This is a genomic window from Methylobacterium sp. Leaf85 (assembly GCF_001422125.1).
In the GTDB taxonomy this organism is placed as follows: domain Bacteria; phylum Pseudomonadota; class Alphaproteobacteria; order Rhizobiales; family Beijerinckiaceae; genus Methylobacterium; species Methylobacterium bullatum.
This window is the reverse complement of the sequence record NZ_LMME01000023.1, coordinates 394,525-505,943: the sequence shown is the minus strand read 5'-3', so window position 1 is coordinate 505,943 and position 111,419 is coordinate 394,525. Positions and strand designations below refer to the sequence as shown.

General features: G+C 67.1%; 110 protein-coding genes (2 of these 110 only partly in view). 45 read left to right on the top strand and 65 right to left on the bottom strand.

Annotated features, from left to right (window positions below; genetic code table 11):
* Positions 1-592: the end of an MMPL family transporter gene (locus tag ASF08_RS14615; RefSeq protein WP_056146491.1), read on the top strand. Its footprint begins 2,075 nt before the window's first position; the window shows 592 of its 2,667 coding nt (coding positions 2,076-2,667); its start codon lies off the left edge, out of view; it ends in the stop codon at positions 590-592.
* Between the two features lie 87 nt (positions 593-679).
* On the opposite strand, the gene hpnK is transcribed toward ASF08_RS14615, so the two are convergent.
* From hpnK to ASF08_RS14585, 6 genes are all read right to left on the bottom strand, one after another.
* On the bottom strand, positions 680-1,528 hold the full coding sequence (gene hpnK, locus ASF08_RS14610; RefSeq protein WP_056146490.1) for a hopanoid biosynthesis-associated protein HpnK: 849 nt from the start codon (positions 1,526-1,528) through the stop codon (positions 680-682).
* Between the two features lie 2 nt (positions 1,529-1,530).
* Positions 1,531-2,322 (bottom strand): SPFH domain-containing protein, encoded by a 792-nt coding sequence (locus tag ASF08_RS14605; RefSeq protein ID WP_056146488.1) that lies wholly within the window; start codon positions 2,320-2,322, stop codon positions 1,531-1,533.
* Positions 2,323-2,658: 336 nt separating this feature from the next.
* Positions 2,659-4,092 (bottom strand): hopanoid biosynthesis associated radical SAM protein HpnJ, encoded by a 1,434-nt coding sequence (gene hpnJ, locus ASF08_RS14600; RefSeq protein ID WP_018044397.1) that lies wholly within the window; start codon positions 4,090-4,092, stop codon positions 2,659-2,661.
* A 58-nt stretch (positions 4,093-4,150) separates the two neighbouring features.
* Positions 4,151-5,365, bottom strand: a complete 1,215-nt coding sequence (gene hpnI, locus ASF08_RS14595) for a bacteriohopanetetrol glucosamine biosynthesis glycosyltransferase HpnI (protein WP_056146486.1) — start codon at positions 5,363-5,365, stop codon at positions 4,151-4,153.
* A gap of 106 nt (positions 5,366-5,471) precedes the next feature.
* Complete coding sequence (locus tag ASF08_RS14590) at positions 5,472-6,095, bottom strand: MlaC/ttg2D family ABC transporter substrate-binding protein (RefSeq protein ID WP_056146484.1); 624 nt, start codon at positions 6,093-6,095, stop codon at positions 5,472-5,474.
* Entirely contained in the window at positions 6,086-7,237 is a 1,152-nt protein-coding gene (locus tag ASF08_RS14585) for a flippase-like domain-containing protein (protein WP_056146483.1), read from the bottom strand. Before ASF08_RS14585 ends, ASF08_RS14590 begins: the two co-directional genes overlap by 10 nt.
* Positions 7,238-7,450: 213 nt before the next feature.
* Between ASF08_RS14585 and ASF08_RS14580 the strand changes: the two genes are divergently transcribed.
* Together ASF08_RS14580 and ASF08_RS14575 are read left to right on the top strand one after the other, a co-directional pair.
* Entirely contained in the window at positions 7,451-8,632 is a 1,182-nt protein-coding gene (locus ASF08_RS14580; RefSeq protein ID WP_056146623.1) for a hypothetical protein, read from the top strand.
* Positions 8,633-8,741: 109 nt separating this feature from the next.
* A complete protein-coding gene (locus tag ASF08_RS14575) occupies positions 8,742-9,641 on the top strand; it encodes a MipA/OmpV family protein (RefSeq protein ID WP_244474534.1) in 900 nt (299 codons plus the stop codon).
* A 36-nt stretch (positions 9,642-9,677) separates the two neighbouring features.
* On the opposite strand, the gene ASF08_RS14570 is transcribed toward ASF08_RS14575, so the two are convergent.
* The 9 genes from ASF08_RS14570 to ASF08_RS14530 all read right to left on the bottom strand — a co-directional run bounded on the left by ASF08_RS14570 (position 9,678) and on the right by ASF08_RS14530 (position 15,748).
* A complete protein-coding gene (locus ASF08_RS14570) occupies positions 9,678-9,911 on the bottom strand; it encodes a hypothetical protein (protein ID WP_056146480.1) in 234 nt (77 codons plus the stop codon).
* Between the two features lie 74 nt (positions 9,912-9,985).
* Positions 9,986-10,597: a glutathione S-transferase family protein gene (locus ASF08_RS14565; RefSeq protein ID WP_056146621.1), complete on the bottom strand. Its 612-nt coding sequence runs from the start codon at positions 10,595-10,597 to the stop codon at positions 9,986-9,988.
* Positions 10,598-10,711: 114 nt separating this feature from the next.
* Complete coding sequence (locus ASF08_RS14560; protein ID WP_056146478.1) at positions 10,712-11,893, bottom strand: poly(ethylene terephthalate) hydrolase family protein; 1,182 nt, start codon at positions 11,891-11,893, stop codon at positions 10,712-10,714.
* Positions 11,894-12,051: 158 nt separating this feature from the next.
* Positions 12,052-12,261, bottom strand: coding sequence for a hypothetical protein (locus tag ASF08_RS14555; RefSeq protein WP_238253782.1), 210 nt, complete (start codon positions 12,259-12,261; stop codon positions 12,052-12,054).
* A 111-nt stretch (positions 12,262-12,372) separates the two neighbouring features.
* The gene (locus ASF08_RS14550) at positions 12,373-12,807 is read right to left on the bottom strand and encodes a response regulator (RefSeq protein WP_056146617.1); all 435 of its coding nucleotides are present in this window, start codon (positions 12,805-12,807) and stop codon (positions 12,373-12,375) included.
* A gap of 236 nt (positions 12,808-13,043) precedes the next feature.
* A complete protein-coding gene (locus tag ASF08_RS14545; RefSeq protein ID WP_056146476.1) occupies positions 13,044-13,943 on the bottom strand; it encodes a dienelactone hydrolase family protein in 900 nt (299 codons plus the stop codon).
* Between the two features lie 70 nt (positions 13,944-14,013).
* On the bottom strand, positions 14,014-14,475 hold the full coding sequence (locus ASF08_RS14540; protein WP_056146474.1) for a hypothetical protein: 462 nt from the start codon (positions 14,473-14,475) through the stop codon (positions 14,014-14,016).
* Between the two features lie 157 nt (positions 14,476-14,632).
* Positions 14,633-15,118 (bottom strand): DUF192 domain-containing protein, encoded by a 486-nt coding sequence (locus ASF08_RS14535; protein WP_056146472.1) that lies wholly within the window; start codon positions 15,116-15,118, stop codon positions 14,633-14,635.
* A 12-nt stretch (positions 15,119-15,130) separates the two neighbouring features.
* Positions 15,131-15,748 (bottom strand): cold-shock protein, encoded by a 618-nt coding sequence (locus ASF08_RS14530; protein ID WP_056146470.1) that lies wholly within the window; start codon positions 15,746-15,748, stop codon positions 15,131-15,133.
* Between the two features lie 443 nt (positions 15,749-16,191).
* On the opposite strand from ASF08_RS14530, the gene ASF08_RS14525 reads away from it, so the two are divergent.
* Positions 16,192-17,229, top strand: coding sequence for a heparan-alpha-glucosaminide N-acetyltransferase (locus ASF08_RS14525; RefSeq protein WP_056146615.1), 1,038 nt, complete (start codon positions 16,192-16,194; stop codon positions 17,227-17,229).
* A gap of 104 nt (positions 17,230-17,333) precedes the next feature.
* Here ASF08_RS14525 and efp read toward each other — a convergent pair whose 3' ends face one another.
* Positions 17,334-17,900, bottom strand: a complete 567-nt coding sequence (efp, locus tag ASF08_RS14520) for an elongation factor P (RefSeq protein WP_018044413.1) — start codon at positions 17,898-17,900, stop codon at positions 17,334-17,336.
* A gap of 160 nt (positions 17,901-18,060) precedes the next feature.
* On the opposite strand from efp, the gene epmA reads away from it, so the two are divergent.
* From epmA to ASF08_RS14505, 3 genes are read left to right on the top strand one after another with little or no spacing between them, the layout of a single operon-like run.
* A complete protein-coding gene (gene epmA, locus ASF08_RS14515) occupies positions 18,061-19,134 on the top strand; it encodes an EF-P lysine aminoacylase EpmA (protein ID WP_056146468.1) in 1,074 nt (357 codons plus the stop codon).
* The gene (locus tag ASF08_RS14510; RefSeq protein WP_056146466.1) at positions 19,131-20,216 is read left to right on the top strand and encodes a lysine-2,3-aminomutase-like protein; all 1,086 of its coding nucleotides are present in this window, start codon (positions 19,131-19,133) and stop codon (positions 20,214-20,216) included. The genes epmA and ASF08_RS14510 overlap by 4 nt, the downstream gene beginning before the upstream one ends.
* A 49-nt stretch (positions 20,217-20,265) precedes the next feature.
* Entirely contained in the window at positions 20,266-21,078 is an 813-nt protein-coding gene (locus ASF08_RS14505) for a YdcF family protein (protein WP_018044416.1), read from the top strand.
* Positions 21,079-21,098: 20 nt separating this feature from the next.
* On the opposite strand, the gene ASF08_RS14500 is transcribed toward ASF08_RS14505, so the two are convergent.
* From ASF08_RS14500 to ASF08_RS14490, 3 genes are all read right to left on the bottom strand, one after another.
* Complete coding sequence (locus tag ASF08_RS14500) at positions 21,099-21,395, bottom strand: DUF3253 domain-containing protein (protein WP_018044417.1); 297 nt, start codon at positions 21,393-21,395, stop codon at positions 21,099-21,101.
* Entirely contained in the window at positions 21,392-22,129 is a 738-nt protein-coding gene (locus ASF08_RS14495) for a DUF599 domain-containing protein (protein ID WP_018044418.1), read from the bottom strand. Before ASF08_RS14495 ends, ASF08_RS14500 begins: the two co-directional genes overlap by 4 nt.
* 158 nt (positions 22,130-22,287) lie before the next feature.
* Positions 22,288-22,677 (bottom strand): acylphosphatase, encoded by a 390-nt coding sequence (locus ASF08_RS14490; RefSeq protein WP_422395344.1) that lies wholly within the window; start codon positions 22,675-22,677, stop codon positions 22,288-22,290.
* 187 nt (positions 22,678-22,864) lie between these two features.
* Here ASF08_RS14490 and ASF08_RS14485 point away from each other — a divergent pair, with 187 nt between their 5' ends.
* Positions 22,865-23,956 carry a DUF4272 domain-containing protein gene (locus tag ASF08_RS14485; protein ID WP_056146463.1) on the top strand — a complete coding sequence of 364 codons (1,092 nt, stop codon included), beginning with the start codon at positions 22,865-22,867 and terminating at the stop codon, positions 23,954-23,956.
* A gap of 87 nt (positions 23,957-24,043) precedes the next feature.
* Here ASF08_RS14485 and ASF08_RS14480 read toward each other — a convergent pair whose 3' ends face one another.
* From ASF08_RS14480 to ASF08_RS14465, 4 genes are all read right to left on the bottom strand, one after another.
* Positions 24,044-24,475, bottom strand: a complete 432-nt coding sequence (locus ASF08_RS14480; RefSeq protein WP_026176033.1) for a gamma-glutamylcyclotransferase — start codon at positions 24,473-24,475, stop codon at positions 24,044-24,046.
* A 124-nt stretch (positions 24,476-24,599) separates the two neighbouring features.
* Positions 24,600-26,603, bottom strand: a complete 2,004-nt coding sequence (locus ASF08_RS14475; RefSeq protein ID WP_018044422.1) for an acetyl-CoA carboxylase biotin carboxylase subunit — start codon at positions 26,601-26,603, stop codon at positions 24,600-24,602.
* A 249-nt stretch (positions 26,604-26,852) separates the two neighbouring features.
* On the bottom strand, positions 26,853-27,305 hold the full coding sequence (locus ASF08_RS14470; RefSeq protein ID WP_056146461.1) for a hypothetical protein: 453 nt from the start codon (positions 27,303-27,305) through the stop codon (positions 26,853-26,855).
* Positions 27,306-27,509: 204 nt separating this feature from the next.
* Complete coding sequence (locus tag ASF08_RS14465; protein WP_056146459.1) at positions 27,510-28,193, bottom strand: L,D-transpeptidase; 684 nt, start codon at positions 28,191-28,193, stop codon at positions 27,510-27,512.
* Positions 28,194-28,377: 184 nt separating this feature from the next.
* Here ASF08_RS14465 and ASF08_RS14460 point away from each other — a divergent pair, with 184 nt between their 5' ends.
* Positions 28,378-29,313 carry a histone deacetylase family protein gene (locus tag ASF08_RS14460; protein ID WP_018044425.1) on the top strand — a complete coding sequence of 312 codons (936 nt, stop codon included), beginning with the start codon at positions 28,378-28,380 and terminating at the stop codon, positions 29,311-29,313.
* Between the two features lie 7 nt (positions 29,314-29,320).
* On the opposite strand, the gene ribB is transcribed toward ASF08_RS14460, so the two are convergent.
* The 3 genes from ribB to ASF08_RS14445 form a co-directional block, all read right to left on the bottom strand.
* The gene (gene ribB / locus ASF08_RS14455; protein ID WP_018044426.1) at positions 29,321-30,397 is read right to left on the bottom strand and encodes a 3,4-dihydroxy-2-butanone-4-phosphate synthase; all 1,077 of its coding nucleotides are present in this window, start codon (positions 30,395-30,397) and stop codon (positions 29,321-29,323) included.
* Between the two features lie 152 nt (positions 30,398-30,549).
* Entirely contained in the window at positions 30,550-31,659 is a 1,110-nt protein-coding gene (gene aroC / locus ASF08_RS14450; protein ID WP_056146456.1) for a chorismate synthase, read from the bottom strand.
* Between the two features lie 49 nt (positions 31,660-31,708).
* A complete protein-coding gene (locus tag ASF08_RS14445) occupies positions 31,709-32,848 on the bottom strand; it encodes an anhydro-N-acetylmuramic acid kinase (protein WP_018044428.1) in 1,140 nt (379 codons plus the stop codon).
* 123 nt (positions 32,849-32,971) lie between these two features.
* Here ASF08_RS14445 and tyrS point away from each other — a divergent pair, with 123 nt between their 5' ends.
* Positions 32,972-34,261 (top strand): tyrosine--tRNA ligase, encoded by a 1,290-nt coding sequence (gene tyrS / locus ASF08_RS14440; protein WP_056146454.1) that lies wholly within the window; start codon positions 32,972-32,974, stop codon positions 34,259-34,261.
* A 403-nt stretch (positions 34,262-34,664) separates the two neighbouring features.
* Here the strand turns inward: tyrS and ASF08_RS14435 are convergent, their stop codons facing one another.
* On the bottom strand, positions 34,665-38,123 hold the full coding sequence (locus ASF08_RS14435) for a YhdP family protein (RefSeq protein ID WP_056146453.1): 3,459 nt from the start codon (positions 38,121-38,123) through the stop codon (positions 34,665-34,667).
* 167 nt (positions 38,124-38,290) lie between these two features.
* Between ASF08_RS14435 and ASF08_RS14430 the strand changes: the two genes are divergently transcribed.
* Together ASF08_RS14430 and ASF08_RS14425 are read left to right on the top strand one after the other, a co-directional pair.
* Positions 38,291-38,758 carry a peroxiredoxin gene (locus ASF08_RS14430; RefSeq protein WP_056146451.1) on the top strand — a complete coding sequence of 156 codons (468 nt, stop codon included), beginning with the start codon at positions 38,291-38,293 and terminating at the stop codon, positions 38,756-38,758.
* A 124-nt stretch (positions 38,759-38,882) separates the two neighbouring features.
* Complete coding sequence (locus ASF08_RS14425) at positions 38,883-40,118, top strand: M23 family metallopeptidase (RefSeq protein ID WP_082473211.1); 1,236 nt, start codon at positions 38,883-38,885, stop codon at positions 40,116-40,118.
* Between the two features lie 27 nt (positions 40,119-40,145).
* Here ASF08_RS14425 and prfB read toward each other — a convergent pair.
* Positions 40,146-41,274, bottom strand: a protein-coding gene (gene prfB / locus ASF08_RS14420; RefSeq protein WP_147830138.1) for a peptide chain release factor 2 whose coding sequence is annotated in 2 segments (ribosomal slippage) — positions 40,146-41,204 and positions 41,206-41,274 — 1,128 coding nt in all. Because the reading frame shifts where the segments join, the coding sequence is not laid out codon by codon here.
* A gap of 127 nt (positions 41,275-41,401) precedes the next feature.
* Between prfB and ASF08_RS14410 the strand changes: the two genes are divergently transcribed.
* Complete coding sequence (locus tag ASF08_RS14410; protein WP_056146447.1) at positions 41,402-41,827, top strand: ribosomal maturation YjgA family protein; 426 nt, start codon at positions 41,402-41,404, stop codon at positions 41,825-41,827.
* A 3-nt stretch (positions 41,828-41,830) separates the two neighbouring features.
* On the opposite strand, the gene ASF08_RS14405 is transcribed toward ASF08_RS14410, so the two are convergent.
* On the bottom strand, positions 41,831-42,151 hold the full coding sequence (locus ASF08_RS14405) for a hypothetical protein (protein ID WP_043764740.1): 321 nt from the start codon (positions 42,149-42,151) through the stop codon (positions 41,831-41,833).
* 227 nt (positions 42,152-42,378) lie between these two features.
* On the opposite strand from ASF08_RS14405, the gene ASF08_RS14400 reads away from it, so the two are divergent.
* Positions 42,379-42,672: a hypothetical protein gene (locus ASF08_RS14400; protein WP_056146442.1), complete on the top strand. Its 294-nt coding sequence runs from the start codon at positions 42,379-42,381 to the stop codon at positions 42,670-42,672.
* A gap of 85 nt (positions 42,673-42,757) precedes the next feature.
* Here the strand turns inward: ASF08_RS14400 and ASF08_RS14395 are convergent, their stop codons facing one another.
* From ASF08_RS14395 to ASF08_RS14385, 3 genes are all read right to left on the bottom strand, one after another.
* Positions 42,758-42,970, bottom strand: coding sequence for a hypothetical protein (locus tag ASF08_RS14395; protein ID WP_056146439.1), 213 nt, complete (start codon positions 42,968-42,970; stop codon positions 42,758-42,760).
* A 129-nt stretch (positions 42,971-43,099) separates the two neighbouring features.
* Positions 43,100-44,317 (bottom strand): LL-diaminopimelate aminotransferase, encoded by a 1,218-nt coding sequence (locus ASF08_RS14390; RefSeq protein WP_018044439.1) that lies wholly within the window; start codon positions 44,315-44,317, stop codon positions 43,100-43,102.
* 107 nt (positions 44,318-44,424) lie between these two features.
* Positions 44,425-44,685 (bottom strand): hypothetical protein, encoded by a 261-nt coding sequence (locus ASF08_RS14385; protein ID WP_018044440.1) that lies wholly within the window; start codon positions 44,683-44,685, stop codon positions 44,425-44,427.
* A gap of 226 nt (positions 44,686-44,911) precedes the next feature.
* Between ASF08_RS14385 and ASF08_RS14380 the strand changes: the two genes are divergently transcribed.
* On the top strand, positions 44,912-46,714 hold the full coding sequence (locus ASF08_RS14380; protein ID WP_056146436.1) for a PHA/PHB synthase family protein: 1,803 nt from the start codon (positions 44,912-44,914) through the stop codon (positions 46,712-46,714).
* A 204-nt stretch (positions 46,715-46,918) separates the two neighbouring features.
* Here the strand turns inward: ASF08_RS14380 and ASF08_RS14375 are convergent, their stop codons facing one another.
* Entirely contained in the window at positions 46,919-48,241 is a 1,323-nt protein-coding gene (locus ASF08_RS14375) for an OmpP1/FadL family transporter (RefSeq protein ID WP_056146611.1), read from the bottom strand.
* A gap of 390 nt (positions 48,242-48,631) precedes the next feature.
* Between ASF08_RS14375 and ASF08_RS14370 the strand changes: the two genes are divergently transcribed.
* From ASF08_RS14370 to bioB, 3 genes are all read left to right on the top strand, one after another.
* Positions 48,632-49,516 carry a fumarylacetoacetate hydrolase family protein gene (locus ASF08_RS14370; protein WP_056146432.1) on the top strand — a complete coding sequence of 295 codons (885 nt, stop codon included), beginning with the start codon at positions 48,632-48,634 and terminating at the stop codon, positions 49,514-49,516.
* A 212-nt stretch (positions 49,517-49,728) separates the two neighbouring features.
* Positions 49,729-50,721, top strand: a complete 993-nt coding sequence (locus ASF08_RS14365; protein WP_056146429.1) for a DUF808 domain-containing protein — start codon at positions 49,729-49,731, stop codon at positions 50,719-50,721.
* A 91-nt stretch (positions 50,722-50,812) separates the two neighbouring features.
* On the top strand, positions 50,813-51,844 hold the full coding sequence (gene bioB, locus ASF08_RS14360; RefSeq protein WP_056146426.1) for a biotin synthase BioB: 1,032 nt from the start codon (positions 50,813-50,815) through the stop codon (positions 51,842-51,844).
* Positions 51,845-51,846: 2 nt separating this feature from the next.
* On the opposite strand, the gene ASF08_RS14355 is transcribed toward bioB, so the two are convergent.
* The 4 genes from ASF08_RS14355 to mnmA form a co-directional block, all read right to left on the bottom strand.
* Positions 51,847-53,331, bottom strand: a complete 1,485-nt coding sequence (locus ASF08_RS14355; protein ID WP_082473210.1) for a sensor histidine kinase — start codon at positions 53,329-53,331, stop codon at positions 51,847-51,849.
* 110 nt (positions 53,332-53,441) lie between these two features.
* Entirely contained in the window at positions 53,442-54,293 is an 852-nt protein-coding gene (locus ASF08_RS14350; protein WP_056146419.1) for a TVP38/TMEM64 family protein, read from the bottom strand.
* 22 nt (positions 54,294-54,315) lie between these two features.
* The gene (locus ASF08_RS14345) at positions 54,316-54,966 is read right to left on the bottom strand and encodes a class I SAM-dependent methyltransferase (RefSeq protein ID WP_018044448.1); all 651 of its coding nucleotides are present in this window, start codon (positions 54,964-54,966) and stop codon (positions 54,316-54,318) included.
* A gap of 48 nt (positions 54,967-55,014) precedes the next feature.
* Positions 55,015-56,172, bottom strand: a complete 1,158-nt coding sequence (gene mnmA / locus ASF08_RS14340; RefSeq protein ID WP_056146416.1) for a tRNA 2-thiouridine(34) synthase MnmA — start codon at positions 56,170-56,172, stop codon at positions 55,015-55,017.
* Positions 56,173-56,439: 267 nt separating this feature from the next.
* Here mnmA and ASF08_RS25860 point away from each other — a divergent pair, with 267 nt between their 5' ends.
* The 10 genes from ASF08_RS25860 to ASF08_RS14290 all read left to right on the top strand — a co-directional run bounded on the left by ASF08_RS25860 (position 56,440) and on the right by ASF08_RS14290 (position 66,266).
* Positions 56,440-58,098 carry a flagellar hook-length control protein FliK gene (locus ASF08_RS25860; RefSeq protein WP_056146413.1) on the top strand — a complete coding sequence of 553 codons (1,659 nt, stop codon included), beginning with the start codon at positions 56,440-56,442 and terminating at the stop codon, positions 58,096-58,098.
* 10 nt (positions 58,099-58,108) lie between these two features.
* A complete protein-coding gene (locus tag ASF08_RS14330; RefSeq protein ID WP_018044451.1) occupies positions 58,109-58,789 on the top strand; it encodes a flagellar hook assembly protein FlgD in 681 nt (226 codons plus the stop codon).
* A 104-nt stretch (positions 58,790-58,893) separates the two neighbouring features.
* Positions 58,894-59,169 carry a CtrA inhibitor SciP gene (gene sciP / locus ASF08_RS14325; RefSeq protein ID WP_018044452.1) on the top strand — a complete coding sequence of 92 codons (276 nt, stop codon included), beginning with the start codon at positions 58,894-58,896 and terminating at the stop codon, positions 59,167-59,169.
* A 307-nt stretch (positions 59,170-59,476) separates the two neighbouring features.
* Positions 59,477-61,036 carry a flagellar basal-body MS-ring/collar protein FliF gene (fliF, locus tag ASF08_RS14320; protein WP_244973620.1) on the top strand — a complete coding sequence of 520 codons (1,560 nt, stop codon included), beginning with the start codon at positions 59,477-59,479 and terminating at the stop codon, positions 61,034-61,036.
* A 61-nt stretch (positions 61,037-61,097) separates the two neighbouring features.
* Complete coding sequence (gene fliG / locus ASF08_RS14315; RefSeq protein ID WP_018044454.1) at positions 61,098-62,147, top strand: flagellar motor switch protein FliG; 1,050 nt, start codon at positions 61,098-61,100, stop codon at positions 62,145-62,147.
* Positions 62,144-62,737, top strand: a complete 594-nt coding sequence (locus tag ASF08_RS14310) for a FliH/SctL family protein (protein ID WP_056146408.1) — start codon at positions 62,144-62,146, stop codon at positions 62,735-62,737. The genes fliG and ASF08_RS14310 overlap by 4 nt, the downstream gene beginning before the upstream one ends.
* 47 nt (positions 62,738-62,784) lie before the next feature.
* Positions 62,785-63,129: a flagellar motor switch protein FliN gene (fliN, locus tag ASF08_RS14305; RefSeq protein ID WP_056146405.1), complete on the top strand. Its 345-nt coding sequence runs from the start codon at positions 62,785-62,787 to the stop codon at positions 63,127-63,129.
* Between the two features lie 52 nt (positions 63,130-63,181).
* A complete protein-coding gene (gene flbD / locus ASF08_RS14300) occupies positions 63,182-64,546 on the top strand; it encodes a sigma-54-dependent transcriptional regulator FlbD (protein ID WP_018044457.1) in 1,365 nt (454 codons plus the stop codon).
* Between the two features lie 117 nt (positions 64,547-64,663).
* A complete protein-coding gene (locus ASF08_RS14295) occupies positions 64,664-64,990 on the top strand; it encodes a (2Fe-2S) ferredoxin domain-containing protein (protein WP_018044458.1) in 327 nt (108 codons plus the stop codon).
* A 196-nt stretch (positions 64,991-65,186) separates the two neighbouring features.
* Entirely contained in the window at positions 65,187-66,266 is a 1,080-nt protein-coding gene (locus ASF08_RS14290; protein ID WP_082473209.1) for a lysylphosphatidylglycerol synthase domain-containing protein, read from the top strand.
* A 57-nt stretch (positions 66,267-66,323) separates the two neighbouring features.
* On the opposite strand, the gene ASF08_RS14285 is transcribed toward ASF08_RS14290, so the two are convergent.
* From ASF08_RS14285 to ASF08_RS14235, 12 genes are all read right to left on the bottom strand, one after another.
* Positions 66,324-66,914, bottom strand: coding sequence for a PIN domain-containing protein (locus ASF08_RS14285; RefSeq protein ID WP_056146401.1), 591 nt, complete (start codon positions 66,912-66,914; stop codon positions 66,324-66,326).
* A 3-nt stretch (positions 66,915-66,917) separates the two neighbouring features.
* Positions 66,918-67,376, bottom strand: coding sequence for a helix-turn-helix domain-containing protein (locus tag ASF08_RS14280; protein ID WP_056146398.1), 459 nt, complete (start codon positions 67,374-67,376; stop codon positions 66,918-66,920).
* 149 nt (positions 67,377-67,525) lie between these two features.
* Positions 67,526-67,915 (bottom strand): glyoxalase superfamily protein, encoded by a 390-nt coding sequence (locus ASF08_RS14275; protein WP_056146396.1) that lies wholly within the window; start codon positions 67,913-67,915, stop codon positions 67,526-67,528.
* A 13-nt stretch (positions 67,916-67,928) separates the two neighbouring features.
* Complete coding sequence (gene gmk / locus ASF08_RS14270; protein ID WP_018044463.1) at positions 67,929-68,582, bottom strand: guanylate kinase; 654 nt, start codon at positions 68,580-68,582, stop codon at positions 67,929-67,931.
* Between the two features lie 11 nt (positions 68,583-68,593).
* A complete protein-coding gene (locus ASF08_RS14265; RefSeq protein ID WP_056146393.1) occupies positions 68,594-69,472 on the bottom strand; it encodes a YicC/YloC family endoribonuclease in 879 nt (292 codons plus the stop codon).
* Positions 69,473-69,632: 160 nt separating this feature from the next.
* Positions 69,633-71,009: an endolytic transglycosylase MltG gene (gene mltG / locus ASF08_RS14260; RefSeq protein ID WP_056146604.1), complete on the bottom strand. Its 1,377-nt coding sequence runs from the start codon at positions 71,007-71,009 to the stop codon at positions 69,633-69,635.
* A 224-nt stretch (positions 71,010-71,233) separates the two neighbouring features.
* Positions 71,234-71,380, bottom strand: a complete 147-nt coding sequence (locus ASF08_RS24875; protein ID WP_156629589.1) for a hypothetical protein — start codon at positions 71,378-71,380, stop codon at positions 71,234-71,236.
* Positions 71,381-71,597: 217 nt separating this feature from the next.
* The gene (gene fabF, locus ASF08_RS14255) at positions 71,598-72,857 is read right to left on the bottom strand and encodes a beta-ketoacyl-ACP synthase II (protein WP_026176042.1); all 1,260 of its coding nucleotides are present in this window, start codon (positions 72,855-72,857) and stop codon (positions 71,598-71,600) included.
* Between the two features lie 92 nt (positions 72,858-72,949).
* Entirely contained in the window at positions 72,950-73,186 is a 237-nt protein-coding gene (locus tag ASF08_RS14250) for an acyl carrier protein (RefSeq protein ID WP_018044468.1), read from the bottom strand.
* A 269-nt stretch (positions 73,187-73,455) separates the two neighbouring features.
* The gene (gene fabG / locus ASF08_RS14245) at positions 73,456-74,196 is read right to left on the bottom strand and encodes a 3-oxoacyl-[acyl-carrier-protein] reductase (RefSeq protein WP_056146390.1); all 741 of its coding nucleotides are present in this window, start codon (positions 74,194-74,196) and stop codon (positions 73,456-73,458) included.
* A 14-nt stretch (positions 74,197-74,210) separates the two neighbouring features.
* Positions 74,211-75,152, bottom strand: coding sequence for an ACP S-malonyltransferase (fabD, locus tag ASF08_RS14240; protein WP_056146602.1), 942 nt, complete (start codon positions 75,150-75,152; stop codon positions 74,211-74,213).
* 84 nt (positions 75,153-75,236) lie between these two features.
* On the bottom strand, positions 75,237-75,959 hold the full coding sequence (locus ASF08_RS14235) for a carbonic anhydrase (RefSeq protein WP_056146387.1): 723 nt from the start codon (positions 75,957-75,959) through the stop codon (positions 75,237-75,239).
* Between the two features lie 255 nt (positions 75,960-76,214).
* Here ASF08_RS14235 and rpoZ point away from each other — a divergent pair, with 255 nt between their 5' ends.
* The 4 genes from rpoZ to ASF08_RS14215 all read left to right on the top strand — a co-directional run bounded on the left by rpoZ (position 76,215) and on the right by ASF08_RS14215 (position 80,862).
* Positions 76,215-76,625 carry a DNA-directed RNA polymerase subunit omega gene (gene rpoZ / locus ASF08_RS14230; RefSeq protein ID WP_018044472.1) on the top strand — a complete coding sequence of 137 codons (411 nt, stop codon included), beginning with the start codon at positions 76,215-76,217 and terminating at the stop codon, positions 76,623-76,625.
* Between the two features lie 196 nt (positions 76,626-76,821).
* A complete protein-coding gene (locus tag ASF08_RS14225; RefSeq protein ID WP_018044473.1) occupies positions 76,822-79,059 on the top strand; it encodes a RelA/SpoT family protein in 2,238 nt (745 codons plus the stop codon).
* Positions 79,060-79,224: 165 nt separating this feature from the next.
* Positions 79,225-79,815 (top strand): orotate phosphoribosyltransferase, encoded by a 591-nt coding sequence (gene pyrE, locus ASF08_RS14220; RefSeq protein WP_056146384.1) that lies wholly within the window; start codon positions 79,225-79,227, stop codon positions 79,813-79,815.
* 348 nt (positions 79,816-80,163) lie between these two features.
* Positions 80,164-80,862, top strand: a complete 699-nt coding sequence (locus ASF08_RS14215; protein WP_018044475.1) for a LabA-like NYN domain-containing protein — start codon at positions 80,164-80,166, stop codon at positions 80,860-80,862.
* 63 nt (positions 80,863-80,925) lie between these two features.
* On the opposite strand, the gene ASF08_RS14210 is transcribed toward ASF08_RS14215, so the two are convergent.
* The 3 genes from ASF08_RS14210 to dapA form a co-directional block, all read right to left on the bottom strand.
* Entirely contained in the window at positions 80,926-81,579 is a 654-nt protein-coding gene (locus ASF08_RS14210) for a prephenate dehydrogenase/arogenate dehydrogenase family protein (protein WP_244474532.1), read from the bottom strand.
* 480 nt (positions 81,580-82,059) lie between these two features.
* Positions 82,060-82,533, bottom strand: coding sequence for an SsrA-binding protein SmpB (gene smpB / locus ASF08_RS14205; protein WP_018044478.1), 474 nt, complete (start codon positions 82,531-82,533; stop codon positions 82,060-82,062).
* A gap of 137 nt (positions 82,534-82,670) precedes the next feature.
* Positions 82,671-83,570: a 4-hydroxy-tetrahydrodipicolinate synthase gene (gene dapA / locus ASF08_RS14200; protein WP_056146379.1), complete on the bottom strand. Its 900-nt coding sequence runs from the start codon at positions 83,568-83,570 to the stop codon at positions 82,671-82,673.
* Positions 83,571-83,755: 185 nt separating this feature from the next.
* Between dapA and ASF08_RS14195 the strand changes: the two genes are divergently transcribed.
* The gene (locus tag ASF08_RS14195; RefSeq protein WP_056146376.1) at positions 83,756-86,062 is read left to right on the top strand and encodes a lytic transglycosylase domain-containing protein; all 2,307 of its coding nucleotides are present in this window, start codon (positions 83,756-83,758) and stop codon (positions 86,060-86,062) included.
* Between the two features lie 29 nt (positions 86,063-86,091).
* Here ASF08_RS14195 and ASF08_RS14190 read toward each other — a convergent pair whose 3' ends face one another.
* The 6 genes from ASF08_RS14190 to ASF08_RS14170 all read right to left on the bottom strand — a co-directional run bounded on the left by ASF08_RS14190 (position 86,092) and on the right by ASF08_RS14170 (position 92,331).
* Positions 86,092-86,478 carry a hypothetical protein gene (locus tag ASF08_RS14190; protein WP_056146373.1) on the bottom strand — a complete coding sequence of 129 codons (387 nt, stop codon included), beginning with the start codon at positions 86,476-86,478 and terminating at the stop codon, positions 86,092-86,094.
* A 12-nt stretch (positions 86,479-86,490) separates the two neighbouring features.
* Positions 86,491-88,464 (bottom strand): BON domain-containing protein, encoded by a 1,974-nt coding sequence (locus tag ASF08_RS14185; RefSeq protein ID WP_056146370.1) that lies wholly within the window; start codon positions 88,462-88,464, stop codon positions 86,491-86,493.
* Between the two features lie 845 nt (positions 88,465-89,309).
* Complete coding sequence (locus ASF08_RS14180; protein WP_056146367.1) at positions 89,310-91,124, bottom strand: ABC-F family ATP-binding cassette domain-containing protein; 1,815 nt, start codon at positions 91,122-91,124, stop codon at positions 89,310-89,312.
* A gap of 57 nt (positions 91,125-91,181) precedes the next feature.
* Positions 91,182-91,412 carry a hypothetical protein gene (locus ASF08_RS24180; protein WP_082473208.1) on the bottom strand — a complete coding sequence of 77 codons (231 nt, stop codon included), beginning with the start codon at positions 91,410-91,412 and terminating at the stop codon, positions 91,182-91,184.
* Positions 91,413-91,494: 82 nt separating this feature from the next.
* Positions 91,495-91,812 carry a polyhydroxyalkanoic acid system family protein gene (locus ASF08_RS14175; RefSeq protein ID WP_018044484.1) on the bottom strand — a complete coding sequence of 106 codons (318 nt, stop codon included), beginning with the start codon at positions 91,810-91,812 and terminating at the stop codon, positions 91,495-91,497.
* Positions 91,813-92,025: 213 nt separating this feature from the next.
* Positions 92,026-92,331: a septal ring lytic transglycosylase RlpA family protein gene (locus ASF08_RS14170; RefSeq protein ID WP_018044485.1), complete on the bottom strand. Its 306-nt coding sequence runs from the start codon at positions 92,329-92,331 to the stop codon at positions 92,026-92,028.
* Between the two features lie 646 nt (positions 92,332-92,977).
* On the opposite strand from ASF08_RS14170, the gene ASF08_RS14165 reads away from it, so the two are divergent.
* The gene (locus ASF08_RS14165; protein ID WP_274534496.1) at positions 92,978-94,171 is read left to right on the top strand and encodes a site-specific DNA-methyltransferase; all 1,194 of its coding nucleotides are present in this window, start codon (positions 92,978-92,980) and stop codon (positions 94,169-94,171) included.
* A 63-nt stretch (positions 94,172-94,234) separates the two neighbouring features.
* On the opposite strand, the gene mutY is transcribed toward ASF08_RS14165, so the two are convergent.
* Positions 94,235-95,560 carry an A/G-specific adenine glycosylase gene (gene mutY / locus ASF08_RS14160; RefSeq protein WP_056146598.1) on the bottom strand — a complete coding sequence of 442 codons (1,326 nt, stop codon included), beginning with the start codon at positions 95,558-95,560 and terminating at the stop codon, positions 94,235-94,237.
* A 136-nt stretch (positions 95,561-95,696) separates the two neighbouring features.
* On the opposite strand from mutY, the gene ASF08_RS14155 reads away from it, so the two are divergent.
* The 9 genes from ASF08_RS14155 to ASF08_RS14115 all read left to right on the top strand — a co-directional run bounded on the left by ASF08_RS14155 (position 95,697) and on the right by ASF08_RS14115 (position 101,805).
* Positions 95,697-96,188, top strand: coding sequence for a DUF721 domain-containing protein (locus ASF08_RS14155; RefSeq protein WP_056146364.1), 492 nt, complete (start codon positions 95,697-95,699; stop codon positions 96,186-96,188).
* Between the two features lie 130 nt (positions 96,189-96,318).
* Positions 96,319-96,972 (top strand): DsbA family protein, encoded by a 654-nt coding sequence (locus ASF08_RS14150; protein WP_026176049.1) that lies wholly within the window; start codon positions 96,319-96,321, stop codon positions 96,970-96,972.
* 204 nt (positions 96,973-97,176) lie between these two features.
* Positions 97,177-97,572 carry an AtpZ/AtpI family protein gene (locus ASF08_RS14145; protein ID WP_056146361.1) on the top strand — a complete coding sequence of 132 codons (396 nt, stop codon included), beginning with the start codon at positions 97,177-97,179 and terminating at the stop codon, positions 97,570-97,572.
* Positions 97,573-97,654: 82 nt separating this feature from the next.
* Positions 97,655-98,410 (top strand): F0F1 ATP synthase subunit A, encoded by a 756-nt coding sequence (locus tag ASF08_RS14140; RefSeq protein ID WP_056146358.1) that lies wholly within the window; start codon positions 97,655-97,657, stop codon positions 98,408-98,410.
* A 90-nt stretch (positions 98,411-98,500) separates the two neighbouring features.
* Positions 98,501-98,728, top strand: coding sequence for a F0F1 ATP synthase subunit C (locus tag ASF08_RS14135; protein ID WP_018044493.1), 228 nt, complete (start codon positions 98,501-98,503; stop codon positions 98,726-98,728).
* A gap of 106 nt (positions 98,729-98,834) precedes the next feature.
* Positions 98,835-99,398 carry a F0F1 ATP synthase subunit B family protein gene (locus tag ASF08_RS14130; protein ID WP_056146355.1) on the top strand — a complete coding sequence of 188 codons (564 nt, stop codon included), beginning with the start codon at positions 98,835-98,837 and terminating at the stop codon, positions 99,396-99,398.
* A 72-nt stretch (positions 99,399-99,470) separates the two neighbouring features.
* Positions 99,471-99,956, top strand: a complete 486-nt coding sequence (locus tag ASF08_RS14125; RefSeq protein WP_198290853.1) for a F0F1 ATP synthase subunit B family protein — start codon at positions 99,471-99,473, stop codon at positions 99,954-99,956.
* Between the two features lie 149 nt (positions 99,957-100,105).
* The gene (locus tag ASF08_RS14120) at positions 100,106-101,032 is read left to right on the top strand and encodes an ABC transporter ATP-binding protein (protein ID WP_056146348.1); all 927 of its coding nucleotides are present in this window, start codon (positions 100,106-100,108) and stop codon (positions 101,030-101,032) included.
* An 11-nt stretch (positions 101,033-101,043) separates the two neighbouring features.
* Positions 101,044-101,805 (top strand): ABC transporter permease, encoded by a 762-nt coding sequence (locus ASF08_RS14115; protein ID WP_056146595.1) that lies wholly within the window; start codon positions 101,044-101,046, stop codon positions 101,803-101,805.
* Positions 101,806-101,811: 6 nt separating this feature from the next.
* Here the strand turns inward: ASF08_RS14115 and ASF08_RS14110 are convergent, their stop codons facing one another.
* Positions 101,812-102,576 carry an alpha/beta fold hydrolase gene (locus ASF08_RS14110; protein ID WP_056146344.1) on the bottom strand — a complete coding sequence of 255 codons (765 nt, stop codon included), beginning with the start codon at positions 102,574-102,576 and terminating at the stop codon, positions 101,812-101,814.
* 265 nt (positions 102,577-102,841) lie between these two features.
* Between ASF08_RS14110 and ASF08_RS14105 the strand changes: the two genes are divergently transcribed.
* The gene (locus ASF08_RS14105; RefSeq protein WP_056146341.1) at positions 102,842-103,288 is read left to right on the top strand and encodes an SRPBCC family protein; all 447 of its coding nucleotides are present in this window, start codon (positions 102,842-102,844) and stop codon (positions 103,286-103,288) included.
* Positions 103,289-103,520: 232 nt separating this feature from the next.
* Here the strand turns inward: ASF08_RS14105 and ASF08_RS14100 are convergent, their stop codons facing one another.
* Positions 103,521-104,867, bottom strand: a complete 1,347-nt coding sequence (locus ASF08_RS14100) for an MFS transporter (RefSeq protein WP_056146336.1) — start codon at positions 104,865-104,867, stop codon at positions 103,521-103,523.
* A gap of 420 nt (positions 104,868-105,287) precedes the next feature.
* Here ASF08_RS14100 and ASF08_RS14095 point away from each other — a divergent pair, with 420 nt between their 5' ends.
* On the top strand, positions 105,288-106,136 hold the full coding sequence (locus ASF08_RS14095) for an FkbM family methyltransferase (RefSeq protein WP_056146331.1): 849 nt from the start codon (positions 105,288-105,290) through the stop codon (positions 106,134-106,136).
* A gap of 180 nt (positions 106,137-106,316) precedes the next feature.
* Here the strand turns inward: ASF08_RS14095 and ASF08_RS14090 are convergent, their stop codons facing one another.
* The 4 genes from ASF08_RS14090 to ASF08_RS14075 form a co-directional block, all read right to left on the bottom strand.
* Positions 106,317-107,498, bottom strand: a complete 1,182-nt coding sequence (locus ASF08_RS14090) for a calcium-binding protein (protein WP_156629588.1) — start codon at positions 107,496-107,498, stop codon at positions 106,317-106,319.
* A gap of 750 nt (positions 107,499-108,248) precedes the next feature.
* Entirely contained in the window at positions 108,249-109,781 is a 1,533-nt protein-coding gene (locus ASF08_RS14085) for an acyl-CoA carboxylase subunit beta (RefSeq protein ID WP_018044502.1), read from the bottom strand.
* A 117-nt stretch (positions 109,782-109,898) separates the two neighbouring features.
* Positions 109,899-110,693 carry an ATP12 family chaperone protein gene (locus tag ASF08_RS14080; protein ID WP_056146325.1) on the bottom strand — a complete coding sequence of 265 codons (795 nt, stop codon included), beginning with the start codon at positions 110,691-110,693 and terminating at the stop codon, positions 109,899-109,901.
* A 75-nt stretch (positions 110,694-110,768) separates the two neighbouring features.
* Positions 110,769-111,419, bottom strand: the 3' portion of a protein-coding gene (locus ASF08_RS14075; protein WP_056146321.1) for an HAD-IA family hydrolase. Its footprint extends 63 nt past the window's final position; only the last 651 of its 714 coding nucleotides appear in the window; the start codon falls outside the window, past its right edge; its stop codon occupies positions 110,769-110,771.

Below are 111,419 nucleotides of genomic sequence, written 5' to 3'. Positions count from 1 at the left end.
GACCGTTGCCCCGCACGCGACCGGCGCGCCAGTGGCGACGACCTCGTCGAGCTACACCATTTTGGGCGCCTTCGTGCAGGCGGCGCTGACGGCGCTGGTGGCGATCTTCATCATCCTGTCGGTGGCCCTGCGGAAGCCCTGGGACGTGGCGATGACCCTCGGCCCGCTGGTGCTCGCCACGCTATGGACGCTGATGGCGCTGCATGTGGTCGGCATGCCGCTCAACTTCGCCAACATCATCGCCCTGCCGCTGATGCTCGCCGTGGGCGTGGCCTTCCATATCTACTACGTCATCGCCTGGCGGGCGGGCGTCACCGATATGCTGGCCTCCAGCCTGACGCGGGCGATCTTCTTCTCCGCCCTGACCACCGGCACGGCCTTCGGCTCCCTGGTCCTGTCGAGTCATCCCGGCACGGCCAGCATGGGCAAGCTCCTCGCCCTGTCGCTGTTCTTCACCCTCATCGCCGCGTTCTTCGTGGTCCCGGCCTTCCTCGGCCCGCCGCCGAAAAAGCCGGACCCGAAACGCCCCGAGGGCGAGGACGCCGTGGCAGGGTTCAGGGCGGCAAAGCCCGAGCCCGTGGCCGTGAAGTAGGGCCAGGGACCGGTCCGTAAAAAAGCGGCCGTCGCGTGAAGCGACGGCCGCTTTTTCTTTGATGGGGATCGGGTCGCGGTCGACCGCCTACGCGAAATTGGAAAACCCGCCCCTCACCGCCCCGGATTCCGCCAGGGCCGCGATCGTCTCCGGCGCGATCAGGGCGTCGCGCTCGGCGGCATAAGCATAGCCGGGTGCCTCGCCCGGAAAGCCGCCACCGGTGGCGGGATGGGTATAGAGCTCGGTCAGGCCGTCGGGTAGGTGGCGGAGGAGCCCCGCCACGCGCCGCGGTGTCATCGCGCCGGACCATGCCAGCCCCAACGTGCGATCGGGGATCAGCAGGCCCGCCTGACGGGCGCGGACGGCGAGGAGGCCGGCCCAGGGGGCGATGTCGAGGGCGGGTTTCGGATTGGCCCCCGGCTCGGCGGCGCGCAGCACGGCGCGAGGCTCGCGCGGCACCCGGATCGCCCGCATGCCGTAGCCGCGGCCGATCGCCAGGACGCGCCCGGCGATGAAGGGGTGCACGTGGAAATGCTTGTGGGCGTTGACGTGGTCGAGGGGGAGGCCCGTCGCCTTGTACGCCTCGAACTGCGCCGTGATCTCCGCCGAGAGCTGACGGCGCGCCGATGGCTTCACCGCGAGGTCGAGGCCGAGGCGGCCCATGTCGCTGCGGATCAGGCCGTCCGGTCCGACGAGGTCGGGCAGGTCGGCGGCAGGCAGGGTCGGCCACGCCTCCACCATGACGAGGTGGAGGCCGACGCGCAGGGACGGCAGGCGCCGTGCGCGAGCGACCGCATCCGCGGCGGCGGGCGCGCCCACCATCAGGCTGGCGGCCGTGAGGATGCCCTCGCGATGGGCCTGCTCCACCGCCTCGTTGACCGCCAGGCTCAGGCCGAAATCGTCGGCGGTGACGATCAGGCGTTTCTTATGGGCCACGCTCAGTCCTCGTCAGAGTAAGCTGCTCCGCCACCGGGCGCCGATGCGGCGAAGGCCTCGCGGCCGAGCACCAGGGTCGCTCCGCCCTTGCCGCCCGACGTCGAGAGCGCCTGGAGCAGGCGCAGGTTCATGAGTTCCGGATTGCCCTTCAGCATCCGGGCCGAATTGGCCAGGGAGCGAAGGGCGGCCTGCTCGGCGCGCGCCCGCTCCAGGGAGGCCTGGCCCTCGAGCCGCGCCCGTTCGACCTCGGCATAAAGCCGGCGAACCTCGGGTGGCAGGGTCACGGCGCTGACGGTCACACCGGTGATCCGGCAACCGGCGACGGGCCTGTCGAGGAAGGCGAGAAGTGCGGCGTCGAGGGTGGGGCGCTCGGACAGCAGGGTTTCGAGCGTACGGGCCGCCGCGAGCCGGATCAGGGCATCGGTTCCTGCGCGCTGCAGGCTGTCCCGGTAGCGGTTTTCATGGGCGACGCGCGGTTCCATCACCTCGAAGACCAGCGTGGCCGACAGGCGGAAGGAAAGCCGGTCCCCGCTGGTGACCTCGACGCCGTGCAGGCCTTCGAACGTTGGGACGTTCGGCAAGGTCACCACGAGACGGTCGCCCCACCCGAGGGTCCGGTAGCGCCCGGGCGGCAGATCTCCGGCAAAGCGCCCGTCGCGATAGAGCAGCCCGTGCTCCCATTCGTGGACGATGCGGGACAGGGGGCCGCGGAACGCGCGGTGCGTCCGCGTGATCGCGAGGCCGCCCACGAAGGCGAACGCGCCGACGACGAAAAGGATGGACAGCTCGGACATCGCACCCTTCCCCTTGGCCGGTCACCCTCCGGCGCCGCGGGGACGGGGCGGAGGCGCGTGGCCTGCAGGGCCCGATCCCGGCTGCCCGAGGGCCGGCGCCGGAGAGCTTTCGAGGCTGCCGAAACAGCGGAACGACGAATCCTCTCATCGCTGACCGCGCCGGAAGGCGTCGCGCGACCGGTTCCGTCGGGGAAAGCGTCTAGAGCATGATGCGGAAAGGGGGAACCGGCTTTTTCGCCTCTCGCCCGCGGCTCTGCGAACGACCGGGTCCCTGCCGGAAACGAAAACGGCCGGGCAGCGAGCCCGGCCGTCATGCGTCGATGCGAGAGCCGAGGCTCAGGCGGCCTTGGCGGTGCCCTGGCGCTCCTTGAGGAAGCGGTAGAACTCCACGCCTTCGCGCAGGCGGCGCTTCATCATGTCGGGCGAACGGACCATTTCGGAGACGATGGAGGCGATCTTCGGAGCGCGGAAATAGAACTTCCGGTAGAACTCCTCCACCGCCGCGAAGATCTCGGAATGCGACAGGTGCGGGTAATGCAGCGGCGCGATCTGCACGCCGTTCTCGTCGACGAGCTCGGCGTTCGCGATGTCGAGCCAGCCGTTCTCCACGGCCTGCTTGTAGAGGAAGGTGCCCGGATAGGGGGCCGCCAGCGATGCCTGGATCGTGTGCGGGTTGATGCGCTTGGCGAAGGCGATCGTCTCCTGGATCGTCTCACGGGTCTCGCCGGGCAGGCCGACGATGAAGGTGCCGTGGATGGCGATGCCGAGGTCGTGGCAATCCTTGGTGAACCGCTCGGCCACCTCGACGCGCATGCCCTTCTTGATGTTGTTGAGGATCTGCTGGTTGCCGGATTCGTAACCGACCAGAAGCAGGCGCAGGCCGTTCTCCTTGAGCACCTTCAGGGTGTCGCGCGGAACGTTCGCCTTGGCGTTGCACGACCAGGTGACGCCGAGCTTGCCGAGTTCGCGGGCGATTTCCTCGGCGCGCGGCAGGTTGTCGGTGAAGGTGTCGTCGTCGAAGAAGAACTCCTTCGTCTGCGGGAACTCCTTCAGGCAGTACTTGATCTCTTCGATCACGTGCGCGACCGAGCGGGTGCGGTAGGTGTGGCCGCCCACCGTCTGGGGCCAGAGGCAGAAGGTGCAGCGGCTCTTGCAGCCGCGGCCGGAATAGAACGAGATGTAGGGGTGCTTGAGGTACCCGATGAAGTACTTCTCCATCTGGAGATCGCGCTTGTAGACGCTCGTCACGAACGGAAGCTGGTCCATGTCGGTCATGATCTCGCGGTCCACGTTGTGGATCACGACACCGTTGGCGTCCCGGTAGGACAGGCCCTTGATCTCGGACATCGGAGTGCCGTCGGCGACTTCCTTGACGGTGAAGTCGAACTCGTTGCGGGCGCAGAAATCGATGCACGGGGCCTGGGCCATGGCGCCGGCCGCGTCGACCGCGACCTTGGCGCCGATGAGCCCGGCGATGAGCTTCGGGTTGGCGGCCTTGAGCGCCTCGACGGTCTTCACGTCGGACTTGAACGACGGCACCGATGTGTGGAGCACCACGAGGTCGAAATCATTGGCCTGAGCCACGATCTCGGGAAGCTTGATGTTGTGCGGAGGCGCGTCGATCAGCTTCGAGTTCGGCACCAGGGCCGCCGGCTGGGCGAGCCAGGTCGGGTACCAGAACGACTTGATCTCGCGCTTGGCCTGGTAGCGGGAGCCCGCGCCGCCGTCGAAACCGTCGAAGGTGGGAGCCTGGAGGAAAAGCGTGCGCATGGGGTTCAAGGCCTCAGCGAGAAAGGAAAAAGGGCGGACGGGACGCTAAAAGCGAAGATCAGAGCGAGGATGCACCAGCATCGTGGCCGAGGCTTCGCTCGGGGATCAGTGTGCCATCTGCAACCACCCGATAATCGTGACCTTTCCATGTCACCGCCCCCGAGACGAAGCTCCAGGAGAAGTTCATGAAGGAGAGGATGTCGCGAATCGGCAACAGCCAGTAGGGGTGCGGAGCGAGGCCGAAGGCGCGCTCCAGGCGGACGCAGAGGATGATGCGGCAGGCGAGCGCCAGGGCCGCCACCACGAGGCCGCTCGTATCGGCGCCGGGGATCAGGGCACCGATGAGGGCCAGCGGGAAGGCGTGGGTGACGATGGAGCCGGCATAGCCGGCCGGATCGACGTTGCGGATGGTCCGGTTCCAGCGCAGCTCGTGCTTCCACAGGCCGGCGAGATCGGTGTCGACGCAGGTATGCCCGATGGTGAAGGTCGGGATCGCCACGAGGCCGCCCCTGGCGCGGAGGGCCTCGCCCACGGCGTAGTCGTCGGCGAGATCGTCGCGGAAGGCCTCGAAGCCGCCCATCTCGGCCAAGGCCGTGGTGGTGAAGGCGATGGTCGAGCCGAAGCAGGGCTTGGCGAGGCCGAGCGAGGTGCCCATCACGACGTTGGGCAGGAACTGTACGTCGATGGCCAGCGCCGAGAGATGCGCCCAGATTCCGCGATGGGCCGGTACGCCGTGATAGAGGCAGGTGACGCCGTTCACGCCCGGCTGCCCGAGCTCGGCGACGATCCGTTCGAGGTAGTCGGGCCTCGCCACCATGTCGCTGTCGGCCAGCACGATCACGTCATGGGCGATCTGGGCCGACATGTTGATGAGGTTGGAGACCTTGCGGTTCGAGCCGTGCTGGCGCGCATCGATGACGAGATCGAGCTTCAGGTCGGGATAGGTTTCCGCGAGGCGGCGCACCACGGCGATCGCCGGGTCCGTGGCGTTCTGCACGCCGAACACCACCTGCATCGGGCCGGTGTAATCCTGGCGGCAGAAGGTCTCGAGATTCTCGTAGAGATTGGGCTCCATGCCGCAGAGCGGCTTCAGGATCGTCACCGAGGGACGCGCGGCGTTCGCCGTCAGGACCGGGACGGGGCGGCGTGCGTAGCGGCCCGCCAGGAAGGCAGCCGTCAACCCGTAGACGCAGCCGGCCAGGGCCATGAGCTGGAACACGAGTGAGAGCCAGCTCAGGCTCGCCGAAGGCAGATCCGTCAAGGTGAGGTCCATGATGGGCGAAGCTCGGTCACGGTTTGGATGAGTGTGCCGCAGGGTCGGGACGACGGCACGGGTGGGATCGTTGGGCCAGGCCCGGCGAGGGGCGTCTGGCCTGCGTCTAAGGCTTTGGTTTGGCGGCGAGCATCGCCACCGTCCGATCGCGAAGGAATTTCAGCAGGCTGTCTGCGCCGCCGCCCTTCAGCGGATCGGCGAAGCTGCCGCGCATGGCGGCGATCTCGCTGACGTTGCCGTTGAGGTAGACGTCCTGGATGCGATTGCCCGAGCCGACGAGGTAATCGATCTGCGAGGCGTCGCCCCCCGCATTGGCGACCTCGGTCTGGACCACGCGGTTCTGCCCGCGCGCCTCGCTCTCGGGCTTGATGTCGAACTTGCCGCCGGCGGCCTGGGACAGGCGGGTGGCATAGGTCGCGGTGAAATATTGTTTGAAGGCTTCCGTCAGGGCGCCCTGCTGCTCGGGCGTGAAGCCCTTCCACTTCGCGCCCACGGCGACCCGCGCCATGGTGGCGAAGTCCATGCTCTGGTCGAGGACCGGGCCGATGACGAGCGCGCGGCTCTTCACGTCGGCCTCGGGCGCCTTGAGAGCGCCCTCGAAGCTGGCATAGAGACCGCGCACGGTCTGCACCGCCGCATCCTCGGCGGCGCGGGCAGCCGTTCCCGACAGGAGGGTGACGGCGAGGAGGGTCGAGGCGGCGAGCCCCGATGCGAAGCCGCTCACGCGCATTTCCGCAGCGTCCCCATATCGCTCTCCATCGATCGCAACACGGTGTGGTTTCCCACGAGGTTGGCGGGCACACGCGACACCGGCATGGCGTCCAGGCTCACCGCCCGGGCGATGTCACCCCCGGCTTTCACCGTTCCCTGCTCCACGGACACCGGGGCCGGAGAGGTCCGGTCTTCCGTGTCCGGCGCGTCCTTCTTGCCTTCCATGAAGTGCCAGGCCACCAGGCCGGGCACGCCGACCATGAGATCGGCCAGGCGCTTCACCAGGGAGAGCGCCAGGGCGGCCTCGGCGGGGATGCCGAAGATCGCGCAGAGGGCGATGAGGCCGCCTTCCTGGGCGCCCAGCGCCCCCGGCACCGCGAACGCCGCGCCACGGACCGCCTGGGCCAGGCTCTCGATCACGATGGCCTCGGCCACGGTCACCGGATAGCCCATGAAGTGCAGCGCCACGTAGACCTCGGCCGCACCGATGATCCAGCCGATCATGTGCACGCCCATGGCGCCGATGACCCGCTTGGGCGAGGAATAAAGTCTGCGCAGGCCGTCATAGAGTACGTCGACCGCGCCGAGTGCCCGCCATTCGCGGGCGGCGGCGAAGCGGTTCAGCATGGCCTGGATGACGCGGTGACCGCTGCGGCGCTGGATCAGGAAGAAGGCGCCGAGGGCCGGGGCCGCGATGGCGAGACCTCCGGCGACCGTGCGCACCACCGGGCCGTCGCCGTGCAGCCAGGCGAGCAGGGCGACGCCGCCGACCGTGAAGAGGAACTGGGTGACCGCCTGCGTCATCAGGTCGACGAACATGCTGGCGCCGGCGAGCCCCCCGGAGACGCCGCGCTGCGCCAGGAGCCGGGCGCCGACGAAATCGCCGCCGACGGTGGCCACGGGAAGGAGCGTGTTGATGCCCTCGCGGACGAAGCGCAGGGAGACGCAGTTCCACAGGCCCGGGCGGTCGGCCCGCGGGAACACGGCGAACCAGCCGAGTCCGGCCCAGCCCACGGCGACGGCGCGTACAACCACGACGATGGCGGCGCCCCAGCCGGCGCTCACCAAAGCGGCGGCGACATCATCCAGTCCCGATGACAAGAACAGGCCTGCAACCGTGCAGAGGCCGACGATGAGGGCCAATGTCGTCAGACGCTTCATGATCCCCCTTCGACCGTCGGCGCGGACGATTTTTTAGAGAAATTCACCGACCCCCCGGACGAAAAACCTTCCGGAAAACGTTGGCATCATCGGAAGTTGCAGCTTTGGATTTCGTTGTCTATCACCCGATAGACACAGTGCGGGCCAAAGCGGCGATGGGGCCTGAGCCTCGAAGAAACAGCCGCATTTTAAGGCGCGACCAAGGGACGAATGATGGACCGCGAAGCTTTCACCACGGCCCGGGACGCCGTGCTCGCCGACGCGCAGATCGATGCTTACGACACCGCCCCGGCCGACTATCGCGGCACCCCCGCCCCGAAATCTCCGGTCATGGCATGGAACGAGTGGGACCCTCTTGAGGAGGTGATCGTCGGCAGCCTCGACGGCGCGACCATTCCGTCCCACCACCTCACGGTGATCTTCAACCTGCCGCGTGCCGCGCAGCCGTTCTACCGGTTCGCCGCGGGCTTTCGCTATCCGAAGTTCATGAAGAAGCTCGCCCAGGCCGAGCTCGACAACTTCATCACGATCCTCGCCGGCGAGGGCGTGAAAGTCCGCCGTCCCGACACGGTGGATTTCTCGCGCAAGTACAACGCACCCCGCTGGTCGTCCCGCGGCTTCTGCGTCGCCTGCCCGCGCGACCCGTACCTCGTGATCGGCGACGAGATCATCGAGAGCCCGATGTGCTGGCGCTCGCGCTATTTCGAGGGCGATGCCTACCGCTCGCTGTTCAAGGAATATTTTCGCAACGGCGCACGATGGACCTCGGCGCCCCGGCCGCAATTGACGGACGAGCTCTACAATTACGATTACCGCGTGCCGAACCTGAAGGCCGGCGAGCCGATGCAGTTCACGGTCAACGAGTTCGAGCCGGTCTTCGACGCGGCCGATTTCGTCCGCTGCGGCCGCGACCTCTTCGTCACCCGGTCCAACGTGACGAACCTCATGGGCATCGAGTGGCTGCGCCGCCACCTCGGCTCGGGCTTCCGCGTCCACGAGATCGAGAGCCGCTGCCCGCAGCCGATGCATATCGACTCGTCCTTCATGCCGCTGGCCCCGGGCAAGGTGCTGGTGAACCCGGATTATATCGACGTCGAGAAGCTGCCCGCCGTGCTCAAGAAGTGGGACGTGCTGATCGCGCCCCGCCCCGATCCGGTGGAGGGCTTCATGAGCAAGATCTCGATGTGCTCGCCGTGGACTTCGATCAACGTGCTCGCCATCGACGAGAAGAAGATCGTCGTCGACGCGAGCCAGCCGACCTTGATCAAGGCCCTGAAGGATTGGGGCTTCGATCCGATCCCGGCGCCGTTCCTATCCTACGGTCCGTTCGGCGGCTCGTTCCACTGCGCGACCCTCGATGTGCGCCGTCGCGGTGCTCTGAAGTCCTACTTCTAGCCTCGAGATCGCTTCGGCGCGCCTGTCGTGCCGAAGCGTCTTTCCGACAGTGCCAACATAGGTCTGTCGTCACGTCGGGTTTGTCGTGATGCGTTAGGGATTTGTGTCTATGACATCGCTCATGGACACGATGTTTCCCAACCCATCCTCGCGCCCTGCTCAACGGACGGGGCTTGCCGCCATGCCGGCCCTGGCTCTCGCGGGCTCGCTCATGGCGGCGGGTGCGGCGGGAGCGGCCGACCTCATGGAGATTGAGCGGCCGCCGACGTTCCTCGCCCTCGACCAGAACCTCTGGGTCGTGACGGTGACGGCGACGGTGCAGGCGACGCCGAGTTTTCCGGGGTCGAACGAGTATACCGCCATCGGCTACCCGTCGATCAGCATCGCCAAGGCCGGTACGCCACGCCGGTTCTCGTCGCCCGATGACGGGATCAGCGTCTCACTCTACGATTCGCCGCTCTTCAATGCCGGTCTGACGGCGGAGTACGTGCCCGGCCGCTATTACGGCGACAACCGGCGGGACCTGTTCGGTCTGCGCGATGCCCAGTTCGCCATCGAGCCGGGTGTCTTCGTCGAGTATTACCCCACGCAATGGCTTCGCGCCCGGGCCGAGTTGCGCCATGGGATCTTCGGGCATCACGGCTTCGTCGGCTCGCTCGGCGCGGACGTGATCCAGCCCTTCGACCGCTGGCAGGTCTCGGTGGGCCCGCGCTTCAACTTCGGCGATGCCAGCTTCGCCCGGCGCTATTTCGGTGTTCAGCCATTCGAGGCGGCGCTCAACGGAACGCTGACCCCGTTCCGACCCGACAGCTACGTCACGGTCGGCGCCTTGGGCGCTGCGACATACACGTTCGACGAGCGGTGGGCCGCGACGGGATATGTCGGCTATAATCGCATCGTCGGTTCATCCGCCGACAGCCCGCTGGTGCGCCGCCAGTTCGGGTCGCAGAATCAGTACACGTTCGGTGTGAAGGTGAATTACAGCTTCACCACGCAGCCCTGGTTCTAGAGAACAACGTCCGAGACGTGTCGCCCGGCCGTTGTTTCACCCGGCGACACGGGGCCGGACTCTTCCGCCCGGAACCGGCGGCGTGGCGAGTGCCCGTCGCCATGTGCATCCGGCGAGGGCGAGGGCGAGCCCGTATTGGAGCAACCCGTTCTCGGCGAGGTCTGCCGGCGCGATCTGTGCCTGGATCGCCCAGCGCGTCAGGACATTGAGCAGGATGAGGCCGGCGCAGAAGGCGGCGGCGGTGATCAGGGCGGCGACGAAATCGGGCATGGCACGACCTCCGGAGAACCGGATTTCGAACTAGCAAGGCGCGCGCCAGCCTTTCCCCACGAACGATGTCCGGTTCAGGCCGCCGGCGGCTTCGTCGCCTCCATGGCGGGGTGCGCGGCAAAGCTCGTGAACCAGGCCGCCAGATCCGGGTACTTCTGCTTCCAGCCGAGTTCGGTGAAGCGCAGGTCGAGATATCCGAGGGCGCAGGCGATGCTGATCGTCCCGATATCGACCCGGTCGGCAAAGCCTCCCGCCCGGTCGTCGAGGGCTGCCAGGGCGCTTCGTATCTTGGCCTCCTGGCCGTCCATCCAGGCGACGGAGCGTTCGGAAGCGTCGCGGGCCGTGAGTTCGTAGCGGATCAGCAGGGCCGCATCGAGGATGCCGTCGGCGATAGATTGCTCGTTGAGCGCCGTCCAGCGGGAGGGGCCGGCCGGCGGGAACAGCGCTCCGCCGGCGCGGGCATCGAGATATTCGCAGATCACCCGGCTGTCGGCCAAGGCGTGGCCCTCGTCATCGAGGAGGGTCGGCACCTGCGCCATGGGGTGATGGGCGAGGATGGTGCCGTCGCGCTTCACCGGATGCGCGGCGCTCGGCAGCAACTCGATACGGTCGACGAGGCCCAGGACATGAGCGCAGGCCATGACCTTCCGCGCGAAGGGCGAGAAGTGCGAATGGAACAGCTTCATCGGGACCTTCCGGGCTCGGTTCGTCGGCATGAGGGGGAACCGGCCCGCTTTCGGCAAAAGTTGTCGCAAAGGCAAGCCCCGGCGACCTGCCGATCGTGCGCGAAGGGGCCGCGATCAGGGCCGGCGGGCGGGCTTCGGCTTGGGCGGTGCGACGGACGCAGGCACCGGGGCCACCGGCGCGGCCACCCGCGCGGGGCGGGGCGTTTCCACGGCGAGACGTTTCACCGGCCAGCCGTCGCTCCAGCGCTCCATGTCGCTGAAACGCGGATTGGCCTTGAGGCTCGTCGGATCCCCGCCGAACGCCGCGGCCGCGGCCAGATCGAACGTCTTCCAGTAGGCGAGATAGTCGAGACTGTCCGCGCGGGAATTGTTGAGTTGAGCCAGCAGCGTCGTCTGTTCGCCGGTCAGCGACATGTCGGCCGACCATTTGAATGGGGCCGGCGGCTGCTTGGGATCCTTCGGGGGCTCCGGCGGCAGCTTGATGGCACCCCCGTCATAGGCGGTGTCCACGGCGCCCGGCGAGGTCAATGTCGCCGTGAGCGACGGGAACCCGTGATCGTCGGAGAGCGCGCGGATGAAGAGCTTGCGCTCGGGCGCGACGGCACTCGCTTCGCGCAGGAGGCGTCTGGCGGCAAGGTCGGCGGCGCGGGCATCCCGGTCGCCTATGACGGTGATGACCAGGGTCTCGGGATCGATCTTCGACAGGTCGCGCAAAACGATCCCCCGGGATTTGGCATCGCTCGCGATCCCGCCCGGCATGATCGCGAAGACGAGACGGGGCACCGGCAGGCCCGCCTCCCCGGCATCGGCAGCGAGGTTCGCGGCGATCGGTGCACCCGCGAGGTGGCCGATCAGGGCGACGCGCTTCAGGTCGGGCTTGGCATCGGGATCGGTCTCGAGATCCGCGAGGGCGGCCTTCACCAGTTTCTCGGCGTTGCCGGTGGCATCCGCCGGCCTCGTCCGGTTGATCTCCTGGAAGCGGGGAAACACGACGAGATACCCGGCCCTGGCGAGGTGATCGATCCATGCTCCGTAAGGCAACGGGTTGGGCGAACCCCAGGCGTGCAGGAAAACGACGACGGGTCGCCCTTCCGCCGGTGCCGCACCGGCCGCGTGGAAGACGAAGGTCGCCGCACTGGGGCGCCCGAGCGCCCGTTTCACGATGGAGACGGAGCGATCTCCAATCCCGCCCGGGCCTTGGGCGGGCTGATTGGGCGGTGTCGCGCCGAGGACCGGTTCGCACAACGACGCGACGACAAGCGAGGCGCCGAGAACGAGGCAGGCTTTCAAACGCATGACGGGCTCGTCAGATCGATCCGGAGGGGCGCGCCCGGAATATCAGGTTTTCAGCGATGAAGGCGAGACGATCCCGGTTTCCCGCCAAGTCCTGACGGATTGCGTCATTCGGGCCGCACCAATGGTAGGATCAGGATCGCGACAAGAGAGACATCGCCCTATCGCGTCTCCGCTCCCGGATTGCATCTGTCGTCGATGAGCTTCGCCAGACGAAGCAATTCCTCGGGCACGGAATGGTCGATGATCTCGCTGTACATCGTGCGCAGATTGTCGCCGACATTCTGCATCATCCTCGACTCCGAGTAGACGGTATACGATTGTCCTGATCGACTGATATTGGCCATGGTCATCGTGGCGGTGGTGCTCATTTGAAGCTCGTGCAGTATGGTTCCATCAATCATGAACCCATGGACCAACGGCTGGAGCCGAAGAAGTTTCCTTTTAAACTGGGATAATTGTGGCTGCCGGCCGAACGACCATCAGGGGGTGTTGCCGCCGATCCTGTCGATGCCCGGCACTTGCTCGGGCGTGCGGCCTGAAGCCTCTTCGACCCAGGCCAGGATATCCGACGCCCGCCACGGCTTCGGGATGAAGGTCGCGGAAACCCGCAGGTCGCTCGGCTGATCGCCGGCATCGCCGGAGGTCAGCAGAACCCGCACGCGGGGCCAGGTGACGCCGATGATCCGGGCGAGTTCGAAACCGCCGATGGGACCGGGGGTACGCACATCGGAGAAGACGACGCTCACCGCACCGTCCTTCTCGTTCAGGATTGCCAAGGCTCGCTCGGCGGTTTCCGCCTCGATGACGCTGAAGCCGGTCTCTTCCAGTAAAGCGGCCGCGAGAAATCGCTCGTCGGGTTCGTCCTCCACGACGAGGATCACCGGTTTCGCGCCCGATGGATTCACAGCACTCATGGGTCCGGAACGCTCTTCAGGGCTGACGGCCGCATCGGCCGCCATCCCAGCAACGCTATGTAGTCCTGCCCGTCAATGTGTCGATCCAGCGCTCGGATCATGAATTTCGACGGGTTCGCGTCGCAAAATCATGATCAAGGTGCCGGTTTCTCAATTCTTGCAGAGGGAACGCTCTCACGGGAGGTGGCTGATCCCCCCGTCGAGCCATTCTTCGCGCCGGTGCACTGCGGTACGATTTACCCGACCCCGTGGCTTTTGAGAAACGCCAGAGCGCGAGCCCAACCCTGCTCGGCGCTGTCCTTGCGATAGCTCGGCCGGTAATCGGCGTGAAACCCGTGCGGCGCCTCCGGGAACACGACGAGCTCGACGCTGCGCCCCGCGGCGTTCGCCCGGTCGCGGGCGTCCTCGACGCTGGCCACGGGAATGCCCGTATCGGCGCCGCCGTAGATCGCGAGGAGTGGTGCATGGAGATCGGTCGCCACGTCCCCCGCCGTTTTGGGCTGAAGCTCCGTGCGGTCGCCGCCGAGCGGGCCGTACCACGCCACCGCTGCCTTCAGGTCGCGTCTGTGCGCCGCGTAGAGCCATGCTCCGCGTCCTCCGCGACACCAACCCATCGTGCCGATCCGCCCGGCATCGGCTTTCGAATCGGCGATGGCCCAGGATGAAGCGGCGTCGAGATCCGCGATCCACTGGGCGTCCGGGGTCTTCAGGATGACATCGCGGACGATCGCCTTCACGTCCGTCATCTTCGAGAGATCGCCTTGCCGCGCGTAAAGTTCGGGCGCGACCGCGCAATAGCCGACCTTGGCCAGCCGACGGCAAACATCCTTGATGTATTCGTGAACCCCGAAAATCTCTTCGATGACGAGAATCAGGGGAAACGGACCCGCCCCTTCGGGCATCGCCCGATAACCCGGCATCGGCCCGTCGGCCGCCGGAATCTTCACCTCACCGGCAACGAGACCGGCCGAATCCGTCGTGACCACCTGCGCCTGCGCATTCGCCTCGGCCAGGGTGAACCCGGCGATGAGGCTCGTCATGACGAAGCCCCGCCGCGAGAAGGGCGGGACCACGAGCCCGTCGAAGCCGCCCAGTCCCTTGCTCCGCTGGTCCTTGTCCGTCCCGTGATCGTCCATGGGATGCTCTCCTGCCCGGCGCCGTACGACGCGTCTTCAGACAACTAGAGTATCACCGGCCGAGGTCACGTCAGGACAGGGCCGCGCGCACCATCTCGACCTCGTCCTTCCGGCCGGCACCATTGCGATGCGGGGACGGACGGTTATCCGACGCGGCGGGCCGCCGCCGGGCTATGGATTTCGGACGCACCAGTTCCGCCAGCTTGGTGAAGCCTTCGCTGCCGGGCTGACCGCCCTGCCCCATCCGGAGACCGAAGCCGGTGACGAAGGACTGCGCCAAAGCCTCGTCGCGCTCCACATCGAACAGATCGGCGGCCGCCTGGAACGCCTCACGGAACGGGCGCAGGGAACACCAGCTCTTCTCCGCAAGATGGAGCGGCCATTCCCAAAGGCCCGTCTCGGAGCGCCGCCCCAACCCGTCGCGCGCGATGAAATATCCGGTCCCGCGATGCTCCAGACCATCCGCGATCACGCGCCAGTCGGCGTTCTCGAACAGGACCACTTCTTCGCTCGAAGCCTCAAGATCGATCATCGCGTTCCCCTGCCATCGTCGAGGAGTGCGCTGACGCAGTCTCACTCACTCATGGAACAATGAGGGAACATTGGTGGGAAACCGAACGGGCGTCAAGACGCTTGTTCACGCTGCGTTCGCTTAAGACCGCCGGTCGAGGACGACCGATACTCAGTTTTCAGCGCGATCCGAACATCGTGTGCTCGACCCGGTCGCCCGCCTTGATGCCGAGCTTGGCCGTCGTGCCGGCGTTGAGCTCCAACACCGCCACCACGGGTTCGCCCGATGGGATGACCTTGGTCGACAGGGGCTCGGTATTCGTCGCAATCCGGGCGATGCTTCCGTCGGGCCGGATGAAGAGCATGTCGAGGGGCAGGTAGGTGTTCTTCATCCACATGGCGACGCGTTCGATTTTCTGGAAGTCGAACAGCATGCCGTGCTCGGGCGGCATCGAGCGGCGAAACATCAGGCCGCGCGAGCGCGATTCGTCGTCCCGCATCACCTCGACGGAAAAGCTGTGCCGGGTACCCCTGCTGGCGATTTCCAGAGGTTCCGTCGCCGCGACCTCCTGAGCGGTGGCGGCGCCGAGGCCCGCCAGGATGGCGACGAGGATCAGGAGCGCGCGCAAGGGCGCGAACGAGCGGGCGGCGTTGAACGATGTCACGTGGTCATTCCGTCAGTGGGAGGCGGGCAGCGCGCCGTCCAGAAGCCGAACCTCGGCCGCCATCTTGCCCTTCGAACCGTCGCCATACCGAACGAGAACGGTCTCACCGGGCTTCAGTTCGGCGATGCCGTAGCGACGCAACGTTTCCATATGGACGAAGATGTCGGGAGAGCCGTCGCCACGGCTGAGGAAGCCGAATCCGCGCAGACGGTTGAACCACTTCACCACCGCCGTCTCGAGCCCGCTCGTCGCCGTCACGCTCACATGTGTGCGGGGCATGGGGAGTTCGGACGGATGCGTCGCCGTCGACTGATCGAGGGAGATCACCCGGAAAGCCTGCCAGCCACGCGGCCGCTCGGTGGCTTCCACCACGATCCGTGCGCCCTCGCTCGCCGCCTGATGTCCATCGCGGCGAAGGCAGGTGATATGAACCAGCACGTCGGCGGAGCCGTCGTCCGGCAGGATGAAGCCGAACCCTTTCGAGACGTCGAACCACTTGATGCGGCCTGATACCTCGACGAGGTCGAGGGGGCGCAGCACCTCTCCGTCGGCGAGATCGGTGCTTCGCCCGTTGACCGATTCCCCCGAGGCGTGAAGCCCATGCGCGCCTGATCCGACATCGTCCGACATGTAAGCAACCCACACCGAATCACGCGTCGCGATCCGCACCACAGATTAACAAAGTCACAACCCGGCGGAAGCCCGTTTGACCGACAACGACTGCGGCGATTGATACATTCTTCAGCATATCGGCTCGGGCGCAACAGGCCGTCCGGGACGCGGCATTTGCGCCGAATCTTTCCCGAGGCCTCTATCGCAGATCCTCTCTGCCGAGTGGCGGGGCGGGTTCGGGCCGATCACGATCGGTCGCCATCATGTCGGGAGAAGCCCTGCATTTGTTCATCGCGCCGGAGCGAACGGATGATCCCGCGATCGGCGGTGCCCTTGCGTCGGACTCACCACCGGCGATAGCCAACGCGGATGATCCAGACCTTCCTTTCCGTGGCGAAGCCTTCGCCCTGCCCGCGCTCATGCGCCCGGCCCGAACGGCAGCCCCATCCGAGGCCGGGCGCATGAGCGCCTCGACGGCGAGCCCCGTCACGGGTGCCGAAGCGCCACAATCCACCACCCGGTTCCGCGAGGCCCGGCGGTTCGATCTCATCGACGTCGCGCGCGGCATCGCTCTCCTGGCGATGGCCGTCTACCACACCACCTGGGATCTCGGAGATCTGAGGCTCACGCCGGAGAACTACGCCCTGGCGCCGCTGGGCAAGGTCGCGGCCCATCTCATCGCCGGCACGTTCCTCGTGCTCGTCGGCATCGGCCTCGTCCTGATGAACCGGGACGGTCTCCGGCCCCGCGCGTTTCTCCTGCGGCTCGCGCGGATCGGCATCGCCGCCCTCCTCACTACGGCGGCGACATTCTACACCTTTCCCGACAGCTACATCTTCTTCGGAATCCTGCACTGCATCGCCGTATCGAGCGTGCTCGCCGTGCCGTTCCTGCGGGTCTCGCCGGTGGCGGCACTGGTGGTCGGCATCGTCGTGCTGGCAACGCCCGCCGTCATGGCGAACCCGGATTATCACCTCGCCGTCTTCGACGATCCGATCCTGAGTTTCCTCGGCCTCGGCATGCTGCCGCCCCGCACCAACGATTACGTGCCCCTGTTTCCCTGGTTCGGGCTGGTTCTCTTGGGGCTCGCACTGGCACGCCTGGGATTGCCGGCCTTCATGCGCAGTCGCCTGTCACAGTGGCGGCCGGGATCGCTCCCCTCGCGGGGGCTGGCCCTGGCCGGGCGCCACAGCCTCGCTGTGTATCTCGTGCACCAGCCGCTTCTGCTCGCCCTGCTGACGGGCGTCGTGACCGTGACCGGTCCGCATCCGAAGGCCGGTCTCGTTGCATTCCGTCAGGATTACCGCACGCAGTGTGAGGCGACCGGGGGCAATGCGCAGACATGCCGAGTGGCCGCCCGCTGCGTCGCCGATGCCCTCCAGCGCGAGAATCTGTGGGCGATCAAGGGGCGGAGTTTCAACGCGGAGGAGCGGGCGAAGGCCCAGGCTCTGTCCCAATCCTGTTACGAAACGGCCGATGGTCCAGCGGTATCGCCGTGAGGCCGTCTTGAACGAAAGGCACCCGCCTCACGAGGGAGGCGGGTGCCCAAGCCTTCGATGAACACGAGCCTAGAGGATCCACGGTGATCGGGGATCCTCGATCCTCAATCCTTGGCGCGTTCCACGTAGGAACCGTCTTCCGTCAGGATCACCACGCGGGTGCCCACCGCCACATGCGGCGGTACGGCGGTGCGCACGCCGTTGGACAGGATCGCCGGCTTGTAGGAGGAGGAGGCCGTCTGGCCCTTCATCGCCGGCTCGGTCTCGGTGATCTCGAGGGTGACGCGCTGGGGCAGTTCGACCGTGAGGGGCACGTCGTTATGCGAGGCCAGCATCACCTTCATGCCTTCCTGCAGGTACGGCGCGGCGCTGCCGACGACGTCCTTGGGCACCGCCACCTGATCGTAGTTCTCAGGGTTCATGAAGTGGTAGCCCTCACTGTCCTCGTACAGGAAGGTGTGCTCGCGATCCTCGACGAAGGCGCGTTCCACCGATTCGGTGGTGCGGTAGCGCTCGGACACCTTCACCCCGTCGGTGATGCGGCGCATATCGAGCTGCGTCACGGGAGTGCCCTTGCCGGGGTGGATGTTCTCCACCGTCAGGATGACGTAGAGCTTGCCGTCCTTGTCGACGACGTTGCCCTTGCGGAGCGTAGAGGCGATCACCTTCACGGGGTCAGATCCTGTTCGAGACAATATATGCGATGCCCCGGCGCGGATTCGGCCCGCGGGAGCGACATCTGTGCCTCGCCACTAACCTATCCGGCGGCCTCTTGCCAGCAGCACGGCGCCGGCATGCGCATTTGGCGTGCCGGCTACGGGACGCGCGGGCGTGACCGGTTCTCCCTCGCCCTGGTGGGCACCGCACCGCCATGCCGACCGCCGCCCGGCTCTCCTCGCGCGAAACCGCATCGTCGCGGCCCTGCGCCGGCATTTCGCGGCCCGCGACTTCGTCGAGGTCGAAGCCGCCGCCCTCCAGGTCTCGCCGGGCAACGAGGCCCATCTCTCGGCCTTCGCCACCTCGGCCATCGGCCATGACGGAGCCGCCTCCCCGTTCTATCTCCACACGTCGCCGGAATTCGCCTGCAAGAAGCTGATGGCGGCGGGTGAGACGCGGCTGTTCAGTCTGGCGCGGGTGTTCCGCAACCGCGAGCGCGGTCCCCTGCACCATCCGGAATTCACCATGCTCGAATGGTACCGGGCCGGCGAGGACTACGAGGTGTTGATGCGCGACTGCGCCGACATCCTGGCGCTGGCTGCCGACGAGGCGAAGGCACGCTCCTTCCGCTTTCGCGGCCGGGAATCCGATCCCTTCGCGGATTTCGAGCGCCTCACCCTCGCCGAGGCGTTCGAGCGCCATGCCGGCATCGACCTCCTGGCGACGATCGAGCCCGGCGGCGGCACGGACAGGGACGGCCTCGCCGCAGCGGTGGCCGCCTGTGGCCTGCGGGTGGCGGCCGACGATTCCTGGGCCGACCTGTTCAGCCGCGTCCTTGTCGCCCTGATCGAGCCGAAGCTCGGCGACGGGCGGCCGACCCTGCTCTACGAATATCCCGTGAGCGAGGCGGCCCTGGCTCGTCCCAGCGCCCGCGATCCCCGCGTGGCGGAGCGGTTCGAGCTCTACGCCTGCGGCGTCGAGCTTGCCAACGCCTTCGGCGAGCTCACCGACCCGCACGAGCAGCGGCGCCGGTTCGAGATCGAGATGGCGGAGAAGGCGCGGATCTACGGTGAGACCTACCCGATCGACGAGGATTTCCTCTCGGCCCTGGCCATCATGCCGGAAGCGAGCGGCATCGCGCTGGGCCTCGACAGGCTGGTCATGCTCGCGGTCGGCGCGCCGCGCATCGACGACGTGATCTGGACGCCGGTCGCGGAGACGCCGGCGGCGATGGATGGCAACGCGTGAACAGGCCGCTTCCCCATTCCCTTCCCCGCTCCCTCCGCAACCCCGCGCAACTCGTCGAAGCCGGGCTCGTCGCGGCCTCCGATCTTCCCGCGCTCGAAGCCGTGGCGGCGCGATACGCTGTCTCGGTGACGCCCGACATGGCCGAACTCATCGACCCCACCGATTCCGCCGACCCCATCGCCCGCCAGTTCCTGCCCCGCGCGGAGGAACTGGCGACACGTCCGGAGGAGGATTCGGACCCGATCGGCGATGCCGCGCATTCGCCGCTTCCAGGCCTCGTCCATCGCTATCCCGACCGGGTGCTGCTGAAGCCGCTGCATGTCTGCCCGGTCTATTGCCGCTTCTGCTTCCGCCGCGAGATGGTGGGGCCGGATGGGCTCGGCACCCTGAGCGAGGACGAACTCGCCGCCGCTTTCGCCTATATCGCCGACCGGCCCGACATCTGGGAGGTGATCCTCACCGGCGGCGACCCCTTCGCCCTCTCGGCCCGCCGGCTCGGGCAGATCGCCGAGGCCCTCGCCGTCATTCCGCACGTCAAGGTCCTGCGCATCCATACCCGCGTGCCGGTGGTCGAGCCCGCCCGCGTGGACGACGATCTCGTCGTTGCCCTGAAGCGCTTCGGCGGCGCGGTCTACGTCGCGCTCCACGCCAATCATCCGCGCGAATTCACGCCGGCCGCGACAGCCGCCATCGCCCGTCTCGTCGATGCCGGCATCCCGATGGTGAGCCAGACGGTGCTCCTCGCCGGGGTCAACGACGACCCGGAGACCCTCGCGAGCCTGATGCGGAGATTCGTCGAGAACCGGGTGAAGCCCTACTACCTCCATCACGGTGATCTCGCTCCGGGCACCGGCCACCTGCGCACCGGATTGGCGGCGGGGCGCGATCTCATGGGGCGCCTGCGCGGGCGCCTGTCCGGCCTCGCCCAGCCGCTCTACGTCCTCGATATTCCCGGCGGCCACGGCAAGGTGCCGGTGGGGCCGTCCTATCTCGGGGCCGACGAATCCGGCTGGCGGGTCACCGACCCGCAGGGGCAGGAGCATCCCTACCCGCCGGATGCGGACGGACCGGATCGGGACTGACCCACACACGCGGAATCGTCCGGCAGATACGAGGCTTCAGGGTCCAGACATGTTCTTTCCGCTCTCGAAACTGATCTATTTCGTGATCACGCCGTCGAACTTCTTCATCCTGATCGGGCTTCTCGGCTGCGTCCTGATGTTCGGCGGCTGGACGCCGCGCCTCGGGCGCGGGCTGGCCCTCCTCGGCTTCGCCGGGCTCTTCCTCGGCGGTCTCCTGCCTCTCTCCGCCTGGATCGCCCTGCCCCTCGAAAACCGGTTCCCACGCTTCGCGGAGGACGGTGCACCGATCACGGGCGTGATCGTGCTGGGTGGCGCGGTGGAGACCCAGACGACGCTGGCGCGCGGCCAGCTCTCGGTGAACGATGCCGGCGAGCGCCAGATCGCCTTCGCGGATCTCGCCCGCCTCTACCCGCAGGCGCGGCTCCTCTTCTCCGGGGGGAGCGGATTGCTCGGCAACGACGGGACGTCCGAGGCCGCGATCGTCAGCCGCTTCGCCGATACGCTCGGGCTGCCGCGCACGCGCCTGATCCTGGAAGACCGCTCGCGCAACACCCACGAGAACGCGCGCTTCTCGGCCGATCTGGTCAAGCCGGTGACGGGTGAACGCTGGCTGCTCGTCACCTCCGCCTGGCACATGCCGCGCGCCATCGGCTGCTTCCGCCAGGCCGGTTTCGACGTGACGGCCTATCCGGTCGATTACCGCACGGTGGGATGGAGCGACGCGTGGAAGCCGAAGAGCTTCGCCTCCGATGGGCTGCTGGTCCTCGACCTCGTGGTCAAGGAATGGATCGGGCTGATCGTCTACCGGCTCGCCGGCTACACCGACGCGCTGCTGCCGGCGCCGCAGGCGAAGTCCGACTGACCCCTTCGCGGCGGCGCGGCTCAGGCTTCCCCGGTGTCCGGGGCGGGCATTCCGAGGCGGTAGATCCCGCGAAAGTCGTCCGGGTCGGCCACGGGCTTGCCCTTGCGCAGGATGGCGATGCGGCCTTCCTTGGTGAGGCGCACGGCCATGCGGCGAACCGGCTGCATCAGCGGGCTCCAGGCGTCCGGATGCGGCCCGCCGAGATGACGCGCGACTTCCGAGGGGCAGACGGTCTTGCCTTCGCCTCGCTCGGCGACGAGGCGGAGGATCGATTCGCCGATCTCCTCCTCGCTCACGGATTTGCGCTCTGTGCTCATGACTCGGTGTCCTGCAGGGTGGCCTCGTCGTCCTCGTTGAGGAGGATGGCGCGGATGTCGGAGGTGAATTGCCGGCGCCACATGACACAGATAACGGCCGTGGTGGCGATCATCAGGAACCAGGCATTCACGAACCAGCCGAGATAGGCCAGCGCGAAGAGGAACGCGCGCTGCCCCTTCGCGAAATGGCTGCCGGCGGCGATGTTCATGGCGGCGGCCCGGCGGGCGGCGCGGTCCATGTCGGCTTTCGGGGCGCCTGTGCCCTTGGGAGGCACCGCCCCGATGAGGATCGCGCCGTAATTGAACAGGCGGTAGGCCCAGGCGAATTTGAAGAACGCGTAGACGAAGACCATGGCGAGGCCCGCCACTTTGATCTCCCAGGTGACGCGGGTGGCGATGGCGCCGAAGGGCAGCGCGCCGAACAGGGTGAGCACGTCGTCGCCGGAGCGGGACAGGGTCAGCACGCCGCCGAGCGCGATGAGGGAGGTCGAGGCGAAGAAGGCCGTCCCGTTCTGGAGGGAGGCGTTGATCGTGGTGTCGACCACGCGGTTGTCGCGGACGGTGAGCTGGCGCGACCATTCCTCCCGCTGGCGGTTCATGATCTGGCTCAGACTCGTGCGCCGCCCGCGCATCCGCGCCACCGCTATGCCGTAGCCGGCCCAGGCGGTGACGAAGTAGAGGAGGCCGGCGATGTCGAGCGGCGAGAAATCCGCGAGGGTGAACGGGTGCTGCATGGGCTCTGATCGCTTCCCGGCTTGTGGCCGACCGGAACCCGGTCTCACCTGTCCGCCTGCGGCGCGGACCATAGGGCATCGGCCCGATCCGTGGGAAACGAATCTCTGACGGTGACGGATCGGAGTAACCCGCTGTCATGGACGACGGCGGAGGGAGATCAGTCTCGCAGGATGCGAAATCCCGCATCGGGCGGATCGGCCGCGTCGATCGCCTCGACCGAGGACACGGCGGCGCCTGCGGGCCCCAGCCGGCAGGCATCGAGCATGGCGGCGACCGCCTCGGACGCTCCGCTGAACCTGGCTTCCACACCGCCATCCGCGCGGTTGCGGACATGCCCGTTCAGGCCGCGACGTTCCGCTTCGCGTGAGGTCCAGTACCGGTAGCCGACGCCCTGCACCCGGCCGCTGATCACCACGTCGACGGTTCTGATCGTATCCAGGGAAACGCTCCTCTCAGGTTCGCGCGCCCGAACCGGGGCGATCTCGTGGCTGGAAACTCGGCTCGACTCAACAAGCAAATGGTGTTGCGATGACTTTCGTCCGAACATGATGGGTGCGGGACATCAGGCAAGCACGTCCTGCCGGGTCCGCCATCGACGGCATCGCGGTGGGCGCTTGAGTCGAAGATGGACGCGAGATATCCGGCCGCCGTCATGGGGCGATCGCGGCGACGCGAAGGTCCCGGCCCCCTCCGGCGCGGTCGGGACACGCGCGAAGTGTCGATAAGGAGCGACGATGGACATTCTCAGGCGACTGTTCGGGCGAAGCCGGGAGCGGTCCGAGGCAGCCCCGGTCGAGACGCTCATCGTCAATGCCTATGCCACCGTCCGCGACCTGCCGCCGCTCGATTTTCCGCATGAATTGTTCGGACGGCGCGATCTGTCCGATCCCGAACTCGCGCCGCATCTCGAAGGGTTCATCGGCTACGTGATGGGACGCGGAGACGGCCAGATGACGGCGTCTCGCTACCATCTCTGGCGTCATCTGCAACGCATTCGAAACCACGTGAGTTTCGAGGTGGTGACCGTTGATCTCGACGACGTGGAAGCCTGGGCGAACGCCGCCAATGCGGTCCTGTTCCTCCCGGACGGGTCCGTGCGAGCGCCCGACATGAAGGTCGTCATCTCGGCCGAGGGTGAATCCGATCCGGCCGCCGTCCTGCCCTATCCGCCCGACGCCGTCGCGCGCCGCGCGCGGACCCTCGACCGCCTGCAAGAGATGGAGCCGAAACCACCGGCCGCCATGCCGCCCGCCATCGGGGAGGCCGAACTCGTCCTGCGACGCCCGGGAGACGTGCTCCGGCGTGCCCTCGCGCTGCTGTATGTCGCCGCCCACGGCCAGGCGCACGCGACCGGCGGCGAGCCGATCGCGGCGGGGCAGCCGGCCTGCAATCCGGTGGGCCTCGATGCCCTGACGCCCCGCGAGACGGGTCAGGTCCGAGCCGTCGCGGCTGAGGACGCCTTCGCCATGACGTGGCGCTACGAGGCCGCCAACACCCTGATCTGGGCTTTGGGCATCGATGCCGCCCGGATCGCCGAAAGCGATCGGCTGATCGATGTCGACGCCCTCTGGCGGTCCGTCGCGGCTCTCGCCAGCGACGGAAGCGCTTCGGGGGAATTGCGTCTTCGCCCGTCCGGAGAGATTCTCGACGCCCTCGACCGAGTGTGGCGGGAGCATTGGATCGTGCGGCAGGCCCGGCAGAAGGACCTCCGCCTCGAGAGCCTCAATGGCGACGTCGTCGCGGAACGCCACGTCGCCCTGAACTGGCTCACCGGGTTCCAGAACGGGCACGAGACCGCGTGGGACGACATCGACACCCCGACGTAGTGGTAGGCGCCGGCGCGCGGGTGCGGGGCGATCTCCTTCGCGACGGCCGGATCGTCTGCCGCCGCAGAGGCTTGGTATGGATTGTCCTCAGCCGCGCGGCGCCCGCAGCCAGCGGCGCATCTCCGCGATATAGGCGGGCGGGAGCGAGGCGGCTTCGGCGGCGGCCAGGACCGGCTGAAGATAATCGGGTCTCGGAGCGCCCGGAACGGCACTGCATCCGAGATAGATCAGAGCGCGTTTCACCCCGGTCGAGGTCGTCACCGGCTGATAGGCTTTGGTATAGAGCCGCCCGGCGACACCCTCGTAGCGGTCGAGGGCCGGCACATCGGCCAGCGCCAGATCCCAGAGGACGCCCCAGACGGTGGATGCGGGGGCCCGAACCACCGAGGCGTAGCCCTCCCGCATGATGATGAAGCGGTGCCGGTTCAGCCGTGCCGTGCCGAGGGAGGTCGAGCCGGGGCAGCGCGCCGCCATGGCGGCGGCATCCATGTTGGCGCCGTAGGAAAAATAGAGGGGCATGGGCTGGGTGACCGGGTGGGTGTTGTCGAGCGCCCCGCCTCCGGTCCCCTGTCCCGGAACGGTGAAGCGCACGGACCGGCTGGGTGAGACGATGCCCACCCCGCCGGTCCGGAGGAAGTGGCCTTCAGGCGAATTCGATGATGACCGCGTCGACCGCCAGGCTGTCGCCTTCCTTCGCGGCGATCTTGGAGATCGTGCCGTCACGCTCGGCGCGCAGGACGTTCTCCATCTTCATCGCCTCGACGATGGCGAGGGGTTCGCCGTTCTTCACTTCCTGGCCTTCCTTGACCAGGATGGCCTTCACCAGACCGGGCATCGGGCAGAGCACCTGCTTGCCGGAGCCGGCATTCTCCTTGACCGGCATCAGGGCGGCGAGCTCCGCCTCGCGCCGGGTGAAGACCCGAGCCTCAGCCGCCGCGCCGCCGTGCTGGAGCGCCACGCCGTTGAGGAGGCCGCGGACCTGGATGGCCACGCGGGTGCCGTCGATCTCTCCCGACCAGACCGGCTCGCCCGGACGCCAGTCGCTCTCCACCGTCCAGGTCTTGCCGTCCTCGGCCGTGACGACGATCTGGTCGCCGAGATCGTCCACCGTCACCGGGTAGGATTGACCGGCGAGGATCACGACGCGGTCGCGCTCGAAATGGAGCAGGGCCGGATCGCGCATCTGGCCCGAGATGCCGCGCTTGCGGGTGTTGAGCTTGTGGTCGATCGCGGCAGCGGCGGCGGCCATGCGCTGGGCGATCTCGCCCGTCGGCTCCGGCGCCGAGAAACCCTCCGGAAATTCCTCGGCGATGAAGCCGGTGGAGATGTTGCCCGAGCGCCAGCGCGGATGCGCCATCAGGGCCGACAGGAACGGAATGTTGTGGCGGATGCCGTCGATGGCGAAGGAATCCAGCGCCTCGCCCTGCGATTCGATCGCCTCGGCGCGGGTCGGCGCCCAGGTCACCAGCTTGGCGATCATCGGATCGTAGTGGATCGCGATCTCGCCGCCCTCCTCCACGCCGGTATCGTTGCGCACGATTGCCGAGCCGAACGGCCCCTCTTCCGGCGGCCGGTAGGTGGTCAGGCGGCCGATGGAGGGCAGGAAGTTGCGGGTCGGGTCCTCGGCATAGACGCGGCTCTCCACGGCCCAGCCGTTGAGCTTCACCTGATCCTGCGTCAGCGGCAGCGCCTCGCCATAGGCCGAGCGGATCATCATCTCCACGAGATCGAGGCCGGTGATCATCTCGGTGACCGGATGCTCGACCTGAAGACGGGTGTTCATCTCGAGGAAGTAGAACGACTTGTCCTGGCCGGCGACGAACTCGACGGTACCGGCTGAATCGTAGGAGACGGCCTTGGCCAAAGCCACGGCCTGCTCGCCCATCTTCTTCCGGGTCGCCTCGTCGAGGAGCGGCGACGGCGCCTCCTCGATGACTTTCTGGTTGCGGCGCTGGATCGAGCATTCGCGCTCGCCGAGATAGATGACGTTGCCGTGCTTGTCGCCGATCACCTGGATCTCGATGTGGCGCGGGTCGGTGATGAACTTCTCCACGAACACGCGGTCGTCGCCGAACGAGGACGCGGCCTCGGACTTGGCGCGGGCGAAGCCCTCCGCGACCTCGTCGGAGGAATAGGCGATGCGCATGCCCTTGCCGCCACCGCCGGCGGAGGCCTTGATCATCACCGGATAGCCGATCTCGTCGGCGATGGTGACGGCGTGTTCAGGACTCTCGATGACGCCGAGGAAGCCCGGCACGGTGGAGACGTTGGCGGCCGACGCGGCCTTTTTCGACTCGATCTTGTCGCCCATGGCGGCGATGGCGCCGGGATTGGGGCCGATGAAGACGATGCCGGCCTCGGCCAGCGCGCGCGGGAACGCCTCGCGCTCGGACAGGAAGCCATAGCCGGGGTGGACCGCCTGGGCGCCGGTCTGCTTGCAGGCCTCGATGATCTTGTCGATGATCAGGTAGGACTGTGCGGCCGGAGCGGGGCCGATATGGACCGCCTCGTCGGCCATCGCCACATGCACGGCGTCCCTGTCGGCATCGGAATAGACGGCGACCGTCTTGATGCCCATCCTGCGCGCGGTCTTGATGATGCGGCACGCAATCTCGCCGCGGTTCGCAATCAGGATTTTCTCGAACATCGGTCCAGGCACTCTGGTGAAGCAGGAAAGGTCACGAGCGCCGTCGCGCTCAAGCTCGTTCCCGTTAAAGCAGTTGTGCGGCTTCGCAAAGCTGGGCCAATGAAGGATTGTTCATGCGCTGCGCCGGGGCGCATGTGTATTCAAAATCACGGGGGATGGCGACCACACCGCCGCGCAGCGGTTGCGCCCGTTTTCCTTGGCCCGAGAGAGCGCGTCGTCGGCCCGCAGACAAGTTCTGACAGCCCGAGCTCAGGCGGCTTCGAGCAGTTCTGCGACGGGGGCCGAGGCGGAACCCTCCGGATGGACGCGACGGTGTGCGCTGCCGATGGCGAAGGCCACGAGGATCTCGTGGCTGGTCTCGGCTTCACGCACGATCTCGAAGGCGATGCGGGCAGCGAGCGGGGTCGGGCCGGCATCGCTGCGCAGGGAGCCGACGAGCCAGCGGGCGATCTCGATATCGACGTAGCCGGTCGGGCGCTCGCCCCAGACGGCGAAATTCACCACTGCGGCGCTGACTAGGTCGGCATAGGAGGCGTCGCTCTGCGGCACGGCCCGGTCGAGGGCGATGAGCATGTCGGCCTCGTCTGCATGCGAGATGCCGTCCGGGAGGATGTCGCGGCCGAGGATCACGACGTCCGCGGCGCTGATGCGGCTGGCGGCGACGACACGGTTACAGAAAAGCTGAAGCGAATGGTTGATCATTGGTTGGTGCCTCCCCGGCTTTATTTGCGCCGGTCTGTGTTTCTGCATGTCGATGACTATGCAGGAGGCACCCGTTCAAGAAGTTAACGGCCAAATCTGAATCAACGTTCAGGTTAAAGCCTGCTCACGAATGAGCCTTTCCGAATCGTATCATTGGACCCAGGCTCCGCCGCCTCGGCGACGGAGCCTGGGTCCAGTTTCGCCTCAGCGGACCACCACCTTGGCGCCGATCGGAACTCGCTCGTAGAGATCGACCACGTCCGCGTTGAGCATGCGGATGCAGCCGGACGACACCGCCTGGCCGATCTTCTCCGGCTCGTTGGTGCCGTGGATGCGGAACAGCGTGTCCTTCTTGCCCTCGGCGAGGTAGAGCGCGCGGGCTCCGATCGGGCTGGTGGGACCGCCCTCGAGGCGCTTGGGCAGTTCCGGGCGGCGGGCGATCATCTCGGGCGGCGGGTTCCAATCCGGCCACTCGCCCTTGCGGTCGACATTGGCGGTGCCGGCCCAGGCCATGCCCGCATGGCCCACGGCCACGGGATAGCGCATCGCCTTCCCGTCCGGCAGAACGTAATAGAGGCGGCGCTCCTTCGTCACGACGATGACGGTGCCGGGGGGCTCGTTCGTCTTGTAGTCGACGGTGGTGCGGGCGATCTTGGGATCGACATTGCCTTGCGGTGCCTGTTTCAGCCATTCCTTGTCGCGGGCCTCACCGGTGAGGGCGGCGGGCTGGGCCAGGGCCGTATGCGCGGTGGGCGGGCTGAGCGGGGTGGTCGCCGTCTGCGTGTTGCAGGCGCCGAGAGCGAGGGCGGACAGGATCGTCGCGGCGCCGAGCGAGCGGCGCAGGACGCCGTAATGGGAGAGGATGGGCGACCGGGTCGTGGGCGACATGTGAGAGTGAGCCTGTCTCGAAGCCAAAGGGCTTCGAAGAATGTGGTTGATGGATTATGTCGCCATCTAACTCGCAGACTGATCGGCGCGTAATCTCGCTACCCTGAACCGTGGCGCATTTGCATCGTATGTTGTGCGGAAAGCACAGTCGGGTCGGGTGGAACGACCAGGATCGTTCGGAGGGATGAGCGTGACGACCCTGTACGTAAGCCACCCCGCCGCGCTGGATCACCAGATGCCCGAGGGGCACCCGGAACGATCGGACCGGATCCGCGCCGTGGAGGCCGCTCTGGAGAAGGAGCGGTTCTCCGGTCTGCTGCGCGAATCGGCGCCCCGCGCCGAGACGGAAACCGTCGCCCTGGCCCATCCCGTTCCCTATGTGGAGGCGATCATCGCGGCCTCCCCGCGGTCCGGCTATATCCAGATCGATTCGGATACGCTGATGTCCCCAGGCACCCTCGACGCGGCCCTGCGCGGCGTCGGCGGCGCCGTCCATGCCGTGGACGCGGTGATGAGCGGGGCCTGTTCGAACGCGTTCGTCGCCATGCGACCGCCCGGCCACCATGCCGAGCGTATGCAGGCGATGGGCTTCTGCCTGTTCAACTCCGCCGCTATCGCCGTCCGCCACGCCAGGGAACGCCACGGAGCCAGCCGCGTGGCGCTGGTGGATTGGGACGTCCACCACGGCAACGGCTCGCAGGACATCTTCTGGGACGATGCGGCGGTGATGTACGCCTCGACCCACGAGATGCCGCTGTTTCCCGGCACGGGCGCGGTGGGCGAGCGTGGCACCCACGACACCATCGTCAACGTGCCGTTACGGGCCGGCGACGACAGCGCAATCTTCCGCGAGAAGTTCGAGAAGGGGGTTCTCTCCCGCCTCTCCGCCTTCGCCCCCGACCTGATCGTGATTTCTGCTGGCTTCGACGCCCACCGCCTCGATCCGCTGGCCAGCGTCGAACTCGACGAGGCGGATTTCGGCTGGGCCACCCGGAAGCTCATGGAGATCGCCGACAAGCATGCCGGCGGCCGGATCGTTTCCGTGCTGGAGGGCGGCTACAGCCTGGACGGTCTCGCCCGTTCGGTCACCGCCCATATGGATGCGCTGATGGGACGGTGAGGATGCCTCACCCGTCCAGCGGCACCTCGCCCAGCAGTTCGATGCCGAAGCCCGACAGGCCGACATAGGAGCGGGACGAGGTCGAGAGGTTGCGGATCGAGACGATGCCGAGGTCGCGTAGGATCTGGGCGCCGAGCCCGACCTCGCGCCATTGCCGCACACGCTGGGCCTCCGCCCCCTCCTCCGCATAGGACGAGAGCGGCACGCCGGCGGTGCCGTCGCGCAGGTAGACGAGAACGCCGCGTCCCTCCTTGGCGAAACGGCGCAGAACGCAGTCGATCGACTTGCCGCCGCCGATCACGTCGGCCACCACGTTGGAGCGATGCAGGCGGACGAGCACGTCACGTCCGTCGCCGATATCGCCCTGGACGAAGGCGAATTGCTGCACCGTCTCGAACGGGGTCGTGTAGGCGAAGCCGGTGAGCTCGCCGAATTCCGACTTCACCGGGAAGGTCCCGACCCGCTCCACTAGCTTCTCGCGCGCCTGGCGGTAGGCGATGAGGTCGGCCACCGAGACGCGCTTGAGGCCGTGCAGTTCCGAAAAGGCCGTGATCTGCGGCCCCTTCATCACAGTGCCGTCATCGTTGGCCAGTTCGCAGATCACGCCCACGGGCGGCAGCCCGGCGAGCTTGCACAGGTCCACCGCCGCTTCCGTGTGGCCGGAGCGCATGAGGACACCGCCATCCTTGGCGATGAGCGGGAAGACGTGGCCGGGGCGGACGAAATCGGACTCACCCATATTGCCGTTGGCGAGCGCCCGAACCGTGTTGCAGCGCTGCTCGGCCGAGATGCCGGTGGTCAGCCCATGCTTCACGTCCACCGTCACCGTGAAGGCGGTGCCGAGCGGCGCATCGTTGGAAGCCACCATCGGGTCGAGCCGCAGACGCCGTGCTTCGGCGCGGGTGAGAGGCGCGCAGACGATGCCGCAGGTGTTGCGGACGATGAAAGCCATCTTCTCCGGCGTGCAGAGCGAGGCCGCGACGACGAGGTCGCCCTCGTTCTCGCGATCGTCGTCATCGGTGACGACGACGATCTCGCCGCGGGCATAGGCCTCGATGGCCTGCGTGACGTGGGTATGGGGCACGGGATATCTCTTCGTCGTCGTATCGCGGGTCTCTCCTCCCCCTTGCGGGGAGGAGCCGGAGGTGGGGGTGGGGGCGGAAAGATCACACCATATCCGGCACCACCCCCGCCCCTCCCCACAAGGGGGAGGGCGTGCCGTTGCGCATGATGCGATCACTCCCGATCGCGCGTCCCGACCTGCCCCCGGTGACGCAGATAGTGATCGGCGAGCACGCATGCCATCATCGCCTCGGCGACGGGGACGGCGCGGATGCCGACGCAGGGGTCGTGGCGGCCCTTGGTGACGAGGTCGACGTCACGATTGTTGGTCGTCACGCTCATGCGCGGCGTCAGGATCGAGGAGGTTGGCTTCACCGCGAAGCGGCAGATCAGCGGCTGGCCGGTGGAGATGCCGCCGAGGACGCCGCCCGCATGGTTGGCGAGGAAGGTCGGCGCGCCGGCATTGCCGGAGCGCATCTCGTCGGCATTCTCCTCGCCGCGCAAAGCCGCCGAGGCGAAGCCGTCGCCGATCTCGACGCCCTTCACCGCGTTGATCGACATCATCGCGGCAGCGAGATCCGCGTCGAGCTTGCCGTAGATCGGCGCTCCGAGGCCCGGCGGCACGCCTTCGGCGACCACTTCGATGACGGCGCCGATGGACGAGCCGTCCTTGCGGATACCGTCGAGATACTCTTCGTAGAATTTGGCCGTCTCGGCATCGGGGCAGAAGAACGGGTTGCGGGCCACCTCGTCCCAATCCCACCGCGACCGGTCGACCGCATGCGGTCCCATCTGCACCAGCGCGGCCCGGATGACGATGTCGGCCGGCAGGACCCGCCGCGCGATGGCCCCGGCCGCCACGCGGGCGGCGGTCTCGCGGGCCGACGAGCGCCCGCCTCCCCGATAATCGCGGATACCGTATTTGGCGTCGTAGGCGTAGTCGGCGTGGCCCGGCCGATAGCTGTCGCGGATCTCGGAGTAATCCTTCGAGCGCTGGTCGGTGTTCTCGATCTCCAGGGCGATCGGCGTACCGGTGGTCAGCTGGACGCCGCCGGTGCGGTCGTCGGCGAAGACGCCCGACAGGATGCGGACCTGGTCGGGCTCGCGGCGTTGGGTGGTGAAGCGCGACTGGCCGGGCTTGCGCCGGTCGAGCTCCGCCTGGATGTCCGCCGCCTCGATGGCAATCCCGGGCGGGCACCCGTCCACCACGCAGCCGAGGGCCACCCCGTGGCTCTCGCCGAAGGTGGTCACGCGGAAGAGATGGCCGAAAGTGTTGTGCGACATGGTGGGAGACGCTCTAGCGCGGGTTTCGGCTGAGGGCAAAGCGCCGGGCTCATGCCTCCGGCCGCGCCAGCACCCCGCCGGTCATCGCCTCCCGCACGCCCGTGGTCGACGGGAAGGTGATCGGCAGGCCCTTCAGCGAGCGCACGGCGAGATGCGCGAAGGCCTGGGCTTCGAGATAGGCCGAGGACCAGCCGATGGCGTCCGCCGTCGTGATCTCGGCGCGCAGATGGTAGTTCAGGAGCCGCACCAGCTCGCCGTTGCGGGCGCCGCCGCCGGCGACGATCCAGCGCGTGGGGATCTCCGGCGCGTGGTCGAGGGCGCGTGCCACGGCGCGGGCGGTGAAGGCGGTGAGCGTCGCCGCCCCGTCCTCGGTGGAAAGCTGGCCGGCGAGCTTGTGCGAGAACCAGTTGCGGTCCAGCGATTTCGGCGGCCGGCGGAAGAAGAACGGATGGGTCAGGAGCCAGGCGAGGAGCGGCTCGTCCGGCCGTCCCCGCGCCGCCGTGCGCCCGCCATCGTCCAGGGGCCGGCCGGTGCGCTCGCGCATCCAGTCATCGATGAGGGCATTCCCGGGGCCGGTGTCGAAGGCGATCACGTCGCCGTTGGAGGCGATGAGAGTGGCATTGGCGACCCCGCCGATATTGAGGATGCCGAGCGCACCCTCGAACCCGGCGGCCTTGGCCAGCGCCTTGTGGAAGACCGGCACCAGCGGCGCCCCCTGCCCTCCCGCGGCGATGTCCGCGTGACGCAGGTCCGACACCACCGGAATCCCGAGACGGCGGCTCAGCGCGGCGCCATCGCCGATCTGCACGCTCATGCGCTGATCGGGGCGATGGACCACGGTCTGGCCGTGGAAGCCGATCACGTCGATATCGCTGGCGCTCAGGCCGTTCGCGGAGAGGAAGGCCTCCACCGCCTCCGCATGGGCCGCGGTGACGAAGGCCTCCGCCTCCGCGAGGCAGCCGGGCCGATCCTCGCGGGCGACCACCGCTTCGGAATCGGACAGCGCCCGGCGGAGCAACTCGCGATCCTCATCGGTGTAGCCGCGATAGCCGGTGGGGCCGAGGGGTTCGAGATAGCCGTTATGGCTGCGGACCACCTTCACGTCCTCGCCGTCGGTCTCGATCAGCGCCACGTCGACGCCGTCGAGGGAGGTGCCGCTCATCAGGCCGATCGCCCGCATCATGGTCATGCCGTTTACGCCCCGTGCCTTCCGCGGTGAGCCCTGCTAAGAGCCGCGCATCACTTGACCTGCTGCTATCACGCCGGCGTTTCTCCTGTCCCGCGCCGCGACCAGTCGAATCCGGAACCCCGCATGTCCACCGCCACGCCGAACCAGCCCGAGACCTTCGCGCCGAAATCCGACTTCCTGCGGGTTCTGTCCGAGCGCGGCTACATCCACCAGGGATCGGACCTCGCCGGGATCGACGCGGCGGCCCTGGAAGGCCGACTGACGACCTATGTCGGCTACGATTGCACGGCGGCCTCCCTCCATGTGGGGCATCTGCTCTCGATCATGATGCTGCATTGGCTTCAGGCGACGGGAGGCACCCCGATCACCCTGATGGGCGGCGGCACCACCCGGGTCGGCGACCCGTCCGGTCGGGACGAGTCGCGAAAGATCCTGACGCTGGAGCAGATCGAGGAGAACAAGGCCGGGATCCAGAAGACCTTCTCGCGGTTCCTGACCTTCGGTGGCGGCGGCAATTCTGCCACCATGGTCGACAACGCCGAGTGGCTGACCAAGCTCAACTACATCGAGATGCTGCGCGATATCGGCCGGCACTTCTCGGTCAACCGCATGATGTCCATGGACAGCGTGCGGATGCGTCTGGAGCGCGACCAGGAACTGTCGTTCCTGGAGTTCAACTACATGATCCTGCAATCCTACGACTTCGTCGAGCTCAACCGCCGCTACGGCTGCGTGCTGCAGATGGGCGGATCGGACCAGTGGGGCAACATCGTCAACGGCATCGATCTCGGCCGTCGCATGGGCACGCCGCAGCTCTACGGGCTGACCTGTCCGCTCCTCACCACGGCGTCCGGCGCGAAAATGGGCAAGACGGCGGCGGGCGCAGTCTGGCTCGATGCCGGGATGCTGAGCCCCTACGATTACTGGCAGTTCTGGCGCAACACCGAGGACGCCGACGTGGCGCGGTTCCTCAAGCTGTTCACCCTTTTGCCGATGGACGAGATCGCCCGGCTGCAGGCGCTGCAGGGCGCCGAGATCAACGAGGCGAAGAAGGTGCTCGCTACCGAGGCGACGGCCCTGATGCACGGACGCGAGGCGGCCGACGCCGCTTCCGAGACCGCGCGCAAGACCTTCGTGGAAGGCGCCGTGGCGCAGGACCTGCCGAGCGTCACCGTCGCCCGCTCCGTCCTGGAGGCCGGTCTCGGCGTACTCTCGGCCTTCGGTCCCGACCACGCCAGGCTCGTCCCCTCCACCAGCGAGGCGCGGCGCCAGATCAAGAGCGGCGGGTTGCGTGTCAACGACGTGCAGATCAGCGACGAGAAGGCGGTGCTGACGTTGGCCGATCTCGGCCAGGATGGGGTGGTGAAGCTCTCCTTCGGCCGTAAGAAGCACGTGCTTCTCCGGGTCGAGTGAGACGACGGGGGTAGAACCTCAAGCGCGGGTTTCGAAGGTGTGGCGCGTCTCCCTTCCCCCTCTGCGGGGGAAGGTGGCCCGCGCAGAGGGTCGGATGAGCGGAGCGCGTTGTTCGGAGAGATCGCCCCCTCTCCCGCCGGCGGCGCTAGAGCATTCACATCGTTCGCGGGATGCGCCACCCTGCCCTCCTCCCCAGCGGATCTCGGGCCTGCCCGAGATCCGTCGAGCTTGTGGGGAGTAGTTGGAGGTGGGGGTGGTCGGGTGCCCCTCCTGCTGCTGCGGAGGCTGGCGTAGCCACCCCCACTCCTAACCTCTCCCCACAAGGGGAAGAGGGACGCGCTCTGCCTAAAAGAGCAGCTGCGTCAATTCAGTGGCCCGCAGAGGGAAGAAGCGGCCGGCTAGCTCAGCGTTCGGTTTCTCCGGCGGAGGTCGCGCCGGGAAAGCCGTCATTTCCTCCGGCGCTGAACAGACGGCGCAGGATGCCGGGCGCCAAAGCGGAGAGCGGGTTCACGCTCACATCCGGCTTGGACAGGCGGCCCGAGACTCGGAAATTCAGGGCGAACAGGCCCTCGTTGTTCCCGCCGCCGAGGAGTTGCCCGAACAGGGGGAGCCGCGAGACGACGTTGTTCAGCCCGTAGAGCGGGACGAAGGTGCCGTTGATGTCGGCGCGTTCCTTGGCCGTGTCGAGGTAGCCGCTCATGGTGAAGCCCATCGCCGCGTTGGAGATGGCGGCGTCGGTGAAGTCGACGCGGCTGCCGGTGCGGGTGAAGTTCGCCCGCAGGCGGTCGAAGCTCACGTCGTTGCCGGCGTTCTGGATGATCTGCTTGCGGCCCTTGGCATCGACGACCTCGCTGGTTGCCGGACCCTGCGCCATGATGCTCGACAGGGCCGGCTCGTTGCGCAGCGTGAAATCGCGGATCTGGACCACGCCGGTCTGCGGCCCGTCCCCGAGGGTGCTGCCGAGGACGAGGCGCCCGCCATACATGCGCTTGTAGATATCGACGAAGCGCAGGGTAGCCCCGGCATCGGTGGTCTCGATGTTGATCGAGGGATCGCCGCGGCCCGAGCGGGACACCACCGCCGAGAAGCCGGCTCCGTTGAAGCGGCCCTGCAGGCGGCCCGAGCGGAAATCCTTGCCCTTCATCGAGAGCTTCGCGCTGGCGCCGGTCAGGGCCTCGCCGTTGAATCCCGTGATGATGCCTAAGCTGATATCGGCCTCGATCTCCTTGGACTGGTCTCGGCCGCTTTCCTTGCCGGCCTTGCCCTCCGGTCCTCCGAGCGATTTCATGAAGGGCCGCGCATCGGCCACGGCCCCTTTCACGCCCACCTTGTAGAGGTTGCCGCTGCGGTCGATCTGGATGCGCATGTCGTCGCCGGGCGACAGCTTGAAGCTCGAGAGGTCGGCCCGGTCGAATTGCCCATCGCCATTGATCGCCGCCGTGCCGCGCGCGCTGGCGCTGCCGGCATCGAGGACGATGTCGCGCAGGTCCATGGCCCCCCCCGGGCTGACCTCGGTCATGACGAAGCTGACGCGCCCCGGCTTGCCGGCCGGTTTGACGAAGCCCGGAATCAGGCCATCGATGGAGGCGCGGGACAGATCCGCTTCCATGCGGATGGGCGAGCGCGCCGGGCTGCCCTTTCCGATGGCGAGGTTGATCTTCAACGGGATCGGCCCGGCGAGCTGCGGCGCCATCGGCAGGCCTCGCCTCGCCCGCAGGGCCTCGTCGAGGAGGAGCGTCGCGTTGACCTCACCCGGTGCGCCCGCCTTCGGTTGGCGCAGGTCGAGGGTGAGCGGCGAGCCGAGCACCCGGCCGTCGCCCTTCAGGGTGAAACCGCCCCGTTCGTAGGTGACGGCGAAGCGGCCGTTCTCGAGCTTCTCCTTTCCGAAAGCCTTCTCGACGGCGAGGTCGCTCAGGGTACCGGTGAGGCTCACGGGCAGGTCCGGCAGGTCGGGGATGCGCTTGAGGTTGAGCGGGAAGTCGATGCGCAGATCGGCATTGCCCTTGACCGAGGCCGGGTCGATCTCGACCCCGGTGAGGTTCTTGAACATCTTGGTCTGGAGCAGGGCGACGAGGGCGTCCGCACCACCGCCGAGCTTAAGGCCGATCTGGGCGGTGACTGTATCCGGCGTGATCTTCGGGATCACGAACGAGCCGTCCGTGATGTAGAGCGTCCGGTCGTCCGGCATCTTGATGTCGGCGGTGACGCCGCGGATGTTCGTAGTGAGGCCGGTGATGGTCCCCGTCACCCGGCCGCGGCTCAGGGGGGGAGCGCCCTCGCTGACCGCCAGCGTCGCGTTGGAGACGGCGAAATCGATATGGATGGCGCTGTCCGGCATCGGCTCGCCACGCGTCGCGGCGGCGAGCTCGCTGCCGCTCATGTCCACGGTGATGTCGACCTTGTCCACGAGGCCGCCCTGGAGGTTGTCCACCAGATACTCGCGGGCGGGCGGAGCGATATGCTCCGGCCACAGGCGCAGGGCCATGCGCCCATCGGTATGGGCGGCGTTGATCTTCAGCGTGAGGCCGCCCTCGTCGGCGCTGGTGTCCACCGTACCGGTGACCCGGCCGGTGGCTCCGCCGGCTCCCGCCACGGTGAACTCGTCGATGGAGAGGCCGCCGTCGCGCCCCGTGACATGGGCCGAGAGGGCGTCGAGCTTGACCGGCTTGTCGGTCCTGGCGGCGCCGCGCAGGATCGCATCCTTGCCCGCGAGGGCCAGGGTCCAGGCCGTGGGGCCGCCCACCGGGCTCGCGGTCCAGACACCGGCGAGATGCACCGCGTTGCCGGCTCCGAGGTAATCGATGCTGTCGAGGTTCAGGACCCGCTTGGCCTCGTCCCAACTGACCGAGGCGGTCAGGCTTTCGATGGTGACCGGGTTGAAGTCCTTCTCCTCGATGAGGAAATTACCGTCGCTGGTCTTGACCGTCGCTTTCAGGGCCTCGACCCGACCGTTGTCGAGCCCGACCTCCGCCTTGGCCGAGACCTTCAGGTCGGTCTCGATCGGCAGTTTCGATTGCCCCGAGAGGAGGAGCAGATCGGTGACCGGCAGATCGTCCAGGGTGATGATGCCATTGCGCTTTCCGTTGCCGCCCTCGTGCAGGTCACCGCCGAAGCGCCATTCCCCGTGAGGGCCGTCGATGCGCAGCTCGAACACCCGCGAATCCCGCACCGCGTCGCGTCGGAACAGCCCGTTGACGTGTTCGAACACCCCACGCTGGCGGGCGTCGTCGTCGATCAGCGTCAGGCGCCCATTGGTGATCCGCGCCCGGTCGAGGGCTCCGACGACACCGGCCGGATCGAGGACGATGCCGAAGATCGAGGCGATAGCGGCCGAGATCGGCGACGAGTTTCCCCGGGCACTATCGACGCTGGGCAGCGTATGAGGCTCCGCTGCGGCATGGGCCGGATCGGAACCGGCAAAGGCGATGGACCCGTCGCGGTGGACCAGGGCCGTCATCTGCAGGTCGCGGAACTCGATGGCCCTCGGCTGGACCGCGAGGCGCAGCAGACCCCAGGTATCCAGGCTCACCACCGCCATGGGAGCGCGCAGGACGAGGGCGCCGTCCGGGTTGTGGATGTCGAGGCCGGCGACCTGAAGCGCCAGGGAATTCTCGGAATCGAGCTCGATGGTGCTGTCGCGCAGGTCCACCCGCCAACCGGGGCCGATACTGCCCGCGATGGCCGAGGCCACGCGCTCGGACATGCCGTCGATGCGCAGGGGACCGTTGGTCAGACGCCAGAACGCCCCGGAAACGGCGAGCGTGAGGGCGGCCACGAGAACGAGCGAAAGCCATAGCAGCGGCCGCCGCCGCCGCCGAGGCGACCTACCCCGTCGCAAAGCTGTGGCGGTGTCCTGGTTCATCGATCCTTGAGCCGCTGGATCGGACGGGCCGCTCACGCTATCGAGCAGGTGTCCGGGATTCGGGGTTGCCTTGACCCGGCAATCTTTTGGTCCTCAGCCGAGGGGTCATGTGCCCCTCGATCAACGTCTCTTGTGGCACACTATCAATCGGCCGAAAGGAAGGCATCATGCCTCTCGACACCGGAGATCACGCTCCCGCCTTCACATTACCGGGCGCGGGCGGTGAGGAAATCAGCCTCGCCGCGTTCAAGGGTCGCAAGGTCGCACTCTACTTCTACCCAAAGGACGATACCAGCGGTTGCACCCTGGAGGCACAAGGCTTCAACGCCCTCGGCGCCGCCTTCGCGGAAGCGAATACCGTGGTGGTGGGCGTCTCCCCCGATACGGTGAAGAGCCACGATAAGTTCCGGGCGAAGTACGATCTGACCTTCCCCCTCGCTTCCGACGAGAGCAAGTCGATGCTCGAAGCCTACGGCGTATGGGTGGAGAAGAGCATGTACGGCCGCAAGTACATGGGGGTGGAGCGCACCACCGTGCTCATCGACGGCGAGGGACGCATCGCGCGCGTCTGGTCGAAGGTGAAGGTGCCCGGCCATGCGGAGGAGGTTCTCGCCGCGGCGCGCGCGCTGGCCTGAAGCCACTGCCGCGCGCGTCTCGACGTCGACGTCTCGCGCGCGGGATTTTGCGCTTCGTTAACCCTGATCCCCTCCAATGGCGGGAGTTGGAGTGGGGTGGGCCCGGATGCGTTTTTCGTTTCCCATGATCGGTGGAATACGCCTGCCGAACGCGGGACGACGCCTCGTGCCGGCCCTCGTCTGTGGCCTCGCCATCGCCACGCTCTGGGCCGGTGCCGCCACATGGTACCTCGTGTTCCACGACGAGATCCTGGCCCGCTTCGTATCCCAGCAGACCGCCCTGCAATATGCCTACGAGGAGCGGATCGGAGCCCTCAGGCTTCAGCTCGACCGGGCGACGATGGAGCATCTCGCCACGCGCGAGGGATTGGCCGCGCGGGTGGCCGATCTGTCCCAGCGCCAAGCCGCGATGGAAAAGCGTCAGGCCCAGCTTTCGCTGCTCGCGAGCGAGGCCGGTCACCCCATCGCGAGTGCCGGCCGGAGTGCGGCGGACGATCCCGCCGAGACCGGGGCGCTCGGTTACGCGGCCACGATCACCGACCCGGTCGCCAAATCTCCGGCCAAGCCTGCGCCAAAACCCTTTCCGACGCCCGACGCCTTCGAGTTGCGCTCACGCGACGGCGCGCCCGGCCGGCAGTCTCTGCGAGAGACCGAGCAGGTTCTGGCGGGGCTGGATCAGCGCCTCAATGGTCTGGGCGCGCACCAGATCCGAACCCTTGATGCGCTCGGCGTGCGCGCGATCCGCGGCTCCCAGCGCCTGCGTGACATCGTCATCCGTGTCGGCCTCGACCCGCAGCGTTTCGAGCGCCAGCGCGAAGCGGGTCTCGGCGGGCCGCTCGTGCCGCTCGCCACCGATCCGTTCGGCATCGCGGTCGGGCAGGTCCAGCGGGCTCTGGGAGAGGAAGACCGCCTCCGCCGCATCGCATCCGCCCTCCCCGTGCGGCAGCCCCTGGCCGGCAAGTACAGCCTGTCGAGCGGTTTCGGACCCCGTCTCGATCCGTTCACGCGCGGGCTCGCCCTGCATACCGGCCTCGACATGAAGGCCGAGTTCGGGGAAAGCGCCCGCGCGACGGCGGCCGGCCGGGTGACGGTCGCCGATTATAGTGGCGGCTACGGCAACATGGTGGAGGTCGATCACGGCAGCGGGCTCGTGACGCGCTACGCCCATCTGTCATCCATCGCGGTAGGCGCGGGAGAATGGGTCGAGGCCGGAGCCGCCATCGGCCGTGTCGGCTCCACCGGCCGCTCGACGGGAAGCCATCTGCATTACGAGACGAGGATCGACGGCGAGCCCGTGGACCCGCAGCGCTTCCTGCGCGTCCTCGGCGGATCGGACGCGCAGTTCCTCGCCGCTAGATAGGAGAGCCCAACTGAAGGGAAGCGAGGACTAATCGATGTCCTCGACTTCGCCGGCCCCGCCATAGACGCGCTGGGCCAGGGACGCTTCCATGAAGGGATCGAGTGCACCGTCCAGCACTTCGTCGGGATCGGTGGACTGGGTGCCCGTGCGCAGGTCCTTCACCAGCTGGTAGGGCTGCAGCACGTAGGATCGGATCTGGTGGCCCCAGCCGATATCGGTCTTGGCCGCGTTCTCGGCATTGGCCTTCTCTTCGCGCTTCTTGAGCTCGGCCTCGTACATCCGGGCGCGCAGCATGTTCCAGGCCGTGGCCCGGTTCTTGTGCTGGGATCGCTCCTGCTGGCACGCCACCACGATCCCGGTGGGATTGTGGGTGATGCGCACCGCCGAATCGGTGGTGTTCACGTGCTGGCCACCGGCGCCCGACGACCGATAGGTGTCGATGCGGCAATCCGATTCCTTGATCTCGATGACGATGCGGTCGTCGATCACCGGATAGACCCGGACGCTGGCGAAGCTGGTATGGCGCCGCGCGCTCGAATCGTAGGGCGAGATGCGCACGAGGCGGTGGACGCCGGATTCCGTCTTGAGCCAGCCATAGGCGTTGTGGCCCTTGACCATGAGCGTGGCGCCCTTGATCCCGGCCTCGTCGCCATCCGACCACTCGACGATGTCGACCTTGTACTTCCGGCGCTCGGCCCAGCGGCCGTACATGCGCTGGAGCATGTTCGCCCAGTCCTGGCTCTCGGTGCCGCCGGCCCCGGCATGGACTTCGACATAGGTGTCGAGCCCGTCGGCCTCGCCGGACAGGAGCGTCTCGATCTGGCGGCGCGCGGCCTCCTTCTCGACGGCGCGGATGCCGTTCTCGCCTTCGAGAATGGTGTCCTGGTCGCCTTCCATCTCGCCGAGTTCGATGAGCGTCGCGGCGTCATCGAGATCCTGGCTGAGCTTCTTGATCGCGCCCGCGGCGTCCTCGAGGGCGCCGCGCTCGCGCATGACCTTCTGCGCCGCCTCGGCGTCGTTCCACAGGTTGGGATCCTCGGAGGCTGCGTTCAGCTCCGCGAGGCGCTTCTCGACGGTATCCCAGTCAAAGATGCCTCCTCAGCAGTCCGATCGACTGCTTGGCGGCATCCGAGAGTTGTTCGATCTCGGCGCGCATCTGGTGTTTCGGCTCGTGGTGAAGGTACAGGGCTTAGCGTGTGAGCGCGGGTGATACCGAGACGCCCGCCCGGTGTAAACGGCGGCGCCCGTCTTCCTCTTCCCTCAGGTCCGGGACGGTCCCCCGCATGACGCCAGCCACCACCTCTCGACCCACGGGCCGCATTCGGTCGCGAGGGGGCTGTCTCGCAGCGAGTCTCGCCATCATCGTCGCGGGGCTGAGCCTGCGCTTCGTGCCCCTCGGTCTGCCGATGGGGATCGTCAAATACGGCGGTTCGGCCCTGTGGGCGGCAATGGTCTACGCCTTGGTCGCGGCGTTGCTGCCGCACCGGAATGGGCAGGCGATCCTCCTCGTGGCCGGTGCGATCGCTCTGGTGGTGGAGCTCTCCCGCCTCGTCCATACGCCGTGGCTCGACGCGTTCAGACTGACGCTCCCCGGCGCCCTGTTGCTCGGGCGGATCTTCTCGCCCTGGAACCTCGTCGCCTATGCCGCAGGCCTCGCCGCATCTGCCCTCGTGGATCGGTGGGCCGGCCTCCGCGCGAAAGGCGGATAGGTGTCAGCGGCCGTAGGCGGGAGGCGCGACGCGTGCCGGGGCCAGGACGAATTCGTGCGGCCGGCGGCGCCCGTTCAGCGGACCTTCCGTCGGCGAATCCTCGAAATAGCTGTTGCCGCTGAGGCCGAACCCGCCGCCATTCATGACGCTCGGCACCGGAATGGCGCGCGCATCGTCCGGGACGGGACGGCCCGTCGCCCGGTCTGTGGGCAGGATGTAGGGGCCATTCGCCGCCGTATAGGACGTTTGAGCGACGGCGCCGGAGGCGAGGGACAGGCCGAGGCCGATCAGGCCTGCGGCGGCGAAGGTCGAGAGATGCTGCACGGGTCGCTCCGTCGCGGTGTTCACATGCGGCCGCGGCCGCTCATGCCCTTACCATGCCCCATGAGAGGTTGCCTGTCCGTGTCCTCGCCGCTCCAAGATCCATCTTTTTCGATGCCGGCCGGTCCCGTACGGGGGAGATGCTTCCCGATCCAAGGGGCAACCAGCCCGGATTCTCCGCGTTGAACCAGCAAGCGCAACCGATAAGCGCATTCAGCAAGGAGCCTACCATGACCGCCATCAAGATCTCCACCGCCGCCGCCGCATTGGTCGTTGCCCTGTCCGGCGCCGCCTTCGCGCAGACCGGAATGCCCGAGAGCCATGGCACGAATGCCGCCGGTTCGAAGTCGGGCGTGGTCGGCAAGGGGGACAGCATGGAGGCAGGCCCCGCCACCACAGGCACCGCGACCGCGCCGGGCGCCCGCACGGCACCGGGCAGCGCCATGCCCTCCACTCCCGGCATGACCACCAACGATCCGAGCGCAGCGCCGCGGCCCGTCTCCCCGGCACCGGCCGTTCGCTGAGATCGGGTCCAGCGCCCGACAAAAGGAAAAGGCCGGAGCGATGCTCCGGCCTTTTTCTATGGATGGGACGCCGTGTCCGCGCAGCTCAGCCCTTGGCGCGCAGGACGACCTGAGGCTCGCGTTCCACCGGCACGCAATTGGTGCGGATCGCATTCAGGACGAGGGGCTGCGAATCGCAGACATAGCTGAGACCCGGATCCGGTGCGGGAACCGGATCACGCGCGACGATCGGGTTCGGCGCGCAGGCACCGGCCGATCCGGCCAGCAGCAGCGCGACGGTCAGGGTCAATCCGCGCATACGATCCTCGGTGGCAGGCGACATGGCGCGACCCTGCTCACCGGGACGGCATGTGACAAGCACATGAGAGGGGCTCGGGCCGCTTTGGCGCGACCTGTCTCCCCCCCGCAACATCACCGATGACGCGATTCAGCCCGCTTTCGTGAGCGGGACGACGTTGTGGAGCGTGCGGTCCGACGTCTCGAAGAAGCGGCGGATGTTGCGGGCCGCCTGGCGGATGCGCTGCTCGTTCTCCACCAGCGCGATACGAACGTAATTGTCGCCGTGTTCGCCGAAGCCGATGCCCGGTGCCACCGCCACGTCCGACTTCTCGAGGAGGAGCTTGGAGAATTCGAGGCTGCCGAGGCCCTGATACTTCTCCGGGATCGGCACCCAGGCGAACATCGAAGCCGACGGGCTCGGGATCTTCCAGCCGGTCTTGTCGAACGACTCGATCAGCGCGTCGCGGCGCTTCTTGTAGATCGAGCGCATCTCCACGATGCAATCCTCGGGTCCGTTGAGGGCGGCGGTGGCCGCCACCTGGATCGGCGTGAACGCCCCGTAATCGAGGTAGGATTTCACCCGCGTGAGAGCGGCGAGCAGGCGCTCGTTGCCCACCGCGAAACCCATGCGCCAGCCGGCCATGGAGAAGGTCTTCGACAGCGAGGTGAACTCCACCGTGCAGTCGATGGCGCCCGGCACCTCCAGCACGGAGGGCGGCGGCTCGCCGTCGAAATAGACCTCCGCATAGGCGAGATCGGACAGGATGATGATCTCGTGGCGCTTGGCGAAAGCGACGAGGTCCCGGTAAAAATCGAGGCTCGCCACGTAGGCCGTGGGGTTCGAGGGATAGCAGACGACGATCGCCACGGGCTTGGGGATCGAGTGCTGCATCGCCTTCTCGACGGCGGGGAAGAAGGCCGGGGTCGGCTCGGCCGGCACGGAGCGGATCACGCCGCCCGCCATCAGGAAGCCGAAGGCGTGGATCGGGTAGCTCGGGTTCGGCACCAGCACCACGTCGCCCGGCGCGGTGATCGCCTGCGCCATGTTGGCGAAGCCTTCCTTGGAGCCGAGCGTCGCCACCACTTGCGTGTCGGGGTTCAGGCTCACGCCGAAACGGCGCTTGTAGTAGTTGGCCTGCGCCCGGCGGAGACCCGCGATGCCCTTCGAGGACGAATAGCGGTCCGTGCGCGGCCGGCCGGCCGTCTCCACCAGCTTGGCGATGACGTGGCGCGGGGCGTCGAGATCGGGATTGCCCATGCCGAGATCGATGATGTCGGCGCCATTGGCGCGCGCCTGGGCCTTGATCCGGTTGACCTGCTCGAACACGTAAGGGGGCAGGCGCTTGATGCGGTGAAAGTCGGTCATGGGCTTCACGGGGTCCGATGCGCCAATCGCATGATTCGCGCGTTCAAAACTGTCATCACTCTGACGTGGTCGACCTGTCTACCATTTCGGCGGCCCGGAGCCGACCGTTATTGTGCAGGCTGGATCTGGCCTGTGGCGCGGGCGGCGCTCTCGGCGGCACGGCCCTTGGCTTCGTTACGGCCACGAGCGCCCATCAGATCGTTCTCGAGACTCTTGGTCCCTTCGGCGGTGCGGGCGCTGATGGGCCTGGCTGGTGCTGCGACGCCGACGGGCAGGTATTCGGCGTCGGTCTTGCGGGATTGCACCACGAAATCGGGCGCCTTCACATCCTTCGGCCCGCCCCCGGCGAGCGTATAGGCGCCGCGCATGGCGTTGAGGTCGCCGGAGCATCCTCCCGCGGCGAGAAGGCCGCCGAGGACGAGGGCCAGACGGGGGACGAAGCCGCACCGCCTGTGATTCCGTGATGAAGGCTCTGACATAATGACCTGAAACGTAAGCCGCGCCCTGGCGGAAAGTCGAGGTGCCGCGTTAATTTGTCGAGAACGAGGACGGTTCGGCCGGGCCGTCCCGCGGAAATAGAGGGGAAATCAACGCGTGACGACCGACAGGACGACACCGCTTCCCGATATCGACGCCTTGTCCCGCAACGCGACGTTGCTGATCGAGGAGTTCACCCGCACGGCCGGCGCCTACATGAAGCCGATCAGCCAGGCGGACCCGCTCGATCCCGAACTGGCCAAGCCTCCGGAAGAGGTCAACGACGTCGTCAAGACCCTCGGCACCGTCGTCGAGCGCTGGATGGTCGACCCGCAGAAGTCCCTCGAAGCCCAGAAGAAGCTCAGCGACGCGTTCATCACCCTCTGGGGCTCGACCTGGCATCGCCTCCAGGGCGAGGAAGCGTCGCCCGTGGCGTTGCCCGAGGCGAAGGACAACCGCTTCAAACACGCGGAATGGTCCACCAACCCGATCTTCGACTTCATCAAGCAGAGCTACCTCATCACCTCCCGCTGGGCGGAAGAGCTCGTCGACGAGGCCGACGGGATCGACGAGCATACGCGCCACAAGGCGCAGTTCTACCTGCGCCAGATCGTCGGCGCGCTCTCGCCCTCCAATTTCGTGATGACCAATCCCGAGCTGATTCGGCACACGCTGCAGGAGAACGGTGCCAATCTCGTGCGCGGCATGAAGATGCTCGCCGAAGACATCGAGGCCGGGAAGGGCCAGCTGCGGGTCCGCCAGACAGATCCGTCCGGCTTCGAGGTCGGAGTCAACGTCGCGGTGTCCCCCGGCGAGGTGGTGTTCCGCAACGACCTGATGGAGCTCATTCAATACTCGCCGACCACCGAGACGGTGCTCAAGCGCCCGTTCCTGATCGTGCCGCCCTGGATCAACAAGTTCTACATCCTCGATCTCAACCCGTCGAAGAGCCTGATCGGCTGGATGGTGTCGCAGGGCCTCACGGTCTTCTGCATCTCGTGGGTGAACCCCGACGAGCGCCACGCCGACAAGGATTTCGAGAGCTACATGCGCGAGGGCATCGAGGCGGCCATCGACGCGATCGGTGTCGCCACCGGTGAGAGCGAGGTGGCGGCGGCGGGATATTGTGTCGGCGGCACCCTGCTGGCGGTGACCCTGGCGATGCAGGCGGCCACGGGCAACAAGCGCATCAACAGCGCCACCCTCCTGACGACGCAGGTGGACTTCACCCATGCCGGCGACCTCAAGGTCTTCGCCGACGAGGAGCAGATCCGCAGCATCGAGGCGCGGATGAAGAAGCGCGGCTACCTCGAAGGCTCGGGCATGGCGACCGCCTTCAACATGCTGCGGCCGAACGACCTGATCTGGTCCTACGTGGTCAACAACTACGTGAAGGGGCAGACGCCCTCGGCCTTCGACCTGCTCTACTGGAACGCCGACGCCACGCGGATGCCGGCGGCCAACCATTCCTTCTACCTGCGCAATTGCTACCTCGATAACACCCTGGCCCAGGGGCGCATGATCCTCGGTAACGTCCGCCTCGACCTGAAGAAGGTGAAGGTGCCGATCTTCAACCTCGCCACCCGGGAGGATCACATCGCGCCCGCCATCTCCGTCTTCGAAGGGTCGTCGAAATTCGGCGGCAAGGTCGATTACGTGCTGGCCGGGTCCGGTCACATCGCCGGCGTGGTCAACCCACCCTCCAAACCGAAATACGGGTTCTGGACCGGCGGTGCGGCCAAGGGGCGTCTGGAGGATTGGATTTCGGCGGCGACCGAGCACAAGGGGTCGTGGTGGCCCTACTGGTTCGAATGGCTGGAGAAGCAGGCCCCGGCCCGCGTGCCGGCCCGGATTCCCGGCGAGGGTGGTCTGCCCTCCCTCGGGCCGGCGCCCGGAACCTATGTCCGCATGAAGGCGTGATCGGATTGGGTCGTTGCCATTCGTTTCGAATGGCCGAGTCGAGAACGGGATCGTCGGTGGTCCCTGCGGCCGGATGACGGGTGTTCGGCTGCGTTTTTTCGGATCCCCGTCACCTCATCCTTCAAGGCGGCTGTCGCCGCAGCTCAGGATGAGGTCGACGAGGGGAAGATCTCCACACTGCCTCGGTGTTCCGGCTGAGGACACTCAGAACTTCCGAACCAGCGGCGCGGAAGCGATCGGAGCGGCCGGCGTGCCGAAGACGTAGCGGAAGCCCACCGAAACGATGTCCGCGCTGCCGCTCGTATCGGCGGCGAAGGGAATGTTGCGGAAGTTGTAGTCGCGGCCCGGACCGGCGAGGAGCTTCGAATCGCCCACGAGGAAGAGGTGAGAATAGGCGATGTTGAGGGTCAGCTTCTCGCTCCAACGATAGCTGCCGCCGAGCGAGACGTTGAAGCGGTCGCTGTCGGGCAGCCGAACCGAGCGGTTCGAGAAATCGATGGGCGATTGTTCGTAGGCGAGACCGGCCCGAACGGTGAGGGCTGGCGACCAATCGTACTCGCCGCCGACGGAATAGGTGTAGCCGTCCTTGTAGTTCAGGGGCAGCGTGGTCGCGATGCCGCCGGTGGTGCGGCCGACGATGCCGACATCGCCGAGCCTCGACCAATTGTCCCACTCGAAACCGAGATTGACGCGGGCGACCGGGCTGACGGCCTGGGTCAGGCCGACACTCACCTTCTCCGGGGTATTGAGGTTGGCGGTGACCTGCTGGCTCAGGAAGGCCGCCGGCCCCGGCAAAAGGAAGGCGCCTTCGATGTCGTGATGCACGGAGGAGCGATAGCCGACGCCCAACGCCGTGCCGGCCCAGGGGGTGATGAGCACGCCCGCCGTGAAGCCGACGCCCCAGGATTCTCCCTTGAGCGACGCGTTGGGGGCGATGAGCGGGCTGAACGAGAGCGGGAAGGCCTGGCGAAGGGTCAGCCGGAAATACTCGATGTTCGGCCCGGCGGCGATCGAGAGCCACTCGTTGACCTTGAAGCCGATGGTCGGGTTGAACGAAAGCGAGAAGATGCGGCTCGACCGTCCGTAGACTTCGCCGGCCCAGTCGTCGCGAGGCTTGGTCACGAGGCCGAAGGGAGCGCCGGTCTGGATGCCGATCCAGAGCCGGTCGGTGAGCTGGTAGGAGGTGGCGCCGGCCGGGATCACGGCGCCCTGGCCGATATCGCCGCTGCCGCCCAGCGGCGCGAACAATGGCGAGGTGCCGTCGGTCGGGGTGATCTTGGAGGAGAGGTTGATGAAGCTGAGATTCTGCTCGCTGACCCAGCCGGGGTTCATGGTGATCGTGGCCGGGTTCCAGAACATTGAGGAGACGCCGCCGGAGCCGGACGCGGCGCCCGCGAAAGCCTGACCCTGCGCGAGGGTGCTCTGTTCGCGGATGCCGAACGCGCCGGCCATGGCGTCCCCTGCCGTTAGGGTCAGGACGGCGGCGGAGAGTCCCGCCAGAGCCGTGTTGCGAATCGTCATGGCCATGTCCTGCTCCCGACCCTTGCTTGCGATGCTCGGATTTACCGCGGCGTGATCCCCGGCCGGCATCTTGAGCAGAAGAGTGCCGTTCTTGGCAAGTCTATGCAATCCATGTGCGGCAAAGTGTTAATCGTTTCATAATCTGCGATTTACTTCGGCTATGCCTTCGCCGACATACGTCGCCCGTGTCACCGAAAGGCATCGCGACGAATCGTTCACATCTAAACTGTCCGATTTACGTATCTCGTATCCTGCAGAAAAATGCGTATCGCGCGGGATTTTCAAAGGGATGTATGAATTATGCAACATGTCCCTGTCCGGTCGCGACACCTTGCCAGGGACGGTGGAGGGACCGATGTCTCGGGCTGACAATGGATCGAAGCGGAGCGAGAACCGATGAAACTTGTGCGTCACGGAGATGTGGGCGACGAGAAGCCCGGCTTGATCGATGCCGAGGGCGGGTTGCGCGATCTGTCGGGCATCCTGCGCGATATTTCCGGCGCGGCCCTCGCCACGACGTCATTGGAGCGCCTGCGCGCCATCGATCCCGAGACGCTGCCGCTCCTCCCCGCCGAGACGCGGCTCGGCCCCTGCGTCGGCGGCACCCGCAACTTCATCGCGATCGGGCTGAACTATACCGATCACGCGGCGGAGATCGGTGCCGACATCCCGGCCGAGCCCATCGTCTTCAACAAGGCGCCCTCCTGCATCTCCGGCCCCAACGACCGGGTCATTCTGCCGAAGGGGTCGGCCAAGACGGATTGGGAGGTGGAACTCGCCATCGTCATCGGCGCGCGCGCATCCTACGTCCATGCCAACGAGGCCCTGTCCTATGTGGCGGGCCTGTGCCTCTGCAACGACGTCTCCGAGCGCGAGTTTCAAATGGAGCGCGGCGGGACCTGGACCAAGGGCAAGGGGTGCCCGACCTTCGGTCCCCTCGGGCCGTGGCTGGTGACTCTGGACGAGATCCCCGACCCGTCCGCCCTGGACCTGTGGCTCGACGTGAATGGCGAGCGGATGCAGTCGGGGTCGACATCAACGATGATCTTCGGCGTCGCCCAGATCGTCGCCTATCTCTCGCATTTCATGATGCTGGAGCCCGGTGACGTCATCACCACGGGCACGCCCCCCGGTGTCGGGATGGCACGCAATCCGCCCCGCTTCCTCAAGAACGGTGACGTCGTGACCCTCGGCATCACCGGCCTCGGCGAGCAGCGCCAGGAAATCGTCGCCTTCGACGATTGGACCGCGAAGGTCGCGGCCGGCGAACCGACTCATTGAAACGGGGCGGGGATCGAAATCCCCGCTCGCTCGTCTCCTCTCCTAAGCGGGTTCGCGTCGGCAAGCCAACGCTTCACCCTGCTTGGCTCTTTGCTGTGTCGCAGGGTTTTATCGCAGAACCGGGGGCCACTTCTGCAAAACCTGCTTAGACGCAGCTTGGCCGGTAAATCGCATCGCACGGCTCGGCCCATGGCAGTTGGAAGGACCTAACCTTGAGCATCGGACTGATCGCCCTCCTCGACGACATCGCGGGGCTCGCCAAGGTCGCGGCCGCCTCCCTCGACGACGTCGCGGGGCAAGCCGCCAAGGCCGGTGCGAAAGCGGCAGGGGTCGTCATCGACGACGCCGCCGTGACGCCGCGCTACGTCGTGGGCTTCGCGGCCGAGCGCGAATTACCGATCGTGGGCAAGATCGCCATCGGTTCGCTGCGCAACAAGATGCTGTTCCTGCTGCCGGCGGCCCTGCTGCTGCAGGCCTTCGCCCCCTGGGCCATCACCCCGCTGCTCATGCTCGGCGGGGCCTATCTCTGCTACGAGGGCACCGAGAAGGTCTACGAGGCGTTGTTCCCGCACAAGGCGCATGCGCATGAGGCCAAGCTCGATGCCGATGCCGGGGACGGCGCGGCTCTGGAAGCGCGCAAGGTCTCCAGCGCGATCAAGACGGATTTCATCCTGTCGGCCGAGATCATGGCGATCTCCCTGGCCTCTCTTCCCGAAGGCAGCATCTGGACGAAGGCGATCGTGCTCGCGGTGGTCGCCATCGGCATCACGGTCTTCGTCTATGGCGGCGTGGCGCTCATCGTGAAGGCGGACGATGCCGGGGTCGCGATGGCGAAGAACACTTCGGCGTCCGTGTTCGGCAGCGCGATCCGCGGTTTCGGCCGTGCCCTGGTCAAGGGCATGCCGGTCTTCCTGCAGCTCCTGGCCATCATCGGCACGGCCGCAATGATCTGGGTCGGCGGCGGCATCCTCGTCCATGGTCTCGAAGGTTACGGCCTGCCACAGGTCGCCCACGTGATCCACGACGCCGCTGCCGGCACCGCGAAGATGGTGCCGCCGGTCGGACCCGTCGTTGAATGGATCGTCACCGCGATCGGCTCCGGCATTGTGGGTCTCGTCGTCGGGGCCGCGCTCATTCCGATCACCAGCTACCTCATCGCGCCGCTCTGGTCGGGCCTGTCGGGGTTGCGCGGCAAGACGGCGTGAGGGGGCGATCCTGGCCGGCCTGAAGCCAAATGCATCGGGGCATGCGGCCGGCCCGGCTTGATTTTCCGGCGAAGATTCGCCTCATGGGGCCATGACTGACACCGTGGCCCCCCTCGCCCCCTTCCCCACCCCCTTGCCCGCCACCGAGATCCCCGCGATCCGGCACGATTGGACCGTGGCCGAGATCCAGGCGATCCACGACCTGCCGCTCCTCGACCTCGTGTTCCGGGCGGCACAGGTCCACCGCGCCCATAACGACCCGGCCGATATCCAGCGCGCCGCCCTGCTGTCGATCAAGACCGGCGCCTGTCCCGAGGATTGCGCCTATTGCCCGCAATCGGCGCACCACAAGGGCACCGGCCTGCCGCGCGAGCGCCTGATGGCGGTGGATAAGGTGCTTAAGGAGGCCGCCGCCGCGAAAGCCGCCGGAGCCCATCGCTTCTGCATGGGCGCCGCCTGGCGCCAGCCCAAGGACGGCCCGGAATTCGATGCCGTCCTCTCCATGGTGCGCGGTGTCCGCGGCCTCGGAATGGAAGCCTGCGTCACGCTCGGCATGCTCACCCCGTCCCAGGCGGGCCGCCTCGCCGAGGCCGGGCTGACCTCCTACAACCACAACCTCGATACCGGCCCGGATTTCTACGGCGACATCATCTCGACGCGGACCTACGAGGATCGCCTCAACACCCTTCAGAACGTGCGCGATGCCGGGATCGGCGTCTGTTGCGGCGGCATCGTCGGCATGGGTGAGGGCGTGAAGGACCGCGCGGCGATGCTTCAGGTGCTCGCCAACCACGCCCCCCATCCCGAGAGCGTGCCGATCAACGCCCTGGTGGCCGTCGAGGGGACCCCTCTCGAGGACCGTCCGCCCGTGGACCCGCTCGATCTCGTCCGGATGTGCGCCACCGCCCGCATCGTCATGCCGAAGGCGCGTGTGCGTCTCAGCGCCGGCCGCAAGGGGCTAACCCGCGAAGCGCAGATCCTGTGCTTCCTCGCCGGCGCGAACTCGATCTTCTACGGCGAGCGCCTCCTCACCACGGCCAATAACGAGACCGATGCCGATGCCGAACTGCTTCGCGACATCGGCATCACCGTGCCGGGCCTGACCCTGGCGGCCGCGGAATAGGCTCAGGGCGACGTCGTCGGGCGGTCCGGGATCACGATCCGGAAGCGGGCGCCTTCCCCCTCCCCCGTCGTATCCAGCGTGAGAGAGCCGCCCTGAAGCTCGATCAGTTCGGCGGCGATCGGAAGCCCGAGCCCGGTCCCGCCCGCGCGCGTCGACCCCTCGAACGGTGAGAACAGGTTCGCCCTCGCCCGTTCGGGAAGCCCCGGCCCGTTATCCGCGATGAGGATCGTCACCCCGCCCGCCCCCGGCCGGCCGTGGCGCGTGGCCTCGATCTCGATCACTGGATCGAGCAGCCGCGCCTTGTCCGAACCGATGGCCTGAACGGCGTTGCGCACGATGTTGGTGAGCGCCCGCGAGAACTGGTCGGGATCGACCTCCACCTCGACATTCTCGTCGCAGGCCACGCGAATCGTCACCCGTGACGCGCCGTCGAGCCTGGACAGGTCGGATTGCTCGGCCAGGATCGGCGCGAGCTCGACCTTGCGCCGTTGCGGGACGGCCTCGCTCGCCCGGCCATACGCCAGCGTCTCCTCGCAGAAGCGGATCGCCCGGCCGAGAGTGGCGAGGAGGCGGGGGGCGATGCGCTCCACCGCCGGGTCCGACACCGATTCCAGCCGGTCGCCCAGAAGCTGCGCCGTGGTCAGGAGGTTGCGCAATTCGTGGTTGATCTTGCTCACCGACAGGCCGAGTTCGGCGAGGCGGCGCTTCTGGCGCAGTTCGCCGGCCAACGCCGTCTCCATGCGGGCGAGCGCCACCTCCGCGTGACCGATCTCGTCGGTCCGGCGCGACGGCGTGATGATGCGGTCGCTCCCCTGGGGATCGTCGGCGAATTCCGTGATGTTGCGGGCGAGGCGCCGGACCGGGCGCACGATGATCCGCTGCAGCATCAGGAAGACGAGGCCGGCCACCGCCGCGGCGATCGCCAGCGACGAGAGCAGCAGCCGGTCGGCGAAGTCGATCAGCGCCTCGCGCAGGGGCGCCTCGTCGAGGAGGATCTCCACGAGGTCGAACCCGTCCCGGCCATGGCCGATGACCCGGACCGGGCCGTTGCTCACGGTGAAGACGGTGCGCCATGCCCCCCCGATGGAGGCGATCCAGTCATGGGAGCGCAGGTCGACGAGGCCTGCGACCTCCGAGGGGATCGTGTCCACGGCAAGGAGGCGGCGCGTCCCGTCGCCGCGCACCGCGATGGCGCTGGCGCCGACCCCCCTCAGGAGATGGCGCGCGAGGTCTTCCGAGACGTGCTGATCCGGCGAGGCTTCGAGGACGAGGGCGGCGATCTGGGCGGCGGCGATGCGGTCCGACAGCCACATGCGCCGGTAGTTCGCCACGGTCGGCACGTAGATCAGGATCTCGACCAGGGCGACGAAGGCGATGGTCACGAGGAACAGCCGGCCCGACAGGCCGAGATGACGGCCGATTCCCGCCCGCGCCTCCGCCTCGACGGGGACAGGCAGTTCCATGCCGGCGCGTGGCGTCGCGTCCATCACGGGGTTCCGATCATCCCTCATCCCGGGCTTCTTGGCTCGTCCCGGTCTCCCCGGCGCAGTGCCTCCCGCGGCGGTCATTCCGATCTCTCGGCGATCAACTCTACGTCTTAATGCGATTGATTTACATCACGGTTACGCTCCGGCCGCCGCGCCGTCGAGTGCCCGGCCACAGGGATCTGCGACGTGACGCTCCGCTTGCGGGCGAAGCGGCGCCTCAGCCCTATGGAGAGCAACGCGAAGGCGGCGAGGCCGCCGAGGGCGGCCAGGGTCTTGACGGTGACGAGAGACCGCAGGGACAGGGCCTCGTCGCAGGCCTCGGCGCCGCTCGCCAGACAGTCCGCCTTGGCTGCCTCGTTGGCCGCGACGACATCCTCGATCGCCGATCCGGCTGCCGCATAGACGACGGCGCCGGGGGCGAGGCCCAGAAAGGTCGCGAGCACGAAGGTGCGGAGGGGAACGCCGAAGGCCGCCGGGGCGAGATTCGTCATCCAGAACGGAAAGATCGGCAGGAGCCTCAGGACGAGGATGAAGCCGAACGCGTCGTCGCGGAACCCCGCCGCGAGGCGGCCGAGGCGCGGTCCGGCGTGGGTCACGAGAAACTCCGACATCGGCCCACGGCCGATGGAGAAGACGATGGCCGCACCGGTCGTCGCCGAGACGAGGGCGATCCCCGCGCCTGTGGCGGCCCCGAACAGGAAACCCGACAGGATGGTCAGCACCAGCGAGGCCGGCACGGACACGATTACGCAGCCGATATAGACGAGGCAGGCGAGCCCGATAGCTCGCGACCGGTTCTCGGCCACAGCCTCCATCAGCGTTGCGCGATAGGACAGCAGGCGGTCAAGGCTGAGAAGGTGCGGGGCGCCGGAGATGAGGACGCCCAGCGAGATGGCCACGAGGGCGAGGATCGGAAGCCACCGCAGGGCGCGGCGGAGGACGCCGCTCGAGTTGCGTGTCATGTCCCCGCTTCGCCGGGCCGGATCAGCCGGGCTTCCGCATCCTCAGGATCTTGAAGAAACCACCGGGAAAGGTCGGCGAGACGCCGATGAACTCGACGCCGTTGCGCCGCGCCCAGGCCTCGATGCGCGTCGACTTGAACGCCGAGGACCAGCCGATCTTGGTGCAGAGCGGCGCCACGATCTCCTCGACCTTGGCGACCGCGCCCTTGGTCTGGCCGAAATGGTTGGCGAGGACGATCTCGCCGCCCGGCCGCACCACGCGGAGAAATTCCGACAGAGCGGCTTCGGGGTCCGGCACCAGGGTGATGAGGAACTGCGCGACCACCGCGTCGAAGCTGGCATCGGCATAGCCGAGGCGGCACACATCCATCACCTGAAGGCCACGGACATGGGTGAGCCGGCGGCGCAGCACCTTGGCGCGGGCACGCTTCAGCATGTCCTCGGAGAGGTCGACGCCGCAGACGAAGCTGCCCGCCGGATAATAGCCGAGGGACAACCCCGTGCCGACGCCGGCCTCCAGGATACGCGGCCCGCAGGCGGTGGCCGCCATCACCGCGTCGCGCGCGGCGGGCTCGGTGAGCTTGTCGTAGACGACGTCGTAGACCGGTGCCCAGCGGGCATAGGCCTTGCGCATCAGGGCCGTGCTCGGACCGGCCTGCGGCTCGCTCAGCATATCGTCTCTAGATCCTGCGGATGGGGAAGGTTCTGGCTCGGGTCGGCGTCAGGCGGCTTGCGCCGTTCCGGCTGCCAACGCGTCGATGCGACGAATGGTGCCGCCGCCGAGCACACGCGAGCGTGGGCCGTCATCGGCATAAATGACGCAGGCCTGGCCCGGAGAGACGCCGTCTTCCGGTGTGGCCAGCACGACCTCGGCGGCTGCTCCACCGGAATCGACCGTCAGATGCGCGGCGCGCGGCTCACGGGTCGAGCGGACCCGCACGGCCACCGGCATGTCGACGACCCCGCCGGACGGCAGGATCCCGAGCCAGTTCAGATCGTCGAGGCGGATGCGGCTGGTGGCGAGGGCGGAACGCGGCCCCACCACCACCCGGGCGGAACCCGGCTCCAGTCGGACTACGTAGAGCGGCTCGCCGACGGCGAGGCGGAGACCCTTCCGCTGTCCGACCGTGTAATGAATGATGCCCTCGTGCTGGCCGAGCACCCGGCCCTCGAGATCGACGATGTCGCCGGCGCGCGCCGCATCCGGCCGCAGCTTGGCGATGACGTCGGCGTAGCGCCCCTGGGGCACGAAGCAGATGTCCTGGCTGTCGGCCTTCTCGGCGATGGCGAGGCCGAGCTCGCGGGCAAGGCGTCGGGTCTCGTCCTTGGGCAGTTCGCCCAAGGGAAAGCGCAGGAAATCGAGCTGCTCGGCCGTGGTGGCGTAGAGGAAGTAGCTCTGGTCACGGGCCGGATCGAGGGCGCGGTAGAGGCCGCGCCCGCCGGCTTCGAGGGGGCGACTGGCCACGTAATGGCCGGTGGCCAGCACGTCGGCATCGAGGTCGCGGGCGGTGGCGAGAAGATCACGGAACTTGATCGACCGGTTGCACTCGACGCAGGGGATCGGCGTCTCACCGGCGAGATAGCTCTCGGCGAAACGGTCGATCACCGATTCCCGGAAGCGGTCCTCGTAATCGAGGACGTAATGCGGGATGCCGAGCGTCTCGGCGACGCGGCGCGCATCGTGGATGTCCTGACCGGCGCAGCAGGCGCCTTTGCGATGGACCGCCGCGCCATGGTCGTAGAGCTGCAGCGTGATCCCGACGACGTCGTAGCCCTGCTGGCTGAGTAGCCCGGCCACCACGGAGGAATCCACGCCGCCGGACATGGCGACGACGACGCGCGTCTCGTGCGGGGCCTTGGGAAGGTCGAGGGAGTTCATCACGTCACGGGTTCGCCGGCAGGCCGCAGCGCCCGCACATGCGGAGTCTATAGCGATCCTGAGGTGGAACTTCCAGGCAGGCCGGGAGCAGGTCTCGCATGCCGACGCGCCGGACCCGGCAAATCCTGCCTGGACAGGGACGATTTCGCCGGGTCGCGGAGGATCGGTTTGCGAGCGACGAAAATTTTTCCTGTCGAAACAACGGGTTGTCGGGTGCGATGCGTGGCGCGAAGTTTGCGCGGTGGGGGGGCGAGGAGACTACGCCGAATGGCCACCACGTCGATCAACCGAGACCAGGCCTCGCGGTTCACGAGCGCGGTCGCCCCGCGTTCCACCCCGATTCCTGCCACCGATGCGGCGGGCCTCGAACGTTTCAGCATCCCCGCAGGCGAGTCGCATCCGGCGCCGTCCTCACGCAGGGCCTTGGAGCCGAAGACGGCCATCCGCGAGCGTGATGCGGCCAAGACCGGCGTCGCGACGTCGGTGGCTTCGCCGACCGCGGAACCGTCCTCGCCGCGGCCGAAGGGCGATGCCGCACGGCCGGGGGCGCTTTCGCAGCGGAGCGCTTATCGCGGGCCGGTCCAGGTCGATGCCGGAGGCGTGGGCGCGGCCGAAGCGGCGCTGCGGGAACAGGATCCGGTTTCAGGGCAGATAGAAGATTTGGCCGAGACACGGCCGCTGCGAGCCCGAAGGGACGAGGATCAGGCTACGCCGCCCAACGAGGCCGGTCTCGGAGGTTCGCCGGTGCAGCGTGACGCTTCGGCGGCGAAGGGCACGAACATGCAGCCCACCCTGCCGCAACAGGGGGGAGATCCATCGAGCATGGCGGCGTCGGGCTTCCCGCAGCCAGCCGGCAAGGCAGGCTTGCCGATGACCGGCGGCGCCGGACCATTGTCCGCCTCTTCCGTGCAGGCAGGACATGAGACCCCTCAATCCGCCGCCCCGCCTCAGGCTGGGAATGCCTTGCCGCCCTCGATGGCTGGACAGAGTGCGATACCCGTTCCGGTTCAGGCGATCGCGTCTGCGGCCATCGCCGCCGAGGCGGTCACGGCGACCGAAGAGCGGAACGACGATGGGGAGGTTCCGGCGGACGGCGCGGTTGCGGACCCCACCGCGACGGCAATGTCCGCCCTCGCCCCGCCCGAACTCCTCGCGCCTCCACCACCGGCCAACGCTCCCGCGATGGCGGTTCAGGCCGGTGCCGCCTCGTCTCCGAAACCGAGCGCAATCGTTGCACCCGGCGCGGGCGGCGCGCAAGCTGCCGCCGGTCGTCCGGTCGCCGTACCCGTATCCGGCACCGATCGCCCGGCCTCCTCCGAGCGCGAGACCTCGTCGGCCAAGGCTTTCGACGAGCTAGCCCCCGGTTCGACCGTGGCCGCCGACGATCTCGCTTCGGCTCCTACGGCGACGTTCAGCCCTGTGCCGGCAGCCCACATTCCCGCACCGGCGCCCGACCCCGCCGGCGCCTTCCCCCAGGCCCAGGCGGCGCCGGTGCCCCTCGGCGCGGTGCCGATGACCATCGGGCTCCGTTCGCTGGCCGGGTCGAACCGTTTCGAGATCAGCCTCGATCCGAAGGATCTCGGGCGAATCGACGTGAATCTCGATATCGACAAGGACAGCGGCACGGTCACCGCACATCTCACGGTCGACCGGCCGGAGACCCTGGCCCTGCTCCAGCGCGATGTCGGCAACCTGCAACAAGCTCTGTCGCAGGCCGGCTTCGATGCGGGTGAGGCCGCCATCAACCTGTCCCTGCGCAGCGACACCGGCTCCGATGGGGGCAACGGCGCCGAGCGGGATGGCGGGGGCGGCCGGGATGGCCGCTCCGGCACGCCCGGTTCCGACCTGAAGGACCCGCGCCTTTCCAACGACGTCGTGCCGCTGCGTATGCTGCGCGGCCTCGGCGGCATCGACATCCGAATCTGAGGAGACCGCCATGACAGCCGGCATCACCGGAGCTTCGAGCAGCTCCTCCATCACGAACCCGAGCACGGCCACCGGCGCTTCCCAGGAGATCGCCGGCAATTTCCAGCAGTTCCTGACCCTGCTGACGACGCAGCTCAAGAACCAGAACCCGATGGACCCCCTGGACACCAACCAGTTCACGCAGCAGCTTGTGCAATATGCCGGGGTCGAGCAGCAGCTGAAGTCGAACGACCGCCTCGATTCCATCCTCAACAACGCGAAGGCATCGAGCGCCGCCGCCGCCACGGGCTTCATCGGCCAGAGCGTGACGGCGGACGGTCGGGTCGCCAACCTGAAGGACGGCTCGGCCGTCTGGACCCTGACGCCCGCGCGTGCCGCAAAGCAGGCGACGATGACGATCAGCGATGCCAAGGGCAACGTGGTGGCCACACAGACGAAGGCCCTGACCGCCGGGGCGCAGACCTTCGCCTGGGACGGACGATCCACCTCCGGCTTCACCTCTGCCAACGGCAGCTACTCGATTAAGATCGATGCCTTCGACGCCACTGGTGCACAGGTTAGCGTCGACACGCAGGTCGCCGGAAAAGTCGACGGCGTCGATCTCAGCGGCAGCGAGCCGGTGCTGCTGATCGGCAAATCGCGGCTGCCGATATCGGGCGTGCAGAACATCGGATCCGGGTTGTCCACATGATCCTGGAAAAAACGAATCAGATGCAATCGATCCGCTTCAACATATCTTAAGCGGGCGCAAGTAGCTTCCAACCTCGACAGGTCAGTCGAGTTGTAGAGCGTATCATGACCGAACCAAGCCGCCCGAGAGTCAAATACGTCATCGGGCCAGATGGAAGCCCGCTGACGATCGCGGATCTTCCGCCGACCACGACCAGACGATGGGTCATCCGCCGCAAGGCCGAAGTCGTCGCAGCCGTCCGCGGCGGTCTTCTCAGCCTTGAGGAAGCCTGCCAGCGTTATACCCTTACCACCGAGGAATTCCTGAGCTGGCAGTTCTCCATCGACCAGCATGGCCTGGCCGGATTGCGGACCACCCGTATTCAGCACTACCGCCATTGAGATCGAGGAGGGTCGGCATCCGGGCCGGGTTCCGGAAGTCCCCTTCGAGCAACGATCTCCTTGAAAAAGAACCGCGCCCTCCACGGGGCGCGGTTCTTTCCGTTTCGGGGTCGGCTCGAAACGGACGAACGCCGACCATCCTTTTTTCCTGGGTTAAGGAAATCGTTAACCGGACGCTAACCACGACCTGGGCAAATTTTGCCGAGCGAGCGCGGCCCTTCCGCCGCTCCGGTTCGGGTGGGTACGTCGCGTCGTGAAGTCCGTTCTCGAAGTGGTGACGAAGTTGGGACCGGCGCGGCTCGCGGCCATGGCGGCCGTGACCCTGACGTTGATCGGCTTCTTCGCCTTCGTGATCCTTCGCGTGTCGAAGCCCGATATGGGCGTCCTCTTCGCCGACCTGTCGATGCAGGATTCGGGGGCTGTCATCCGGGACCTCGATGCGCGCGGCATCAAGTACGAGACGCGCGGCGATGCGGGCCAGACCATCATGGCGCCTCGCGCCGACCTGCCCCGCCTGCGGATGGACCTCGCCGGCAAGGGCCTGCCCAGCGCCTCGGGCGTCGGCTACGAGATCTTCGACAAGGGCGATGCGTTCTCGTCCACCAACTTCGTCCAGAACGTCAATCACCTGCGCGCCCTGGAGGGGGAACTCGCGCGCTCCATCCGGGCCATTGGGCGGGTCCAGGCCGCGCGCGTCCACCTCGTCATTCCGGAGCGCCGCCTGTTCGAGCGCGACCGCGAGTTGCCCAGCGCCGCCATCGTGCTCAAGCTCGTCGGTGACATGGACCCCTCCCAGGTTCGCGCCATCCGCCATCTCGCCGCCTCCGCGGTGGAGGGCCTGAAGCCGGAGCGGATCTCCATCGTCGACGAGCGTGGCCGCCTGCTGGCGGACGGGGCTCGGGGTGCGGAGGCCGAGACCGGCGCCGGCATGGAGGAGAAGCAGGTCGGTCTCGAGCGCCGCCTGCGGTCCCAGATCGAGGAGATCGTGGCCGGCATCGTCGGCGCGGGCCGCTCGCGGGTGCAGGTCACGGCGGAACTCGACCGGAACCGCATCGAGAGCCGTTCGGAGACCTTCGATCCGGAGAGCAAGGTCGTGCGCTCGACGCAGACCCGCAGCGAAAGCGCGCTCACGGGGGGCAACGAGGGCGCCGTGACCGTCGGAAACGAATTGCCGGGCGCCAACCAGCCGAACCCGAACCCCAATTCGAAGGATTCCTCGAAGAAGGACGAGGAGACCACGAATTACGAGATCTCCCGCGTCACCAAGACGGTGGTCGAGGAAGGCGGACGTCTGAAGCGCCTGTCGGTGGCGGTCCTCGTCGACGGCGCCTACGTCCCGGGAGCGGATGGCCGCCCCGTCTATCAGCCGCGCCCGGCCAACGACATCGAGCGGATCGCCACCCTGGTTCGCACCGCCATCGGCTTCGACAAGGATCGTGGCGATCAGGTCGAAGTGGTCAACCTGCGTTTCGCCGAGACGCCCGCGCCCGTCGAGTTCACCGAGCCTTCGCTGATCCAGTCGCTCATGGCTCCGTCGAAGGAGGACGTGATGCGCATGGTCGAACTGTCGGTGCTTCTCCTCCTGACGGTGATCGTTCTCCTCGCCGTGGTCCGTCCCCTCGTGCGCCGCATCCTCACCGCCGAACCGACCCAGGCCATTCTGGTCTCGGGACCGGCACTGGCCGGTGGCGATCCCGGCGCCGATCAGATGCTTCCGGCTCGCGACAACCCCACGGCCCGCCTCGTCGACTTCGCGCAGTTGAACGGCAAGGTGCAGGCGGAGACCGTCCAGCGGGTGGTGGACATGGTCCGAGGCAGCCCGAGCGAGACGGTGGAGGTCCTGCGCAACTGGATCCACGACAGTTGAGCGGGACGGCGACGGCATTCGAAACGGTAGCGGCAACGGCAACGGCGAAGAGGAGTGAGGCATGGCCTCGGGGTTGAGCGTCATCGCGGATCAGGATCTCGGCAAGGCGGGCTTGAGCGCCATGACCGGCGCCCAGCGCGCGGCTGCGCTTCTCCTGCTCCTCGGCGAGACGGAGGGCGCGCCGATCTGGCAGATGCTGGACGAGGAAGAGGTCAAGATGGTCTCCCACGCCATGGTCCAGCTCGGATCGCTGGAGGCGGAGACCGTCGAGAGGCTGATCGTGGACTTCGTCTCGCGGCTCTCCTCGGGCGGCGGCATCACCTCGAACTACGAGCGCACCGAATCGCTGCTTCTCAAGATATTTCCCACCGAGCAGGTCTCGGCGATCATGGCGGAGATCAAGGGCGCTTCGGGCAAGCGGGTCTGGGCGAGCCTGACGCAGATCGACCCGGAGATCCTCGCCTCGTTCCTGCGCAACGAGTATCCGCAGACGGTCTCGGTGGTGCTGTCGAAGGTGCGCCCCGACTATGCGGCGAAGGTCCTGACGATCCTGCCCGAGGATTTCGCCATCGACGTCCTCAACCGCATGCTGCGGATGGAGACGGTGCAGAAGGAGGCCCTGCGCCACATCGAAGAGACCCTGCGGGTGGAGTTCGTCTCCACCATCGCGCAGACCACACGGCGGGACGCCCACGAACTGATGGCGGACGTGTTCAATGCGTTCGACCGCCAGACCGAAGGCCGCTTCCTCGCGGCCCTGGACCAGGCCAATCGCGGCTCGGCCAAGAAGATCCGCCAGCTCATGTTCACCTTCGAGGATCTGCTGAAGCTCGATGCGGGCAGTGTGCAGACGCTGCTGCGTAAGGTCGACAACGACACCCTGTGCCGCGCCCTCAAGGGCGCCGACGAACGGGTGCGCAACTTCTTCCTCAAGAACATGTCCACCCGCGCGGCCAAGAACATCACCGACGAGATGGGCTCGCTCGGCCCGATCCGCCTCAAGGACGTCGACGAGGCGCAGGCCAAGATGACCGAGCTCGCCAAGGAACTGGCCGAGAAGGGCGAGATCATGATCGCCAAGTCCAGCGGCGAAGAGGAGCTGGTCTATTGAACGCCCGCCGGTTCCTCTTCGACACCGATTTCCGGCCGCGCGAAGGCGCGACCGTCCCGCCCAAGGAGGCGGCGGCCCTGGCCGAGGCCGTGGCGCAGGCCCATGCCCGCGGCGTCCAGGAAGGGCGCGCCCAGGCCGAGGCCCAGGCCCAGGCCCGCATGGCCGATGCCCTCACCCGCGTCGGCCTCGCCGCGGCCGGCCTCATCGGTCAGGCGGACGCGCGGGATGCGGCGCGCGAGGAGGAGGCCCTGGCCTTCGCCGTCTCCCTGGCGCGACGCATCGCCGGCGATGCCCTCGACACCCAGCCGCTCGCGGCCATCGGCGACGCGGCCCGCACGGCCCTGCAGCACCTGCGCGGCGTGCCGCATCTGGTGGTGCGCGTGAACGACAGGCTGGTGGACGAGGCCGAGGCGCTGGTGAAGAGCCTCGCCCGCGAGCGCGGCTTCGAGGGTCGTCTCATCGTCCTCGGCGAGCCCGACCTCGCCCCCGGCGATGCCCGGATGGAATGGGCCGATGGCGGGGTCGTGCGCGACCGCGCCCGTATCGAGGCCGCCGTGCTCGAAGCCATCGGCCACCCTCTCGACTCCTGATCCGTCGCCGCTCGACCCCGCAACGCCTTCGATTTTGAAAGCCCGTGATGTCCGACAATTTCAGCCTGCCGCAGCTCAATGGCATCGACTCGTCCTTCGACGGGCTCGGCTCCGAATCGATCCGCGAGGCGCCCACGACCCCCAAGAGCGCCTCCGACCTCGAACAGGTCTTCGACGTCCCCGTGGTGGTCTCGGCCGTGCTCGGCTCGTCGCGCATGCCCATCGGCGACCTGCTGCGGCTGCAGGCGGGCGCGGTGCTGGAACTCGACCGGAAGGTCGGCGAGGCGATCGACATCTTCGTCAACAACCGCCTCGTCGCCCGCGGCGAGGTCGTCCTCGTCGAGGAGCGCCTCGGGGTGACGATGACCGAGATCATCAAGAGCGACCACTGATCCCGCCCGCCGCGCTGCTGCGCGAGGCTCCACCGACACAGGATACTAGACCATGCGGCTCCTCATCATCGGACGCTTGAGCGGCGAACTCGTCACCGCCTCCAAGATCGCCATGAACCGCGGCGCGGCCGTGACCCATGCGGACGGGGTGCCGCAGGGCCTCGCCGTGCTGCGCGCCAAGGGCGCCGACCTCGTCATGATCGATGTGGGCCAGCCGATCCGCGAACTCGTGACCGCGCTTTCCGACGAGCGCATCCGCACCCCGGTGGTCGCCTGCGGCGTCGCCACCGATGCCAAGGCGGCGGTGGCCGCGATCCAGGCCGGCGCCCGCGAGTACATCCCCCTGCCGCCCGATCCCGAACTGATCGCCGCCGTGCTGCAGGCGGTCTCCGAGGACGGGCGCGCCTTCGTCTGGCGCGACGCCTCCATGGAGCGGGTGGTGAAGCTCGCCGAGCAGGTGGCGCGGTCGGAGGCCTCGGTGCTGATCACCGGCGAGAGCGGCACCGGCAAGGAGGTGCTGGCCCGCCACGTCCATGTGAAGTCCACCCGCTCGAGCCGGCCCTTCGTCTCGGTCAACTGCGCCGCGATCCCGGAAGCTTTGCTCGAATCCGAACTGTTCGGCCACGAGAAGGGGGCCTTCACCGGCGCCGTCGCCCGCCGGATCGGCCGGTTCGAAGAGGCCAATGGCGGCACGCTGCTCCTCGACGAAATCTCCGAGATGGATGTCCGCCTCCAGTCGAAGCTGCTGCGCGCCCTGCAGGAACGGGTGATCGACCGGGTCGGCGGCACCGCTCCCGTGAAGGTCGACATCCGGGTGCTCGCCACCTCCAACCGCAATCTCATCGACGAGGTCCGCAAGGGCACCTTCCGCGAGGATCTGTTCTACCGCCTCAACGTGGTGCACCTGCGCCTGCCGCCGCTGCGCGAGCGCCCGGCCGACATCCTCGAACTCGCCACCCATTTCGCCAAGAAATACGCCGAGGTGAACGGCGTTCCGGTCCGGTCCTTGAGCCGCGAGGCGCAGGCCATCATCCGCGAGAATCCGTGGCGCGGGAACGTGCGCGAACTCGAGAACACCCTCCACAGGGCGGTCCTGCTGGCGACGGGAGCGGAGATCGACGCCGACGCGATCTCCACCCCGGAGGGCGAATCCTTCGCCCGCTCCGCCGGGCCGGTGGAGCGCGCCGCCCAGGTGGCCGAGGCCGCCACCCGCGGTCTCGTGGGACGGACGGTGGCTCAGGTGGAATGCGAGCTGATCCTCGACACGCTCGACCATTGCCTCGGCAACCGCACCCATGCAGCCAAGATCCTCGGTATCTCGATCCGGACCCTACGCAACAAGCTCAACGAATATGTCGATGCCGGCATCAGCGTCGCCGAGCCCGGCAGCGTCCGGGCGGTGGCGGCCTACGGCTGAGGGGCACGGGCCGGCGGGGCATCACGCCCCGTTGCCGCCCCTCCCCCCTTTGACTTAGGTGTGGCCCGGATGGCGTCCCGGTCCCCGGCTCGCCGGACACGGAACGGGCACCCGGATTTGGCAAAACACGAGAAGGACACGACCGTTCGCACGGCGAAGTCCGGCTATTCGGACATCGTCCTGGTCTGCGCGAAATGCACCAAGCGTGTCGGCCTGAAGAAGGACGAGATCCGGGGGCGACTCAAGCGGGAGGTGAAAAGGCGCGGCCTCGGCGGGATGACCCGCGTGGTGTCCACGGGCTGCCTCGGCCCCTGCCCGAAGCGGTTCGTGGCGGTGGCGACCTCCTTCAGCCTGTCGCGCAACCGCATCGTCCTGATCGACCCGGAGGGCAATGCCGAGCAGGCCCTCGACACGGTCTATCCGCCCGCCCGCCGGTCCGAGTGAGGCGGTCTCCGATTTCAGCCCCAATGCCACGATAGGATCGGTTCGAGTTCGATTGTGCGTGACAGGCGGAGCGCCGGATGCGCTGTCCCTTCGATGTGTCGCAGATCGTCATCGCAGAACCGGGGTCCATGTCTGCGAAACCCGCATTGAGAGGATCGTCTCCGTTGGCGCTCGTCCATTTCAGAAGTCCGGCCCTTTGACCCGCCGCGTCGTGGCGCCTCCGCCCGCCCGAGCGGGCCTCGGAAGACAGGCCCTGCGCTACCTGCCCGTCCTGGGGACGGTGCTGGGCCTCGGCCTCGCGATCTGGCTGGTGGCGACCCACGATCTCGCCTCGGTGACGGATGCCTTCGGACGGATCGGAATCGTCGGGCTCGCCGGCATAGTGCTGATGCGCGTCGCCGTCTTGTCCCTCTGCGGCTTCGCCTGGGAGCGGGTGCTGCACCGGCTCTCCACCACCGCCGAGGCGGGTGCCTTCCTCATCCTCCGCTTCGTGCGTGACGGGATCAACGTGCTCCTCCCGGTGGCCTCCGTAGGCGGCGACGTCGTCGGTGGGCGCCTCCTCACCTTCTGGGGCGTGCCGGGCACGTTCGCCGCGGCCTCGATCCTGGTGGACATGCTGATCCAGGTCGGTACGCAGGCCCTGTTCGTGCTCATCGGCGTCGCGCTACTGATGCAGATGGAAGGCGAGTCCGCCGCGTCCCTCGCGGCCTGGGCCCTGCGGGCGCTCGGCGTCACCGCCATCGTGCTCACCGCCTTCTTCCTGTTCCAGCGCAGCCCGCTCATGCGCGGTGTCGAGCGCCGCGTCGCCGAACTCGGCCGGCGCTTCCTGCGCGACCAGGACGAGGCGGCGGCGGACTCGGCGACCGGCGACGCGGGTGTGCATGGCGCCCTCGATACGGTCTGGGCTCCGAAGCGCTGGCCCCTGCTGTTCCAGGGCATCGTCCTCCACCTCCTCGCCTGGATGCTCGGCGCCGTGGAGATCTGGATCGCGCTGACCTGCATGGGCGTGGAGGGCGTGGGCCTCGCCGAAGTCGTCATCATCGAGGCCCTGAGCCAGGCCATCAAATCGGCGGCCTTCCCGGTGCCGAGCGGATTAGGGGTTCAGGAAGGCGGGTTCGTCCTCGTGGGCGGCCTGTTCGGCATCGATCCCGGCACCGCCATCGCCCTGTCGCTGGCCAAGCGTGTGCCGGACGTGGTGCTCGGCCTGCCCTCCCTGATCCTGTGGCAGACCCTCGAGGCCCGCCGGGCGACGGTGATGGCTCCTCCGCGGGGGTAGGTCGTCGTCGCCGAGAGGCCGGCGATTTGGTCCCGTCTAGAAGCCGGGGCTTACCGTCTACAGGGACGCTTCATGCGAGCGGAGAACATCGACGGTCGAGGTCAGTCCGACAGCCTCCATATCGAGAAGCAACTGCCCTGCGTTTTTCCCTGGTCGGCGCAGACGCAGGCGAAGCTGCCGCACGGCATCGACCGCCTTGCCCTCATCGAGAGCGATGGTGTCGACGATGAAGGCGTCGGCCGTTCGCGCTTCGAGATTCAACGGACCGAGAACCGACGCCGGACAATGCTTGATGTTGTCCGTGACAATGGTCGCTGCCTGGGTTTTCAGGGCCGCCGCGACGACATGGGCATCCCCCGCGTCCGGCAGCCCTTCGCAGGCACCGAGAAAGCGGGTGAAGTCGGAGACCATCGCATCGTCGAAGGCGGTTTCCATGCAGAGCCGCGCCCGGCGAGCCCGCTCCTCGCTATCGGCGACACTCCTCTTCGCCAGGATGTCCGAAATCGCGCGTTCGGTCTCATCCAGAATCGGTATCGACCACCGCAGGCGAAAGAATTCTCGTTCCGCTAGGGTCAGAAGCAGGTTTCGCTTGAGGGCACCCGCGAGCACGCAGGCATCGACGAGCGCGGTGAAGCGGTTGGCGAACACCGCCTACAGGAACTCGCCATCGAGGGCGGCGAGGTCCGAGAGCGCCTGGCTCCGGGTTCCGTCCCGGACATCCTTGTACGCGAACAGGTCTTCGGCCTTGATCCTGCGATGGCGCCCGACCGTGATGTGAGCGATCTCGCCCCGCTCCAGTAGCGATACGAGATAGGGGCGCGACACGTTGAGGATATCTGCGGCCTGCTGCGTCGTGAGCATCTGGGTCACCGGAACGAGCGTCACCGCGTCGCCCCGGCCGATATGGCGGAGCAGATCGATCAGAAGGTTCGAGATGGCCGGAGTGAGCGTGATCTCAGCAGATTCCTTGCAAGCGTCGTCGAACACGCGCAGTTTCGTCTGCTCGGATGATTGAGTGGCCAGGAGGCGGCGCAGGGTGTTGGCGGTCTTGCGCTCGCCGTCCGACGGTAGCCGGCCGCCGAGGCCCTGAGCGGAGGCGCGCGGTGTCATCGTGAGCCGACTCCCTTGGATCGTTCCTGCGATATATCTGCAACAAACGAAACCAGCGCAACAAGCGAAATGCCGTCCGTCGTGGCGCGTTCGCGATGACGCCCGGGCGATACAGGACGAGATCGCCGTTATCGAGCCGCGCCTCCGCCCTACGGCTCGGGCTTGACCTCGCAGAAGCGGAGGTTGTTCCCGAAAGGGTCGGTCACCGTCATCACCAGCCCCCAGGGCAGGCTTTCTATGCTCGGCTTGGCATGGACATAGTTTCGGGCGGTGAGTTCCGCCTGGAAGACGTAAATGCCCGCCATGCGCACGAAGGTCGTGGAGCCCGGCGTCGCATCGCCGTGATGGCCGCTGAGATGCAGGACGAGGCCGGCGCGCGAGACCTGGGCGTAGAGCGGAAAGTCGTCGCCGAAGCGATGCTCCCAATCGAGGCTGAAGCCGAGGAAGTCGACATAGAACTCGCGCGCCTTCGCTTCGTCGAAGATGCGCAGGACCGGGCAGGTCTGGTCGAAGCGGATGGTCCGGTCGGGTGTCGACATCGGGCTCGGCTTCTCAGGCGATCCTGTCGGGCTCGGCCAGAAGCCCGTCGACGAAATCCGACAGGCCGGTGTTGCGGACGCGCTTGAGGCGCTCGGCGACGAGGATGCCCTGGAGCTTGGCGAAGGCGTCGTTCAGGTCGTCGTTGACGAGGACGTAATCGTACTCGTTCCAGCGCTGGATCTCGACGCGGGAATTGGCGAGGCGCTTTTCGATGGTCTCGGGCGAATCCTCGGCCCGGCGTTCGAGGCGGTGGCGCAACTCGGCGAGGCTCGGTGGCAGGATGAACACCGTCACCACGTCCTCGGCGAGCTTCGCCCGCACCTGCCGCGTGCCCTGGTAGTCGATGTCGAAGATCATGTCCCGGCCTGCACCGAGCACCTTCTCCACCGGGCGGCGCGGCGTGCCGTAGAAATTGCCGTGGACTTCCGCCCATTCGAGGAGGTTGTCGGCGCCGCGCAGGGCGTCGAACGCCTCGCGGTCGATGAAATTGTAGTGCTTGCCGTCGATCTCGGAGGGCCGGCGCTGTCGCGTCGTCACCGAGATCGAGAGGTCGAGCCCCCACTTCGGGTCGCTGGCGACCGCGCGCGTCAGCGTGGTCTTCCCCGCTCCCGAGGGCGAGGACAGGATGAGGATGAACCCGCGCCGCCCGATCGTCGTGGCCTGCATGTCCGAAAAACCTACTCGACGTTCTGAACCTGCTCGCGGAATTGCTCCACCACGGCCTTCAAGTCGAGTCCGATCCGCGACAACGCGATGTCTCCGGCCTTCGCACAGAGGGTATTCGCCTCGCGGCCGAGCTCCTGGGCCAGGAAATCGAGCTTGCGGCCGATGGCGCCGCCCTTGGCCAGCAACTCGCCGACGCTGTCGAGATGGGCGCTCAAGCGGTCGAGCTCCTCGCGCACGTCGGCTTTCGCGGCGATGAGGACGGCCTCCTGGTGCAGGCGGTCGGGATCGAGCCCGCCGGCTTCCATCAGGACGGCGATGCTCGCGGACAACCGCGCCTTCACAGCCTCGGGCTGGTGGCCGGGGCAGGCCTCGGCGGCTTGGCGGAGGCGGGACATGGCGACGAGCTGCCCCTCGATGATCGCGCGCAGCTGGCGCCCCTCGGCGCGGCGCGCCTCCACGAGGTCGGCCACGAGGCGGACCACGCCCTCGGCGAGGTCATGGGCGAGGCTGTCCGATTCCGCCGCCGGCTCGTCCTCGGATTCGATGACGCCGCGGATGCCGAGCAGGCCGTCGAGGGAGGCCGGGGCGAGGCCTTCGGGGCGCGGAACGCGGGCGGTGGCGGCGGCGAGTTCTGCCAGCAGGGCCTCGTTGATGCGCACCCGCGCCCTGGTCTCGGGCCGGGTGAGGTTGAGCGAGAGCTGGCACTGGCCCCGCGTCAGGGTCTTCTGCAGGGCTGTGCGGGCCACCTCGCCCACCGATTCCAGGCCGTTGGGCACGCGCAGGCGCACGTCGAGCCCACGCCCGTTCACGCTGCGGACCTCCCAGGCCCACTGGACCGGGCCGGTGGTACCGGTGGCGCGGGCAAAGCCCGTCATGCTGGAGAGGATCATGATGTCTGAACTTTAGTCGGTCGTGCGAACCTCCCTCCCCCTTGTGGGGAGGGATTAAGGGTGGGGGTGGTTGGGCGACCCTTAGGCAGTGGAGGCCACCGCCACCCCCCCCCCACCGCCAAGTCCTCCTCACACGTGGGAGGAGAGTGACGGCAGTGCCCTATTGCGCCTTCAGCGCCGGGACGCTTTTGGCCGAATTGAGGTCGAAGGTCTTGTTGCGCAGCGGATCGAGCTTGGTGCCTTCCGACGCGTCGAAGGCTTTCGGGCGCGGGGCCGACGGGTCCGGGGCGCTGCCGGCGAAGTTGGTGCCATCCGGTGCGTAGGCCGAGGCCCGGCCCGGGACCGCCGAGGGATCGGACGGCGGTTCGGCCTTGTCCACGGGGGCGGCGTCGGTGGGCGTCTCCTTCCGGGCGCGCTCCACCTGCCGCCAGCGGGCGACGTTGCGGGAATGGCCCTCCAGGCTGTCGGCGAAGGCGTGGCCGCCGGTGCCATCGGCGACGAAGTAGAGGTCCTTGGTGCGTGACGGGTTGGCGACGGCCTCAAGCGCGGCGCGGCCGGGATTGGCGATGGGGCCCGGCGGCAGGCCCTCGATGACGTAGGTGTTGTAGGGGGTCGCCCGGTCGATCTCGGAGCGCTGGATGCCGCGCCCCAGGGTGCCGCGCCCGCCCACCAGCCCGTACACGATGGTGGGGTCCGATTGCAGCTTCATCCGTTTGTTGAGACGGTTGACGAAGACGCCGGCCACGCGCGGCCGCTCGTCGGCCCGGCCTGTCTCCTTCTCGACGATGGAGGCCAGGGTCACCATCTCGGCCGGGGTCTTCACCGGGATCTCGGCTGAGCGGCGCAGCCAGATCTGGTTGAGCACTTCGCGCTGTTTGGCGCGCATCAGGTTGACGATCTGCTGGCGGGTGGCGCCGCGCTCGAACTTGTAGGTGTCGGGCAGGAGCGAGCCCTCGGGCGGGATCTCGTTGATGTCGCCCGTGAGGATGTCGTTGTCGTTGAGGCGCACCACGATCTGCTCGGAGGTCAGGCCCTCGGGGAAGGTGATGGCGTGTTGCACTTGCCGGCCGGTGGACAGTGTCTCGATCGTGTCGCCGATGCTGGCATGGGCCTTGAATGTGTACTCGCCGGCCTTCAGGGCCTTGCCGGAGAAGCGGGAGGCCCATTCGAATAGGGCGGTATGAGCGATGACGCCTTCGCGGCTGAGGGCGTCGGCGATCTCGGAGGTGCCGCTGCGGGGCGGGATGACCACGACCTTGTCGGCGGCGAGCGGGCCGGGTTCGCGGATCTGCCGGTCGAACAGCGTCACGCCGATCATCGCCGCGATGGCGAGGACCACGGCGGCGGTGAGCAGGCCGCTGATCGTGCTCAGCAACCCGCCGCGCTCGCGCACCGGGCGGTCCGGCGGGGGCGGCGCGGCCGTGGGCTTGATCGCCTCGCTGGGGCTGCGCGGGGACACCCGGTGCGGCATGGACGGCTCGTCGGACGGGACCGCGATCGCCGCCTGCTCCGGGTCTTTGCGCTTGCGGAAGAACATGGACATCCTGTTCGGGCCTCGCCTCTCGCCAACCTTGTCTCGGCCCGACGATGCGACCGTCGTGTCGTCCTGGCCGACCGGGGCACGAAACTCAGGCAATAGGTGCCGACGCATGGATGGGCTTCTCGCCAAGAAGCTTCGGGATCCTTGCGTCAAACCTGACTACACCCGGGCGGGCGGGTTGTGCGAGCCGGATTGAACCGGTTTTGTGGCAAAAAGGCGTATTATCGCTCCACCGTCCCGCCCGCTCGATGGCCAGCGCGCCGCAGACGATGAACACGGCCGGACACCCAGGTGAGCAGGCGGTCATGCTGGTCGTAGATGCCGAGGGGAGCGAGCCCTCCGGCCCAGATCACGCCGATACCGAGCATCACCAAGCCCCTGCCGGTGCCTGAGGGCCGAATCCAGCGGCGAGCGCGAGCCCGGCGGCGAATTCCAACAGCAGCGGCGTCGTCCATTGACGGAGGATCGCGTCCGCCGGCTGGAAGACCACGCCCGCTAACGCCAAAAGGGCGAGATGGTCGTTCCCGGTGAGATCTCGACCGATATCTGGGCGATCCTGACGGGAGCGTCGGACCGGCCGGGGCTTCAGACCCGACGCATCACCAGCGACGCATTCGTCCCGCCAAATCCAAAAGAATTCGACAGCACGACATCGACCTGCTTGCGCTTGGCTTCGTGCGGCACGAGGTCGATCGCGGTTTCCACCGAGGGGGTGTCGAGGTTCAGCGTCGGCGGCATCACGCCGTCGCGGATGGTGAGAATCGAGAAGATCGCCTCGATGGCACCGGCCGCGCCCAGCAGGTGGCCCACGGCCGACTTGGTGGAGGACATGGCGGCCTTGGCGGCGTGCTCGCCGAGCAGCCGCTCCACGGCCTTGAGTTCGAGCTCGTCGCCCATCGGCGTCGAGGTGCCATGGGCGTTGATGTAGTCGATGTCGGAGGCCTGGAGGCCGGCGCGCTTCACCGCGGCGCTCATGCAGCGGAAGGCGCCGTCGCCGTCCGGGGCCGGCGAGGTGATGTGATAGGCGTCGCCGGTGAGGCCGTAGCCGACCACTTCGGCGTAGATCCGGGCACCGCGTGCCTTGGCATGCTCGTACTCTTCGAGCACGACGACGCCGGCGCCCTCGCCCATGACGAAGCCGTCACGGTCCTTGTCGTAGGGGCGCGAAGCCTTGGTGGGCTGGTCGTTGAAGCCGGTGGAGAGGGCGCGGCAGGCGGCGAAGCCCGCGAGCGCCAGGCGGTTCACCGGAGATTCGGCGCCGCCGGCCACCATCACGTCGGCATCGCCGAACTGGATCAGCCGAGCTGCGTCGCCGATGGCGTGCGCCCCGGTGGAGCAGGCCGTGACCACCGCGTGATTCGGCCCCTTGAGGCCGTGGGCGATGGAGACCTGCCCGGAGGCGAGGTTGATGATTCGGCCGGGAATGAAGAACGGCGAGATCCGTCGCGGCCCCTTGTCGTGCAGGGTCACGGAGGCGTCGTAGATGCCCCCGATCCCGCCGATGCCGGAGCCGATCATCACGCCGGTGGCGCACTGATCCTCGTGGCTCTTGGGATGCCAGTCGGCATCGTCCAGCGCCTGGCCGGCGGCGGCCATGGCGTAGACGATGAACGGATCGACCTTGCGCTGCTCCTTCGTCTCCATCCATTGGTCCGGATTGAAGGTGCCGTCGCTGCCGTCTCCGAACGGGACCGAGCACGCGATGCGGCAGGCGAGATCGGACACGTCGAAGGCTGTCACCTGCGACGCTCCGCTGTCTCCCGCGATCAACCGGCTCCAGGTGGCCTCGACCCCGCTTCCCAGCGGCGTCACCATACCCAAGCCCGTCACCACCACCCGACGCATCGCGTTATCCCGAACCAGTCCCGTCATGTCACTGTCGTTCGGCGCGCGGGGTCACGTGGACCCCGCTCCTCGCGCCTCTCGTCCCGTCGTGCTTACGCGGAGTTCTTCTCGAGGAACTTCACGGCATCGCCGACCGTCTGGATGGTCTCGGCAGCGTCGTCCGGGATTTCGACGTTGAACTCTTCCTCGAAGGCCATCACGAGCTCGACGGTGTCGAGGCTGTCGGCACCGAGGTCATCGATGAAGTTGGCGCCCTCGACCACCTTCTCCGGCTCCACGCCGAGGTGCTCGACAACGATCTTCTTCACGCGCTCAGCGATATCGCTCATCGTTCTTGGTCCTTGGTTATTCGATCGTGATGGTGAAGGTGCCGTGGCCGCCGTCCCGCTGGTGCGGATCTCTGGAAGCGGCCGGTGTCCGATCGCGCGTGGTCTTGAGAACCCGCAACACGCTGAACCGTCAACCCCCCTCGCACGGCAGCCGGGGTGGTAGCACAGGGTTTTGGCGCTGGCGAGGGCCGGTTCACAAACCGTTCATCGCCGTGGCTTTTTCCCGGACAATCGTCGGGTTTTCCCGCCTGCCGTGTCGGGAGACCCTCTCAGTACATCGCCATGCCGCCGTTCACGTGCAGGGTCTGGCCGGTGACGTAGGCGGCTTCGTTCGAGGCGAGATAGACGGCCGCGGCCGCGATCTCCTCGCCGGTGCCGAGGCGGTTCATCGGTACGCGGGTGAGGATGCCCTCGCGCTGCTTCTCGTTGAGGGCGTCGGTCATCGGCGAGGTGATGAAGCCCGGCGCGATGCAGTTGACGGTGAGGTTGCGGGTGGCGACCTCGGCCGCCATGGCCTTGGTCATGCCGACGAGGCCGGCCTTGGCGGCGGCGTAGTTCACCTGGCCCGGATTGCCGGTGGCGCCGACCACGGAGCCGATATTGACGATGCGGCCGTGGCGCCGCTTCATCATGCCCTTCACCGCCGCCCGCGAGAGGCGGAACGCGGCCGAGAGGTTCACGGCGATCACCGCGTCCCACTCGTCGTCCTTCATCCGCAGCAGGAGGTTGTCGCGGGTGATGCCGGCATTGTTCACGAGGATGTCGAGGCCGCCGAGGGCGGCTTCCGCCGCCGGCACCAGGGCCTCGACGGCGTCCTTGTCGGAGAGGTCGCAGGTCAGGGCATGGACGCGCTCGCCGCCGAGTTCGGCCGAGAGTGCGTCCAGCGCTTCGGCGCGGGTGCCGGAGACGGCGACGGTGGCGCCTTGGGCGTGGAGCGCCCGGGCGATGGCGCCGCCGAGGCCGCCGGTCGCGCCGGTGACGAGGGCCTTGCGGCCGGTCAGGTCGAACATGGGCAATCCTGTTGTCAGCTGAACATCGGGAAGGCGGCCACGTCGTCGGGCGTGCCCACGGGGGTGGCGGTGGCGCCGGGGGCGATCCGCTTGACGAGGCCGGAGAGCACCTTGCCCGTGCCGATCTCGTGGAACTGATCGATGCCGGAGGCGGCCATGGCGGCGATGCATTCGCGCCAGCGCACGGTGCCCGTCACCTGGGCGACGAGGGCCTGGCGGATGGCCGCCGGCTCCAGCACCGGCGCGGCCAAGACATTGGAATAGACCGGCACCAGGGGAGGCTTCATCGCCACCCGGGTGAGGGCGTCCTGCATCGCCTCGGCCGCCGGCACCATCAGCGAGCAGTGGAACGGCGCCGAGACGTTGAGCATCACCGCGCGCTTGATCCCGCGCGCTTGCGCGATCGCCACCGCGCGCTCCACGGCGGCCTTCGCGCCCGAGAGCACCACCTGCCCCGCGCCGTTGTCGTTGGCGACGTCGCAGACCTCGCCCTCGGAGGCCTCCACGGCGACGGAGCCGGCCAGTTCGGCATCTGCGCCGATGAGGGCCGCCATGGCCCCGGCACCGGGCGCCACCGCGCCCTGCATCGCCTCGCCGCGGATGCGCAGCAGGCGGGCGGTATCGGCCAGGGTGAAGGTCCCGGCGGCGGCGAGCGCCGTGTATTCGCCGAGGGAATGGCCGGCCACCGCCGCCACGTCGCGGACGAGATCGAGACCGCGTGTCGCCTGGAGTACGCGCAGGGTGGCGATGCTGGCCGCCATCAGGGCCGGCTGGGCGTTGGCGGTGAGGGTCAGTTCCTCCACCGGTCCCTCGAACATCAGTGTCGAGAGCGACTGGCCGAGCGCCTCGTCGACCTCGTCGAAGACCGCCCTCGCCTGGGGGAAGGCCTCCGACAGGGCCCGGCCCATGCCCACGGCCTGGCTACCCTGGCCTGGAAAGATGAATGCGCGCGCCATGGTCATGTTCTCGCACGGAAAGGGCGGCGCAGTCGCACCGCCCGCTCCGGGTGTCAACACGAGGCGCCGCCATCGCGGGCCGGGTCAGGCCTCGTTGAAGAAGTCCACCACCCCGGTATCGAGGCTGTAGGAGGCGCCGACGATGCGCAGCTTGCCCGCCTTCAGCGGATCGAGGAGGGCGGGCTCGGAGGCCGTGCGCATACGGGTGACGACCCGGTCGACATTGGCGCGCACGCAATTCTCGATGAAGTCGCCGGGCTTGCCGCGTGCGGACAGCACCGCCGGCACGATCGGCTCGATCATCCGGCCGATGGAGCCGGGATAGACGGTGTTGTTCTCCACCACGTCGGCCGCCGCCAGCACGGCACCGCAGCGGCTGTGGCCCATGACCAGCACCAGCGGAACGCCGAGCTGCGACACGGCGTATTCCACCGACCCGAGGGCGGCGGTATCGGCGGTGTTGCCGGCATTGCGGACGATGAAGAGCTCGCCCAGACCGCGCCCGAACAGGATCTCCGGCGAGACGCGGGAATCCGAACAGCTCACCAGCACGCAGAACGGCGTCTGCCCGAGGGCGATCTCGATCCGGCGGTCGCGGCCCTGCACAGAGCGCACCGGGCTGTCGGTCTTGTAGAGGCGATTGCCTTCCTTCAGCAGCTCCAGGGCCTGGTCGGCCGTCAGGTCCGTTTTCTTGGTGGACGGGCTGGCCGCCAGACCGAGATTCGGCATGGCGGCGGCGGCGAAGGCCGCTGCGCCGAGATGGCAGGCACAGCTGAACAGGCCGCGGCGGCTGAGCGTCTTCGTCATGAGGTTTGGGCCCTCTCCAATCGCCATGCGAAGGCTCGCATGAGCTTGACCAGGGCCACGCATAACCGTGGGGCGGAGTGCTGTCGCCCTGGCGATAAGCAGCGGCCCCAGGCCGGGATGGAACGAAGGTCCCGAACGTGCTGCCCGTGTCGGCGGCGGATGCAATATGCCGGTCGCGCTTGTTGCGCCGTGCGAGGCGGTGTATAGAGCCGGATCAATCTCTACATTCCCGGTCTATGGAAGGAGCCCTCCCGCATGGCTCGCGTCACCGTTGAAGACTGCATCGACAAGGTCGAGAACCGTTTCGAGCTCGTCCTGCTCGCGAGCCACCGCGCCCGTTTGCTGGCCGCCGGAGCGCCGCTGACCATCGACCGCGACCGCGACAAGAACCCGGTCTGCGCGCTGCGCGAGATCGGCGACGCGACGATCACGGCCGACGACCTCAAGGAACAGCTCATCCATTCGATGCAGAAATATGTCGAGGTCGACGAGCCGGAGGCCGAGACGGTGCCGCTGCTGTCGAGCTCGCCCGCCGCCGCCGCCGTGGCGCCGCAATCCTCCAGCGACGACGGCGCCGTCCAGTTCGACCGGATGAGCGAAGAGGATCTGCTGCGCGGCCTCGAGAACCTCGCTCCGCCCACTGAGACGGACGAAGAGGCCGAGTGATCGGACGACCCGTTTTCGACTGACGATCCTGTTTGACTGACAATCTCGCGAAAACCCGGCCATGCGCCGGGTTTTTCGTTTTTCGGCGCGAGAAACCGGTGTCATGCGGCGCCATGGGTCTGGCGTGCCCGGCCGCGATGCGGGACAACATAAGACAAAGGCGGGCAGTCACGATGTGTGAAGGGTGTTGCGGCGGATGATGCGCCAGTACGAGCTCGTGGAGCGGGTGAGGCGTTACAACCCCGCCGTGAACGAAGCCCTTCTCAACCGCGCCTATGTCTACGCCATGCGCGCTCACGGCACGCAGAAGCGGGCCTCGGGCGATCCCTTCTTCGCCCATCCCCTCGAAGTCGCGGCGATCCTCACCGATCTCCGGCTCGACGACGCCACCATCGTCGCCGCCGTCCTGCACGACACGGTGGAGGACACGGCCGCCACCCTCGACGAGATCCGCGAGCTCTTCAGCCCCGAGATCGGCGCCCTGGTGGACGGGCTGACGAAGCTCAAGCGCCTCGACCTCGTGTCGAAACGCGCGGTCCAGGGTGAGAACTTCCGCAAGCTCCTGCTCGCTGTGGCGGCGGATGTGCGCGTGCTGCTGGTGAAGCTCGCCGACCGCCTTCACAACATGCGCACGCTCCACCACATGAAGCCGGAGAAGCGCGAGCGGATCGCCCAGGAGACGCTGGACATCTACGCGCCGCTCGCCGGCCGCATGGGCATGCAGGAACTGCGCGAGGAACTCGAAGACCTCGCGCTGCGCAACCTCAAGCCCGAGATCTACGCGACGATCGCACAGCGGCTGGCCGATCTCGCGGTGAAGTCGGAGCGCTTGGTGGAGAGTATCGAGCGGGATCTCACCGCCAAGCTCGCCGCGCAGGGCATCAACGCCGTGGTCACGGGGCGGCAGAAGCGGCCCTTCTCGATCTCCGCCAAGATGGAGCGCAAATCGGTCGCCTTCGAGCAGCTCTCGGACATCTTCGGATTCCGCATCATCGTGGAATCCCTGTCCGAATGTTACGGCGCCCTGGGCGTCGTCCACACTACCTGGCCGATGGTGCCGGGCCGCTACAAGGATTACATCTCCACCCCGAAGCAGAACGATTACCGCTCGATCCACACCACGGTGATCGGGCCGAAGAGCCAGCGCGTCGAGCTGCAGATCCGCACCGCGGCCATGGACGAGATCGCCGAATACGGCATCGCCGCGCATGCCCATTACAAGGAGAGCGGCGGCAAGGACGAGATCGGCGGCGTCCATCCGCGCCTCGCCACGGAAAGCGGCGCCTATCAATGGCTGCGGCGGACCATCGAGCTCCTGGCCGAGGGCGACAGCCCGGAGGAGTTCCTCGAACACACCAAGCTCGAACTGTTTCAGGACCAGGTGTTCTGCTTCACGCCGAAGGGGCGCCTCATCGCCCTGCCGCGCGGCGCGACGCCCATCGATTTCGCCTACGCGGTCCATACCGATGTGGGCAACACGGCGGTGGGGGCCAAGATCAACGGCCGCATGGCGCCGCTGCTGATCGAGCTCGTCAATGGCGACGAGGTCGAGATCGCGCGGGCCGACGGGCAATCGCCTCCGGCGGCCTGGGAATCCCTCGTGGTCACCGGCAAGGCACGCGCCGCGATTAGGCGGGCGACCCGCTCGGCCGTGCGGCGGCAATATGCCGGCCTCGGCCGCCAGATCCTCGACCGCGCCTTCGAGCGGGCGGCCAAGAGCTTCTCCGAGGACAAGCTGCGGGGCGCGCTTCCCCGTCTGGCGCGCCAGAGCACGGAGGACGTGTTCGCGGCGGTGGGCCGTGGCGAAATGTTCTCGGGCGACGTGGTGCGCGCGGTCTATCCCGACCACAAGGAGGAGCGCCGCACGGGCCCGGCCGCGCTGCAGCAGCCCATGGATGGAGGGGCGGGGCGTCTCAGCCTCGCCAAGGGGCAGGCCATGCGCCTGACCTTCCCCGAAGGCGCCGCCGATATGGGCCGTGCCGACGCCATCCCGATCCGCGGCCTCGACAACGACCTGCCGGTGAGCTTCGCCCCGAATGGCGGCGCGGTGCCGGGTGACCGCATCGTCGGCATCCTGACGCCCGGCGTCGGGGTTACGATCTATCCGATCCAGTCGGCGGCGCTCGCCGATTTCGACAACGAGCCGGCGCGCTGGCTCGACGTGCGCTGGGACGTCGAGGCGGGAGGGAGCGAGCGGTTTCCCGCGCGCCTCGCCCTGCAATCGATCAACGAGCCGGGCGTCCTCGCCCAGATCGCGCAGGTCATCGCCGATCACGACGGCAATATCGACAACGTCTCGATGAAGCGGCGCACCCAGGATTTCACCGAGATCGTCATCGACCTCTCCGTCTGGGACCTGAAGCACCTCAACGCCATCGTCGCCGAGCTGCGTGGCAAGCGCACCGTGAGCAGGGTCGACCGCGTCAACGGCTGAACGGCCGGGCTCCCGCGACGCGTCGTCGGCCATCACCGCCGCGTAACGCTCTGTTTACCAGGCGTTGGTGTGGGAAGGCCCCCGGCGGGTCGGGGCGCCTTGCGCCTCGTGGTCCACGCTGCCACAAACGCTGCCGGACCGTCTCATCCTAGGAACACTTTTCTCATGACGCCAGACGCGGTGCTCGCGGAATTCCGCGAGGCGGGTGCCCTGCTCGAAGGGCATTTCGTCCTCAGTTCCGGGCTCCATTCCGGTGTCTTCCTGCAGAAGATGGCGATCTTCTCCGACCCGGTCCGGACGGAGCGACTGTGCAAGGCCCTGGCGGAGGTCATCGTCGCCCGTTTCGGCCCCATCGACATCGTCGTGTCCCCCGCCATCGGTGGCATCGTGCCCGGCTACGAGACGGCCCGCCATCTCGGGGCGCGCGCCATCTTCGTCGAACGCGATCCCGGCGGGCCATTCTCCCTTCGTCGCGGCTTCAGCATCCCGGCCGGCCAGCGCGCGGTGATCGTGGAGGATATCGTGACCACGGGCCTCTCCGCCCGCGAATGCCTCGCCTCGCTCCAGTCCGAGGCCGGAGAGGTCATCGGCGCGGCGTGTCTCATCGACCGCTCGGGCGGGCGCGGCGAGATCGGCCTTCCCATGGTCTCCCTGGTCACCCTCGACATTCCGGTCTATCCTGCAGACGCGCTGCCGCCGGAACTCGCCGCGCTGCCTGCCGTCAAGCCCGGCAGCCGAGTGAAAGCACCGGGCTGATCCTAAGCAAGATTAGAAACTTAAGGTAGTCGTTTTTCTGGCATGCAATTAGGCATATCAGTTGCGCAAAGTGGAATATTGTAGGCAGACCTAGCTTTCATTCGATTTCTCTGGTGATTGCATACAGGTCATGGTTGACAAGCGCCGCGCTCGGACAATAACAAAGGATATGATAGGCGGGTAGCTCCGGTGGCCCGCTAATTCTTGGTTTTATTTATGATTTGATTATTAGGATCAAATTCTTCGCGTTATCAAGCATTCGGGTTTGCAAGTCTTCTGGTGAAGCGTTGAGCTTTCGGACTTTCTTGCCTTACATGTGAAAAATCTGATGAGAAAATGGATCATTCAATGAGCGCACAACAGCGCAGCGCCCTGTTCATAGACGGGGCAAATCTTTATGCGGCGACGAAGGCACTCGGTTTCGATATCGACTATCGCCGGCTGCTCAAGGAATTTCAGGCTCGCGATAATTTGATACGAGCTTTCTACTACACCGCGATGGTGGAAGATCAAGAATATTCATCGATCCGTCCGCTTATCGATTGGCTCGACTATAACGGTTACCGGGTCGTGACGAAGCCGGCCAAGGAATTCACCGATTCCGCCGGCCGTCGCAAGATCAAGGGCAACATGGACATCGAGCTGGCCATCGATGCCCTCGAGCTCGCGCCCCGCATCGACCACATGGTACTGTTCTCCGGCGACGGCGATTTCCGCTCCCTGGTGGAAGCGATGCAGCGGCGCGGCGTCCGCGTCACCGTAGTCTCGACGATCCAGACACAGCCGGCCATGATTGCCGACGACCTTCGTCGGCAGGCCGACGAGTTCGTCGACCTCGTCCATCTCATTCCCCGGGTCGGTCGCGACCCCGGCGAGCGTGGCGTCCGAAGCCAGGGCGACGGTCCGGCGCGCGGTCCGCGCGAGTTGCCGCGAGACATTCCGCGAGACCTGCCGCGCGACGTGGCCGAACGGCCGGCGGCGCGTCCCAATCCCGGTCTGGAAACCCGCTACGGTATCCGCCAGGGCGACGACGCGACCGAACAGTAACGACATCTGTCACCGGGGAAGCGCGGCAGACCGCCTCCTCGGCACCGATCCGGAGCATCGCTCTCAGCCCGTGGCGTCCGCGCCCTGAGCCGACAGCTCCGCTTCCAACCGCGAGGCGTGCGCGAAGAACCGGCGGCGGACATCCGCCGCGTAGGGGTTCGCGCGCTCGATCGCATCGAAGACTTCCGGCGCATCGTGCCTGACCATACCGACCGCCTGCATCAACAGGTCGAAACTCTTCGTCGTCATCCCGGTCGGCAGCGGCTCCATCTCGACGAAGACCTTGGCGATGAGATGGGTCAGCCCCTGGACCGAGGCGGCGGCCCTGTCATGCGCCTCCGGGTCCGTGAGGATGACGTCGAGGCCGAGCTGCTTGCGCAGGAAAGCCGCGGCACGCCGGCCTCCCCTCCCCCGGATCGGACATACGGCGATCTTCAGCCCCTTGAGGCCGGCACGCGCGCTCTGCGGTCCGAAGAGCGGATGCGTCGCGACGATCTCGACGTGATCTGGCAACCCGTCTGCCATGATCCTCGCGGCTACCATCTTCACCGAACCGACATCGAGGACGAGGGCGCCGGGCCGCAGGTGCGGTCCGATGGCGGAGACCACCTCGGCGAGTTTTGAGACCGGAGCGGCCAGGACGACGACGGGACAGGCGGCCGCCTCGGCGAGCGTACCGATCCGCACTCCCGCTTTAAGCGTACTGGATTCATACATCTGCTCGCCGGCCGTCCCCTCGATCCAAGAGGGTTCGACATGAGGCGCAGGGGAACTCCCTCTCCTTCCAGGAGAGGGGACCCGTGCATCCCGCGAGATGTGTGAATGCCGTAGCCTTCCAAGAGAAGGGACCCGCGCATCCAGCGAGATGCCTGAACATCGTCGCTTTGCGGCAGGGCGGGATCGTAGGCGTGCAGGGGGGAAATGCTGCCCAAGATGCTCGGCGATCAGCCGGCCGAACGCGCCGAAGCCGATGATCCCGACGGGAATGCTCGATGAAGGGGAGATGGCAGAAGACACGGAACTGACCTCGATGAAGCCGAGGGGCCAGGGGTCTTGGGGGCCAGCGGTCGTTGAGATGTGACAGAGCACCTCGCCGCTGAGGAAGCGGCGGGTGATACGATCCGGAGAGGATCGGGCTCGTCGTCATGGGGGCGTCTTGGCAGGGCGGGCATCGCCCGTCGACGGAGTATTCGCGGATCAGCCCTTGTCGCGCATGATCCGGGCGCGGTCGCGCTCCCAGTCGCGTTCCTTGGCGCTCTCGCGCTTGTCGTGGAGCTTCTTGCCCCGGCCGAGACCGAGTTCGATCTTCGCGCGGCCCTGCTCGTTGAAGTAGATCTTCAGCGGCACCACCGTGTAGCCCTCGCGCTTCGTCGCGCCGATGAGCTTGTTGATCTGCTTGCGGTGGAGCAGCAGACGGCGCGGACGCTTGGTCTCGTGGTTGAACCGGTTGGCTTCGAGATATTCCGGGATGTAGGCGTTGAACAGGAACAGCTCGTCGCCCGACGGCCCGGCATAGGCCTCGCCGATGGCCGCCTTGCCCTTGCGCAGGGATTTGACCTCCGTCCCGGTCAGGGCGATGCCCGCCTCGAGGACGTCCGAGATCTCGTAGTGGAAGCGGGCGGCGCGGTTGTCGGCGACGACGCGGCGGGTGTCTTGCGGTTTGGGAGCCATCACATCGTCGGTTCTGGAGCATCGGCCTGTCCGCGCCGATACCCCTTGTCTGGAAGGAAGCTGGTGCCGTCATCGGCCGCGCGATGCGGCCGATCGACATTCATATGGTTCGCCGGCATTTCGCCTGCGAGGGGTGATCAGCCGTCGATCAGGCCGGCATGGCGCAGGGCGGCGTCGACGATGCCCTTGGTGGCATCGCTGACCGTGAGGAGCGGCAGGCGCACCTCGTCGCTCATGTGGCCGAGCCGCGACAGGGCATATTTCACCGGCGACGGGTTCGATTCCGCGAACAATCCCACATGCAGCGGCAGCAACTGGTCCTGAAACCGCAGGGCCGTGGCGTAATCGCCCGACAGGGTCGCTTCCTGCAACTTGGCGCAGAGGCGCGGTGCGACGTTCGAGACCACCGAGATGCAGCCGACGCCGCCCTGCGCATTGAATCCGATCGCCGTCGCATCTTCGCCCGAAAGCTGGATGAAGTCTTCACCCATGGCTTGGCGTTGCAGGCTGACACGGTCGAGCTTGGCCGTGGCATCCTTCACGCCGGCGATATTCTTGAGCTCATACAGCCGCGCCATGGTGTCGACGCTCATGTCGACCACCGAACGCGGGGGAATATTGTAGATGATGATCGGGATGCCGATGGCGTCGTTGACGGCCTTGAAATGCGCGTAGAGCCCCGCCTGCGTCGGCTTGTTGTAGTAGGGCGTCACCACGAGCACGGCATCCGCGCCGGCCTTCTCCGCGTTGACGGCCCGTTCGACGGCCTCGGCCGTGGAATTGGAGCCCGCGCCCGCGATCACCGGCACACGGCCGGCGGTCTCGGCGATGCAGGCGGCCACGACACGGTCGTGCTCGTCATGGCTCAGGGTCGGCGTCTCGCCGGTGGTGCCCACGGGCACGAGGCCATGGATGCCCTGCTCGATCTGCCAGACCACGAATTTGCGGAAGGCGTCCTCGTCGAAGGCGCCGTCGCGAAACGGCGTGGCGAGGGCGGTCATGGCGCCCTTGAGGCGTTGGGTCGTGGTGTCGGTCATCCTGGCGTTCCCGGCCGTCGATCTTTCGGTGGGCCGGTGTGCCGGCCGCGTCACCGCTCTCGCGGACGGGCAGACATAGGGCCTCGCTTGCACGCGCGCAAACGGTCCGTCGGCGCAGTTAATGACTTCTTAATGCCCTCTGGGACAGCTTAAGCATGTCCGCATCCGACGGGACTGGAAGAACCATGGCGTTCTGGACGCGCTCCTATCGTGCCGCCCTCCCCGTGTCCCTCGCCGTCGCCTTGGCGGGGACGACGATGTGGATCGGGCCGGCCTCGGTTTTCCCCGTGGCGGCCGGCCAGGGGGACGACATCGTCACCCGGCCGTCGAGCGATGCCGTCGCCCCGTCCGTCCTCGTGCCGGACAGCCGGGCCGCCGCCACCGATGCGGTCGCGGCCGACGCTTTGAAGCTGGACGATCGCAGCGCCGAGACCGCGCCGAGCAAGGCCCTGCCCGCCGCTGCCAAGGCCTATGCCTCCGCCGATCCTGAAGCGCCGATCGCCTTCCCGCTTCCCGATGCGGCGATGACTCCGGCCGCGCCCGTTCCGGAGGTGCCCGATCCCGCCCGCGCGGCCCAGGTGGCGCCGGATGTCGATCTCCCCGCTCTGCGCCAGGCCATCGACGCCTATCGGCGCGGCAAGGTGTCCGAGGGTGACCGCCTGCGCGACGGCTTCACCGATCCCGCCGCCCTCGCTCTGCTCGAATGGGTGGCGATCCGCGCCGGCTCCGGCATCGGCTTCGAGCGCACGGTCTCCTTCACCCGGACGAACCCGGAATGGCCGGCGGGTCCGCTCCTGCGCCGCCGCGCCGAGGAGGCGCTTCTCACCGAGCGCAAGAACCCGGCGACCGTGCGCGCCTTCTTCGCGGGCACCCGTCCGTCGAGCGCTCCGGGCAAGTTCGCCCTCGCCCTCGCCTTCCGGGCGGAGGCCCTCGACGAGGACGCCGCCTCCCTGGTCCGCGACCTGTGGCGCTCCGAGACCTTCGGGCGCGCCCTCGAGACCAAGGTGATGGACGCCTTTCCGGGTGTCCTCACCCGCGTCGATCACCGCTTTCGCATGGAGCGCGCCCTCCTGAAGGAGGATTACGAGTCGGCCGGCCGGGCCGCTGCCTATGCCGGCGGCGGCTACGCCAGTCTGGTCCGCGCCCGCCGGGCCGTGGAGGACAAGAGTTCGTCGGCCGCTTCCGCGCTCAACGCCGTGCTGCCGTCGCTCCGCAGCGATCCGTCCTACATCCTGTCGCGGGCGCAGTATCTCCGCCGGGCCGACAAGCCGGTGGAGGCCGCCGCGATCCTCGCCACCGCCCCGACCAACGGCGACGTCCTGGTGGATGGCGACGAATGGTGGGTCGAGCGCCGGATCGTCGCCCGCAAGCTCATCGATATCGGCAATCCGAGCCTCGCCTACGAGGTCGCCGCCGGCCATAGCGGCCGCACGGTGGAGAAGCGGATCGAAGCCGAGTTCCATGCCGGCTGGATCGCCCTGCGCTTCCTCGACGATCCGGCCAAGGCCTCCAGCCATTTCGCCAAGGCCGCGACCATCGCCGAGACGCCGATCTCGCTCGCCCGTGTCGCCTATTGGCAGGGCCGCGCCGCCGAGGCGGCGGGCGATGCCGGCCTCGCCAAGACCTTCTACGAGCGCGCGGCGCTCCAGCCCATCGCCTATTACGGGCAACTCGCCCGGGCGAAGCTCGGACAGGCGAGCCTTCCGCTGCGCGTCGTCTCCGAACTCGAGCCCGCCGCCGCGACGGCGTTCGAGAACCGCCTGACCACGCGGGCCCTGCGCATGCTCGAGGCGGCTTCGCTCAAGGACCTGGCGCTGCCGCTCTACATCGACACGGCGAACCGTTTGACCAACCCGGCCGAAATCAGCGCGCTCGGCAACCTCGCCGTCGATGTGAGAAATTCCCGCGCCCTCGTGGCCATCGGCAAGCTCGCGGTCCAGCGCGGATTGCCCCTCGACGCCCATGCCTACCCGACCATCGGCATTCCCGATTACGAGGCCTCCGCCGCCGTTCCCCTGGTGGAAAAGGCCATGGTCTTCGCCATCGCCCGCCAGGAAAGCCAGTTCGATCCCCGTGCCCAATCCAGCGTCGGCGCCCGCGGGCTGATGCAGATGATGCCGGCCACCGCCCAGCGCACGGCCCGGCGGGTCAGCGCCTCCTACGATCAGGACCGCCTCACCAGCGATCCCGCCTACAATGCCCGCCTCGGCCAGGCCCATCTCGGCGAGCTGATGGAGGATTGGCGCGGCTCCTACATCCTCGCCTTCGCCTCCTACAATGCCGGCGGCGGCAACGTGAAGAAGTGGATCGACGCCTATGGCGATCCACGCCGGACCGGGGTCGATCCCATCGACTGGGTCGAGCGCATCCCCTTCACCGAGACCCGCAACTACGTCCAGCGCGTGATGGAGAACCTGCAGGTCTACCGCAGCCGCCTGGAAGGCAAGAGTGCGCTGCTGATCGAAGGGGACCTTCAGCGCGGGGCGCGGTGAGCCGAGGGGGTATCCTCCCCCGACCCATCTCATCCCGAAGCTTTCCCTCGAAGCCTCCGCTCGGCACTGGCAGTGGGTCGAGGTGATGGAGCGAGGCGGTCGGGGGAGCGGCCGACACGGTCGAGGCCCGACGCCCTCGGCGGCGACGGACGGGCCAGTCTCGCCAGGGCTCCGGTCCCGGCGCCGACGAGATAGGCCGCCAGGTTCAGCGCCGCGCTCTCCACCCAGAAGCCCGGGCGGCCCGGTACGAGCCCGCTGAAAGCGAGCCCGGCGAGCGCCATGGCCCCGAATCCGAGTCCGAGCCCGATGGCGGTCGAAAGCCGGTCGCGTGGCGGTCCGAAGTGCCATCCGATGGCGGTGCCCAGCGCGAGGCTGGCGGCGAGCGCGGGCCAGAGAATCGTCAACAGCAGGAGCATCGGGACGATCTCTCAGGAGCGCAGGGCGAGGCCGACACCCTGCCCGGTGGCATTGGCGCGGCCGGCGGGCGCGGCGACGATCCTGTCCGCCGGGATGCCGGCCTGGAGCAGATACTCGACGATCACAAGCGCCCGCTGTCGAGCGATGTCGGGTTCAGGCTCCGCCGGTTTCGCCTCCTTCGGGGCTTCCGCCTTGGCATCCTTGTCCTTCGCCGCCTTGTCCTTGCCGTCCTTCACAGAGGCGGGCTTGGGATCGGCGGGCTTCGCATTAGGCTTGTCGGCCTTCGCGACCACCGGCTTCGAGGCCTTGTCGGCGTCCCGAGACTTTCCCGAATCGACCGACGAGGTGTTCTCCACCCCTGCGTCCAGGGCGGGTTTCGGTGCGCTCGCGGCACCGGCCGGGTCGCTATGACCCGTCACCTCAATGCGCAGACCGGGGCAGGCTTTCGCCGCCGAGGCCACGGCGTCGAGGGTCGGATAGAACTCCGCTCTCAGGGTGACGCCGCCGGGTGCGAAGACGAGGCGGCTCCCGTTTGTCGCGCGGTCGAACGAGTTCCGGCAGGCCGCCGGGTCGTCCAGGGTCGTGCCGGGCGGCGGCTTCACCTCGGTCTGCGCCTGCCAGCCGGCCGGCATCCGCCGGGCGAGATCGGCCTCGAACCGACCGGCACTCTCGCGGTAGAGGCTGTCGCCGGTCAGGGCGAGCTTCCTGTCCGAGAGGCGGATGTCGCCGGTGGCGAGCATGGCGAGGCTGGTGATGCCGGCCTCGACGGCGCCGATGAGGTTGGGCGGTGCGCCCTCGGCGATGCGGCTCTTGTCGACGATGCGTTCGCGGAAGAAGCGCGGTCGCAGCGTCGCCAGGATACGGTCGCGCGTAGCGCCGTCGGGAAGGTGCCCGGTCAGCGTCACCGCATCGCTCTCGCGCCGGACCATGAAGCGATAGGGCGAGAGCGGCATGGCGGCGAGATCGACCGGCCCGGCCCTGGTGCCGGATGGACGTTCGTCGCGCAAAAGGGCGTCGATTTCGCCGATGGCCTGCCCGTCGAGGGCGGTCCCCGAGACCGACAGGCGCGAATCGGCAAATGTGACGCTGCCGTCCTGCAACAGCGAGGAAAGCCGGAAGGCGAAGCGGCCGAGGGTGGTCGGATCGATCCCATCCGCGAGACCACGGGCGGTCTGCATCCGGTCGTCCACCCTGGTGCCATCGGCTGCGTCGTCGGCCATGGCGCGGATCTCCTCGCGTGCCGTCTCCGAGACGACATTCCCCGAAAGGACGAGGCTGCCGCCGCGCTCGCGGGTCACCGCAAACCGGAAATCGGGGGTCGCCGCCGGCCGGATGTCGACCTTGCCCATGGTGAAGCCGGTCGGAGGATGGGCCAAGGCCTGCCTGACGGCCTCGTAATCGGCCACCGTCGATGCCTCGCCGCTGAGCGACACGGTGGTGTCGGCGATGGTGGCGCTGGCGCCCGGAGCCAGCGGCTTCAGTTGTTCGAGCGCGAAGGCAGAGGCGGTGGAAAAGTCCGGCGGCGCTCCACGCGCGGCTTTGGCCTGATCGACGATCCTGGTCTCGGACGGAAGTTCCGGGGCGAGCTTCGCGGCAAGCGCCCGCGGGCCGATCTCGACAGGACGGTTGCCGGTCAGTTCGATCCGCTCAGGGCTCGTGCGCGTCGCCGTCCAGACGAAGGGAGAGGCATCCTCGACGATACCGATACGCCCGACCACGTGGCGCAGGCCGGGCAGGCGCTTGAGCCTGTCGAGAGCAGCGACGCGCCCGGGCTCGTTCGGCGCCTCTCCGGTGGCGATGAGGTCACGGCCCCGCACGTTCAGGCGCAGCCAGGGCTCCAACCCCGTCTCGGCCGTCGCACGCACGACCGGGCCGGCGGTCTCGTCGAGCTGCCGCTCCGCGCGGCTGGCGAGGAACGGCGTCGCGACGCCGACGATGAGCGCCAGTCCGGGCAGACCGACGGCCCAGCCGAATTTCCGGAGCAAGGGGGGGGACGGGAGGGCGGGCAATGCGAACCTCGGGGATCGGCCGCCACCAGATACCCGCTTCGCGGCATCTTGAAGACGCCGCAGGCTCATTCCCATCGATCGCCGCCCCTTCCTTGTCCACATGCCCTCACCCCCGCGCGCGACAGCGCCGGGGGCATGGCCCAAGAGAAAACCCAAGATAAGCTCCAAGTGGGGGACGCGGGACGCCGCGGAACCCATTGAGCGCTAGAATTGTTTGCCGGTCCCCCGGCGTCCCGTCAGGCTCCGGCGTTCCCGCCGGGTCCTGTTTTTTCGTCGCGGTGTCTCCAGCGGTCCTCGCGTTGCGTCGCGCCTGAGGTGGTCGTGTTGCATCCCAGCCCGGCTGTTCGAACGGACTTTGCCCCGCACGCCCTCTCGTATTGGAGGGGCCGCAAACCTCATCATGGCAGCCGAGATCAGGGTCAGTGCCGGGGCATTTAACTCCCGACCTACCGCGCCCCCATCCGAGCCCCCAGACTATCGAGCCGCCGCCCGGGGCGATGGCGACCGAGACCACCGACGCAGGCACCGCCCCGCCGCCCCTTTCGGCCCACCCGGTCGGTCGCCGGACAAGCCCCCTTCACTGGACGGCAGGTGTGGGGATATGGGCAGAAAATAGGAATTTTGTCAAGAAATTTCATGTCGGGGAGAACGGTCTCGGCCATGGGACCGTGATCGGGAAGCCTCGGCGTTCTCCGGCGTCCCATGGGGGGCGAAGGTCTCGTGAACGCTCCGTCTTCCCCCGGTCGAGGGGGGCGCGTCACCGAGTGGGGAGCCCGAGCCGACACGCTCTGCCGGGCGTCCGGTGCGGAGGGCGACCCGCCTCACCCTTCCCGCTGCATCTCCAGCTCAAGCCAGCGGTCCTCGGCCGCCGAGAGGTCCGCCTCCGCCGCCGCGAGGGTCGCGGAGGTTTTCTGGAAAAGGGCCGGATTGCGGCTGTAGAGTTGCGGATCGGCAAGGACGGCGCGGTGCTTGGCGATCTCGGTCTGCAGCTTCGCGATTCGCTCCGGCAGGGTCTTCAACTCGTGCTGGTCCTTGAACCCCATCTTCGTCTTGGGCGCCGGGGCCGCGGACGTGCTGGCGAGGCGGCCCGGCTTCACCTTGCCGTCGGGGCGAGGCGCCGTGGCGCTCTTGCGCGCCTCGACGCCCTGGCCGCGCTGCGTCACCATGTCGGTATAACCTCCGGCATACTCGACCCAGCGCCCCTCCCCCTCGCTGACGAGGACGCTGCCGACGACGCGGTCGAGGAAGTCACGGTCGTGGCTCACCAGGATCAGCGTGCCGGAATAATCCGACAGCATCTCCTGCAGGAGGTCGAGGGTCTCGAGGTCGAGGTCGTTGGTGGGCTCGTCGAGGACGAGGAGGTTGGCGGGCTGGGCCAGGGCCCGGGCGATGAGAAGACGGTTGCGCTCGCCGCCGGAGAGCACCCTCACCGGGGTTCGGGCCTGTTCCGGGGCGAACAGGAAGTCCTTGAGGTAGCCGATCACATGGCGGCTCACGCCGCCGACGACCACGCTGTCGCCGCTGCCGCCGGTGAGCACCTCGGTGACCGTCATCGACGGGTCCAGCACCGCGCGGGCCTGGTCGAGGAGCATCATCTTGAGGTTCGTGCCGAGTGCGATGCTACCGGAATCCGGTGCCGACTGTCCCGTGAGCAGGTTGATGAGGGTGGTCTTGCCGGCGCCGTTGGCGCCGACGATGCCGAGCCGGTCGCCACGCATCACCCGGATCGAGAGATCGTCGACGATGCGGCGCTCACCATAGGCCTTGGCGGCATTCTTGGCCTCGATCACCAGGGCGCCGGAACTCTCCGCCTCGGTAGAGGTCATCGTCGCGGTGCCGACGGGGCGGCGGTCCTCCCGCCGGTCCTTGCGCAGGGCGTGGAGGTTGCCGAGCCGCCGGACGTTGCGCTTGCGGCGCGCCGTAACGCCGTAGCGCAGCCAATGCTCCTCGTCGGCGATCTTGCGATCGAGCTTGTGCCGGTCGCGCTCCTCTTCCTCGAAGAACGCGTCGCGCCAGGCCTCGAAGGTGGAAAAGCCCTGCTCGATCCGCCTCGTGATACCGCGATCGAGCCAGACGGTGGTCTTCGAGAGGGCGGACAGGAAGCGCCTGTCGTGGCTGATGAGCACGAGCGCGCCGCGCACGGATTTCAATTCCGCCTCCAACCATTCGATGGCCGGCAGGTCGAGATGGTTGGTGGGCTCGTCGAGCAGAAGGATGTCGGGCTCGGGTGCCAGCGCCTGAGCCAGGGCCACGCGCCGCCCCTCCCCGCCCGACAGGCTCGCCGGGTTCTCGGCGCCGGTCAGGCCCAGACTCTCCAGCAGGTAGCGGGCGCGATAGGCGTCGTCGCCATGGGTGAGGCCGTGTTCGACGAAGTCCAGGGTGGTGGTGAACCCTGAGAAATCCGGTTCCTGTGCGAGGTAGCGGATGGTTGTGCCGGGCTGGACGAAGCGCACGCCCTTGTCGGGCTCGATGAGCCCGCAGGCGATCTTCATGAGCGTCGACTTGCCCGAACCGTTGCGGCCGACGAGGCAAGTCCGTTCGCCGGGAGAGATCGCGAGATCCGCCTGTTCGATCAGCGGAGTGCCGCCGAAAGTGAGGGCGACGTTCTGGAGGGTGAGAAGCGGGGGAGCGGCCATGATGCGGGCTTATGGCAGCGCAGCCGCTCCCGAACAAATGCGGTTTTGCCCGTGAGGCTACATCGTCGGGTTGGCCGGGCCGGTTGGCGACGGATCGGGCGAGACGGGAGCGGGGCTCGGGTCGATCACGGGGATCTCCGTCGGGCTCTCGTTGGGCGCTTCGGCCGGCGTCGACGCGGGGATATCCGGCCCAGGAGCCGGCGGCGGCGTCTGAGGGGCCTCGTAGGGCGTATCGGGAACCGGAGCTTCCGGGATGGGCGCGGGATCTATCGGGCCTGGATTCGACATGGGCGACGCCACCTGCTCGCGAGGTTTCGGGAGAGGGCTGGAAACGGGCGAGTGCCCGTTGCCGTTCCCCCGATGGCGCTCCTCAGCCCTTCTTGATCAGGAGCTGGTTGCCTTCCTTGCCGATGATCTTCTTCATCCGCTCGGCGAACAGAGCCAGCAGCATCGGCAGGCGCACTTCGATACGGACCGTCTCAGGGAGGACGTCGACCTCGCCGTCCACCTTCTGGCCCATGGCCGACATGGCGAAGTTCAGGCGGTCGTCCGTCCAGGTCATGTGCTCGACATTGATTCCGGCCTTGGCGCAGGCCGCCTTCGCCTTGTCCAGCCCGTTCGAGATCCGCCGTTTCGCCTCGACGGGACCGATCTCGTGGGGAATCTCGACGATCAGGGGCTTTGCCATGGGGGAATCATCCTCAAACACGCATCCAGCCGTCAAGATGGGGCCGATTGCCATCCATGCAACGGCGACCGGCCCCTTAGTTGATCAAGCGCGGCAGTGAAACTCGCCTCGCGCGGAATCACCATGCGGCGTCAGGAAGATGAGGCATGCCGCACGTCGTCGCGACCCGGCACCGCCATCCTCTGGCATGCCCATGATCTCACGGGTTCCGCATCAGTTCACGACCTTGAGCGAGACGTAGGTCGTGCCGCCCATGCCGAGCGCTCGGGCAGAGCCCTTGGCGAGATCGATGATCCGGCCGCGCACGAAAGGTCCGCGATCGTTGATGCGCACCACCACCGAGCGGCCGTTGCGCTTGTTCTCGACACGGACACGGGTTCCGAACGGCAGGCTGCGATGGGCGGCGGTCATCCCATTCGGATTGAAGCGCTCGCCATTCGCCGTCTTGCGGCCGCTGCCGTACCAGGAGGCCGCGCCGGATTGGGCTGCGGCCGGTGCACTGAGCGCGGCGAGAGACATGGCGGTTCCAAGAGCGGCAGCGGTCCAACGAACAGGCTTCATATTCATCCGCATTCCCTTTGCTGTTGCAGAGGCCGCGGAACATAGAGCCAATGAAGGCTGAAATGAGATCAGTAGAATGTGGCGGGACCTGCCTTCATTAGCCTCCGACGGCCTCAGAATGTGTGAATAAAATCTAAAGAACTTGCAAATCAGACGTGCGCTGAAATCCTATATTGAGAGCGGAGGGAGGCGGTCGTCGACAGGTTTGGTCCCGTTCTCCAACGCCGTCACGGCCCCCGCCACATCGATGGCGAGACATCGCCGTAACCCGGCGCGCCGTGCATGGGAGACGCGCGTCGCCCGTGACCCCGACGATTCCGGACGCGCTGCCGATGGGGCACGTGCGGGCTGAAGGCATCCGCGACGGGCTCGGAAGAACCTCCAAGTCGAACTCGCAATTGGCTGCTTGATCTACGTTAGGCCGTTATTTCAGGGTGAACGAATAGTTAAATCGATCAAGCAAGAGATGGAAATTCGTCAATATCGGAGCGGGTAGGCAAAATCTGCAGCCCCAAATCGAGACGCATTGTCTGCACCCCGGCAACCCGCCCTTTACGTTAACGGCCCCATGGTCTGCCGGTCAGTCGCGTAACCGGTGTTTGCCATGGCTTCCCTGCGTACCGCGGTTGCCGACACCGTCGCCCGGAAAAGTGTCTCGCGTACCGGGCGACTCGTGTCGGCGCCGCGGATGGGTCTCGTACCCGCCGCCCAGCGTCTCCCCCTCGACGAAATCCTCGTCGGGGATTGCATCGCCGCCATGAACGCCCTTCCGGCGGCAAGCGTCGACTGCGTCTTTGCCGACCCGCCCTACAATCTCCAACTCGGGGACGGCTCGCTGTTGCGGCCCGACCAGAGCCGGGTCGACGCCGTCGACGACGCCTGGGACCAGTTCTCGAGCTTCGCTGCCTATGACGAGTTCACCCGTGCCTGGCTCACCGCCGCCCGCCGGGTGATGAAGCCGAACGCCACCCTCTGGGTCATCGGCTCCTACCACAACATCTTTCGCGTCGGCTCGGTGCTTCAGGACCTCGGGTTCTGGATCCTCAACGACATCGTCTGGCGGAAAGCCAACCCGATGCCGAACTTCCGCGGCAAGCGCTTCACCAATGCCCATGAAACCCTGATCTGGGCGTCCCGCTCGGCGGAATCGAAGGGCTACACCTTCCATTACGAGGCGCTGAAGGGCGGTAACGACGACGTCCAGATGCGTTCGGACTGGTTCATCCCGCTCTGCACCGGCGACGAGCGTCTGAAAGGCGCCGACGGCCAGAAGGTCCACCCGACCCAGAAGCCCGAAGCCCTGCTCGCTCGGACCCTGCTCTCGGCGACGAATGCCGGCGATGTGGTCCTCGACCCGTTCTTCGGCACGGGCACCACCGGGGCCGTCGCCAAGCGGCTCGGCCGGCGCTTCATCGGCATCGAGCGGGAGACGGTCTATGCCGAGGCGGCCCGCGCCCGGATCGACGCCGTGGAGCCCCTGTCCAAGGCCGCCCTCCTCGTCGCACCGACCAAGCGCGCCGAGCCCCGTGTCGCCTTCCTCAGCGTGATCGAGGCCGGCCATATCCGCGCGGGTGAGATCCTTACCGATGCGCGCGGTCGCCACGAAGCAGTGGTGCGTCCCGACGGGACGCTGATGGTCGGGCCGGCCATGGGCTCGATCCACAAGATCGGCGCCCTCGTCCAGGGCTTCCCCTCCTGCAACGGTTGGGATTTCTGGCACGCCAAGCGTGACGGGAAACTGGTTCTGATCGACGTGTTCCGGGGCCGGATGCGGGCCGCGATGGGCTCGGCCGCCTAGTTCTTCCGAAGCTGAGAGGATCGGCCGCGAGCCGACTTCTCCCGCAGCGGGGGCGCGCTTGTCCTATCGAGGACGCGTTTTCGGCCTGCTGCGCTTGCGCGGCGCCACGGGCGGGGGCGCTTCCTCGGGCTCTCCGAAAAACCCCTCCCCGTCCTCGATCGGCGGCTTTGCCACCGTACGCGGCACCGGCTTGGGCACGGGGCGAAAGCTCGGGCGCGGCTCGGGCGGCGGAGCCGCGACGTCTGCGAAGAGTGGCGTGTCCTGGACCGCCCGCATGGCCTTCGGCCGTCCGCGCTTCACGGCCTCGGGCTTCGGATCGAACGCATGGGCCAGCACCTTTTTCATGACGCCGGGCAACGGTTCCTCCTCGAGGTCGCGCCTGGGCGTGAAGCGCATGCCGGCCGGTGCCTTCGTGGCGAGGCCGACGCGGGCGACGAAGACGGTCAGTGCCAACGGGAAATGCGTGAAGACGTGGCGCACTACGCCCGGCAGCCGCTTCCATCGCGCGTCCAACGGAGCGTCGAGCAGGGCTTGGGCGACGTCGTAACCGCTCTCCCATGCGCTGGTCGGAGGCTCCGCCATGGCACCGAGCAGCCCCTCGGGGGGGCGGGTCCGCAGCAATACGGCCTCGTCGCCGCTACGGATCGCCACGAAGGCGGCGCCATAGCGCTCGGCGCCCTTGGTTTTTTTGATCTTGCGGGGGAACGTTTCCTGCAGGCCTAGGGCGCGGGCCTCGCAGGGGGCCATCCAGGGGCAGAGGGCGCAGGCCGGTCGCTTCGGCGTGCAGATGGTCGAACCGAGATCCATCAGGCTTTGGGCGAAGTCACCGGGCCGCTGTGCCGGCACGAGGCTCTGCGTCAGCCGTCGGATCTCGGGACGCGCGGCGGGGATCGGCGTCTCGATTGCGAAGAGCCGGGTCACCACCCGCTCGACATTGCCGTCCACTGCCGCTTCCTGCCTGTCGAAGGCGATGGCCGCAATGGCGCCGGCCGTATAGGCGCCGATGCCGGGCAGCTTGCGCAAGCCGTCGAGCGTGTCGGGGAAGGCGCCGGCCTCCGTGACCGCCTTGGCGCAGGCATGGAGGTTGCGGGCGCGGGAGTAATAGCCGAGGCCGGCCCAAGCCGCCATGACGCTCTCCTCCGGCGCCGCCGCGAGGACCTCCACGGAGGGGAAGCGTTCGAGAAAGCGCAGGAAATACGGTTTGACCGCCGCGATCGTGGTCTGCTGCAGCATCACCTCGGACAGCCAGACCCTATAGGGGTCGGGTGTCTCGCCCGGCAAGGCACGCCACGGCAGGACACGGCGATGCCTGTCGTACCAGGCGAGGAGGTCGGTGGCTCGCGGGCCTCGGGCGGATGCCCCCGTCGCTGCCGTGAAGTCCGGTGACATGAAATCCCGCGACATGAGATCCGGCGTGTTGGGCGCCCGTCCATACAGGGTGGCCGCGAACGATCAAAGCATTCGAAAGCCGGCGCCGTTCACGCTATCATGCGGCGTCCGCCCGCATCGGAATCCCTCGGAGCTCATGGCCCGCATCAAACCCCTCGCCGAGCTGATCGAGACCTGCATCGGACCGGCTTTCGCCGCGCAGGGATTCGCCTCCACCGATATCCTCGCGGCCTGGCCCGATATCGTCGGCGAGCGCTTGGCCCGTTTCTGCCAGCCCTCGAAGCTCGAATGGCCCCGCCGCGCCCGCCGCGAGGAGCAGGGTCGGCCGGATCCAGGCACGCTGGTGGTGCGGGTGGAGGGCGTCTTCGCCCTGGAATTGCAGCATCTGGCTCCCGTAGTGATCCAGCGCATCAACGCCCATTATGGCTGGGCCTGCATCGGCAAGCTCGTCCTCAAGCAGGGGCGCGTTCATCAAGCCGTTCGCAAGCGGGTCGTGCCGCCCCTCGATCCGGTGAGGCGTGGCGAAGTCGCGTTGGCGGTTTCCTCCATCGACGACGATGCGTTGCGCGATGCGCTCGACAGGCTCGGCGTGGCGATCGTCGCCTCCGCACCGCCGCGATCGGGCTGAATCCCGCATTCGGCCCCGCGCTTGTCGCGGCGCATGGAAGCGGAGCCGCCTGTCGCGTCTTGTCAGATTGTCCGCAGGTCTCTACCGCAAGCCGCACGGATCGGATCTGCGAGCGGAGCCCGTCGACATCATGATCACCCGTCGCGACACCTTGAAACTCACCGGCATGGCGATCGGCGCAGCCGCGCTCCTGCCCCGGCTGACCCTCGACGCCTTCGCCCAGGATGCGAACCTCGCTTCCCTCATGGAGCCGGGCCCCCTCGGCGACGTCTGGCTGGGTCCGAAGGACGCCAAGGTGACGATCATCGAATATGCTTCGATGACCTGCTCCCACTGCGCCGCGTTCCACAAGAACACCTGGCCGGCTTTGAAGGAGCGCTACATCGACACCGGCAAGGTGCGCTTCACCTTGCGTGAATTCCCGCTCGATCCGCTGGCGACCGCAGCCTTCATGCTGGCCCGCTGCGATGGCGACGCGAAATACTATCCCATCACCGATCTGCTGTTCGACCAGCAGCAGGGCTGGGCCTACGTGCAGAAGCCGCAATCGCCGGTGGATGCCCTGGAGCAGATGTTGCGGCAGGCCGGATTCTCGAAGGAGAAATTCGAGACCTGTCTCAAGGATCAGAAGCTCTACGCCGCCGTGAACGCGGTGAAGCAGAAGGGGCTCGACACCTTCAAGGTCGACTCGACGCCGACCTTCTTCATCAACGGCGAGCGCTTCAAGGGTGAGATGACGATCGACGGGATGGAGAAGGTCATCAAGCCGATTCTGGGCGCCTGAGACCCAAGCTTGGCCGCCGCTTGCCCTTCATGCACCGGGCGCATCCCGCAGGATCGCCGCAAGGGCATGTTTATCTATATTTTACAGCAACTTAGAGCCTATTCGGCGCGCCTTGACACTCAAGATAGGCGAAACTATGGTGCGCCGCGCTTGACGGGGTTTTCAGGCCGGTTCCCTCCACTCTCGCCAATGTGAGTTTTCGCCGTGAGCGGCAACGACGCAGGGGATGGGAATGGAGATGGACGGCAGAAGCCGGACGAGGATCTCTCGGCGAGACTGAAGCATCTCGAGAGGCGGATCGAGGAGAAGCGGCCCGCCGCTCCTTCCCGCCCCTCGCCGGGTGCCGGTGCCTCCAACGGGGCGTCATCCTTGGGTCTGGCGATGCGACTCTCCACGGAGTTCATCGCCGGTGTCCTCGCCGGAGGCATTCTCGGCTGGTTGTGCGATCAGTTTCTGGGGACGAAGCCCTGGGGTCTGATCGTTCTGATCATGCTGGGCTTCGCAACCGGCGTCTATAACGTCATGCGTGTCTCGGGCTCGCTCTCGAGGCCGGCCGCGAAAGGCGCGGTCGACAAGAACCAGGATCGGGAACGGTCCTGATCGGCGAATTTTGCCGCTTTCGAGCGGTCCTGAGGCAAAGCGGGCATCTCGCCCGCTCGTGGACAGAAGGACGGTAGCGGCAATGGCCGTAAAGATGGATCCGATCCACCAGTTCGAGCTCAAGCCGCTCGTATCCTTCGGTCATATCGGCAATCAGGAAATCGCGTTCACCCAGTCGGCGCTGTACATGTTCGCCGCTGTCGGGATCATCGCGCTGATCACGATCGTGGCGACGGCGCAGCGCTCGGTGGTGCCGGGCCGGATGCAGTCCGTGGCCGAGGTGTTCTACGAGTTCATCGGATCGACCCTCCGTCAGTCGGCCGGGCACGGGTCCGAGCGGTTCATGCCGCTGATCTTCTCCCTGTTCATGTTCGTCCTCGTCCTGAACATGTTCGGCATGATCCCCTATGCGTTCGCCGTGACAAGCCACATCATCGTGACTTTCGCGCTGGCGTTCCTCGTGATCACCACCGTCATCGTCTATGGCTTCATGGCCCACGGCACGAAGTTCCTGAAGGTGTTCGTGCCCTCCGGCGTGCCGGGCTGGCTGATGCCGATGATCGTCGCCATCGAGATCGTCTCCTTCGTCTCGCGGCCGATCAGCCTCGCGGTGCGTCTCTTCGCCAACGTGCTCGCCGGCCACATCGCCCTCAAGATCTTCGCGGGCTTCGTTCCGGCGCTCCTCGCCGCGGGCGCCTGGGGTGCGATCTCGCCGCTGCCGCTGGCTCTCAGCGTCGCGGTGACGGCCCTCGAGTTCCTCGTCGCCGGTCTGCAGGCCTACGTCTTCGCGACGCTCGCCTCGATCTACCTGAGCGACGCCCTCCACCCCGGCCACTAGGCCCCGGCGGTATCCCCTTCCGTCCCCGGTCCGCGGTTGCGGCCGGATTTCTCTCCACGCAACGAACGAACCGACACCAGGAGCAATTTGATGGATCCCTTAGCCGCTAAGTACATCGGCGCCGGCCTCGCCTGCCTCGGAATGGCGGGCGCCGCCATCGGCCTCGGCAATCTCTTCGGCCAGTTCTACGCCGGTGCCCTTCGCAACCCGTCGGCCGCCGACGGCCAGCGCGGCAACCTGCTCCTCGGCTTCGCGCTGACGGAAGCGCTCGGCATCTTCTCGCTGCTCGTCGCGCTGCTCCTCCTGTTCGCCGTCTGAGACCGACGACGTTCGTCGATCCGACAGCAGACCCGGACCGGGCGCCCCATTCTTCTGGACGCGCGCCCGGTCCTCATTCACGAACTTACTTTGAGCGAAGGACGTCATGGCTCAGCCGGCCCATCCGACCGCAACCCATGAAGGCATCATGGCATCGCCCGCGTCCGAACATGGCGGCGGCTTTCCGCCCTTCGAGAGCCATACCTTTCTCTCGCAGCTGATCTGGCTCGCGCTGGCCTTCGGCCTGCTCTACTACCTGATGGACAAGGTGGCCCTGCCCCGCATCCAGGCGATCCTGCACGACCGCGCCACGCGCCTCTCGTCCGATCTCGACGAGGCCCAGCGCATGAAGTCCGAGGCCGAGGCAGCCGGCGCCGCCTACGAGAAGTCGCTGGCCGATGCCCAGGCGAAGGCCCGCACCATCGCCGCCGAGACCCGCGCTGCCCTGAGCTCCGAGGCTGAAATTCGTCGCAAGACGCTCGAGGCCGAGCTCAACGACAGGATCGCGGCCTCCGAAGCCACGATCCGCACCCGCACCGCCGAAGCCATGGGCAGCGTTCGCTCCATCGCCGGCGAAACGGCCTCCGCCATCGTCGAGCGCCTCACCGGGACGGCTCCCGACCAGGCCAGCCTCGATACCGCACTGAACCGCGTCGCCATCCCGCACTGAGTGCGCCAGCAGCAGACGTGACCGGTCCGGCCCTGACCGGACGGACGCCAACGAAATAGGACGACGAGAATGTTGTTGGATGCCGAGTTCTGGGTCGCCGTCGCCTTCGTCTTGTTCATGGGCGTCGTGTGGAAGGTCGGCGGCTTCGCTCAGATCACCAAGGCCCTCGACACCCGCGGCCGCCGCGTTCGGTCCGAACTCGACGAAGCCCGCCGCTTGCGCGAGGAGGCCGCCACGGTGCTGGCCGACTACAAGAAGCGCCGCAGCCAGGCTGAGTCCGAAGCCGAAGCGATCGTCGCCGGAGCCCGCGAAGAGGCCCAGCGCATCGCCGACGAGGGCCATGCCCGTCTGAACGAGTTCATCGCTCGCCGCACCAAGTCGGCCGAGACCAAGATCGCCCAGGCCGAGGTCCAGGCCACCGCCCAGGTCCGCGCCGCCGCAGCCGACGCAGCCGTGAAAGTGTCCGAGGTGGTGCTCCGCGAGCGCATGCAGGGCGACGCCGCCCTGTCGCTGGTCCGTTCCAGTCTCGATGAGGTCAAGGGCCGTCTCCGGGCCTGACGTTTTTAAGAACGATCGTTTCGTGAAAGCCGCCCACCGGGCGGCTTTTTCGTTTCCTGACGTGCCGCATCACACTCGCGGGCCGCACCCCCTATCGTGGTAAGGCGGCGCGCACGCCCATCCCCACAAAAATAATCCATGGAGATCAGATGCCGCCGATCATCTCCATATCCGGCCTGTCGAAGGTCTACGCCTCCGGCCTCCATGCCCTCAAGAATATTCACCTCGACATCAAAAAGGGTGAGATCTTCGCCCTTCTCGGTCCTAACGGCGCCGGGAAGACGACGCTGATCAGCGTCGTCTGCGGACTCGTCCGCGCGAGCTCCGGTACCGTCACGGTGGATGGCCACGAGATCGGGGCGGATTACCGCGAGGCGCGCAGGGCCATCGGTCTCGTACCGCAGGAGCTCACCACCGACGCATTCGAGACGGTGTGGGACACGACGAGCTTCAGTCGGGGCCTGTTCGGCATGAGACCCGACCCTGCCCATATCGAGCGGGTCCTGCGCGACCTGTCACTGTGGGACAAGAAGGACAGCCGCATCATGACCCTGTCCGGGGGTATGAAGCGGCGCGTACTCATCGCCAAGGCGCTCAGTCACGAACCTCGCATCCTGTTCCTCGACGAGCCGACGGCCGGTGTCGACGTGGAACTGCGCCAGGACATGTGGCGGTTGGTGCGCAAACTCCGAGATCAGGGCGTCACCATCATCCTCACCACCCATTACATCGACGAGGCCGAAGAGATGGCCGACCGCGTCGGCGTGATCCGGAAGGGCGAGATCATCCTGGTGGAAGAGAAGGCCGAGCTGATGCGCAAGCTCGGCAAGAAGCAACTGACCCTGCAATTGCAGAACCCCCTTCCCGCCCTGCCGGACGAGCTGGCTCCGCACGGCCTGACCCTGTCGGTGGATGGCCAGGAACTCGTCTACACCTACGACACCAAGAGTGAGCGCACCGGGATCACCACGCTCCTCACCGACCTCGCCGCCGCTGGCATCCCCTTCCGCGATCTCTCCACCAGCCAGAGTTCGCTGGAGGACATCTTCGTCGATCTCGTGAGGGAGCAGGCATGAATCCGTTGTCGATGAACTGGCCGGCGGTTGGTGCGATCTACCGCTTCGAGATGGCCCGGTTCTGGCGCACGGGGTTGCAGAGCATCGTCGCGCCGGTCATCGCCACATCGCTCTACTTCGTGGTCTTCGGCGCAGCGATCGGGTCGCGTATGGCCTCGGTGGATGGCATCGCCTATGGCGCCTTCATCGTGCCGGGGCTGATCATGCTCTCGCTCCTGACGCAGAGCATCGCCAACGCCTCCTTCGGCATCTACTTTCCGCGCTTTGCCGGCACGATCTACGAGATCCTGTCGGCGCCGGTCTCTCCCTTCGAGATCGTGCTCGGCTATGTCGGCGCGGCCGCGTCGAAATCCATCCTGATCGGCCTGATCATCCTCGCCACCGCTGCCCTGTTCGTTCCCTTGCGGATCGAGCATCCGCTCTGGATGGCGGCGTTCCTGCTCCTCACGGCGGTGACGTTCAGCCTGTTCGGCTTCCTCATCGGCCTCTGGGCGGACGGATTCGAGAAGCTCCAGCTCGTGCCGCTTCTGGTGGTGACGCCCCTCACCTTCCTCGGCGGCAGCTTCTATTCCATCGAGATGCTGCCGCCGTTCTGGCGCGCGGTCAGCCTCGTCAACCCGGTCGTCTACCTCATCAGCGGCTTCCGCTGGAGTTTCTTCGGCACCTCCGACGTGCGGGTCGAGATCAGCCTCGCGATGACCCTGGTCTTCCTCGCCCTCTGCCTCGGCAGCGTGACGTGGATCTTTCGCACCGGCTACCGGCTGAAGAGCTGATCCTCCTCAGGGTCGCCCGTCGAGGAAGGCCAGGACGCCCTGCCGGTGCTGCTTGTCGCCCACCGCCGTGCTGTGATCGCGGTTGGGAAGTTCCAGGCTCCTGGCATTGGGCATGAGGGCAGCCAGCGCCGGGGCCGAGCCGGCAACCGTGTCGAGCGTGCCCACCGTGACAAGGGTCGGCGCCTCGATCTGTGAGACCTCTTCCCGCGACAGTGTTTGGCGCGAGCCGCGCATGCAGGCGGCCAGCGCTCTGAGATCGCTCTTCGTCTGCTCGGCGAAGGTGCGGAAAGCGGCGGCGGTGAGGTTGGGCGCCTTCTCGCCGGGGGGCGCTTCCAGGGCCTCGGCGATCCCGTTCGGCAGTCCTTTGCCCTCGACCAGATGCAATCCGAGACCGCCGAGAAGCACCGAACGTACCCGCGCCGGCTCATCGAGGGCGAGATAGGCCGCGATCCGCGCGCCCATGGAATAGCCCATGATGTCGGCGCGGGCGATGCCGAGATGGTCGAGCAGCCGCCGCGCGTCCTGCGCCATGATGTCGGAGCCGTAAGCCTCCGGATCGTAGAGCTTCTCGCTCTCGCCATGCCCGCGATTGTCGAGGGCGACGACCCGGCGCCCCGCCTCGGACAGGGTCTTCACCCAAAGCGTGTTGACCCAGTTCACGGAATGGTTCGAGGCAAATCCGTGGATCAGTACGATCGGATCGCCGCTGCCGCCCTTCGCCGGCACGTCGATATAGGCGATGGTGGTCCCGTCGGAATCGAAGGTCTGCATCGGGCTTGTCTATACCTTTTATGGAAGGCTCCGTCGGTCGATGGACGGCCTCCATGGGCCGTCAAATTCGCCCCTGAACGGAACGGAGGCAAGGTGCGAATATCCGAAGCGGTGACAGGAAAGCTTTTTCCTCGTTTCGCGCGGGTTCGGCCGGCTTAACTCCCCTTGCTGCTCGGCGTCTCCGGCGCGATGAACGGTGTGATCGTCACAGCGGCACCGCTCCGGTCGGGTCGTCCCGGTCGATTTGCGAGGATACGAACGGCCCATGATTCAGATCGTACCCGTTGTCGTCCTCAAACACGTCGTGCGCGCCCCGCATCCGGACGTTTTCCGTGCCTGGACCGATCCTCAGCTCATCATGCGCTGGCTCGCGCCCGGCGCCTCCGTCATGGAACTCGCGGAGACCGACCTGCGGGTCGGCGGCGCGTTTCTATTGCGGCGGCGCGATCCGGATGGAGAGTCCCATTCCGTGACCGGGCACTACGAGGAGATCAGGCGGGGGCATTCTCTGCATCAGACCTGGACGTATGAGGGGCCGAACCCGCTCCTGTGCATCGGCGAGACTCTGATCCATGTCGATCTGCTCTCCGTCGGCGACCGGGCTACGGAGATCACGCTCACCCATCGCCGCATCGTCAGCGCAGACGTCCGGAATGCCTATCGTGAGGATTGGCGGAGCTGCTTTTCGAAGCTCCAGGCTGCGTTGGCGTAACGGATTTCAAATGGATCGACGGCCAATTACCTCCGCACACACCTTGAAGCGGTTGAAGCGTAGCAGAACCCAATTTGGATCGATCACCGAGAGCCGCGCAGGGGCCTTTGCTGGAATCTGGATCACCTTCCGTTGACGCCCAGGTATCCGGGCAGGGAGCCGTTTCCTCCCTTGCCGGATCAAACGACCAAGGGACCGCAGCCTGCGCTGCAGCCCCCAGTGGGATCGTCGCTCAGGCGAAGGCGGGCTGTCCGCTGGTGACGGCGCGCTGGGCGACCGCCTCGTCGTAGAGTTTCTGCTCAGTCTCCTTGTGCGTGAGCGAGAAGCGCACCGAGATTGCGCAGAGCGACGAGATCAGCACGGCGATGCCGAGGATGAACAGAGCGCCGGGCAGGTTGCCGACACCCTTGAGCAGGAAGCCCGCCGCCACGGCGCCGACATTGCCGCCGGCGCCGATGATACCGGCAACGCCGCCGAGCGCCTTGCGGTCGATGAACGGCACGAGGGCGTAGGTGGCGCCGCAGGCCATGTGGGTGAACAGGCCGAAGGCGAGCATGGCGACGACGGCCAGTACCACCGAGCCGGCATAGGCGAAGGCGAGGAGGCCGATTCCTTCGCCGACCATCAGGGCGAACAGGAGCAAGGTGCGGCCGTCGAGGCCCTTCGAGCGTGCGACCCGGTCCGAGGCGATGCCGCCGAGCGCGCGGGCGAACAGGGCCAGCAAGCCGAAACTGCCCGCCGCCATGCCGGCCTGGGTCAGATCGAGGCTGAAGCGCTCGACATAATAGGTCGCCGCCACCGCGTGGATGAAGATCTCGACGCCGAAACAGGCGCCGTAGGTGATGGCGAGCATCCACACCCGGTAATTCGTCATCGCCTGCTTGAAGACCGCCCAGCCGCCCTTCTTGCCGGAATCCACCGCGATGCCGCGGGCGCGCAGCTCCATGATGTTGCCTTCGGGCGTGTCCTGCGTGAACCGGAAGTAGAGGAAGGCGACGACGAGCATCATCACGCCCGGCACGATCATCGACAGACGCCAGCCCATCGTCTTCTCGACGCCGACGCTGACGAGGGCCGCGAGGATCAGCGGCATCACGCTCTGGGTGACGCCGCCGCCGGCATTGCCCCAGCCGCCCACGGTGGCATTGGCGGTGCCCACCACGTTCGGCGCGAACATCACCGAGGTGTGGAACTGGGTGATGACGAAGCTCGCCCCGATGGCTCCGATGGCGAGGCGGAAGAACAGGAAGCTCTCATAGGAGTTGGCGAAGGCGATGCCGATCACCGGGACCGATCCGAGGATCAGAAGGCCGGTATAGGTCAGGCGGGGGCCGAACCGATCGCACATCGGCCCGATCAGCAGGCGCACCAGGATGGTGATGCCGACCGCGGCGATGTTGATGTTGTAGACCTGATCGTTGGTGAGCTCGAACTCGCCCTTGATCACCGGCATCAGCGGCGCGACCGCGAACCAGGCGAAGAAGCAGACGAAAAAGGCGAGCCATGTGATATGGAACGCGCGCATCTGCGGCGTGGCCAGACTGAACAGATCGATTCGGGTGGCTTTTTGGGACTGCATGCGGAGAGGCTCCAGGCGATCTGATGTCTCCCGGCACTCGGTGCGAGTGGCCCCCATTGCGGGGTGGGGAGAGATTGGTCGCTCACGCCACAGTGAGCACGAGCCGCCCGATTTCGGAGGCGTCTCTCGCGGGCGCCGTTGCCCACGTCGGGGCATTCGCACGGCGCGTGCCATGTCGAATGATTCTGAGATGTCGCTGCAGCATCCCGTTTTTTCCCCTAGGACGGTCCCGTTTCCACCTATGATTCCGGAGGTCTCGAGGGTTGCCGATGGTGCCTCTCCGATGATCGCTTGCGCAGGGGATAATCTCGAGGCTGCGTTGTTTGTAGGCACGACGCCGATTTGTGCAGGTCTAGCCCACAGCGTCGAACGACAGGCGATGCTTGCCGTGCGCCTGTCGGGCTGGCATCACCCACCACAATGACTGACACGCAATCTTCCGCCATCCAGCCTTTCGGCACCTACGCGCCCCGAGGGCTGGTGGCGCGTATCACCGACCGCACCGTGACGCTCTCCGGCAAGAGTTGGGCGGGGCGGCGCATCGGCTTCTTTCTGCGCCGGCTGGCCATCACGATGCTGCATGGACGGCCCCTCGACGTGGAGCGGTTCGGCGCGCGCATGCGGCTGCACCCCTACAACAACAATTGCGAGAAGAAGGTGCTGTTTACCCCGCAATTCTTCGATCCCGAAGAGCGGGCGCTGCTGGCCTCACGCCTGAAGCCGGGCTGCACCTTCCTCGATATCGGCGCGAATATCGGCGCCTACGCCCTGTTCGTCGCTGCTTTCGCCGGTCCGGGTGCTCGCATCCTCGCCGTCGAGCCGCAGCCCGACGTGTTCGACCGGTTGACCTACAACATCGCCCAGAACCCGTTCGGCACAGTGAAGGCGGTGGCCTGCGCAGTAGCCGACAAGGCCGGCGAACTGACGCTGTTCGTTGACCCGCGCAACCGTGGCGAATCGAGCTTGAAGATCGTCGGCACCAACGAGGGCGCGCAGATCCGCGTGCCGGCGGTCACCCTGCTTGGGCTCGCCCAGGGCGAGGGCATCACCCGCATCGACGCGATCAAGCTGGATGTGGAGGGTGCCGAGGATCTGATCCTGGAGCCGTTCTTCCGCGAGGCACCGGTCTCCCTGCACCCTCGTCTGCTCGTCATCGAGGATGGCACGGCGCAATGGCAGATCGACCTCGTCGGTCTGCTCGAGGCCCGAGGTTATCGGCAGATCGCCCGCACTCGGCTGAACCTGATCTTCGAGCGGGGTGCCGCCTGAAGCACGATCGTCGGCCCGGACCCGAAACCGCCTCCGGAGCCCAGTGCCTTCGAGTCTCGAATAAAAATATGTCTCTGTCGCCCGAGTGTACTGCTGGTCGAAGTACACTCATGGCAACGAGCCGCGTCTGTCTGTCCCACGCATGCTCATGTCTTGGGGTGAGTTGCCGTTCAGGAACGACTAGATGATAAAACTTCCCTCCGTCAGGCTCGATGCTACGACATCGTGCAGAATTATTTTTTGCGACGCGTCTGCAATCCTGGCGAACGTGATCTGTGTATCCTGACCGTCGTTGATCGCCTTGATTTCAACGTCGCTGAAGCTTCTCGCGATGGACGTTATGAGCAGACGATCAGTATTCACTTCAAAGTCATAGATATTGTCTCGCCCAAAATTGGCATTTTCATAGCCAAAGATGTTCTCGCCTAAACCTGAAAAAAGCTTGTCGTTACCGGTTCCACCAATGATGATATCGCTGCCGTCACCGGACGAGATCCGATCGTTTCCCTGCGAACCATTGATAAGTGTACCAATCTCCGAAGTCGTTTGAGATACGATGGTTTGACCATGGGTCACCAACTCGAACGACACATCTCCACCGTTCCGAACGTAAGTTTTTTCGATATTCCTGAAGTTGCTGTCCGTAAGTTCGATTGCGCCTGTGACGATCAATGCGTCTTTCCCCGTGCCTCCGTCGACGATCACGGGACTATTGGCAACGACCAAGCGGTCATTTCCCCCGAGGCCGTAAAGAGAGTCGCTCCCTCCATTGCCGATCAAGGTATTGGCGGCCGCGCTGCCCGTAAGATCGTCTCCATGGGTGCTGCCATTGATCCTGGAGATACTGATCAAGACGTCGCCTTCGGCATCGCCACCTCGATTGACCCCCGTGTTCAGGTTGACGGTGACGCCCGCTGAGGAATTTTGGTAGCTCGCCGTGTCGGTTCCCAAGCTGCCGTTCAGGATGTCGGCGCCAGCGCCTCCTTCCAGCACGTCGTTGCCGCGACGACCATTGAGCGTGTCGCCTCCGAGCCCGCCAAGAAGGCTGTCCGAGCCGGATCCGCCGGTCAGGAGGTCGGCGAAATTTCCGCCCTCGAGCGTCGTTTTTCCAAGGCGGTCGGAAAAGTTGAAATCGTAGCCTCCCGAAAACGCCGTAGCATGGTGCGACAAGCGGTCTTCAGAAAAGTAGAACAATGTCGTCCCGTCTCCATCGCTATCGCGAATTACGAGCCGCTCATCGACTCCGACGGATCGGACAAAAATATCTGCTTCCGGATCGTCGTCATACCGTTGCGGGGGAAATACAGTGATGGAATCGTCACCATTGTAACCTGCACCTACCGTGAGTTTAATAGTCGGCATGGCGAATCCTAGAATCTATCCAATAAGGATTTTGATCACTAGATTGAGCGTAACGGTCAAATTGAAGGTTGCAACTGAAAAACGAGGGGCGGTAAGTTTTTAAGGCAATCATCGTCGGGGCGGTTTATTTCCGTATCGAGGTGACGGCAATCGGTGATAGGGATTTGCAGGTTTGTTCACGTCGGTGCCGACAGTGCCCTCGAAAGAAAAGGTCCTGTTTGTCTTGCCATGATGGGGCGTTGGGGATGCTCAAAGCGGAGGTTCCGGTCCAACCCAACCCAGCGACCTGGTAGCCGGCCCTTGGCGGTGCAAGCCGCGAACCATCGGCGTCAAGCTATCGATGTGCCCCTCCTGCGTCGGATCATCCTGGCTGCGTCCGGGAACAATCGCGATAGGGGTGAGGGTGCCGAGCATTTGGTAGGTATGGCGGCCTTCTGGGACGACCGTCGGATCATCCTGACCGGACGGAGCCGGAACTTCGAACGGACGGTCGGCTGAGCACGCTCATCCATCCCATCGAACCACCTCATCCGGAGGTGCCCCGCGTATGTGGGCCTTGAGGAGCTCTTTCGTTCGCTCAGGTCCGGCTGGAGCCTTTCTCGACTGCGCTGCCGCGGCGCCTGACGATGAGGTGGAGATTGGGATGGCCAAAGACGTCATCGCCGCTCCCGCACCTCACGTCCCGGCCCGCCGTCCGCTTCGCGGCGGGCCGCTGGGAACAGGCTTCCCCGGGGGGAAGCCTTCTATTGCTCAGAGCGGGATGTTGTCGTGCTTCTTCCAGGGTTGCTCCATCTCCTTGGTGCGGAGCATGCCGAGCGCCCGGGCGATGCGTTTGCGGGTCGAGTGGGGCATGATCACCTCGTCGATATAGCCGCGCTCGGCCGCGACGAAGGGCGAGAGGAAACGGTCCTCGTATTCGCTGGTCCGTGCCGCGATCTTGTCGGTATCGCCGATCTCGCTTCGGAAAATGATCTCGACCGCGCCCTTGGCGCCCATCACCGCGATCTGCGCGGTCGGCCAAGCGTAGTTGATGTCCGCACCCACGTGCTTGGAGGCCATCACGTCGTAGGCGCCGCCGAAGGCTTTGCGGGTGATGATCGTCACCAGCGGCACGGTGGCTTGGCTGTAAGCGAAGAGCAGCTTGGCGCCGTGCTTGATGAGGCCGCCGTATTCCTGGGCGGTACCCGGCAGGAAGCCCGGCACGTCGACGAAGGTCACGATCGGGATCGAGAAGGCGTCGCAGAAGCGCACGAAGCGGGCCGCCTTGCGGGAGGCGTCGGAATCGAGCACGCCGGCCAGCACCATTGGCTGGTTGGCGACGAAACCGACGGTGCGGCCCTCGATGCGGCCGAAGCCCGTCATGATGTTGCGGGCATAGGTCGCCTGGATCTCGAAGAAATCGCCCTCGTCGGCCACGCGCCGGATCAACTCGCCCATGTCGTAGGGCTTGTTCGGGTTGTCCGGGATCAGGGTGTCGAGGGACTTGTCGAGGCGCAGCGGGTCGTCGAAGCTCTCGATCTCCGGCACGCCGTCGATGTTGTTGGCGGGCAGGAAGTCGACGAGGCGGCGGACCTGGAGCAGCGCCTCCACGTCGTTCTCGAACGAGCCGTCGGCGATGGAGGACTTGGTGGTGTGGACCTTGGCGCCGCCGAGTTCCTCGGCCGTCACCACTTCGTTGGTCACGGTCTTCACCACGTCGGGGCCGGTGACGAACATGTAGCTCGTGTCGCGGACCATGAAGATGAAGTCGGTCATGGCCGGCGAGTAGACGTCGCCGCCCGCGCAGGGGCCCATGATGACGGAGATCTGCGGAATGACGCCGGAGGCGGCGACGTTGCGGCGGAACACCTCGCCGTAGCCGCCCAAAGCCGCGACGCCTTCCTGGATGCGGGCGCCACCGGCATCGAAGATGCCGATGATTGGGGCCCGCATCTTCAGCGCCATGTCCTGGACCTTGACGATCTTCGCGGCATGCGTTTCCGAGAGCGAGCCGCCGAAGACGGTGAAGTCCTTCGAGAACAGGAAGACGGTGCGCCCGTTGATGGTGCCCCAGCCGGTCACCACGCCGTCACCGGGGATCTTCTGCTTCTCCATCCCGAAATCGGTGGAGCGGTGCTGCACGAACATGTCGAATTCCTCGAACGACCCATGGTCGAGGAGGAGCTCGATGCGCTCGCGCGCCGTCAGCTTGCCACGCTTGTGCTGGGCCACGACGCGGTTTTCACCGCCGCCGAGGCGAGCCTGAGCGCGCCGCTCTTCGAGCTTCTCGAGAATATCCTTCATGCGCGGTGAGCCTTGAGATGGGTGCGAGGAATTGGCGCCATACCGCATGTTTGGGCATGGCTTGGCGGTTCAGAGTCAAAAGCGCCTTAGCACGGAGGGCAGGCAGCGAAAATGGATTTAACGGGCAAGCTTTGCCAACTCCGCCGCAGACTCGAATTCGGTCTTGCGCAGGACATGGCGCGCTTCCGCCTCGGCGTCGCTTCCCCAGACACTGGCCTGATAGGCCTCGTCCACATGTGCCGCCGCCCAGGATTCCTGCGGGGTCAGGCGTCCGTGCAGGGTGGCCAGCGCGATGAGGAGCGAGCCCGTGAGCGTAGTCATCGTGTGGAGAGCCGCCAGCCGGAACGGCCCTTCGACCGCTTCGATCGCGCCGCACAAGGCGGTCACCGACGTCTCGGGTTGGGTGACGTGCATCACCCCCTCGCTGAGGATGAGGCGCGCATCAAAGGCCTCGTGTGCCCATTCGATCACCGGATCCCAGGCGCGGGCCTGATCGGCCACGAGGCGTTCCGGGTCGGCGGCGCGGTAGGCGACGAGATCCGTTCCGGCATAGGCCGAGAGGTCGTCGATCACCGCCTCGCGGCGGGGGGCGACGCCGTCGATGGCGGTGTTGGCGAGGCGCGTCAGCGGCATGGTCGACGGGTCGATGAACTCGACCTGCGCTGCCCATTCGGCGGCCACGGCCTCGGCCAGCGCCCGCGTCGGCAGGCGCAGCGGGTTGCGCGCCGGCGTGTTGGCGGACCGTCCATCGAGGGTCAGGCGAAACCCGCCTTCGTCGTCTGTGAGATCGGCCTCCGCGTAGAACCGCTTCGGCAGGGCGACACGCGTCTGCGCGCGCACGGCACGGTGTGGGTCGTGAACGGGAGGGGCATCGGAGGCGCCGAGCCAGCCGGCGGGATCGTCGTTGCTCATGGGGCGGGGTTCTAGCGCATCGCGCATCGGCCCGCGAGCGCTGAGCCGGGTTAGATCGCTGTTCCGGTACCGCGTCTAGTCGGACGCGAGGTCGCCGATGCTGGTGCCCGCGCCGGACTCGCGAAAACTTCCCGAGAATAGATCCGCCAGCGCGGAGGCGGTTTCCACCACGGTCACCGCCCCGGCTCCGAGCAAGGCACCCGGCGGGTGGTAGCCCCACGCGACACCGATGGCGGCCGCGCCGGCACTGACCGCCATGTCCATGTCGTAGGTGGTGTCTCCGATCATCACCGTGGTCTCCGGCAACGCGCCAACCTCGGCCATCGCCTGATGCAGCATCGCCGGATCGGGCTTCGATGGTGCGTCGTCCGCGGTCTGGATGGTGGCGAAGACGTCGCCCCAGCCATGACTTTCGATCAGACGGTCGACCCCACGTCGGGATTTTCCCGTGGCGACCCCGAGCCGAAGGTCGTCGCGGGCGCGCAGGCGTTCGATCAGGTCGGCCATGCCAGGGAAGAGCGGTTCCTCATAGGCGGGATCGAGCCGTAGGGTGTTGAAGGCGCGCTTGTAGCTCTCGGACAGGCCCTCCACGGGCCCATCCTCGCCAACGAGGCGCCGGAAGGCCTGCGGCAGGGAGAGCCCGACGACGGAGAGGGCCACCGCACGCGCGGGCGCTTCGATGCCGTGTTCGGCGAAGGCCATGCCTTGCGCGGCGACGATGAGGTG

Bases quoted from the DNA above. Each gene is read 5' to 3' on its own strand.
- ASF08_RS14605 (WP_056146488.1), bottom strand. From the start codon at position 2,322: ATGTCCGAGCTGTCCATCCTTTTCGTCGTCGGCGCGTTCGCCTTCGTG.
- hpnJ (WP_018044397.1), bottom strand. From the start codon at position 4,092: ATGCGCACGCTTTTCCTCCAGGCTCCCACCTTCGACGGTTTCGACGGC.
- hpnI (WP_056146486.1), bottom strand. From the start codon at position 5,365: ATGGACCTCACCTTGACGGATCTGCCTTCGGCGAGCCTGAGCTGGCTC.
- ASF08_RS14590 (WP_056146484.1), bottom strand. From the start codon at position 6,095: ATGCGCGTGAGCGGCTTCGCATCGGGGCTCGCCGCCTCGACCCTCCTC.
- ASF08_RS14585 (WP_056146483.1), bottom strand. From the start codon at position 7,237: ATGAAGCGTCTGACGACATTGGCCCTCATCGTCGGCCTCTGCACGGTT.
- ASF08_RS14580 (WP_056146623.1), top strand. From the start codon at position 7,451: ATGGACCGCGAAGCTTTCACCACGGCCCGGGACGCCGTGCTCGCCGAC.
- ASF08_RS14575 (WP_244474534.1), top strand. From the start codon at position 8,742: ATGACATCGCTCATGGACACGATGTTTCCCAACCCATCCTCGCGCCCT.
- ASF08_RS14570 (WP_056146480.1), bottom strand. From the start codon at position 9,911: ATGCCCGATTTCGTCGCCGCCCTGATCACCGCCGCCGCCTTCTGCGCC.
- ASF08_RS14565 (WP_056146621.1), bottom strand. From the start codon at position 10,597: ATGAAGCTGTTCCATTCGCACTTCTCGCCCTTCGCGCGGAAGGTCATG.
- ASF08_RS14560 (WP_056146478.1), bottom strand. From the start codon at position 11,893: ATGCGTTTGAAAGCCTGCCTCGTTCTCGGCGCCTCGCTTGTCGTCGCG.
- ASF08_RS14555 (WP_238253782.1), bottom strand. From the start codon at position 12,261: ATGAGCACCACCGCCACGATGACCATGGCCAATATCAGTCGATCAGGA.
- ASF08_RS14550 (WP_056146617.1), bottom strand. From the start codon at position 12,807: ATGAGTGCTGTGAATCCATCGGGCGCGAAACCGGTGATCCTCGTCGTG.
- ASF08_RS14545 (WP_056146476.1), bottom strand. From the start codon at position 13,943: ATGGACGATCACGGGACGGACAAGGACCAGCGGAGCAAGGGACTGGGC.
- ASF08_RS14540 (WP_056146474.1), bottom strand. From the start codon at position 14,475: ATGATCGATCTTGAGGCTTCGAGCGAAGAAGTGGTCCTGTTCGAGAAC.
- ASF08_RS14530 (WP_056146470.1), bottom strand. From the start codon at position 15,748: ATGTCGGACGATGTCGGATCAGGCGCGCATGGGCTTCACGCCTCGGGG.
- ASF08_RS14525 (WP_056146615.1), top strand. From the start codon at position 16,192: ATGAGCGCCTCGACGGCGAGCCCCGTCACGGGTGCCGAAGCGCCACAA.
- ASF08_RS14505 (WP_018044416.1), top strand. From the start codon at position 20,266: ATGTTCTTTCCGCTCTCGAAACTGATCTATTTCGTGATCACGCCGTCG.
- ASF08_RS14500 (WP_018044417.1), bottom strand. From the start codon at position 21,395: ATGAGCACAGAGCGCAAATCCGTGAGCGAGGAGGAGATCGGCGAATCG.
- ASF08_RS14495 (WP_018044418.1), bottom strand. From the start codon at position 22,129: ATGCAGCACCCGTTCACCCTCGCGGATTTCTCGCCGCTCGACATCGCC.
- ASF08_RS14490 (WP_422395344.1), bottom strand. From the start codon at position 22,677: ATGTTCGGACGAAAGTCATCGCAACACCATTTGCTTGTTGAGTCGAGC.
- ASF08_RS14485 (WP_056146463.1), top strand. From the start codon at position 22,865: ATGGACATTCTCAGGCGACTGTTCGGGCGAAGCCGGGAGCGGTCCGAG.
- ASF08_RS14480 (WP_026176033.1), bottom strand. From the start codon at position 24,475: ATGCCCCTCTATTTTTCCTACGGCGCCAACATGGATGCCGCCGCCATG.
- ASF08_RS14475 (WP_018044422.1), bottom strand. From the start codon at position 26,603: ATGTTCGAGAAAATCCTGATTGCGAACCGCGGCGAGATTGCGTGCCGC.
- ASF08_RS14470 (WP_056146461.1), bottom strand. From the start codon at position 27,305: ATGATCAACCATTCGCTTCAGCTTTTCTGTAACCGTGTCGTCGCCGCC.
- ASF08_RS14465 (WP_056146459.1), bottom strand. From the start codon at position 28,193: ATGTCGCCCACGACCCGGTCGCCCATCCTCTCCCATTACGGCGTCCTG.
- ASF08_RS14460 (WP_018044425.1), top strand. From the start codon at position 28,378: ATGAGCGTGACGACCCTGTACGTAAGCCACCCCGCCGCGCTGGATCAC.
- aroC (WP_056146456.1), bottom strand. From the start codon at position 31,659: ATGTCGCACAACACTTTCGGCCATCTCTTCCGCGTGACCACCTTCGGC.
- ASF08_RS14445 (WP_018044428.1), bottom strand. From the start codon at position 32,848: ATGACCATGATGCGGGCGATCGGCCTGATGAGCGGCACCTCCCTCGAC.
- tyrS (WP_056146454.1), top strand. From the start codon at position 32,972: ATGTCCACCGCCACGCCGAACCAGCCCGAGACCTTCGCGCCGAAATCC.
- ASF08_RS14435 (WP_056146453.1), bottom strand. From the start codon at position 38,123: ATGAACCAGGACACCGCCACAGCTTTGCGACGGGGTAGGTCGCCTCGG.
- ASF08_RS14430 (WP_056146451.1), top strand. From the start codon at position 38,291: ATGCCTCTCGACACCGGAGATCACGCTCCCGCCTTCACATTACCGGGC.
- ASF08_RS14425 (WP_082473211.1), top strand. From the start codon at position 38,883: ATGATCGGTGGAATACGCCTGCCGAACGCGGGACGACGCCTCGTGCCG.
- ASF08_RS14410 (WP_056146447.1), top strand. From the start codon at position 41,402: ATGACGCCAGCCACCACCTCTCGACCCACGGGCCGCATTCGGTCGCGA.
- ASF08_RS14400 (WP_056146442.1), top strand. From the start codon at position 42,379: ATGACCGCCATCAAGATCTCCACCGCCGCCGCCGCATTGGTCGTTGCC.
- ASF08_RS14395 (WP_056146439.1), bottom strand. From the start codon at position 42,970: ATGCGCGGATTGACCCTGACCGTCGCGCTGCTGCTGGCCGGATCGGCC.
- ASF08_RS14390 (WP_018044439.1), bottom strand. From the start codon at position 44,317: ATGACCGACTTTCACCGCATCAAGCGCCTGCCCCCTTACGTGTTCGAG.
- ASF08_RS14385 (WP_018044440.1), bottom strand. From the start codon at position 44,685: ATGCGCGGCGCCTATACGCTCGCCGGGGGCGGGCCGAAGGATGTGAAG.
- ASF08_RS14375 (WP_056146611.1), bottom strand. From the start codon at position 48,241: ATGGCCATGACGATTCGCAACACGGCTCTGGCGGGACTCTCCGCCGCC.
- ASF08_RS14370 (WP_056146432.1), top strand. From the start codon at position 48,632: ATGAAACTTGTGCGTCACGGAGATGTGGGCGACGAGAAGCCCGGCTTG.
- bioB (WP_056146426.1), top strand. From the start codon at position 50,813: ATGACTGACACCGTGGCCCCCCTCGCCCCCTTCCCCACCCCCTTGCCC.
- ASF08_RS14355 (WP_082473210.1), bottom strand. From the start codon at position 53,331: ATGGACGCGACGCCACGCGCCGGCATGGAACTGCCTGTCCCCGTCGAG.
- ASF08_RS14350 (WP_056146419.1), bottom strand. From the start codon at position 54,293: ATGACACGCAACTCGAGCGGCGTCCTCCGCCGCGCCCTGCGGTGGCTT.
- ASF08_RS14345 (WP_018044448.1), bottom strand. From the start codon at position 54,966: ATGCTGAGCGAGCCGCAGGCCGGTCCGAGCACGGCCCTGATGCGCAAG.
- mnmA (WP_056146416.1), bottom strand. From the start codon at position 56,172: ATGAACTCCCTCGACCTTCCCAAGGCCCCGCACGAGACGCGCGTCGTC.
- ASF08_RS25860 (WP_056146413.1), top strand. From the start codon at position 56,440: ATGGCCACCACGTCGATCAACCGAGACCAGGCCTCGCGGTTCACGAGC.
- ASF08_RS14330 (WP_018044451.1), top strand. From the start codon at position 58,109: ATGACAGCCGGCATCACCGGAGCTTCGAGCAGCTCCTCCATCACGAAC.
- sciP (WP_018044452.1), top strand. From the start codon at position 58,894: ATGACCGAACCAAGCCGCCCGAGAGTCAAATACGTCATCGGGCCAGAT.
- fliF (WP_244973620.1), top strand. From the start codon at position 59,477: ATGGCGGCCGTGACCCTGACGTTGATCGGCTTCTTCGCCTTCGTGATC.
- fliG (WP_018044454.1), top strand. From the start codon at position 61,098: ATGGCCTCGGGGTTGAGCGTCATCGCGGATCAGGATCTCGGCAAGGCG.
- fliN (WP_056146405.1), top strand. From the start codon at position 62,785: ATGTCCGACAATTTCAGCCTGCCGCAGCTCAATGGCATCGACTCGTCC.
- flbD (WP_018044457.1), top strand. From the start codon at position 63,182: ATGCGGCTCCTCATCATCGGACGCTTGAGCGGCGAACTCGTCACCGCC.
- ASF08_RS14280 (WP_056146398.1), bottom strand. From the start codon at position 67,376: ATGACACCGCGCGCCTCCGCTCAGGGCCTCGGCGGCCGGCTACCGTCG.
- ASF08_RS14275 (WP_056146396.1), bottom strand. From the start codon at position 67,915: ATGTCGACACCCGACCGGACCATCCGCTTCGACCAGACCTGCCCGGTC.
- gmk (WP_018044463.1), bottom strand. From the start codon at position 68,582: ATGCAGGCCACGACGATCGGGCGGCGCGGGTTCATCCTCATCCTGTCC.
- ASF08_RS14265 (WP_056146393.1), bottom strand. From the start codon at position 69,472: ATGATCCTCTCCAGCATGACGGGCTTTGCCCGCGCCACCGGTACCACC.
- mltG (WP_056146604.1), bottom strand. From the start codon at position 71,009: ATGTTCTTCCGCAAGCGCAAAGACCCGGAGCAGGCGGCGATCGCGGTC.
- ASF08_RS24875 (WP_156629589.1), bottom strand. From the start codon at position 71,380: ATGCTCGGTATCGGCGTGATCTGGGCCGGAGGGCTCGCTCCCCTCGGC.
- fabF (WP_026176042.1), bottom strand. From the start codon at position 72,857: ATGCGTCGGGTGGTGGTGACGGGCTTGGGTATGGTGACGCCGCTGGGA.
- ASF08_RS14250 (WP_018044468.1), bottom strand. From the start codon at position 73,186: ATGAGCGATATCGCTGAGCGCGTGAAGAAGATCGTTGTCGAGCACCTC.
- fabG (WP_056146390.1), bottom strand. From the start codon at position 74,196: ATGTTCGACCTGACCGGCCGCAAGGCCCTCGTCACCGGCGCGACCGGC.
- fabD (WP_056146602.1), bottom strand. From the start codon at position 75,152: ATGGCGCGCGCATTCATCTTTCCAGGCCAGGGTAGCCAGGCCGTGGGC.
- ASF08_RS14235 (WP_056146387.1), bottom strand. From the start codon at position 75,959: ATGACGAAGACGCTCAGCCGCCGCGGCCTGTTCAGCTGTGCCTGCCAT.
- rpoZ (WP_018044472.1), top strand. From the start codon at position 76,215: ATGGCTCGCGTCACCGTTGAAGACTGCATCGACAAGGTCGAGAACCGT.
- ASF08_RS14225 (WP_018044473.1), top strand. From the start codon at position 76,822: ATGATGCGCCAGTACGAGCTCGTGGAGCGGGTGAGGCGTTACAACCCC.
- pyrE (WP_056146384.1), top strand. From the start codon at position 79,225: ATGACGCCAGACGCGGTGCTCGCGGAATTCCGCGAGGCGGGTGCCCTG.
- ASF08_RS14215 (WP_018044475.1), top strand. From the start codon at position 80,164: ATGAGCGCACAACAGCGCAGCGCCCTGTTCATAGACGGGGCAAATCTT.
- ASF08_RS14210 (WP_244474532.1), bottom strand. From the start codon at position 81,579: ATGTATGAATCCAGTACGCTTAAAGCGGGAGTGCGGATCGGTACGCTC.
- smpB (WP_018044478.1), bottom strand. From the start codon at position 82,533: ATGGCTCCCAAACCGCAAGACACCCGCCGCGTCGTCGCCGACAACCGC.
- dapA (WP_056146379.1), bottom strand. From the start codon at position 83,570: ATGACCGACACCACGACCCAACGCCTCAAGGGCGCCATGACCGCCCTC.
- ASF08_RS14195 (WP_056146376.1), top strand. From the start codon at position 83,756: ATGGCGTTCTGGACGCGCTCCTATCGTGCCGCCCTCCCCGTGTCCCTC.
- ASF08_RS14190 (WP_056146373.1), bottom strand. From the start codon at position 86,478: ATGCTCCTGCTGTTGACGATTCTCTGGCCCGCGCTCGCCGCCAGCCTC.
- ASF08_RS14180 (WP_056146367.1), bottom strand. From the start codon at position 91,124: ATGGCCGCTCCCCCGCTTCTCACCCTCCAGAACGTCGCCCTCACTTTC.
- ASF08_RS24180 (WP_082473208.1), bottom strand. From the start codon at position 91,412: ATGTCGAATCCAGGCCCGATAGATCCCGCGCCCATCCCGGAAGCTCCG.
- ASF08_RS14175 (WP_018044484.1), bottom strand. From the start codon at position 91,812: ATGGCAAAGCCCCTGATCGTCGAGATTCCCCACGAGATCGGTCCCGTC.
- ASF08_RS14170 (WP_018044485.1), bottom strand. From the start codon at position 92,331: ATGTCTCTCGCCGCGCTCAGTGCACCGGCCGCAGCCCAATCCGGCGCG.
- ASF08_RS14165 (WP_274534496.1), top strand. From the start codon at position 92,978: ATGGCTTCCCTGCGTACCGCGGTTGCCGACACCGTCGCCCGGAAAAGT.
- mutY (WP_056146598.1), bottom strand. From the start codon at position 95,560: ATGTCACCGGACTTCACGGCAGCGACGGGGGCATCCGCCCGAGGCCCG.
- ASF08_RS14155 (WP_056146364.1), top strand. From the start codon at position 95,697: ATGGCCCGCATCAAACCCCTCGCCGAGCTGATCGAGACCTGCATCGGA.
- ASF08_RS14150 (WP_026176049.1), top strand. From the start codon at position 96,319: ATGATCACCCGTCGCGACACCTTGAAACTCACCGGCATGGCGATCGGC.
- ASF08_RS14140 (WP_056146358.1), top strand. From the start codon at position 97,655: ATGGCCGTAAAGATGGATCCGATCCACCAGTTCGAGCTCAAGCCGCTC.
- ASF08_RS14135 (WP_018044493.1), top strand. From the start codon at position 98,501: ATGGATCCCTTAGCCGCTAAGTACATCGGCGCCGGCCTCGCCTGCCTC.
- ASF08_RS14130 (WP_056146355.1), top strand. From the start codon at position 98,835: ATGGCTCAGCCGGCCCATCCGACCGCAACCCATGAAGGCATCATGGCA.
- ASF08_RS14120 (WP_056146348.1), top strand. From the start codon at position 100,106: ATGCCGCCGATCATCTCCATATCCGGCCTGTCGAAGGTCTACGCCTCC.
- ASF08_RS14115 (WP_056146595.1), top strand. From the start codon at position 101,044: ATGAACTGGCCGGCGGTTGGTGCGATCTACCGCTTCGAGATGGCCCGG.
- ASF08_RS14110 (WP_056146344.1), bottom strand. From the start codon at position 102,576: ATGCAGACCTTCGATTCCGACGGGACCACCATCGCCTATATCGACGTG.
- ASF08_RS14105 (WP_056146341.1), top strand. From the start codon at position 102,842: ATGATTCAGATCGTACCCGTTGTCGTCCTCAAACACGTCGTGCGCGCC.
- ASF08_RS14100 (WP_056146336.1), bottom strand. From the start codon at position 104,867: ATGCAGTCCCAAAAAGCCACCCGAATCGATCTGTTCAGTCTGGCCACG.
- ASF08_RS14095 (WP_056146331.1), top strand. From the start codon at position 105,288: ATGACTGACACGCAATCTTCCGCCATCCAGCCTTTCGGCACCTACGCG.
- ASF08_RS14090 (WP_156629588.1), bottom strand. From the start codon at position 107,498: ATGCCGACTATTAAACTCACGGTAGGTGCAGGTTACAATGGTGACGAT.
- ASF08_RS14085 (WP_018044502.1), bottom strand. From the start codon at position 109,781: ATGAAGGATATTCTCGAGAAGCTCGAAGAGCGGCGCGCTCAGGCTCGC.
- ASF08_RS14080 (WP_056146325.1), bottom strand. From the start codon at position 110,693: ATGAGCAACGACGATCCCGCCGGCTGGCTCGGCGCCTCCGATGCCCCT.